Source organism: Micromonospora sp. NPDC047548, assembly GCF_040642975.1.
In the GTDB taxonomy this organism is placed as follows: Bacteria; Actinomycetota; Actinomycetes; order Mycobacteriales; family Micromonosporaceae; genus Micromonospora.
This window is the reverse complement of sequence record NZ_JBEYTI010000016.1, coordinates 57,672-142,287: the sequence shown is the minus strand read 5'-3', so window position 1 is coordinate 142,287 and position 84,616 is coordinate 57,672. Positions and strand designations below refer to the sequence as shown.

Annotated in this window: 84 protein-coding genes and 6 pseudogenes (1 of these 90 running past the window's edge); 56 read left to right on the top strand and 34 right to left on the bottom strand. The window is 72.2% G+C overall.

Annotation, left to right across the window (positions count from 1 at the left end):
• Positions 1-197: 197 nt before the first annotated feature.
• Together ABZ807_RS18685 and ABZ807_RS18680 are read left to right on the top strand one after the other, a co-directional pair.
• On the top strand, positions 198-578 hold the full coding sequence (locus ABZ807_RS18685) for a hypothetical protein (protein ID WP_357159065.1): 381 nt from the start codon (positions 198-200) through the stop codon (positions 576-578).
• Between the two features lie 156 nt (positions 579-734).
• Positions 735-1,634, top strand: coding sequence for a DUF1731 domain-containing protein (locus ABZ807_RS18680; RefSeq protein ID WP_357159086.1), 900 nt, complete (start codon positions 735-737; stop codon positions 1,632-1,634).
• Positions 1,635-1,776: 142 nt separating this feature from the next.
• Here the strand turns inward: ABZ807_RS18680 and ABZ807_RS18675 are convergent, their stop codons facing one another.
• The gene (locus ABZ807_RS18675) at positions 1,777-2,364 is read right to left on the bottom strand and encodes a hypothetical protein (RefSeq protein WP_357159083.1); all 588 of its coding nucleotides are present in this window, start codon (positions 2,362-2,364) and stop codon (positions 1,777-1,779) included.
• Positions 2,365-2,908: 544 nt separating this feature from the next.
• Here ABZ807_RS18675 and ABZ807_RS18670 point away from each other — a divergent pair.
• From ABZ807_RS18670 to ABZ807_RS18660, 3 genes are all read left to right on the top strand, one after another.
• Positions 2,909-4,147, top strand: coding sequence for a hypothetical protein (locus tag ABZ807_RS18670; RefSeq protein ID WP_357159062.1), 1,239 nt, complete (start codon positions 2,909-2,911; stop codon positions 4,145-4,147).
• A gap of 399 nt (positions 4,148-4,546) precedes the next feature.
• Complete coding sequence (locus ABZ807_RS18665) at positions 4,547-4,981, top strand: ester cyclase (protein WP_357159059.1); 435 nt, start codon at positions 4,547-4,549, stop codon at positions 4,979-4,981.
• Between the two features lie 114 nt (positions 4,982-5,095).
• The gene (locus ABZ807_RS18660) at positions 5,096-5,428 is read left to right on the top strand and encodes a hypothetical protein (protein ID WP_357159056.1); all 333 of its coding nucleotides are present in this window, start codon (positions 5,096-5,098) and stop codon (positions 5,426-5,428) included.
• Positions 5,429-5,520: 92 nt separating this feature from the next.
• Here the strand turns inward: ABZ807_RS18660 and ABZ807_RS18655 are convergent, their stop codons facing one another.
• Positions 5,521-6,513 (bottom strand): DUF1152 domain-containing protein, encoded by a 993-nt coding sequence (locus tag ABZ807_RS18655; RefSeq protein WP_357159080.1) that lies wholly within the window; start codon positions 6,511-6,513, stop codon positions 5,521-5,523.
• A 263-nt stretch (positions 6,514-6,776) separates the two neighbouring features.
• The gene (locus ABZ807_RS18650) at positions 6,777-7,448 is read right to left on the bottom strand and encodes a TetR/AcrR family transcriptional regulator (RefSeq protein ID WP_357159053.1); all 672 of its coding nucleotides are present in this window, start codon (positions 7,446-7,448) and stop codon (positions 6,777-6,779) included.
• Positions 7,449-7,552: 104 nt separating this feature from the next.
• Here ABZ807_RS18650 and ABZ807_RS18645 point away from each other — a divergent pair, with 104 nt between their 5' ends.
• Positions 7,553-8,287, top strand: coding sequence for an NAD(P)H-binding protein (locus ABZ807_RS18645; RefSeq protein WP_357159050.1), 735 nt, complete (start codon positions 7,553-7,555; stop codon positions 8,285-8,287).
• A 260-nt stretch (positions 8,288-8,547) separates the two neighbouring features.
• On the top strand, positions 8,548-9,273 hold the full coding sequence (locus ABZ807_RS18640) for a DUF4386 domain-containing protein (protein ID WP_357159047.1): 726 nt from the start codon (positions 8,548-8,550) through the stop codon (positions 9,271-9,273).
• Positions 9,274-9,285: 12 nt separating this feature from the next.
• On the opposite strand, the gene ABZ807_RS18635 is transcribed toward ABZ807_RS18640, so the two are convergent.
• From ABZ807_RS18635 to ABZ807_RS18620, 4 genes are all read right to left on the bottom strand, one after another.
• Positions 9,286-10,146 carry a hypothetical protein gene (locus ABZ807_RS18635; RefSeq protein WP_357159044.1) on the bottom strand — a complete coding sequence of 287 codons (861 nt, stop codon included), beginning with the start codon at positions 10,144-10,146 and terminating at the stop codon, positions 9,286-9,288.
• Between the two features lie 10 nt (positions 10,147-10,156).
• Entirely contained in the window at positions 10,157-10,876 is a 720-nt protein-coding gene (locus ABZ807_RS18630; protein ID WP_357159041.1) for a helix-turn-helix domain-containing protein, read from the bottom strand.
• A gap of 168 nt (positions 10,877-11,044) precedes the next feature.
• Positions 11,045-11,248 (bottom strand): hypothetical protein, encoded by a 204-nt coding sequence (locus ABZ807_RS18625; protein ID WP_357159038.1) that lies wholly within the window; start codon positions 11,246-11,248, stop codon positions 11,045-11,047.
• 146 nt (positions 11,249-11,394) lie between these two features.
• The gene (locus tag ABZ807_RS18620; RefSeq protein ID WP_357159035.1) at positions 11,395-11,712 is read right to left on the bottom strand and encodes a hypothetical protein; all 318 of its coding nucleotides are present in this window, start codon (positions 11,710-11,712) and stop codon (positions 11,395-11,397) included.
• A 146-nt stretch (positions 11,713-11,858) separates the two neighbouring features.
• Between ABZ807_RS18620 and ABZ807_RS18615 the strand changes: the two genes are divergently transcribed.
• The 5 genes from ABZ807_RS18615 (at position 11,859) to ABZ807_RS18595 (ending at position 14,950) form a co-directional block, all read left to right on the top strand.
• Positions 11,859-12,572 carry a hypothetical protein gene (locus ABZ807_RS18615; protein ID WP_357159032.1) on the top strand — a complete coding sequence of 238 codons (714 nt, stop codon included), beginning with the start codon at positions 11,859-11,861 and terminating at the stop codon, positions 12,570-12,572.
• Positions 12,573-12,698: 126 nt separating this feature from the next.
• Positions 12,699-13,364, top strand: coding sequence for a hypothetical protein (locus tag ABZ807_RS18610; RefSeq protein ID WP_357159029.1), 666 nt, complete (start codon positions 12,699-12,701; stop codon positions 13,362-13,364).
• Between the two features lie 316 nt (positions 13,365-13,680).
• Positions 13,681-14,091 carry a transposase gene (locus ABZ807_RS18605; protein ID WP_357159026.1) on the top strand — a complete coding sequence of 137 codons (411 nt, stop codon included), beginning with the start codon at positions 13,681-13,683 and terminating at the stop codon, positions 14,089-14,091.
• Positions 14,000-14,320 carry a transposase gene (locus ABZ807_RS18600; RefSeq protein ID WP_357159077.1) on the top strand — a complete coding sequence of 107 codons (321 nt, stop codon included), beginning with the start codon at positions 14,000-14,002 and terminating at the stop codon, positions 14,318-14,320. Before ABZ807_RS18605 ends, ABZ807_RS18600 begins: the two co-directional genes overlap by 92 nt.
• A gap of 369 nt (positions 14,321-14,689) precedes the next feature.
• Positions 14,690-14,950 (top strand): hypothetical protein, encoded by a 261-nt coding sequence (locus ABZ807_RS18595; protein ID WP_357159023.1) that lies wholly within the window; start codon positions 14,690-14,692, stop codon positions 14,948-14,950.
• Here the strand turns inward: ABZ807_RS18595 and ABZ807_RS18590 are convergent.
• From ABZ807_RS18590 to ABZ807_RS18575, 4 genes are all read right to left on the bottom strand, one after another.
• Positions 14,947-15,312: a nuclear transport factor 2 family protein gene (locus ABZ807_RS18590; RefSeq protein WP_357159020.1), complete on the bottom strand. Its 366-nt coding sequence runs from the start codon at positions 15,310-15,312 to the stop codon at positions 14,947-14,949. The genes ABZ807_RS18595 and ABZ807_RS18590 overlap by 4 nt on opposite strands.
• Before the next feature lie 33 nt (positions 15,313-15,345).
• Positions 15,346-15,549 carry a hypothetical protein gene (locus ABZ807_RS18585; protein ID WP_357159017.1) on the bottom strand — a complete coding sequence of 68 codons (204 nt, stop codon included), beginning with the start codon at positions 15,547-15,549 and terminating at the stop codon, positions 15,346-15,348.
• Positions 15,550-15,731: 182 nt separating this feature from the next.
• Positions 15,732-16,442: a restriction endonuclease gene (locus ABZ807_RS18580; RefSeq protein ID WP_357159014.1), complete on the bottom strand. Its 711-nt coding sequence runs from the start codon at positions 16,440-16,442 to the stop codon at positions 15,732-15,734.
• A 314-nt stretch (positions 16,443-16,756) separates the two neighbouring features.
• Positions 16,757-17,161 carry a nuclear transport factor 2 family protein gene (locus tag ABZ807_RS18575; protein WP_357159011.1) on the bottom strand — a complete coding sequence of 135 codons (405 nt, stop codon included), beginning with the start codon at positions 17,159-17,161 and terminating at the stop codon, positions 16,757-16,759.
• A gap of 86 nt (positions 17,162-17,247) precedes the next feature.
• Here ABZ807_RS18575 and ABZ807_RS18570 point away from each other — a divergent pair, with 86 nt between their 5' ends.
• Positions 17,248-17,805 carry a helix-turn-helix domain-containing protein gene (locus tag ABZ807_RS18570; RefSeq protein ID WP_357159008.1) on the top strand — a complete coding sequence of 186 codons (558 nt, stop codon included), beginning with the start codon at positions 17,248-17,250 and terminating at the stop codon, positions 17,803-17,805.
• Between the two features lie 325 nt (positions 17,806-18,130).
• Here the strand turns inward: ABZ807_RS18570 and ABZ807_RS18565 are convergent, their stop codons facing one another.
• Positions 18,131-19,228 carry an XRE family transcriptional regulator gene (locus ABZ807_RS18565; protein ID WP_357159005.1) on the bottom strand — a complete coding sequence of 366 codons (1,098 nt, stop codon included), beginning with the start codon at positions 19,226-19,228 and terminating at the stop codon, positions 18,131-18,133.
• 48 nt (positions 19,229-19,276) lie between these two features.
• Positions 19,277-19,516: a winged helix-turn-helix domain-containing protein gene (locus ABZ807_RS18560; protein WP_357159002.1), complete on the bottom strand. Its 240-nt coding sequence runs from the start codon at positions 19,514-19,516 to the stop codon at positions 19,277-19,279.
• Positions 19,517-19,828: 312 nt separating this feature from the next.
• On the opposite strand from ABZ807_RS18560, the gene ABZ807_RS18555 reads away from it, so the two are divergent.
• Positions 19,829-20,107 (top strand): DivIVA domain-containing protein, encoded by a 279-nt coding sequence (locus tag ABZ807_RS18555; RefSeq protein WP_357158999.1) that lies wholly within the window; start codon positions 19,829-19,831, stop codon positions 20,105-20,107.
• Positions 20,108-20,377: 270 nt separating this feature from the next.
• A complete protein-coding gene (locus tag ABZ807_RS18550) occupies positions 20,378-21,175 on the top strand; it encodes a hypothetical protein (RefSeq protein WP_357158996.1) in 798 nt (265 codons plus the stop codon).
• Positions 21,176-21,195: 20 nt separating this feature from the next.
• Here ABZ807_RS18550 and ABZ807_RS18545 read toward each other — a convergent pair whose 3' ends face one another.
• From ABZ807_RS18545 to ABZ807_RS18535, 3 genes are all read right to left on the bottom strand, one after another.
• On the bottom strand, positions 21,196-21,783 hold the full coding sequence (locus tag ABZ807_RS18545; protein ID WP_357158993.1) for a DUF559 domain-containing protein: 588 nt from the start codon (positions 21,781-21,783) through the stop codon (positions 21,196-21,198).
• Positions 21,755-22,159: a hypothetical protein gene (locus ABZ807_RS18540; RefSeq protein WP_357158990.1), complete on the bottom strand. Its 405-nt coding sequence runs from the start codon at positions 22,157-22,159 to the stop codon at positions 21,755-21,757. The genes ABZ807_RS18545 and ABZ807_RS18540 overlap by 29 nt, the downstream gene beginning before the upstream one ends.
• Positions 22,160-22,375: 216 nt before the next feature.
• Positions 22,376-22,630 (bottom strand): hypothetical protein, encoded by a 255-nt coding sequence (locus ABZ807_RS18535; protein WP_357158987.1) that lies wholly within the window; start codon positions 22,628-22,630, stop codon positions 22,376-22,378.
• Positions 22,631-23,421: 791 nt separating this feature from the next.
• On the opposite strand from ABZ807_RS18535, the gene ABZ807_RS18530 reads away from it, so the two are divergent.
• Genes ABZ807_RS18530 through ABZ807_RS18520 form a run of 3 tightly spaced genes read left to right on the top strand, consistent with a single transcriptional unit; the run spans position 23,422 to position 33,113 of the window.
• Positions 23,422-28,527, top strand: coding sequence for a hypothetical protein (locus ABZ807_RS18530; protein WP_357158984.1), 5,106 nt, complete (start codon positions 23,422-23,424; stop codon positions 28,525-28,527).
• 10 nt (positions 28,528-28,537) lie between these two features.
• Positions 28,538-28,819, top strand: coding sequence for a hypothetical protein (locus ABZ807_RS18525; RefSeq protein WP_357158981.1), 282 nt, complete (start codon positions 28,538-28,540; stop codon positions 28,817-28,819).
• 10 nt (positions 28,820-28,829) lie between these two features.
• On the top strand, positions 28,830-33,113 hold the full coding sequence (locus ABZ807_RS18520) for a papain-like cysteine protease family protein (protein ID WP_357158978.1): 4,284 nt from the start codon (positions 28,830-28,832) through the stop codon (positions 33,111-33,113).
• 158 nt (positions 33,114-33,271) lie between these two features.
• On the opposite strand, the gene ABZ807_RS18515 is transcribed toward ABZ807_RS18520, so the two are convergent.
• Positions 33,272-34,273 (bottom strand): PHB depolymerase family esterase, encoded by a 1,002-nt coding sequence (locus ABZ807_RS18515; RefSeq protein ID WP_357158975.1) that lies wholly within the window; start codon positions 34,271-34,273, stop codon positions 33,272-33,274.
• 130 nt (positions 34,274-34,403) lie between these two features.
• Between ABZ807_RS18515 and ABZ807_RS18510 the strand changes: the two genes are divergently transcribed.
• From ABZ807_RS18510 to ABZ807_RS18500, 3 genes are read left to right on the top strand one after another with little or no spacing between them, the layout of a single operon-like run.
• On the top strand, positions 34,404-35,057 hold the full coding sequence (locus tag ABZ807_RS18510; protein ID WP_357158972.1) for a TetR/AcrR family transcriptional regulator: 654 nt from the start codon (positions 34,404-34,406) through the stop codon (positions 35,055-35,057).
• A 30-nt stretch (positions 35,058-35,087) separates the two neighbouring features.
• Positions 35,088-35,954: an alpha/beta hydrolase gene (locus ABZ807_RS18505; protein WP_357158969.1), complete on the top strand. Its 867-nt coding sequence runs from the start codon at positions 35,088-35,090 to the stop codon at positions 35,952-35,954.
• A 20-nt stretch (positions 35,955-35,974) separates the two neighbouring features.
• Positions 35,975-36,100 carry a hypothetical protein gene (locus tag ABZ807_RS18500; protein WP_357158966.1) on the top strand — a complete coding sequence of 42 codons (126 nt, stop codon included), beginning with the start codon at positions 35,975-35,977 and terminating at the stop codon, positions 36,098-36,100.
• Between the two features lie 48 nt (positions 36,101-36,148).
• Here the strand turns inward: ABZ807_RS18500 and ABZ807_RS18495 are convergent, their stop codons facing one another.
• Positions 36,149-37,951 (bottom strand): ABC transporter ATP-binding protein, encoded by a 1,803-nt coding sequence (locus ABZ807_RS18495; protein WP_357158963.1) that lies wholly within the window; start codon positions 37,949-37,951, stop codon positions 36,149-36,151.
• Positions 37,952-38,033: 82 nt separating this feature from the next.
• Between ABZ807_RS18495 and ABZ807_RS18490 the strand changes: the two genes are divergently transcribed.
• The gene (locus ABZ807_RS18490) at positions 38,034-38,462 is read left to right on the top strand and encodes a MarR family transcriptional regulator (protein ID WP_357158960.1); all 429 of its coding nucleotides are present in this window, start codon (positions 38,034-38,036) and stop codon (positions 38,460-38,462) included.
• 53 nt (positions 38,463-38,515) lie between these two features.
• Here the strand turns inward: ABZ807_RS18490 and ABZ807_RS18485 are convergent, their stop codons facing one another.
• The 3 genes from ABZ807_RS18485 to ABZ807_RS18475 form a co-directional block, all read right to left on the bottom strand.
• A complete protein-coding gene (locus ABZ807_RS18485) occupies positions 38,516-41,602 on the bottom strand; it encodes a hypothetical protein (RefSeq protein WP_357158957.1) in 3,087 nt (1,028 codons plus the stop codon).
• Between the two features lie 75 nt (positions 41,603-41,677).
• A complete protein-coding gene (locus tag ABZ807_RS18480; RefSeq protein WP_357158953.1) occupies positions 41,678-42,892 on the bottom strand; it encodes an RNA polymerase sigma factor in 1,215 nt (404 codons plus the stop codon).
• Positions 42,889-43,239, bottom strand: a complete 351-nt coding sequence (locus ABZ807_RS18475; RefSeq protein ID WP_357158949.1) for a YciI family protein — start codon at positions 43,237-43,239, stop codon at positions 42,889-42,891. The genes ABZ807_RS18480 and ABZ807_RS18475 overlap by 4 nt, the downstream gene beginning before the upstream one ends.
• Here ABZ807_RS18475 and ABZ807_RS18470 point away from each other — a divergent pair.
• From ABZ807_RS18470 to ABZ807_RS18425, 10 genes are all read left to right on the top strand, one after another.
• Positions 43,238-43,468, top strand: a complete 231-nt coding sequence (locus ABZ807_RS18470; RefSeq protein WP_357158946.1) for an FAD-dependent oxidoreductase — start codon at positions 43,238-43,240, stop codon at positions 43,466-43,468. The genes ABZ807_RS18475 and ABZ807_RS18470 overlap by 2 nt on opposite strands.
• Before the next feature lie 120 nt (positions 43,469-43,588).
• Positions 43,589-44,320 carry a lysozyme gene (locus ABZ807_RS18465; RefSeq protein ID WP_357158943.1) on the top strand — a complete coding sequence of 244 codons (732 nt, stop codon included), beginning with the start codon at positions 43,589-43,591 and terminating at the stop codon, positions 44,318-44,320.
• A gap of 339 nt (positions 44,321-44,659) precedes the next feature.
• The gene (locus ABZ807_RS18460; RefSeq protein ID WP_357158940.1) at positions 44,660-45,025 is read left to right on the top strand and encodes a metalloregulator ArsR/SmtB family transcription factor; all 366 of its coding nucleotides are present in this window, start codon (positions 44,660-44,662) and stop codon (positions 45,023-45,025) included.
• On the top strand, positions 45,022-45,663 hold the full coding sequence (locus tag ABZ807_RS18455) for an SRPBCC family protein (protein ID WP_357158937.1): 642 nt from the start codon (positions 45,022-45,024) through the stop codon (positions 45,661-45,663). Before ABZ807_RS18460 ends, ABZ807_RS18455 begins: the two co-directional genes overlap by 4 nt.
• 81 nt (positions 45,664-45,744) lie before the next feature.
• Positions 45,745-46,308, top strand: coding sequence for an NADAR family protein (locus tag ABZ807_RS18450; protein WP_357158934.1), 564 nt, complete (start codon positions 45,745-45,747; stop codon positions 46,306-46,308).
• Between the two features lie 121 nt (positions 46,309-46,429).
• Positions 46,430-46,939 carry an NUDIX domain-containing protein gene (locus ABZ807_RS18445; RefSeq protein ID WP_357158931.1) on the top strand — a complete coding sequence of 170 codons (510 nt, stop codon included), beginning with the start codon at positions 46,430-46,432 and terminating at the stop codon, positions 46,937-46,939.
• A 190-nt stretch (positions 46,940-47,129) separates the two neighbouring features.
• Complete coding sequence (gene pgi / locus ABZ807_RS18440; protein WP_357158928.1) at positions 47,130-48,767, top strand: glucose-6-phosphate isomerase; 1,638 nt, start codon at positions 47,130-47,132, stop codon at positions 48,765-48,767.
• A gap of 109 nt (positions 48,768-48,876) precedes the next feature.
• Positions 48,877-49,602, top strand: a complete 726-nt coding sequence (locus ABZ807_RS18435; protein WP_357158925.1) for a GntR family transcriptional regulator — start codon at positions 48,877-48,879, stop codon at positions 49,600-49,602.
• On the top strand, positions 49,590-50,426 hold the full coding sequence (locus ABZ807_RS18430) for a sterol desaturase family protein (RefSeq protein ID WP_357158922.1): 837 nt from the start codon (positions 49,590-49,592) through the stop codon (positions 50,424-50,426). The genes ABZ807_RS18435 and ABZ807_RS18430 overlap by 13 nt, the downstream gene beginning before the upstream one ends.
• Positions 50,423-51,100, top strand: a complete 678-nt coding sequence (locus ABZ807_RS18425; protein ID WP_357158919.1) for a lysoplasmalogenase — start codon at positions 50,423-50,425, stop codon at positions 51,098-51,100. Before ABZ807_RS18430 ends, ABZ807_RS18425 begins: the two co-directional genes overlap by 4 nt.
• A 204-nt stretch (positions 51,101-51,304) precedes the next feature.
• On the opposite strand, the gene ABZ807_RS18420 is transcribed toward ABZ807_RS18425, so the two are convergent.
• The gene (locus ABZ807_RS18420; protein WP_357158916.1) at positions 51,305-51,763 is read right to left on the bottom strand and encodes a DUF4383 domain-containing protein; all 459 of its coding nucleotides are present in this window, start codon (positions 51,761-51,763) and stop codon (positions 51,305-51,307) included.
• Positions 51,764-52,104: 341 nt separating this feature from the next.
• Between ABZ807_RS18420 and sigJ the strand changes: the two genes are divergently transcribed.
• Both sigJ and fecE read left to right on the top strand, forming a co-directional pair.
• Positions 52,105-52,986, top strand: coding sequence for an RNA polymerase sigma factor SigJ (gene sigJ / locus ABZ807_RS18415; protein WP_357158913.1), 882 nt, complete (start codon positions 52,105-52,107; stop codon positions 52,984-52,986).
• 84 nt (positions 52,987-53,070) lie between these two features.
• Positions 53,071-53,179 (top strand): annotated as a pseudogene (fecE, locus tag ABZ807_RS18410) (Fe(3+) dicitrate ABC transporter ATP-binding protein FecE); the annotation flags it as partial.
• Here fecE and ABZ807_RS18405 read toward each other — a convergent pair.
• A complete protein-coding gene (locus ABZ807_RS18405) occupies positions 53,163-55,100 on the bottom strand; it encodes a sulfatase (protein WP_357158910.1) in 1,938 nt (645 codons plus the stop codon). The pseudogene fecE and the gene ABZ807_RS18405 overlap by 17 nt on opposite strands.
• A 498-nt stretch (positions 55,101-55,598) precedes the next feature.
• Positions 55,599-56,057 carry a hypothetical protein gene (locus tag ABZ807_RS18400; RefSeq protein ID WP_357158907.1) on the bottom strand — a complete coding sequence of 153 codons (459 nt, stop codon included), beginning with the start codon at positions 56,055-56,057 and terminating at the stop codon, positions 55,599-55,601.
• Between the two features lie 95 nt (positions 56,058-56,152).
• Here ABZ807_RS18400 and ABZ807_RS18395 point away from each other — a divergent pair.
• Positions 56,153-57,446, top strand: a pseudogene (locus ABZ807_RS18395) (phosphodiester glycosidase family protein).
• Between the two features lie 278 nt (positions 57,447-57,724).
• Here the strand turns inward: ABZ807_RS18395 and ABZ807_RS18390 are convergent.
• On the bottom strand, positions 57,725-58,867 hold the full coding sequence (locus ABZ807_RS18390; RefSeq protein WP_357159089.1) for a hypothetical protein: 1,143 nt from the start codon (positions 58,865-58,867) through the stop codon (positions 57,725-57,727).
• Positions 58,868-58,987: 120 nt separating this feature from the next.
• A pseudogene (locus tag ABZ807_RS18385) lies at positions 58,988-59,086 on the bottom strand (flavoprotein); the annotation flags it as partial.
• A 57-nt stretch (positions 59,087-59,143) separates the two neighbouring features.
• Here ABZ807_RS18385 and ABZ807_RS18380 point away from each other — a divergent pair.
• Together ABZ807_RS18380 and ABZ807_RS18375 are read left to right on the top strand one after the other, a co-directional pair.
• Positions 59,144-59,596 (top strand): annotated as a pseudogene (locus ABZ807_RS18380) (response regulator transcription factor); the annotation flags it as partial.
• A gap of 2 nt (positions 59,597-59,598) precedes the next feature.
• Positions 59,599-59,889, top strand: a pseudogene (locus ABZ807_RS18375) (acylase); the annotation flags it as partial.
• 110 nt (positions 59,890-59,999) lie between these two features.
• On the opposite strand, the pseudogene ABZ807_RS18370 reads toward ABZ807_RS18375, so the two are convergent.
• Positions 60,000-60,683, bottom strand: a pseudogene (locus ABZ807_RS18370) (CDP-alcohol phosphatidyltransferase family protein); the annotation flags it as partial.
• 96 nt (positions 60,684-60,779) lie between these two features.
• On the opposite strand from ABZ807_RS18370, the gene ABZ807_RS18365 reads away from it, so the two are divergent.
• The 10 genes from ABZ807_RS18365 to ABZ807_RS18320 all read left to right on the top strand — a co-directional run bounded on the left by ABZ807_RS18365 (position 60,780) and on the right by ABZ807_RS18320 (position 68,448).
• Positions 60,780-61,760 (top strand): dehydrogenase, encoded by a 981-nt coding sequence (locus tag ABZ807_RS18365; protein WP_357158905.1) that lies wholly within the window; start codon positions 60,780-60,782, stop codon positions 61,758-61,760.
• A gap of 4 nt (positions 61,761-61,764) precedes the next feature.
• On the top strand, positions 61,765-62,163 hold the full coding sequence (locus ABZ807_RS18360; RefSeq protein WP_357158902.1) for a 6-carboxytetrahydropterin synthase: 399 nt from the start codon (positions 61,765-61,767) through the stop codon (positions 62,161-62,163).
• Positions 62,164-62,166: 3 nt separating this feature from the next.
• Complete coding sequence (locus ABZ807_RS18355; RefSeq protein ID WP_357158899.1) at positions 62,167-63,201, top strand: glycosyltransferase family 4 protein; 1,035 nt, start codon at positions 62,167-62,169, stop codon at positions 63,199-63,201.
• Entirely contained in the window at positions 63,198-64,019 is an 822-nt protein-coding gene (locus ABZ807_RS18350; RefSeq protein ID WP_357158896.1) for a class I SAM-dependent methyltransferase, read from the top strand. Before ABZ807_RS18355 ends, ABZ807_RS18350 begins: the two co-directional genes overlap by 4 nt.
• Positions 64,020-64,075: 56 nt before the next feature.
• Entirely contained in the window at positions 64,076-65,101 is a 1,026-nt protein-coding gene (locus tag ABZ807_RS18345; protein WP_357158893.1) for a lysylphosphatidylglycerol synthase transmembrane domain-containing protein, read from the top strand.
• A 12-nt stretch (positions 65,102-65,113) separates the two neighbouring features.
• Positions 65,114-65,263 (top strand): hypothetical protein, encoded by a 150-nt coding sequence (locus ABZ807_RS18340; protein WP_357158890.1) that lies wholly within the window; start codon positions 65,114-65,116, stop codon positions 65,261-65,263.
• Position 65,264: 1 nt separating this feature from the next.
• Complete coding sequence (locus ABZ807_RS18335; RefSeq protein ID WP_357158887.1) at positions 65,265-65,972, top strand: dihydrofolate reductase family protein; 708 nt, start codon at positions 65,265-65,267, stop codon at positions 65,970-65,972.
• 105 nt (positions 65,973-66,077) lie between these two features.
• Complete coding sequence (locus ABZ807_RS18330) at positions 66,078-66,629, top strand: sigma-70 family RNA polymerase sigma factor (RefSeq protein ID WP_357158884.1); 552 nt, start codon at positions 66,078-66,080, stop codon at positions 66,627-66,629.
• Positions 66,630-66,731: 102 nt separating this feature from the next.
• A complete protein-coding gene (locus ABZ807_RS18325) occupies positions 66,732-67,427 on the top strand; it encodes a response regulator transcription factor (RefSeq protein ID WP_357158881.1) in 696 nt (231 codons plus the stop codon).
• On the top strand, positions 67,420-68,448 hold the full coding sequence (locus ABZ807_RS18320) for a HAMP domain-containing sensor histidine kinase (protein WP_357158878.1): 1,029 nt from the start codon (positions 67,420-67,422) through the stop codon (positions 68,446-68,448). Before ABZ807_RS18325 ends, ABZ807_RS18320 begins: the two co-directional genes overlap by 8 nt.
• A gap of 180 nt (positions 68,449-68,628) precedes the next feature.
• Here the strand turns inward: ABZ807_RS18320 and ABZ807_RS18315 are convergent, their stop codons facing one another.
• The 3 genes from ABZ807_RS18315 to ABZ807_RS18305 are packed head-to-tail and all read right to left on the bottom strand — an operon-like array spanning position 68,629 to position 70,606.
• Positions 68,629-69,258, bottom strand: a complete 630-nt coding sequence (locus tag ABZ807_RS18315) for a class I SAM-dependent methyltransferase (RefSeq protein ID WP_357158875.1) — start codon at positions 69,256-69,258, stop codon at positions 68,629-68,631.
• Positions 69,255-69,935: a DUF2064 domain-containing protein gene (locus tag ABZ807_RS18310; protein WP_357158872.1), complete on the bottom strand. Its 681-nt coding sequence runs from the start codon at positions 69,933-69,935 to the stop codon at positions 69,255-69,257. Before ABZ807_RS18310 ends, ABZ807_RS18315 begins: the two co-directional genes overlap by 4 nt.
• Positions 69,932-70,606 carry a glycosyltransferase family 2 protein gene (locus ABZ807_RS18305; RefSeq protein WP_357158869.1) on the bottom strand — a complete coding sequence of 225 codons (675 nt, stop codon included), beginning with the start codon at positions 70,604-70,606 and terminating at the stop codon, positions 69,932-69,934. Before ABZ807_RS18305 ends, ABZ807_RS18310 begins: the two co-directional genes overlap by 4 nt.
• 220 nt (positions 70,607-70,826) lie before the next feature.
• Here ABZ807_RS18305 and ABZ807_RS18300 point away from each other — a divergent pair, with 220 nt between their 5' ends.
• Positions 70,827-72,239: a hypothetical protein gene (locus ABZ807_RS18300; RefSeq protein ID WP_357159074.1), complete on the top strand. Its 1,413-nt coding sequence runs from the start codon at positions 70,827-70,829 to the stop codon at positions 72,237-72,239.
• A 66-nt stretch (positions 72,240-72,305) separates the two neighbouring features.
• Here ABZ807_RS18300 and ABZ807_RS18295 read toward each other — a convergent pair whose 3' ends face one another.
• Positions 72,306-73,367, bottom strand: coding sequence for an NAD-dependent epimerase/dehydratase family protein (locus tag ABZ807_RS18295; RefSeq protein ID WP_357158866.1), 1,062 nt, complete (start codon positions 73,365-73,367; stop codon positions 72,306-72,308).
• Positions 73,368-73,686: 319 nt separating this feature from the next.
• Here ABZ807_RS18295 and ABZ807_RS18290 point away from each other — a divergent pair, with 319 nt between their 5' ends.
• Positions 73,687-74,967, top strand: coding sequence for a molybdopterin-dependent oxidoreductase (locus tag ABZ807_RS18290; protein ID WP_357159071.1), 1,281 nt, complete (start codon positions 73,687-73,689; stop codon positions 74,965-74,967).
• Positions 74,960-75,406, top strand: coding sequence for a hypothetical protein (locus tag ABZ807_RS18285; protein ID WP_357158863.1), 447 nt, complete (start codon positions 74,960-74,962; stop codon positions 75,404-75,406). The genes ABZ807_RS18290 and ABZ807_RS18285 overlap by 8 nt, the downstream gene beginning before the upstream one ends.
• Before the next feature lie 58 nt (positions 75,407-75,464).
• Here ABZ807_RS18285 and ABZ807_RS18280 read toward each other — a convergent pair whose 3' ends face one another.
• On the bottom strand, positions 75,465-76,865 hold the full coding sequence (locus ABZ807_RS18280) for a cation:dicarboxylase symporter family transporter (protein ID WP_357158860.1): 1,401 nt from the start codon (positions 76,863-76,865) through the stop codon (positions 75,465-75,467).
• Positions 76,866-76,968: 103 nt separating this feature from the next.
• On the opposite strand from ABZ807_RS18280, the gene ABZ807_RS18275 reads away from it, so the two are divergent.
• The 4 genes from ABZ807_RS18275 to ABZ807_RS18260 all read left to right on the top strand — a co-directional run bounded on the left by ABZ807_RS18275 (position 76,969) and on the right by ABZ807_RS18260 (position 80,982).
• A complete protein-coding gene (locus ABZ807_RS18275; RefSeq protein ID WP_357158857.1) occupies positions 76,969-78,558 on the top strand; it encodes a sensor histidine kinase in 1,590 nt (529 codons plus the stop codon).
• Complete coding sequence (locus ABZ807_RS18270; protein ID WP_357158854.1) at positions 78,555-79,235, top strand: response regulator; 681 nt, start codon at positions 78,555-78,557, stop codon at positions 79,233-79,235. The genes ABZ807_RS18275 and ABZ807_RS18270 overlap by 4 nt, the downstream gene beginning before the upstream one ends.
• An 81-nt stretch (positions 79,236-79,316) precedes the next feature.
• Positions 79,317-79,487: a hypothetical protein gene (locus ABZ807_RS18265; protein ID WP_357158851.1), complete on the top strand. Its 171-nt coding sequence runs from the start codon at positions 79,317-79,319 to the stop codon at positions 79,485-79,487.
• Between the two features lie 271 nt (positions 79,488-79,758).
• Positions 79,759-80,982 carry an acetyl-CoA hydrolase/transferase C-terminal domain-containing protein gene (locus ABZ807_RS18260; RefSeq protein ID WP_357158848.1) on the top strand — a complete coding sequence of 408 codons (1,224 nt, stop codon included), beginning with the start codon at positions 79,759-79,761 and terminating at the stop codon, positions 80,980-80,982.
• Between the two features lie 9 nt (positions 80,983-80,991).
• Here ABZ807_RS18260 and ABZ807_RS18255 read toward each other — a convergent pair whose 3' ends face one another.
• Entirely contained in the window at positions 80,992-82,068 is a 1,077-nt protein-coding gene (locus ABZ807_RS18255; RefSeq protein ID WP_357158845.1) for an NYN domain-containing protein, read from the bottom strand.
• A 132-nt stretch (positions 82,069-82,200) separates the two neighbouring features.
• Between ABZ807_RS18255 and ABZ807_RS18250 the strand changes: the two genes are divergently transcribed.
• Positions 82,201-82,848: an aspartate/glutamate racemase family protein gene (locus ABZ807_RS18250; protein ID WP_357158842.1), complete on the top strand. Its 648-nt coding sequence runs from the start codon at positions 82,201-82,203 to the stop codon at positions 82,846-82,848.
• 164 nt (positions 82,849-83,012) lie between these two features.
• The gene (locus ABZ807_RS18245) at positions 83,013-83,183 is read left to right on the top strand and encodes a hypothetical protein (protein ID WP_357158839.1); all 171 of its coding nucleotides are present in this window, start codon (positions 83,013-83,015) and stop codon (positions 83,181-83,183) included.
• 157 nt (positions 83,184-83,340) lie between these two features.
• Here the strand turns inward: ABZ807_RS18245 and ABZ807_RS18240 are convergent, their stop codons facing one another.
• Positions 83,341-84,616 carry the 3' portion of a glycosyltransferase family 39 protein gene (locus ABZ807_RS18240; protein ID WP_357158836.1) on the bottom strand. It continues 281 nt past the right edge of the window, so 1,276 of the gene's 1,557 nt are visible here — the last part of the coding sequence; its start codon lies beyond the right edge, outside the window; the stop codon is at positions 83,341-83,343.

Sequence of the window (84,616 nt, the reverse complement as noted above, 5' to 3'; positions counted from 1 at the left end):
CCACGGGCCATGGCCACCTACCGCAACCTGTCCCTCAATACCTTCCGCCTCGCCGGACGCGCGAACATCGCCCACGCCCGCCGCGACCTACACGATCGCAGCGACGTCTTCGCCGTCTACGGCATCTAACAAACCATGATCAAACCGGACACTCCCGAACAACGCCGGGGCCGTGCCGCGCGACCTAGTCTTCAACAGTGGACACAACGGCCCTCACACCCAGCGTGCTGGTGATCGGGTTGGATCCCTATCGGGTGCCGGGGCCGTGGGACCCCAAGCCAGTCGCAGACGGCATCGAAGTCGGGAGGTCCCGATTCGTCGAACACGGCGTGGGGGCTGAGTTCTGCCTGTTCGGCCTCGACGGCAGCGACGATGTGGAGGCGGTCGTCACCACTGCCCTTTGCGCCCGGCCTTGGGAGTGCGTCGTCATTGGTGGCGGGGTGTGCAATCAGCCGGAACTGTTCGAGCTGGTGGTCAATCTGGTGCGGCGGCACGCGCCCGACGCAGCGATCGCATTCAACGCCACCCCGGCGGACACGTTCGACGCGGCCGCCCGCTGGGTTGAGGTGCCCGGATGATCGCTCATGCCGCGATCCGCGCGTCACGCCGTGTAACGGATGGATCGCGGCGCTCAGTGCACGGATCTGCCGATGAGAGTGCACTCGGCCATACCAAAAGATGAGGGCCGGCTTACTTATTTGATCTCTTAAAGCGACTAGCATAAGGTCGGCACGATTCTGGATCGGGCGTTGACTGCGGAGGGTCACGATGTTGTGCTGTTGACGCGCTCACCGAAGGGTGAGCGTCAGGTGCACTGGGACGGCTCCACTCTTGGCGATTGGGCCAAGCAGATCAACGGCAGCGATGTGGTCATCAATCTGGCGGGGCGCAGTGTGAGCTGTCGGTACACCGCGGAGAACCTCAAAGCCATGATGAGTTCACGGGTGAAGTCGGCGCGGGTTGTCGGCGAGGCCATCGCCGAGGCGGCCCGGCCACCCAAGGTGTGGATGCAGATGAGCACCGCAACGATTTATGCGCACCGCTTTGACGCGGCCAACGACGAGTACGGCGGTCTGATCGGCGGTGGCGAGCACGGTGTGCCCGGGTACTGGGCGTACAGCGTCAAGATCGCTCAAAATTGGGAAGTTGCGCAGGAACAGGCGGCAACCCCCGATACGCGCAAGGTTGTGCTGCGGTCAGCCATGGTGATGAGCCCCGATCGCGGTGGCGTGTTCGATGTGCTGAGCTGGCTTGCGCGGCTCGGACTGGGCGGACCGGTCGCGGGCGGTAGGCAGTATGTCTCGTGGATCCACGAGCAGGACTTCGCCCGCGCCATCCGATTCCTGATCGAACGCGACCACCTCACCGGGCCCGTGAACTTGGCCGCACCCGGCCCGTTGCCACAGCGAGAATTCATGCGGGAGTTGCGTTCCGCCTGGCGGATGCCGGTTGGTCTGCCGGCCACCAGATGGATGGCCGAGATCGGCGCGTTCGCGATCCGGTCGGATACCGAACTGCTGCTGAAGAGCCGGCGAGTCGCCCCGGCAGGGCTCGCTGATGCGGGATTCATATTCGACTACCCGCGTTGGCAGACCGCGGCCGCAGACCTGGCGTTACGGCGTCGCCGAGGCTAGCGGCTTCGCGCCAGAGCCAAGGCGCCGAGTGACCACACTTTCTGTGACGGAGCCCGTTCCCGCAAACGAAATAGTCGGTTCACTCAGTTGCCGCTGATGGTGCTCACCCGATCCCCACCCACGTGCCGATGTGGTCGGGGCGTTACAACCACTGCTCATCGATGTTGCCGGCGTACAGGTAGGCGGTGCGGTAGGCCGGCCGCGCAAACAGCTCCGACTCGCCCGAGTACACGGCAGCGAGCAGGCCCGGCCGGTACCACCAGCCGTTCGTAATGCCACCAACCTCTGCGACCGGTTGCATGGCGGTCAGGTCGAGCTGGCCGACGGCCGAACCGGTCAGCCTGGTGACCGTGTCCGCGACGTCCATCGCCGCATACGCCAGAGCCAGGGCCTCAACCCACCCGTCGATGCTGCGATGCAACGGGACCCACTGCCCATCGTCGCCACCGGCGATACCGAACGTGCCGTCCTGACCGATCAGGAACGCATACGGCACAGCGGTGCGTTGTGGCCCGGCCTCGAAAAACCACCCCTGGGGAGCAAACGTGTCTTCCCACTCCGGCGTGTCCACGCTGAGCATCCGCGGGCCCGCCGCATCTTCGGGCATGCTCGGCGCGGACGGCAGGACAAGGCCACCCCACCGGGCCCGATACGCCTCGGCGCGGTCGATGACCTCGTCAGGAACCTGCGCCTCCTGCCACGCGCCTCGAAATTGACTCACCGGCGGCACGTCGAGCCAAACTCCGTGAACGCTGACGAACGAGCGCGCCCGTCTGCTCAAACCCGTCGGCGGCCGACGCAACCCCAACACATGCGCATGGTATCGAGCTATTGGATGCGCGCTCATGCCGCCGACCGTGCGTGCTGGCCGGCCGTGCGGCCATCACCCTCCGTATGCCAGCTTTGTCGTCTGCCGCGTCTCCTCGGCGCTCGCACATGCCGAAAGTAGTGCGTCGGTAGCGAGCCGGCGCCTATGGACAATCGCTGCGTGGCGTTGGCTGGCGAGTGATCAAGGGTCCTTGGGACCTGATATGACGAACGCCATCCGTTGGCTGTTGGGATCCCACCGGTTTGTCTAACCCATCGGCTCCGCGACTGAGCGCTCACGATCCATAGCAACGGTCAAAGGCCCGGACCTTGGCTGGACACGAGCACGACGCGTTCGCCCGGACCGGCCTCGCGTCAAGAACTGGGTGAACCGGAGTTGCCGGGCCCAGCCGGGCATGGTCCACTGTTCCGCGCGTAGTCACGGGGGGTGCGGTGGAATGCCTGATATGACGCTTCTGCCCTGGCAGGCGGGTCTCTGGGTGGCGGGTTGCCTCGAGCGTCTCGCACCGTACGTGCGAGCGTGCGGCACGCCACGAGCGGCCACGTTCTATCGGGACAGCGTCGATGCGTTCTGGACCGGACACGGCGAGCTCGCCGCGCCCGACGCGGAGCGGATCGAGGCAGTCGGGGCGAAGCTCAGCGACCTGTACGAGGACAGCATTGAGGCGCAGATCTTCGGAGTTGTCGTCGGGGCGGCCGAGGCTGCTCGGCAGCCCGCCGAGCCCATAGAACAGCTTGCTGCGTGGACGGTGGGCCTCTGGTCGGAGCTAGGGCCCGAGGACGACGACTGGGGAGACCGGGAGGCGCAGGCGCAGCGCGACACCCTGGCGATGACGCAGCAGCGTCCGGCGGAGGCGGCGGCCCAAATCCGGATCGTTTCCGCCCGGCTCGGTGCCGAATGGGCGGCCGGGCTTACCAACCACGGCCTGCTGAACGCCGACCCGAAGCGACCGGAGATCGTGATACCCCCGGACGACTTGCCGTACCGCGTCGGTGACGTGGTGGCAGTGTCGTGCCCGTGGACCCCCACGGTGACCACGCGCCGCGGCCGGTACCACGCGGCGGTGCGCTGGCCGTGGGCCGTGCTCGATCCCGACTCGCGGTACCGGCCGGACGGCAGCTTCGCCTTCCCCGTCGACGAATCCACCGAGCCGTGGTCGCCGTACGAGCTGCGCCCCCCGGCGGCCGAGCTTGACGAGGGCGACTCGTGCGTGGTTGGCATACCGCCGATCCGGTGCTGCGTGGTGCGGTACCGCCGATACGACCCGCCGATGGACGACGGCTTCCTGCCGAGGTGCACAGCGCGCATCGCTCTGCTGCCGGCCGGCAGCGGCTACGCGCATGCGGCGGACGTGTGGCTGGAGCGCGCCGAGCCGATCGAGATGAAGCTGCTGCACCGCCCATACGGTGCGCTGCGCTCCGGTGACGTTGTCGACGACGCGGACGGTCGCCGGATGCAGTTCGTACCGCCGTTCCTGTTCTACGCCGACAGCGGTCGAGTGCGGCCGGCGTGGCCACTGGCTTTGGTGACGCGGCACGGGGTCACGCCACCGCGCGACGCAGTCGACGCCGTCGCCACCGCGACCGCCCTCGGCAGTCATCCCGACGAAATCGAGCGCTGGCTTACCTACAGCGAGGTGCCGTACACAGCCGCAGTCGCCGAAGAACTCTTCGACGAAACCTGAACCGTCCACGAGAGCGAGCAACCGACGCCCGCGCTGGTCGACGCGCACCCGACGCCGCCTCCGGTCATCGGTTCAACGGCCAGACGCCCGCGCGTCGACCAAGATCAGGTGCACGCTCATGCCGCGATCCGCGCGTCACGCCCTGTAACGGATGGATCGCGGCGCTCAGCGCACGAATCTGCCGAGATGCGTGCAGCCGAGTCCGGCGGGTCGGTGCCGTCGCGCCGGCAGCGTCAGGGGATGAGCCGGTCGAGCAGTTCGAACTGCGGTCAGGCCTTACGAGATCAAGTTGGCTACCCAGGCGCGAGGCAAGTAAGTCAAAACAACGCGCCCGGGTGGCCACCACCGTTACCTTGAGGTCAAACCTTGAGCCGGCGGGGAAAGCAGGAGGTCGCGGCGGTGGGCATCGAGCAGCAGAACATGGAACTGATGCAGACCTTCGACGACGCATGGAACGCCCAGGACATCGACACGTTCAACAGCCGGCACCACGAGGACGTCGTAGTGCGGTGGCCCGGCAAACCGGATACGCATGGTCGGCATAATCATGAAGCCGAGGCGAGGGATTTCTTTAGGGCGTTTCCGGACCAGCGGATAGGCAACCGGCCATACAAGGTTCTCTTCGGCTTGGGTGACTGGACGTGCTCGATCGCACGCTTCACCGGCACCATGACCGGTCCCATGACCGGCCCGGACGGTAATGAGATCCCGCCTACCGGCAAGTCATTCGATGTTGACTTCAGCACGGTGGCTCGCTGGGCCGACGGGAAGATCGCCGAAGAGTATCTCTTCTACGACCTTACGACGTTCATGAAGCAGATTGGGCTGGCATAGTCCGCAACGCCGGCACAACTGACGCACGCTCATGCCGCGTAGCGTAGTCGGTGACCGCCGGCGCAGCGCCGGGCACCGGTACTGCCGTGTCTCCGTCTGATAGATCATGTCGCCATGGCAGACATCGTCGAGATCCACGTTCCGCTGGCACCGGCTCCAGATATTGCGCCCGACATCTATCCGTTTCCCTGGATCGACCAGGTCGAGGACTTCCTGGCCGAACTGGAGGACGAAGGCACAATTGAGGTGTACGACGACGGCGAAGAACACGGCGACGTCTACATCTTCTTCATCACCGGAGCGAACGAGGCCAGTCTGCTGGCCGCCGCCTCCCGGGTAGCGACTCTCAGCGGCGTGCCGGCTGGCGCGTTCGCCATGGTCACCGATGATCGAGCACCAGAGTTCGGAATGGGACGACGGTTCGACCTGCCCGGCGTCCTGACCTGACCCTTATTCGGTGTCGACCCGGCGGCCTCTCAAAGCACAACGGCCAGGGTCGGGCGGGAAGCAGGTATCCGGATCTGCCGCGGTCCGGGCGTTCAGTGGGGAAACGCTCGGGGGATGCGTGCGGTGAGGAGTTCGTCGCGGAACGCTTGGATGCGCGTGATGACCTGTCGCCTGCCGATGGTGTTCTCGATGCGGTCGAGATACAGGCATCGAGCGGCGAGTTTGTCGAGGTCGACGGTGAAGTAGACCGCCATCAACGGATTGACGAACAGGTCGCCGCCGCCGGTGCGCCGGGTGAACCGAACGTCTCCGAACGCGCCGCTGGTGGCGGCGGCGATCTGTCCTTGGACGATGCTCGGCCGGTCCGGGGTGGCGGCCTGGGCGTCGGCGACAGCATCGCGGTACAGCGCCGCCTCCCGGCTGGAACCGGGGATGGACAGGGCACCGAGGTAGCCGCCGTCACGGTCGAGCGCGGCGAGGTTCTCCAGCACCTGGACGTGGTTGACGCCGTCGTAGGCGTCGATGCCGAAGCCGAGACTGGTCACCAGCTTGACCGGCACGTCCAGCGCGGCCACGGCAGCCAGGCTGGTGATGTCCTCCACCGGGGTGCCGAGATCGCTTTCGTCGCCATGCAGCAGGACATCGGTGCCGCCATCGACCAGCACCACCGCATCGATGTTGAGTTGCTCGACCAGGTGCCGGTACGCCGCCCGTAACGGCTGGACACCCAGCGGCGGAAAGGCGTACACGGTCGACGGCAGCTCCTGAGCCGCCAGCCACCGGGCGAGCGTCCGTTCGGGGAAATACCAGTCCGGGCTGGTGGTGTCCGGCCGCACCGCCGCGACGTGCTCCGCTACCCACGCCTCCTGGTCGATCAACTCGAGCTGGGAGAAGGACAGGCTGGCCAGGTGCACCTGTGCGCCGCCGCGCCACAGGGCGAACGCCAAGGGCAGGCCCGCGTACACATCGAACCCCCCGCCCGCTCCGGCGATGAGGATGCTCCGCGCCGGAGCCAGCGCGGCAAACAGCGGCGGAACGGCCAACGAGAACGCACCGAGGTCGGCCGGCAGCGCGGCAGGCGTCATCACCGCTCAATGATCACCCACGCCCATGCAATCCAAGCCACCGTGGCCCACCGCGACCGGCAAAAGCGATCGGGTGTACGCACATGCCGCGATCCGGGCGTCACGTTGTGTAACGGATGGATCGCGGCGCTCAGCGCATGGATCTGCCGAATTGAGTGCGCCGACCGTGTTACGTCGCCTTGTTGGGTAGGACGTCTGCTCGCGATTACGCCGCAGTCATCCTCCAGGTGTGCCCGGCTGTGCCCCGGTTCGTTGCTGGCAGGTTACAGCCAGCTTTCGCGCTGTCGCTGCAGTCCGTCGAGGATCAGGTCGAGTCCGATGTCGAACTCCTCGGTGTACGCGTAACCAGGTTTCAGGGCGCGGTCGAGGATCATCTCGGCGAGGTGCGGGAATTCGTCGCGGGGCATCTGTTTCAGGATCGAGCCCGCCACGTCCTCGAGGTCGACGGATGATTTGAAGGGCAGGCTGAGCTCTTGGAGCGTGCACCCGTAGATGTAGCTGTCCAGCACGGAGAACGCGTGTGCCGCACCAGCGATCGAGAAGCCTCCTGACCGTAGACAGCCGATGACCGCGTTGTGGTGGCGCAGCGTCGCGTGGCCCGGGTTTGTCCGCGAGTCCAGCAGGCTTATCGCCCACGGGTGGCGGATCAGTGTGCCGCGCATCGAGACTGCCCGCCGTCGCATCGCGGTTCGCCAGTCGACGTCCGACGGGAGCTCTATCTCGCCGAAGACGAGGTCGAGCATGCCGTCGAGGATCATGTCCTTGTTGCGGAAGTGATGGTAGAGCGACATGGCCTCGACGCCGAGCCGCTCGGCGAGCCTGCGCATGCTCGGCGCACCGGTGCCGGCCTCGTCCGCCAGCGCGACCGCTTCGCGAAGCACCATCTCCTTGCTGAGTGAGGTGCGGCGAGGCGTGTCGGCTGGCTCCGTGGCCACGAGGTCCTCCTGTCTAAGCGGATTGGACGGCTTGACAACCTTACACCGCAAGGTTGTACCTTACGGCGTAAGGATAGCGGCGATGGCGAGCTGAGGAGAGGGTCGTGGAATCGATCGGTTTGGACGGGGTCAGGAAGCCGGGCACCGGCAAGAGGGTGTGCATTGTCGGCGCGTCCGGGAAGCTCGGGCGCTACATGTTGCAGCACGCGTTGGACCGCGGGTACGAGATCGTGGGCGTGTGCCGGGAGCAGAGCGTAAACAAGCTCGCTGAGTTCGAGGGACGGATCAGGGTGATCCCCGGAGCGACCGACGACCATACGGTCATCGCACGGGCGGTGAACGGATGTGACGCCATACTCACGGTGCTGGTGCCGTGGGGGGTGAACCAGTATGCCTCCGGTACGGCCCAGGCTGTGCTCGACCACGCACGTCCAGGCGCCCGTTTGATCTTTTCCTGCGGCTGGCACATCACCCGCGACGGGAAGGACGTGTACACCCGGAAGTTCAAGATGTACGCGGCCGTGTTCGGGCGGCTGGCGAAGCTTGCCCGTGTCGTGGACGTGGACGACCAGGTGGAGGCGTGCCGCAGGATCTTCGCCAGTGACACCAGCTGGACGGTCGTGCGTGGCAGCGACCTGGAGGAGGGCGGGAGTCAGGGCCTGCCGGTGTGGAGCCGGCACGTGGGTGACCCTGTCCTCACGAGCAACCTGACCCGCCGCATGGACTACGCCCGCTTCATGGTCGAGGCGGTGGAGAACGACGCCCTCATCCACGAGGCCCCGGCCATCGTCGGCCGGCTGACCCCATCGGCCCTCGCCCACGCCGACGGCCCGGCGTGAGCGTCCGGCTCGCGTCCGCCCTGCAGTCACGGATGGGCCTCGCCGGGAAGCCAGGTTGAGGCATGTCCACGAATCCTCGGCCCCAGGCTGGTCTGCACAGGGCACTGGACTCGCCGCCATCTCCGCAGCTGCCGGAATCGTGGATCTGATGTTCACGACGTGGCTGCTCGTGAAGGGCATGCGGGTCCCGAATCCACCTCGCGATCCCACCACGGTCAGATTCGGCTGGCCGGTCCTGCAAACGAAGGAAGGCCCAAACCGTGACCGCACCGAAGACGCTCGCGAGGATAACCGGGTCCCTATATCTGATCGTCGCCGTGTTCACCATCTTCGCCGGGCTAGTGAACACGCGCATCGTCGAGTCAGGGGACGCAGCGTCCACGGCCGACAACATCGACACCTCGGCCACCCTGTTTCGTATCGGCTTCGTCAGCGAGTTGGTGGGGGCCACGGTTTTTCTGTTGACGGGCATGGCCCTGTATCTGCTGCTCAAGCACGTCAACCAGATGGCTGCCGCCGCGATGGTCACCTTCGTCGCGGTCAGCGTCGCGATCCAAAGCCTGAACCTGCTCAACCAAAAAGCGGCGCTGACGATCGCCACTGGCCGGGGCCACACCGGCGCCTTCGCTCCGGCAGGTTCCGACCAGCTGACTGTGCTGTTTGCCGACATCCAACGCGATGGGTACCTCATTGCCCAGACGTACTTCGGCCTGTGGCTGCTGCCGCTGGGCTACCTGGTCGTCAGGTCGGGCTACTTCCCCAAGGTGTTGGGCGTCCTGCTGGTGATCGGATGCTTCGGTCACCTCGTGGACGTGTTCGCACGCTTCCTTGCCCCCGCCTTCGGTGTAAACATCTCACCGTTCGCCATGACCCCTGCGGCGGTCGCGGAACTATCGTTCATCGCGTGGCTGCTGGTCAAGGCAGTGCGGTTCCCGAACCCGACACACGGGCTCCTGCCGTCGCCCCCTCAGCTAAGTAGCCGATGAGCGCACACATCATCATCCGGCTCGCCCATGTTCCGCGAGGGTGGCGAGGGCGCGCAGTGTCACGGCACCGCGCCACTCCACGCGCTGCCCCGGGGACCAGTCGAGCCAGTCGAACATCCAGCCGCCGTCCTCGAGCTGTTCCTCCTCGAGTTGGTCCAGCTCTGCCTGGATGTGCTCTTCGGTGAACAGGGTCCGGCTGCGCAGGCTCGGGCGTGGTGAGAGCACGAGGGCGGTGAGGCGCTCGTCCTCGGTGCCACCAGGGACGGGAATTGTGCCATCGGCCCCGATCTTGGGCCGGAGCGACTCGATGGCTGCGCGGGCGCGGTCCTCGTCCGATTCGTGGTCGAGGAAGTCGAGGGCGAACTTGACCCAGTAGGCGTCGAGCTCGTCAGGGCGATCGATCCGGGACCAGCACCAGGACTTCGCGACATCGAGCCAGGGGGTCTTCTGGACGCCGGCCCGGGTCAGGACGGATACGACCCCGAACGTGATGAACGAACCGTCCGGGTTGGGCGTCATCCACGGTGCGTGCGGATGGTTGGCCGCACTGGGGAGGACGAAGGACAGGGCCCCGTCGGCGCGGGCGTTCCGGGCCGCCCAGCTCGCAGCCTGGGTGACCATCGGGTCGTCCAGAGCGCCGACTTCGGCGAGCACCTCGAGTGCGTGCAGCGTGGCAGTCGGCTGGCTCCCGGAGTCCCGGACGTCGGGTTCCAGGGCATGACCGAAGCCGTGGTCGGGGTTCTGATAGGCGCGCAATGCCGTGAGGACCGGTTCCACCGGAGCATCGTGGAGCAGCACCGCGAGTCGGTGCCGGTCCAGAAGGCGAGCGGTGTTGTGGATGAACTGCTCGGCAGCAGCGATGTCGACGGGCACGGTGTCCACGCTAGGCGGAGGCGCCGCCGAGTGCTTCCAGAAATCGGACGGGCGTCATGCCGGTGAGCCTCCGCACCTCGTCGTTCATGTGTGCCTGGCTGGCGTAGCCCGCCAAGAGCGCCCTGCCTGCCAGGTCAGGAGCGTGCAGGTGCATGAACCGGCGGAGCCTGCAAACGCGCGCCAGCATCTTGGGTCCGTACCCCACCGCCGCCACCGTCCGCCGGTGCAGCTGTCGTTCGCTAACGCCCAGCTCTGCTGCCACCGCCGCGACCCGAGCGCGCGGACGAGCCAGACGCAGTGCCGCTGCCTGGACCAGCGGATCGGGCGCAGCGCCGCGAGAGGACACCGCTTCGAGCAGGTGACGACCTCGACAATCGGCGGGTACCACGGCGAGTGTCTCGGCGAGCCGCAATGCCTCCTGGCCCCACAGGTCGGCGGCATCGACCTGGCGGTCGCACAGCTCCGCAGCGTGCCAGCCCAGCACAGCACCCGCAGCTCCGGGACGGAGGCGGACCCCCACCGCCTCGGCGTTCGCTGGCAGGTCGACCAGCCGCGGACCAGTATCACCACCCGCGACCACCAACTCCCCACCGTCGAGCCAGATCAGGTCGAGGCAGCCGTCGGGCACTACCAGTTGGGCATGCCGATGGCTGACGCGCTGCTCCCACACGCACGCCACGAGCGAGGCCGCCGGTCCGGAGACCACATCCTCCCAGTACTGTGAGGTCACAACCTCACCCTACGGAATCGGCCGCCAAGCCTCGCGGGAGCCGAACGCCACGACGCGACATCCGGATCTGCCGCGGACCGCGCATCAGGGAGCACGGCCGGCTGACTACGGTGGCGACGCGCAGACGTGCGGATGACAGTGGGCTGCGGCCCTTGGCCTTCCGGACTCCTACGGCAGACCTCGCGACTGCATTTCGGCCTCGACCGCTTCCCTGCGGCGCCGCCAGTCTCGCCGAGCCTTGGGATTGCGGCCGGGCAATCTGCTCGATGACTGCTCGTACTCCCGGGCCAGGCTGAGCCGATCAACCAACTGTTCGTCGGCAAGGCCCAGCAGGTCGCGGTCCCAGGTTTCCAACATCTTCCATCGCGACATGACGCCATGCCCTCCGTCCCGGCCAACGCATCATTCCAGCGCACAGAAGTGCAACCCTGAAATCCGAGTTTCGTCGCTGGCCGTGGGCGACCAAGGTCAGGTGCACACCTCTGCCGCCGGCCGCGCGGCTGCGGAGGCGAGAGCGGTCAGTACAGCGGTGATCGGTACAGCACTTCGACGTACCTGATCTCGTCGTGGACCACGTCGAGGATGAGGTAGCCCGGCCATGGCGCATCGAGGCAGACATTGCGGTGGCCATCGCCGTAGGCCTCAGCCGGCTCCGGCGCGGTGTGGAAGCTCTGGCAGAAGTCGTCCCCGCAACCGCACGTCTGCACGACTCGCAGCCGCCCGACCTGCTCCACCAGCCGTTTCTCACCCTCGGCCGCGAGCGCCGCGGCGAGTTCGGCGGTAAAGACTGGCCACCTGGCAGAGAGCAACGGTGCGTGCGCCGGATGGTTCTCCACGAGGAGGCAAGCTACCTGTGCGATGCCCCGAGCACACGCTCATTGCCGCCTTCCGAGCGTCGCTCTGCGTCACGGCAATCAGCTGGCCAAGAGCTGGGAAACCTGAGCGAGGTCGGGCTGAGGAGCGGCGGCTACCATGGTCGCCCATGGCATCGACGAACGAGACGCCCGCTACGTTCCAGCCGTTACCTGGGCGTACGGTTGATCGCTCAGCGGTCTATCACGCCTCGCTACAGGCACTCCTCGACCTCGTCGGCGCCGAACCCCCGGACGTCGACGAGCCCGACGACGGTCTGTTCTGGCGTCATCGTGCCCGGCGGATGATCGGTGAGACCGTCGCACGCCGGGCCAAGCACCCGACCGGTGCTCGCGGCATGCCCGACGAATGGTTCGAACCGCTGATCCGAGCCGCAGTGTACGAGCCGGATCCGAGCTTCAACCGGCAACTGGTCGAACCCGCCATCGCCGCGTTCGGTCGCCGTCGCGTCCAGGTTGCGCTGCTTGACTATCTCGACACCGGTGCCCCCGCCGACGCGGCAGGCGCGGCACGCGCCTGGTACTGGACCTCGATAGGAGTCAGGTACCTCCCGGGAACGACGACCATGACCCCGGAAAGCGCCGCCGAATACGAGGCGGTCAGCGACCTGCGCGAGCGGTACCGCCTTACCGCACTACGCCGCTTCCTGGCCGACGACGACCTGGACCTGCGCCGATGCATACTGCCAGGCCTCACCCTGGACCCACAGATGTACCCCAACCAAATGCGCGACCAAGTTGCTCAGGCCGTGCAGATCGCTCGCACCTCAAACGACGACTACCTCCGGCATCGAGTGGAGATCCAGGTCGTGCCCGAGCGATGACCGCGACCGGTCGACGCCATCCGGATCTGCCGCAGATCGCGCGGTCGCGCCGACGAGGGGTGAAGGACTGGCGTTCTGGCCACGCCTGGCAGTTCATGCGAGGCATGCGCAAATCCAGATGCTTGCGTGGGTGACACCGAGTTCAATAACGCCGTGATCACGATGCAAGCGGTTGTCGAAGTCCCCGCGCTGGACAACGACCCGGCGCCGCCATGGCCGGTCGCCCAGATCGCACCTTGGTCATGGCTGCCCCTCAACGCCGGCTGCACCGATGAGGAGCTCGGGCTGTTCGTCGCCGCTCTGGCTGCTCGGATCGAGGTGCTGCCTCCTAGCGGCCGCGACGAGGTCGTGGACGCCCTGCTCACCGAGGAGCTACTAATCATCGCCGGTGGCCTGCGGGTGGGAGACCCCAGCACCGGAAGGGTCGTGGTGCCGGGCTGTTGCGTCGGATTGGAGGAATGGCGGGGCTGGGCGCAGGCACTCACTGGCGGCTCGCCGTGGCTGGGTCACGACCCGGGTCCTGAGATAGAGGCGGTTGGTGAGGACCTTCGGGTGTGGCAGGACGGCGGCCCGGACCGTCATCGCGGCCGCTGGGCCGGGCTTCATGTCGACCTCCCGCGTCATGCGCTGCCGCAGCTGCTGATGGGCGTGCAGCGTGACCTGGTCGGCTTCCTGGACGCCTTGGCTGGATGGGCTGAACGGGCCGACCTGGGCCGGCAAGGGATCGCCTTGGTGAAGGCGATCGACCACAGCTTCACGATCACTGCACCATGGGACTTGCCGGAGGGTTAGCGGACCATCCACGGGCCGGTTTTCGGCTTTCGCAGTGGTGACATCGACACGTGCCGGCATCCGCTTCTGCCGCGATTCGCGCGCACCCCTCCGTCCTCCGGTGACCGAACGTAGTTAGATCAAGAAGCCGTCCTTGTGGACGATGACACTCCTCGATCCGGCCGACGTCGATCCGTCGCCATGTGGATCTTTGTATGTCAGCGTGTACCTGGCTCAGCACTCCAAGCCATACCCCGACACGCGTCGGTGATCGATACGCAGTGAGGTCTCCGGTAGATGGTTATCGACCAAGACAGACCATCAGCACGGAGACCTCGTGGCCACCGTACCGGTGACGAGGCGGCACGACCTGACCGGCGCACAGTGGGCGGCGCTGAAGCCGCTGTTGCCGAAGGGCAAGAAGCCAGGGCGACCGCCGAAGTGGAGTAAGCGGCAGCTCATCGACGGGATCCGGTGGCGGGTCCGGGTGGGTTCACCCTGGCGGGACGTGCCGGAATGCTATGGACCCTGGCAGACGGTCTACGGGATGTTCCGCCGATGGCAACGCGCGGGCGTGGCAGCGGATCGTCAGCGGGCTTCAGACCCGCGCCGACGCTGCCGGTCTGATCACCTGGGCCGTCAGTGTCGACTCCACGATCAGTCGGGCGCATCAGCACGCCGCTGGTGCCCGTACCCAACCCGAGCTGCAGAAAGAGTCATCCGGTGGAGTCGAAGACGAGCCCGCTGATCACGCGTTGGGCCGGTCGCGGGGTGGATGGACCACGAAGCTGCACCTAGCCTGCGAGCAGGGTCGCAAGCCCTTGGCGATGCTGCTGACCGCAGGGCAGCGCGGCGACAGCCCGCAGTTCACCCGGGTCCTGGCCCGTATCCGGGTGCCCCGGCCCGGCGGTGGTCCACCCCGCACCCGACCCGACCGGGTGCTCGCCGACAAGGCGTACCGGACGCGGAGTCGGTGAGCGACGGGGTCACGACGGACGGGCCGACGAGCGCGGCGGCGACCATCGCGGTGAGCAGGGCGAACGTGCCGGTCAGGCGGCGCAGGCGGGTGAGCGGGGCGGGCGGGTGAGCGGGGCGGGCGGGTGAGTGGGGCGGGCGGGTGAGTGGGGCGGGCGGGGTCACGAGAGTGGTCAACGGCCCTCCGGATCACGAGGCATCGATCGGGGTCGACCTACAGTCTTGGCTCCGACCGGGCGGGACGGAAAGACCCCGGAACCGAACTAATCCACAGCCGCCGATGACATCCCGGTGGCCCGGCCGGTGGCGGCCCGCCCACGGATGATTCCGCTCTCGATCTTGGCCCTTGCCAGGAACGTGAGCGGTTGCTGATGTCCGGCACGCCGGAGCTGGTGGTGGCGGGCGAGGACGCGCTCCACCGGCTCGTCGAGATGCAGCGGCTGGTCCGCTCCGGCGAGGACCTGCGCACCGCCGACGGACACGAGGCGTACCACCGGTTCGCCGAGGCGCTGTGGACGTTCCGGATGGCGGTGCGCAGGCACTTCGGGCACCGAACGATCGACCCGGGGAGGCTGGACCGGAAGGACTGGTCCGAGCGGAACGAGTGCGCGTACTGCGGCGCCGCCGCCTAGCGCGTGCTCTCCACCGTGTAGTGGATGGTCTGGGCGACGATCCAGCCGTCCTCGATCACGTAGGAGTCCGCGCCGTCCCGCACCCGGGCGCCGTCGGCCTCGGCGGTCCACTCCAGGAATGCGACCCGGCCCTCGACCAGCCGGTTCGTGTAGGTGAAGCGGGCGTTGGGCAACTCCTCGCCCAGCCAGCGCGCCAGCAGCTTCACCCCGTCGTACCCCCGGAACACGCCGCGGCGGTCCAGGACGACGCAGGACGGGGAGACGTTGCGGTCGATGTCCTCGGCGTACCGGAGCTCGTCGGAGAGGCGCAGGTGCTCATCGAAGACGTCGGCGGCGGAACGCGCCCGCAGGTCATCGGTCATGCCCGGCCATCCCCCACCTCTCGCGCCATACGGTCAAAGGTAGGCGAAACGGACGGGTTCCCGCAGCACTTCGGCAGCGGCGTCGACATCGGCGAGTCTCGCGGCGAGCGTCGCCGCCGCCAGGCGGGATGGCAGAGCAGCGCTGAACTTGAGGCCGGCGAGTGCCTTGTCGGCGATATCGGGCAGGCAGATCCGCTGGGCGGCGTCCGCCAACGCCGAACGCCACACCTCGATCATTCCGCTGGCAAAACCTGCCCTTCCCGGAGCCGCCCGTCAGCCAGGAGGCAACGCAGGCTCCGAGAGCTACTACCTGCCCCGCGCGCCCCTGACAGCGGCACCGCCGAGCGCGGAAACGTCTGCGTCGTTCTCCACCGCGGTCATCTGCTTGGTCCGGTCGGAAACCCCCTGGGCCGGCTGCCTCAACGGAGGGCGAGGCTCGACGGCGGCGTACGCGTCCACGCCCATACCTCCAACGCTCGCCGGTCAACCAGCACGATGTTGAGTTGCCGGGCCAACCGCACGCCGTCACCGGCGGTGAAGAAGCTGTTGGTGACGATCATGCAGAGCTGACCCCCGTGTACCTCCCGGCAGGTGCCGGCGAACTTCTGGATGGCGGCGCTCCCCACGCGGTTGCGCAGGCTCTGCCGCTTGCACTGCACGACCATCCGCCGACCGTCGGGCGCGAGCGCCACGACATCGGCGCCCCGGTCCCCCGAACCGCCCTTCACCTGGACGTGCCGGAACCCGGACGCCTCGAGCAGCCGGGCAAACCACTGCTCGAACTCCGGCCCGCTCATCGCGTCCGTCACCGCGATCAGCCGATCCCGCTGGGCCTGCTCAGCCCGCCGGCGCGCCCGCTGCTTCACTGTGACCGACACCGATGCGACGGCGGTCGCGCCGACGATCAGCACCAACAAGGCCGACCAGTACGGATGCTGCTGCACGAAGTCGACCACCATGACGACCACCACGAGCGCGGGCACACCCCACAGGAACAGCGCCGTGATACCGGAGCTGCCGCCTGAGCCACCACGGCGTGCCGTTCCGCCGCCGCCGGCGCGCCGCCGTTTGCGGTAGTGGGCCCGGACCCGGGCGCCGTCCCGGCGGGTGTGGGACCTCACATACGGCATGCGGCACCTCCGAGGGGTCGGGAGCCTCAGCCTGCCGCCCAGGTGCGACAGGAAAGGTGCACGGGCGTCGATACTGTCAGGTACCCGTCACTTCGGGGCCACCGCCGTCAGCCGACAGCCCTGCGGAGCGCCTCCGACCATGACGGTTCGTCGTCGCCGCAGAGCAGGGTGACCGCACTGGCGGCGCAGATGTCCCGCCAGGTCGGTTCGCCACAGAACGACACCGGCAGCACCGCCCGCGCTCGCAAGGGATGAGGGGCCGTTGCCGTATTGACGGTCGCCGTGGGCCCGGTGGCGCCTACGGGAGAGAACGCCTAGCCGAGGGCCTGCAGGATGGCCATGATGTTTTGATACTCCCGCCACCTGGTGACCTTGCCGTCGTGGACTGTCAGCACACCGATGAAGGCGGCCGTGGACTGCTGGTTCGTCCTCGTGGATGTACCGGTCAGTTCGTACTCGATGATGATCGTGTTTGGATCCTTGGTGTCGTGGAGGGCAATGGTGCGGCACTCGTCGAAGCGGACGGGGAGCGCGGCGCGCTGCGGGTTGGCAAAGTCGAGGAACTGCTGCTTGCCTTCGAACCTGCCCTGATGGCCGGGCGGAGCAAACGGGATTTCGATGATCACGTCTTCGGCGAGGTCGTCGCCGGTCAGTGGGGCAGGGAGGCCGAGCCACTGCTGCTGCATCCGCTGAAATACCTCATGCGGTGTGGTGTCCATGGGCAGGCCCCCTTAAGATGAGTAATGACTCATGAACGAACAATAGTGAGTGGTGACTCATCTTGTCTAGTGGAGAAGCCCGGCCGATGCGCGCGGACGCGCAACGCAACCGGATGCGGATCCTGGAGGCGGCGGAGGCGGTGTTCGCCGACGGCGGTCCGGACGCGTCGACCGAAGAGGTGGCGCGGCGTGCGGGTGTGGCGATCGGCACCGTGTTCCGGCACTTTCCGACGAAAGCCGACCTGCTACGCGCACTGATGAAGCGGTTGCTGCAGCAGCTCACCGATGATGCGGCGGACCTTGTGGCACGGGGAGATCCACAAACGGCGTTGTTCGAGTTCTTCGCACTGCTCGTCGAGCGGACTGCGGCAAATCGGACGGTCGTGAGCCTGCTTGCCGCGGAAGGGATGGACCTGCCGATCACCGGCCCGCTCGGGTCGCTCACCGACGCCGTACGGGAACTGTTGAAGCGCGGGCAGAGCACGGGCGCAGTCCACGCCGATATCCAGGTGGACGAGGTGATGGCGCTGCTGGTCAGTGCCTGTCAGGGCGCCTTGCATGGCGGCTGGGGCATCGACCTGCGTCAGCGGACCCTCAACATCGTGTTCGCTGGAATGCGGACACAGGATCGTCGCCCACGCTGATGGGCCTACACCCCTGACGGAAAGTTCGGCGGCGGCGAGGACGGACGCCTCCCCGAGGTCACGCTCGCCCGAGCCGAGTCGCGCGGTCCACTTGGTGAAGCACCGGATCTCATCGCGCGTGTCCAGTTGAGCGATGCTCAGCCCACCCACCTCGCAGGCAGCGGTCAGTTCGGGACGGACCACCGACCGCCCGCAGCTCCTCCATGACCACCTGCGTCGTCCAGCAGTCGGAGGTCCTGTAGGACGTCCAGCCGGTCGGCGAGAGTGAAGTGGCCGAGAACCATGGTGTCGAGCACCAGAACGGAGGTCGCCTGCGCCGACAGGCTCACGGCGCTATCTCCAGGTCGTCGTCCGCTGGCAGGTCCGCCTCGGCGATCTGGCCATGCATCAACTCGACGGCCCTGACGCGGGTGATCCGCTTGGTCCGCCACGCCTCCATCACGGCGTGTGCGTAACTCGGCGGCACCCGCACCGCAGCGAGGTCGGGCTGCGGCGCCCACCCCAGAGCCTCCATGAACTCCGCCCGGGTCGGCCGTGCCTGACTCCAGACCCGACGGGTCGCGGCGTCGAGCACCGCCGCCTGCTCGGCTTGGCGGAGCGCCAGCATCCAGGAGGTACGGTAACGCGCCGCGAGGCCGATCAACTGCTCCCGGCTCAGCGGGCCGGCGCCCACGACGGCGGCCACCGCCTGCTCCGGCAGCAGCAGTTCGGCAGCGAACGCGTCGATCGCCGCCTCGCGATCCGCCCGGGAGGCGTACACGCCCAGGTCACTCGAATACTCGTCACCGATGATGAGATGCCCCAGCTCGTGGGCGGCGGTGGCCCGTCGTCGGCCCGGATCACCCTTGGTGCTCACCACCGCGACGGCGACGTCACCGTCGACGAGCGACGCGCCGTCACCCGGTAGGTCGGTGACCAGCACCCACTGACCGGCTCGTTCGCAGACCTCCATGATGCTGTCAAGCGGGCCGTCACTCAGCCCGACCTGCCGTCGCACCCACCGGGCCGCCAGCCGAGCGTCCGCCTCCGACGCCACGGGCTGAACGTACCGGAGCAACGGGTGAGCGCGGAGCACGCCGAGTCCCATGAGCTGCTGCACGTTGCGCAGCCACTTGACCATGGCTATTTCCAGGCGCTCGGACGATCGGGCCGCCTCGGTGTCGATCTCCTCGGTCAGTGGCGCAACCCGCCGGGACAGCACCGCCGGCCGCGGCTCGATCAGATACTCCATCGACACCCGCAGTGCCCGGGAGAGCCGCGCCAGTTCCAGCCCGTCCAAGCGCCGGGTACCGGCCTCGATCTTGGCCAACATGGTGCGGTCGAGCCCCACGGCTCGTGCGAGATCCTGCTGCGACATGCCAACCGACAGTCGCGCCTGGCGCACCCGCTCTCCGACGGGACGCCAGTCCAGGCCCTCAGCCATGGTGCGATAATCGCACACTCATCGCCGGAATGAGTCAACGCACGAGAATCAGGGTTCCCGCATCCAGGTCTTCGGGTCGGTCACGAAGACGCCCTTGCCCTGATGCCGCCGGATGACGCGCAGCGCCTCCAGCCGGGCATAGGCCATCTGCACGGTCCCGTGGCTGACGCCGTAGTTCTCGCGCAGCTCAGCAATCGAGGGCAGCCTGTCCCCCGGCTTGAGCTTCTTGGACCTGACGTCGGCGATCACATCATCGGCGATGCGCCAGTAATCCGGCACTTCTCGCATGGCACTCCTCGCGTGGCAATCCGATTCGATCACACCGCGACGCGCCCAACAAGAAGCGTTGACTCATCTGACATGTCTAGATATGTTGTTCCCGAGCCCGTCCTCGCGTGGCAACGAGTTCGGCTCATCCCCCTGGTCGGGGCGGGTGCGCGTGCCCGTCCCGACCCACCGGACTGCTCCGCTGTCGTACCGCTGATCAGAGCTGCGGCGGCGGAGCGGGCGGGCCGCCCGCGGCCGGCATGCGGACGGCCCGCCCTTCCAGACCCAGCGCACCGACCCTCCGCGTTCCCGCCTGCCCCGGAAAGGACCGACGTGGCCCAGGTGTATCGATCCGGCCAGCCCTACGGGACCGGCCACCCGGCCCGGTTGACCCCACACGAGGTGCGGACCCGTACCTTCGACCCGCGCCGTCGCGGCGTCGACCCCGATCAGGTACGCGAGTTCCAGGCCCAGGTTGCCGACGAGCTGACCGACCTCCACCGGCAGGTACGCCTGCTCAGCCAGGAAAACGACCGGCTCAAGCGGGCGCTGCGCGACTGGCAGACCATGCACGCCCGCGAGTGCCGGCCGCCGAACGAAGGCCCCTGGTAGCGGTGCGTCCACAACCGGGCGACCAGCTACGGATCGACGCCCGGGCCTCGGTGCAGTTCGCCGGCGACCGCGCCCTGACCTTCCGCGTCGTCTCGGTCCGCGACCGGCCGACGTACGCCGGCTGGATCTGGTTGACCGGCTACGCCATCAACCGACGCGGCCAGGCGACCGCCAAGCGGGAGGTCTACGTCCAACTCGCCGGCCTTCGCCCCGCCACCAGCACCCCGGCCCCGAAACGCTCCCGTGCCACCCGCCCCTGTGCTTCGCGGAATGACCAAGGTGACGGCAGAACAGCTCGCGACCGCGCGGGGCTGCGTGCTCGGGCTGATGCTCGGTGACGCGATCGGCGGCAACGTGTCAGCGTCCGGGCCGCTTCTGGCGACCAGCGCCGGCCAGCTCGCAACGCGCATAATCAACCGCGTGACCGAGAAGTTGCACCAGTTGGCAGCATTGCTACGGGCTCGCGACGACCTGGATACCGGGATCGCCGTCGTGACCGGGCGTTCGGCCCGGCAGGGCGACATCGGTGAGTTCATCGCCGCGCAGGTGTTCGACATCGAACTCGCCGGCACCGCGACCCACGCCGGCCACGACGGAACGTTCAAGTCCGGTCCACTGGCCGGCCGGACCGTCAACGTGAAGACCTACGGGGATGCGTTCACCGGCATAGACATCAGCCCGCACCCCTGCGACTTCTACCTGGTGTTCAGTGGTCCGCCGCGGCCACTGGGCACAGTGCGGCACCACCGGTGGCAGATAGCGGCGGCGTACCTCCTCGACACCCGCCGTCTGCTTGAAACGTTGAGCAGCCGGGGCGTCAAGATCGGCATCGCGACGAGCATCCGCCGGGCTGACCTCGAAGCGGCTCAGATCTTCCCCGACACCAACCCAGACGCTCCGCTGCGCCTGGCGTCCGAGCAGGCCGCCCTGTTGGCCCTGTTCGCCGAGGGAGGCCCCGTGTCTCGACCGATCCTGGACGTTGACGACGACCGGGAAAAGCGGCGCGAGTTCGCGGACTGGCTCAAGTCCGGTGGACTCGACGTGACCGGTGGCACGGACGCGGCATGAGGCGCGAGTTCGGTGCGGGCTCAGCCGGCCGCGGCCGCCCAGCGGGCGAGTATGGTCAGGGTTTCCCGGCGTACGTCGTCGGCCTCGTAGACCAGGCGGCGGTGAGCGAAGCGGACCACCAGGATGCCGATGGTCGCCAGCAGCGCGTCCCGGCGCAGGTCGACCTCCCGCTGGCGCGGGTCGCCGTGCGTGGTGGCGCCGTCGAGTTCGATGTTGACCCGTTCCCGCTCGGCGAACAGGTCGAGGTACATCGTGCGCCGCCCGACGCGTACCCGCGCCTGGCGGCGGAATGCCGGCATCCCCGGGCCGGTGAAGACGTGCTCGTGCCCCCAGATCTCCAGCGGGCTGCGGCAGCCCCCGGCGAGCCGCGTCAGCAGCGTTCGAAACGCTGCCCGGTCATCCAGCTTCGGCACGTTCCTCAGGGCCGCCTCCAGCCGCTCAGGAGTGGTCAGCCGATCGTTGACCGCCCGGATCACCGGCGCCCGCCGCTCGCTGGGCAGCAGCATCGGCCAGGAGTCGACAAGGGTCTGTTCGAGGCGGGTCACCGTCAGGCCCCGCCGGACCACCACGTGCGGCGCCTCAAGGGTGAGGCCCTGACGCCGGTGCACGGCCACCCCGGGCCGGCTGCGGATGCCGGAGCCGGCCGGTGCGTTCAGGTGCAGCAGGTGGCCGGTCGCCTGCCGGTGCAGCCCCCCACACCGCGAGCGCGCTGAGGTGGCTGAGCGCGCCGCGTCCCTCGGCCCAGGCGCAAGCGGCGCGGTGGCCCAGGGCGGGGTCGAGTCGGCCTACGGCCGGGGTGCCCCGCCACTCTCCCTGTCGATCGTTCAGCAAGTGCGCTGCCACGAACACCTCGGGCAGCACCCGCACCAGGTCGCCGCTACCGCACGCCCGCTGCAGCGTCCACTCCGGCACCACCTGCTCGGCCACCGCCCGGGTCACCAGCCCGCCGCCACGCTCCACCAGCTCCCGAAGCACCGAATTCACGCCGCCGACCCTGTCGCCCCACCTGCCCTCCCGCAACGACCCCAGCCCTTACCTGTGGACACCCACCCCGCTGTGAACATCCCCCGTCACCCCTCGCCATCTGCTATGGCGAGCCTCGATCGTTGGCGGCTCAGCTGCCTTGTCGTCGGCGTGTCGAGTCGCTCACCCGTCAACGATCATGGAATCCGGGGCACAGCTGGTTGGGGTGGGGTGGGGTCAGGCTGGGGCGGTGCTGGGGTGGGCGTTGACGACCCAGGCGCCCGGCAGGGCGATCCACTCGTTGTCGCCCACCGGCACCACCGCACCGTCCAGCTTGGGCAGCAGCGCCGGATCCTCCATCGGGCAGAGCACCCACACGTCACCGCTCCCACTACGCGCCACATCGGCCAGCTCGTAGAGCCGGTCCATCGCCCGGTACCGCGCCAGCACCGCCGCGTCGTGCAGCAGCACCGGCCCCGCGTCGGCGCTCAACGGTCTCGGTGGCCACCTCGGCGATGGCCGCCTTGCGGGCGGCGGCCGTGGTGGGGATAGTCTCCCGCTCCCCCAACCGCTGGCGCCACTCCTTGGCCCAGCGTTGCAACTCCTGCCGGGTCTTCGCGCCCAGGCCGGGCAGGTGGGCCAGTTTGTTGGCGACGGTGAGCAGCTCACCGACGGTGCTGCCCTCCAGGCGATGGGCGGCGGAGACCGCGCGGGGCGTCAGCCCAGCCGCCTCCAGGGCGGTCGCACGGGTCGCCTTCGTGGCCGCCTCGTCGCGGGGCCTTGTCGGCGCCCTCGACGTCCGGCTCCTCGGCGCTGATCTCCGGGTGGTCGGTGCCGACCGGGGCGCTCGCGGCGGAGCGGCGGAAGACCGATCCCAAGGGCACGTGACCAGCCGCCTTGACCCCCTCGGGCGGCCGACCGTTGCCGCTGGCCCGGTTGGCGCAGAGTATGCAGATGCGCCCCACGCGGTCCTGTTGCCACCGGGACCAGGTAAGCCGTCGCCCTGACCCGGGCCCAGGCGTCTGCAGCCCAGCAGTCCGGTCGCCGACAATGCTCTGTCTTTCCTGCTCAACGGCGCGAAGGATCGCCTTGTCGGGACAGGACGCGGGCTGACGTGCCGGAGCGGATTCACCGCATCGCGAGCCAGCCGCCTGCGCCAACTGCTCCGGAGTTGGCGCCCGTCACCGACACCGCTGGAGGGCGTCATGGCGGAAAGTCTCGTTGTCAACGGCACCGTACGACCGAGTAAAGCTGGCGCGACGATTGCCGGCTACCGCGTGCAGGTGACCCTGAACGCCGAGGTGCGGCTCGGCGATGAGGTGCTCCGGTTCCCGGCGTCCGCCTCGGCGCGGTTGCCTGAGGACGGCACGCTCCATCTCGAGGTCACCACGGACGGCATCCCCAAGGGCCCGGTCGACATCTCGATCGCCGCTCCCACCGGCGTCGAAGTGCATCATCAGCAGTTCTCGCTGGAGCAGTTGGCCAAGCCGCTGCGGCTGCGGATCAGCACGGTGGATCCGGTCGAGGTACGGCCCAGCGACGATCCGACCCTCGGTGCGCGCACGCGTATCGCCGGACGGGTGATCGACGTCGGGGGTCGGCCCGTTCCCGCCGACCTCCCGGTCGTGATCTCCGGGGTCGACCGGTCCGACGGCGAAGCGCCACCCGCCCGGCCGCTCGTCATCACCGGAACCCAGCCTGGCGGCCGGTTCGGGGCGGACTGGGTCGCCGACATCCTCGCGTCGGCGTCCGGCAGCGTCGCCGGCGGCCCGCCGCAGCCCGTGCCGCTCGACCCGGACGGCCGGTTGCCGCGCGAGATGGTGATCGTCATCGACCTGGCCGCCGTGGCCGTCCCCGAGGACGATTGCGACTGCACGGCATCACCTCCGCGCACACCGGACCAGGAGGACCTCACCGGCAACCCGGCCGCCTTCTCGCAGGACCTCGGCGGCGGCTGCGTCGACCTCACCATGCCGAACCGGACGCTGGAGGAGTTCGCCTACTTCCAGGTCATCCGGACCTCCGAACCACGGATCACCGGACTCACCCTCAACGCCCGGCGCACCGTTCCGTCCGAGCTGCTGACCGACCTGCTGGGGGTGTCGATCGCGTCCCAGGCCATCGGACTGACCCGGCCGACGTCGGTGGCGCTGCAGACCACCAACCTCAGCCTCGACATACACGCGGCCCGCTCGCTGGTACGCACGGACCGGCCGCCCAGCGTCGCCGAGATCACCCGCGCGTCGTGGCTGTCGGAGGTCTCGTTCACCAAGACCATGATCGACGCCGGGCTGCGCACCACGACCGGCCGCACGGTGCTAGACGCCGACCACCAGATCGACTGGGACGACACGCCCACGGTCCATCTCGCCGTCGACATCGCGTTCGGCCACCTGCTGCAGTTCCGCGAGGTGTGGCGCGCCGACGGCTACTCCCTCGGTGACCTGCTCTATTCGCTTCCCCTCGCGCCCGGGCAGCGCCGCCAGGTCGCCGTCGTCGACTGGGACCGGCGCACGTCGTCGGCCCGCGAGGAACGGTTGGAGTTCGAGGAGCACCTCGACGCGCTGCTCACCCGCGACCGGGACGTGCAGGAGATCGTCGGCACCGACCTGCACGAGGAGGTCGCGGCCGGCTCACGCAACACGACCTGGGGGGTGGCGGGCGGGATCGGTGCCGGCTTCATCGGCAGCGGCTTCGGCATCTTCGGCGGCGTGGCCGGCGGCGCGAGCGGGTCGAGCTCCTCGTCGTGGCAGGACGCAGCCCGGACGTTCTCCGCCGACTCGATGCAGCAGTTGCGCGACCGGGTGTCGCAACGCAGCTCCGCGCTGCGCAGTCAGCGTTCGTCAGTGGTGCAGAGCGTCGGCCAGGGTGAGACCGTCCGGGCCGAGACGGAGGCGGTGGCCAACTACAACCGCTGCCACGCGCTGACCATCGAATATTTCGAGGTGCTGCGGCATTTCCTGGTCACCCACGAGCTGGCCGACGTACGCGAGTGCCTGTTCGTCCCGCTGCCCATGGTGGCCTTCGACCGGGCCAAGGCGCTGCGCTGGCGGGAGATTCTGGAGCGGTTCCTGCGCAAGCCGGAGCTGCGCGGCGGCTTCGACGCCATCGAGCGGATCGCCGACAATTGGGTGGGCTGGGACTTCCCGCAGGCGCGCTACAGCGAGGAGGCGCCCGAGTCCATCGAGGGTGAACTGCGCATCAGCTTCCTGCTGCCCCGCCCGCGCGATGCTGCGGACGGGGCGTTCCAGGTGGCCATGTGGCAGCCGCTGGCGCCGTTCCTGCCCGTCGACACCCTCGAACTGTTCACCGCCAAGCTGAACGAGCGCACCGCCCGCGAGCGCGACCGGATCTTCCGCACCGAGATCGCGCCCGGAATCGCGGAGCAGTTGGTGCAGAAGCTGCGCCTCGCCCTGGTCGGGCCGGACGGCGGCGAGTCGGAGGTGCCGGTCGACGCCACGCTGGTGTCCCGCTACGCCGAGACGACCCCCCTCTACGTCACGGTCAACCAGGCGGGCGGCATCCCCGCTGTGCCGCGCGATGACATCGCGCACGTGAAGATCTGGTACGACGGACCGGCGCTGCCACCGGACGCGCAGGTGATCGTGCACTCGGGCCGACTCCGTTACCGCACGCCCCACCTGTCGGCCATGCTCTTCGACGATCCGCGCATCCTCGACGACATCAAGCTCGGCGACGCTGTCGTGATCGCCACCCCGCTCACGCAGCGCGAAGTACGCGACCCGCGAGCCGAGGACGTCGAACTCGCCGGACGGCTGGTCGCGCACCTCAACGACCATCTGGAGTACTACCACCAGGCCATCTGGGTCAACCTGGACGCGCAGCGCCGGTTCATGCTGCTCGACGCGGTCGAGGTGCCCGGGCTGGGCGGCCGGAGTGTCGCGAGCCTGTGCAGCAACCAGCTCATCGGAATCGTGGGCAACAGCCTCGTGCTGCCGGCCGCGCCGGGGCTCCGACTCGACCCCACGCTGACCGTGCCCGACGACGGGCCGGACGGTTCGGCGCAGCCGGTACCGCTCGTCAACGCCTACGCCGCCCCGCCCGCGCCGCCGCTGCGGGTCAGCGTGCCGACCCGCGGCGTCTACGCCGAGGCCGTCGCCGGGTCCTGCAACGCCTGCGAGAGCATCGACGACTCGCGCTACTGGCGCTGGAACAACGACGGTCAGTTGGAGCTGCCGCAGATCCTGCCCGTGTCGACGGACAGCCGGGCCAGCGAGGAGCCCGACCTCACGCCCACGCCGCTGCCCGCGCCGCTGGTGCAGATCCAGAACGCCCCCGCCATGCCCGACCCGGTGGGCCTCGGCGCAGCCTTCGGCCTGCTGTCCAAGCCCGGCCTGTTCCAGGACATCACCGGCCTCGAGGGCACCCAACGCAACGCCGCAGCGGCCTTCGAGGCGTCGCTGTCGGCCGCCTCCGCACTCGGCGACGAGGCGGCGAAACTCGCCAGTCAACAGGAGTTGAGCCACAACGCCGGCCGCATGCTCGATCGCATCAACCAGGCGAAGGCCGACGGTCTGCTCACCCACGGCGCGGCACAGGAGCTCGCCACGTCGGCGCTGCAGGGTCTGATCGGCGAGCCCCGCCCCGGCGCACAGAACCCGGCCACGGACCCCGTGGTGAGCAACGTGATCGACCAGGCGGCACAGGGTTCGAGCGCCGACATCAAGGTGACCAGCCCGAGTGAGTCCGTCGAGGTCAGTTTCGCCGATGACCGACCGGTTGTCGGCGGGGCGACCGCACCGTCGCTGCCGCTGGAGCTGCGCTACCTCATCCGGCAGCCCGTGATCTTGGACTTCCCCACATCCGGCGACATGACGCCCTACGTCTTCGACACGTACGACCTCCTGCAAGCCCTCCAGGGCGCCCGCCTCGCCAACGCGGAGTCGCTCGGCCTGCTCGTCCGGGATCCGGTTGATCAGCACAGCTACACCGTCGAGCGTCGGTTGCGCATCGTGCACCCGGCCGATGTCCTCAACCCCCGCCGGGTCGCCGGCACCGGGCGCCTGCCGGTCGCGGTCATCGTGCACGGCCAGCACCGCGCGACGGCCGCCAACCTGAACGGCTACGAGGCGCTGCAGGACGAGCTGGCCCGGCACGGAATCGTCTCGGCGTCGGTCGACACCAACGTCGCGAACCTGTTCGGCTCGTTCATCGAGATGCGGGCGCAGCTGGTGCTCGGCGCGCTGGACACCCTGCGGACCCTGGACGCCGACCCGACGTCCCGCCTGTACCAGCGGCTGGACTTCGACCGGGCCGCGCTGATGGGTCACTCCCGTGGCGGCGACGCCGTGGTTCGTGCCGCCCGGATGAACACCTCCCGCCCGGCCGCCACCAGGTACGGCATCAAGGCGGTGTGTTCGCTCGCACCGACCGACTACGCATTCGGGACGTCACCCGGGCCGGTGCCGTTGACCAGGGCCGACACGTCGTTCTATGCGGTCGTCTACGGCGCACTCGACGGCGACGTCGCGGGCTGGGGCGGTGCGGAGGCGTCCGGCGGCACCGGCTTCCGCCACTACGACCGGGCCGCCTGTGACAAGGCGATGGTCTTCCTCGACCACTGCAATCACAACCGCTTCAACTCGGTGTGGGCCGCGGACGGCGACGACACCGGGATGCACCCCTCGGATGTGGCACCCGGCGGCCGGCTGCTCTCCGCGGCCGACCACGCGAAGCTCGCCAACGAGTACGTCGGCGGATTGTTCCGCTGGCGGCTGCTCGGCGACACGGCCCCGATCGGGCTCTTCGACGGGACCGCGACCAACTCGCTCGGAGCCGGGGTGTCCCTGCAGTGGTCGTTCGGCGCCGAGGTCGTGGTCCTCGACGACATGGAGGACCCGGTCAAGCCGCGCATCATCACCGTCGGCTTCGTCGACCCGTTCCCGGACGTGCTGATCGGGGCCCGGACGTTGGGGCTGGAGACCAACCACACGACCGCGGTGCTCGGCCTGGACCCACCGGTGATGTCCGGCGAGGCCTACTCCGTCCAGCTACTGCCCGCCACCTCGGACTGGTCAAGCTATGACGCCCTGACCTTCCGGTTGACGGCCGACTACGACCGCAGCAGCGAGGCGACGATCGCGGCCGGACAACTGCCGGACTTCATCGTGGTCGTCACCGATCTGGACGGGGAGACCGCCACCGTGGGCGCCGCCGCGCTCGCCGGTCCGCTCGTGCCGCGACGGCCCGTCTTCCATCCGACGGCGCCGGGCCTGAACTGCACCGCGCTGCGTCTGGAGACCATGACACTCCCGGTCACGCTGATCTCCGGGATCGACCTGACCCGGGTGGCACTGGTCGGCCTGATGCCCGCCCCGGGCATGCTCCGCCACCTGTTCTTCGACTCCATCCAGCTCGTCCGGAAGTAGAGCAGACGTCATGCAGATCGACAGCGCGGACTTCGAGGTCATCACCACGTCGCTGCCCACGGACTGGGTGATGCGGGTGGTCATCCACGGATCCGGTCTCGTCCAGGGCGGCATCCGGATGGTCGCGGAGGTCGGGCCGCAGGAGGTTGAGGGACTGATGCCCACCACCGACGAGGGAATCGTCCTCGGCTTCCTGACCCGGCAGCCCGCACCCGGCGACGAGCTGCGGATCGGGTACGAGAACCAGCCCCTCATCTCGACCGGCATCACGTTCGACGCACCGAACGTGTAGGAGGACCGGAATGGCAACCATCCTGCGAGGCAAGCTCGCCGCAGCGGGCGTCCGCGACTTCAGCGGCTACGCCCTGAGCGCCGGTTTCGAGGAGCGTACGCGGTTGGGCGACGGTGCCGGGGTCTTCGTGGCCGGGCGTCGCGACACGCCTGCCGGCCACAACGGCGCGTTCACGTTCGAACTGCCCGATCCGGCGGACCGCCGAGGGCCGGTGACGCTCACCGCGTTCGCCCCGGACGGACTTCCCGCGGGCGGGCTGGTCGTCCCCGGCGACCTTCCCGCCGATCCGGTCGAGGTCGCCGTGTCACCGCGGCCGACCACCCAGGTGCCCCCCAGCGGCGACATCACCCTGGGTCAGCAGCTGAAGTACACGGGCCTTGCGATCGACCCACACGGGCGGGGCGTCGCCAGTGACCTGCTGCTGGTGATCTGGGGTCGCGCCGTCGGTGCGGAGCAGACCACGCCGGTGTCGGTGACCAGGACAGCGGCGGGCGGCTACTTCTCCGGACCGTGGCCGGGCATCGCGTTCGCGGAGGCGTACGCGGTGCTCGCCGGCAGCGCGCCGATCCCGATCGGCCTGGAGGCCGGGCTGCTGCCGAGGCGGATCGTGCTCCAGGCGCCGGTACTGCCGCCCCCGCCCCCCAAGGACGAGGACTGCCACTGCCCTGACTCGCCGCCCCGCGCCCCCGACCAGGTCGACCTCACCGGGAATGTCCAGGCGTACGCGAGCGACGCCGCCCGCTGCGTCGATTTCACCCTGCCCAACCGGGCCCTGGACGAGGTGACCTACCAGGCCGTGGTCCGCACCACCCAACCACAGATCAAGGGCACCACCCCGACGGCACCACCGGTCATTCCCGGTGTGCTCGTCGACCGGCTCGTGGAGCTGGCCCGCGTACGCCCGGTCGTGGTGAACCCGGCTGCCGAGCTGCCCCCCGCCGGCCAGAGCCCGGCGGCCGGCCTGCCGCAGACCGGCCCGTTCACGCTCGGAGCCACCGCGACCTCCGGCACGACGAGCCACCTCGCGAGCATCCCCGGCGCCTCGGGCCGGAACTCCGGGTCCGCGCCGATCGCCGCTTCCGGACAGGGCCGCCAGGTCGACGTGGTGCCGGGCGCACTCGCCGCCGCGCGGGCCTTCGTCCCCGGCATCGACCTCGACGGCCGGTGGGCGTCCGTGAGCGCGGATCTCCTGGCCGCCCGGGTTCTGGAGCAGCGGGCATTGGCCGGTGAGCCGCTGCGCCTGGAGACGAGCGTGCTGGCCGACCTGGCCCGCGAGCAGCACGACATCACACCGCTGCGCCTGGTCACGGCCGAGCAGACGAGCGTCATCCGCCGGTTCCGCGCCGCGGTCGGACTCCTCGCCAGTCCCGAGCCGGCCCGCTTCACCCTCGACGCGGACCGCCAGGTCGACTGGGACGGTGTCCCGTACGCCTACCAGGCAACCACGGTCGCGCACGGCCACCTGCTGACGATCAAGCAGGTCTGGCGCGCCGACGGGTACTCTCTCGGCGACCTGCTCTATTCGCTGCCGCTCGCACCCGGCCAGCAGAAGCTCATCTCGGTGCTGGACTGGAACCGCTCCGAGGTGGCGAGCCGGCGCGCCGAGCGCACCGAGGCCGAGGACCTGGTGGCCGATCTGAGCCACGACCGCGACATCAGCGACGTCATCCGCTCCACCCTGACCGAGTCGATGCGCGGGCACTCCAAGGCCGACGTGGAGGCCGTGGGAGCGGGGATCGCCGGGTTCATCGGGCCGCTCGTCTTCGGTGCGGCGGGCGGTGTCTCGTCGGCCGGTTCGACAGCCAACCAGACGTCGGCGCGTGCGGTCACCGGCACCGCGCTGAACCAGGTGCGGGACCGCACCCTGCAGTCCGCGAGCGCGGTACGCAGCCAGCGCTCCACGGTGGTGCAGACCGCCCGCCAGGGCGAGTCGGTGCGGGCGCAGACCGAGGTGGTCGCCAACTACAACCACTGCCACGCGCTCACCGTCGAGTACTTCGAGGTGCTGCGGCACCTCCAGGTGAGCCAGGAGCTGGCGGCGGTGCAGGAGTGCCTGTTCATTCCCTTCGCGGTGACACCCTTCACGACCGAGAAGGCGCTGCGCTGGCGGGAGCCGCTGGAGCGCGGGCTGCGCCGCCGCAGCCTGCGCTCCGCCTTCGACTCGCTGGAGCGGGTGCGCGCCAACTGGGTCGGCTCGGACATGCCCGTCGGCCGCTACGCCGACGAGGCGTTGGTCGATCTCGACGGCGAGCTGACCGTTCGGGTGACGCTCCCGCGCCCGGCCGACGGCGAGTCCGACGAATTCGTCTCGACGAACTGGGACGGCTACGCCGCCCTGCTCTGGGACGGCCCGGCCAGCATCTGGGAACGCTATCTCGGGGTCGCCCTACCCGCGGAGCGAGATGCCATCTGGGACAGCCGGATCGCGCCGGGCGTCACCCAGCGGTTGTTGGAGACCATGACGATGTCGCTCATCGAGGACGGCGTCGCGACCCGGGCGGTGAGCGTCGATCCGGCGATGGTGGGCCTGTTCGGTCAGGACCGTCCGCTGCTCGTCGGGTTGCAGGCCGGCATCCCGCTACCGACGGTGCTGCGCTCGCAGATCGACCGGGTACGGCTGTCGCTCGCCGTCAGCGTCCTCCCGCCCGGCGCTCGGATCGTGGTCGACTCCGGCTCGCTGCGCTACCGCACCGCGCACCTCAGTCACCACCTTTTCCTGAACCGGCGAATCCTCAACGACCTGAGTCTCGGTGACGACGTCGAGATCGCCGTGCCGCTCGACACCACGGAGAAGCGCAACCCGCGTGACCGCGACCGCCGCCACGCCGAACGGCTGCTCGACCATCTCGACGAGCACGTCGAGCACTACCACCGGGCGATCTGGCTGACCATGGACCTGAATCGGCGATACCTGCTCCTCGACGGCTTCGTCGCGCCGGACGCGGGCGGGCGCAGCGTGGCGTCCGTGGTGGAGAACCGCGTCGTCGGTGTCGTCGGCAACAGCCTGGTGATGCCGGTCGCACCGGGTCTGAAGCTCGACGCGACCTACGAGTTCGCCCGCGCGACCCCGGCGGACCTGCGCCACCTCTACGCGGCCGACCCGGCGCCGCCGATGCGGATCAGCATGCCCACGTCCGGGGTGTTCGCCGAGGCCGTCCTCGGCAAGTGCAACAGTTGCGAGGTCATCGACGACACGAAGTTCTGGCGCTGGGAGGAGGCACCGATCCCGGACCGGCCGCCGTCCATCGACCCGTTGAGCACGGGCAGCCGGCGCACCGCGCCGCCGAACCTCGCACCCGACCAGTTCCCCACGCCGGTGGTCGGACTCCAACAGGTGCCGACCGCGCCCGATCCCACGGGCCTGGCGGCGGCAATGACCGCGCTCGGCACGCCGAACATCTTCAAGGACCTCACGGGGCTCGCTCTCAACCAGCAGAACGCCGCCGAGGCGCTCAAGACCTCGATCACCGCGGCGCAGGGCTTCGCGAGCAAGGCCGGCGCACTCGCCCAGCAACGGTTCCTCAATCAGGAACTCGACCGCAGCCTCGGCCATATCAAGGACGCCCGCGACAAGGGGCTGGTCTCGGACGACGACGCACGCGCGCTGACCGAGAGCGTGCTACGCGGCGCGATCGGAGAGGTTCGCCCGGCCACCCCGAGCGCGACCCGTACACCCTCGGTGCAACGCGCGATCGACCGCGTCGCCACGTCCGGCAGTGGGTCGCTGCGGGTAACGCGGCCCGAGGGGACGGTGTCGGTCAAGACCGGTACGGCCGCCGGACGCCCGGCGCTCGACGTGGCCATCTCGCCCGCGGTCGTGCCCGTCAAGCAGAACTCCTCACTTGTCTGCTGGGCCGCGGGCGGCACCATCATGTCGAACTGGAAGACCGGACAGGCGGCCACGGTCGAACAGATGCTCGACGGCCTCGGCGGCGGCTGGCGGAGCAGGTACGACCTCAACCAGCCCCTCTCGGTTGTCGAGCTGCGCGCCTTCCTGGCCGCCGTCGGCCTGACCGAGGACGGACCGACGAGCTACACGCCCGAGGGCCTGGCCCGGCTCGTCGAGAACGTCGGGCCGGTGCTGGACATCGGGGACGACGGGATCGAGAACAATCAGGTCCTGCACATCCGCATCCTCACCGGCGTCAAGGGGGACGGCACCCCCGACGGGACCACCACCTCGCTCGCCGATCCCGCCACCGGCACAGTCGTGACCGAGACGTTCCACGTCTTCGACCAGTTGCATGGCGGCGCCGATCCGGTGGCCTCAATGGCCGGCGTCTTCCACTTCTGAGGGCACCCGCGACCTCCGTCCACCATCGCGGGGACGGGGGCCGAAGGCGTTGAAGCCGCCCCGATCAGCCGGCCTGCGGAGGTGGGACACGCTCGTAGTGGGCCAGGGCCCGCGCCACAGAAGCGGGTGGCGCGCGTGGATCACGGCGAGCGGCGACGTCAGGGCCGGGGGTGGGCCAGGAAGAAGTCCCAGCTCAGGTTGCTGGCGTCCGGGCCGGACGGGTCGCCGTAGAGGCTGCACGAGCAGCCACCCGGGTAGACGTGGCCCGCGCCGTCGATCAGGTACTGCTCGATCAGCACGGCCCCGCCGGTCGACCGGTGGACCTTGTGGGTGTACGTCCGACCGCCCGGCACCTGGCCGCGTTCGACCAGAGTCGGGGTGGCGGTGACGTCGCCGTCGTCGACGCCGTCGATGGCCAGGTCGTCGGTCTGCGCCCACTGACCGGCGATGCGGCCGGCGGTCGACGGGGGCACCACGAGGTCGGCGGTGCCCTGGAAGATCAGCACCGGCACCGGTCGCGCCCGGCTGCCCATCTCCCGCCAGGCGTCGAGCCCGGCCTGGTCGGGTGAGCGCAGTTGCAGCACGTCGCACTCGTACTCACAGCCAGCGACGGTGGCGACGGCGGCGTACAGGTCGGGGTACGTCACGCCCATGATCACCGACATGACGCCGCCGGCGGAGACGCCGGTGGCGTAGATCCGCTTCGCGTCGACCGTGTAGCGCGAGCGCATCAGGTTGGTGATGCCGGCGATGATCGACGGCTCGCCCCAGCCCCGGTGCTGGTTGGTCGACAGCGGCCAGTTCCAGCACTGGGCCGGGTTGGCGAGGATGGACTGGTCGGGGAAGACGACGAGGAAGCCACGCCGCTCGGCCAGGGCACTCAGCCCGGTCAGCAGATCGAAGCCCACGTCGTTCTCGGTGCAGCCGTGCAGGGCCACCAGTAGCGGCATCGGTGTGCCGGCCCGGTAGGACGACGGCACGTAGCCGTGGTAGTCGCGGGTGCCGGCCAGGCTGGTGTAGGTGCCGTAGAAGTAGCTGCCGCTCGCCGCCTTGGCGGGGGCGGCCGGCGCCGCCGTCAGCGCGAGCACGGCGGCGAGGGCGGTGGTGGCGAGCCGGCGCAGTCGGGTGGTGACGCGCCGGGTGGGGGTCGGATCGGGCATGACCGGCTCTCCTCTGCTGGTCGGTGAGGCTGCCAATCGATTGGTTGGGACGGTGACGTTGGTCACTATCCGCCCAGTGCGCTACGGTGTCAACCAATCGATCGGTTGGCAGTGCGGAGGAGAGCAACCGGTGACGCACAGCCCCTGGGACCCACGCCGGCTCACCGCGGTCGCCGCGGAGCTGCCGGAGGGCGTCACCCCGCCCGGCACGCAAGGACGCATCCTGCGCGCGGCGCTGAGGCTCTTCGCCGAGTACGGCTTCTTCGGCGCCTCGATCCGCGACATCGCCCGCGAGGTCGGCATCAACTCGGCGACCCTCTACGCGCACTACCCCGCCAAGGAGCAGATCCTCGCCGAGCTGATCCGACTCGGACACGAGGAGCTGCACCGGCGCATGCGGGAGGCGTCCGCCGCCGCCGGCGACGAGCCGGCGGAACAGCTCGCCGCCCTGGTACGCGCCCAGGTGCTCACGCACACCGACTACCCGCTGCTGGCACTGGTGGCCAACCACGAGCTGCATGCCCTCTCACCGGAGCGGGCCGCGCCCGCGCTGGCGCTGCGCGAGGAGGCCCGGCAGCTCCTGCTGACCGTGCTGGCCCAGGGCGCGGCGGCGGGCGCGTTCGACATCGAGGACATCCCGCTGACCGGCATCGCCATCGGCAGCCTCGGCATGCGGGTGGCCAACTGGTTCGGCCCCGACCAGCCGTACACCCGCGACCAGGTCGCCGACGCCTTCGTCGGCTTCGCCCTCCGGCTCGTCGGCAGCCCTCTCCCCCGAGGCTGACCGGCACCCCCTCACGAAAGGTTGATCCCCATGGAACAGGTGAAGGTGGAGGTGCCGGACGGCACGCTCACCGCGCTCCGCTTCGGCACCGGCCCGAAGATCGCCGTCGCCGCCCACGGCATCACCGCCTCCGGCATGGCCTTCCTCTCGGTCGCCCGGCGACTGCCCGAGGACTGGAGCCTGATCGCGCTCGACCTGCGCGGCCGGGGCGGCAGCAACGAGCTGCCCGGCCCGTACGGCATGACCCGGCACGCCGAGGACATCTGCGCCGCCGCCGAGCAGTTCGGTCAGGGGCGGCCGGTGGCGCTGGTCGGGCAGTCGATGGGGGCGTACGCGGCCCTGCGCGCCGCCGCCCGCCGGCCGGAACTGTTCGCCCGGCTGGTGCTGGTCGACGGCGGCCTGCCCCTGCCGGTGCCCGCGGACGCCGACCCGGACGCGGTCCTCGCGGCGACCCTCGGCCCGGCCATCGCCCGGCTGAGCGACACGTTCGCCTCGGAGGAGATGTACGTCGACTTCTTCCGGGCGCACCCGGCCCTGTCCGTGGACTGGAACGAGGACATGATCGCCTACGTCCGGTACGACGTGACCGGCCCGCACGGCGCGATCCGGTCCCGGGTCAGCGCCGCCGCCGTCGCCGAGGACGGCCGGGATCTGTTGGTCGGCGCCGCCTCCTTCGGCACCGATCTGGTCGGGCTGACCGTCCCGACCGTGCTGCTGCACGCCCCGCGCGGCATGTTCGGTCAGGAACCCGGCATGCTGCCCGCACCCCTGGTGGCGCACTGGCGGGAGCAGGCCCCGCACCTGGTCACCGAACTGGTCGAGGGCTGCAACCACTACACGATCCTGATGACCGAGGGGCCGGCGGCCGTCATCGCCCGGCACCTCACCGCCGAATGAGCGCCGCAGCGGATAGCACGATGAGCAACCTCGCCTCGATGCTGGTGGCGACGGCGGCGCGCGCCCCCGGACAGCCGGCCCTGCGGCTCGGCGACCGGGTGACGCTGATGCTGCCGGACGTGGTTCCCCCGCCCGCCTCGACCTGACCGCCGCGGACCGATGTGTGGAGCGCTAAGGGCCGGTGTGTGGAGCGCTCAGGAAGCGAGCGCCGCGTACCGGCCGGCCCGGTCGAGCAGGCTCTGGTGCGTGCCGGTCTCGACGATCCGGCCGTGGTCGATGACCGCGATCTGGTCGGCGTCGCGCACGGTGGAGAGCCGGTGCGCGATGGTGACCACCGTGCGGCCCTCCGACAGGGCGTCGAAGGCCCGCTGGACGGCGCGTTCGGTCTCGGTGTCCAGCGCGCTGGTGGCCTCGTCCAGCACCAGGATGCGCGGGTCGCGCAGCAGCGTACGGGCGATCGCCAGGCGCTGTTTCTCCCCGCCGGAGAAGCGGTGGCCGCGCGAGCCGACCACCGTGTCGTACCCGTCGGGTAGGCCGGCGATGAGGTCGTGGATCTGCGCGGCGCGGGCCGCATCCTCGATCTCGGCGTCGGTGGCGGCGGGCCGGGCGTACCGGAGGTTCTCCCGCACGGTGGTGTGCAGCAGGTAGGTCTCCTGGCTGACCACGCCGACGACGGCCGCGAGGTCGGTCAGCCGCAGGTCGCGCAGGTCGACGCCGTCGATGGTGATCCGGCCGCTGCCGGGGTCGTGCAGCCGGCTGACCAGGGCCGCGAGGGTGCTCTTGCCGGAGCCGGTCTCGCCGACCAGGGCCAGGCTGGTGCCGGCCGGCACGTCCAGGGTGATCCCGGCGACGGCGGCGGTGTCGCTGCCCGGGTAGCTGAAGGTGACGTCGGTGAAGCACAGATGGCCGCGGACCCGCGCCGGGTCGATCTCGACCGGGCGCGCCGGGTCGTCCACCTCCACCGGGAGGTCCAGGTATTCGAAGATCCGGGCGAAGAGCGCCAGCGAGGTGGTCAGCGAGACGCCGACGTTGAGCAGCCCCATCAGGGGGCGGAACAGCCCGCCCTGCAGGGCGGTGAAGGCGACCAGCGTGCCGATGCTGAGGGTGCCGGCGGTGCCGGGCAGGCCGGCGCTGAGGTAGATCACCGCCGGGATGGCGGCGAAGATGACGGTCATCGTGGCCATCCGCCAGCGGCCGGCCAGCTCGGAGCGGAGTTCGAGGTCGACCAGGCGGGCCGAGGAGGTGGCGAACCGGTCGATCAGCGCGGCGCCGGCGCCGAGGGTCTTGCTGAGCTGCACGCCGCTGATCGACAGCCCCTCCTCGATGGTGACGTTGAGGTCGGCCAGCTCGCGCTGCCGCCGAGCGGTGATCTCGCGGCGCATCCGGGCCACCTTGCGGGTCAGCCAGATCGCCGGGGGCAGCACCAGCAGGGAGACCAGCGAGAGCCGCCAGGACAGCGCCACCATGGCGACGGCGGTGGCCACCGCCGTGGTGAGGTTGGCCGCGATCGAGGTGGCGGTGGAGGTGACGACGGTCTGCATGCCGCCGATGTCGTTGGTGATGCGGGACTGCACCTCGCCGGTGCGGGTGCGGGTGAAGAACGCGATCGACTGCCGGTGCAGGTGGGCGAAGACGTCGGTGCGCAGCCGGTGCATGACCAGCTGGCCGACCCGGGTGGAGATCCAGGTCTGCACGACGCCGAGGACGGCGGTCACGGCCGCGACCGCGACCATGCCGACGACCAGCCAGACCAGCAGGGTCAGCTCGCGCTCCGGCAGCGCGCGGTCGATCACGGTACGCAGCAGGAACGGCGTGGCCATCGCCAGCACCGAGGAGACCATGATGATCACGGTGATGGTGGCCAACTGCCAGCGGTACGCGGTGAAGAGCCGGCCGATGCGGCGCAGCGACACGTCGCGGGCCTGGGCCTTCTCGGCGGCGGTGACGGTGCGGGGGGCGCCGCCGCGGCCCTCCCGGCGGGTGGGGGTCGGGTCCAAGGAGTGCCTCTTCCTGTCGGAGACAATTGCTGAGGTTACCTCATCATGAGGTAACAACACGAGTTTCTGCTACGGTATTCCGGTGGACGCCGACGAGCGCGAGGCGCACGAGGAGAGCCTGCCCGAGCTGTTCTGGGCAGTGGCCCGCCGGCTGCGCCACCAGTCCCGGCGGACCCTCGAGCCCTGGGAGATCAACCCCGGCCACGCCCGCGCCCTCGCGGTGCTCGGCGGGCACGGCGCCCTGCGACTCAGCGCGCTCGCCGACCACCTGCACATCGCGCCCCGGTCCGCCACCGAGGTGGTCGACGGTCTGGAGGGAAAGGGGCTCGTCGCGCGCCACCCCGACCCGGCCGACCGGCGCGCGACCCTGGTCGCGCTGACCGACGAGGGTACGCGGACCGGCGCGGCCATCCGGGCGGCCCGCAACGCCGAGGCGGACCATTTCTTCGGCCACCTCTCCCCCGTCGACCGCGAACAGCTCACCCGCATCCTGCGTACGCTGCGCGACTGACGTTCGTGGGCTCGACGGCCCGGGCGGGCCAGCAATGGGCGGTTCGGGACGAACTAGAGATCGTGCCACATCGGAGCGCTGCGGCCGGCCGTGCGTACCACGATCTCCGGGACCGCGACGACGGCGACGAGCCGCCGCGTGGCGAGCAGGGCGAGCGGCCCGAGCATCGGATGGCCGATCACCCGCCGGCACGCCTGCAACCCGATCTCGGCGAATTCACGCCGGGTGAACGTCGCCCGGTTCGGTTCGGTCTCCCGCTCGGCGAGGGCGGCCAGTATCCGCTGGCGCAGCTCCGCCCGCTCGTCGGTGACCCGCCGCAGCACGGCCACCGACCAGCCCCAGGTCTCCCCGAGCAGTAGCAGGTCGGTCCGTCCGGACAGCGTGTCGGCCAGCAGCATCTCGTAGTGGCAGATCTGCATGGCCGCGACGGCGTCGCCGTCGGCCAGCGCGAGCCGGGCCAGCAACCCGGCACCGACCGGAGCCGACCACTCCGGCTGGTCGTCGTCCGCGCGCACCCCCGCGACCAGCCGCGCCAACTGCTGTCGCGCCTCGTCGACGTCGCCCATCGCGTAGCGGACGACGGCGCGGAACTCGGCAGTGCCGGGATCCGGCCGGCCGGCCCGCTCCTCCCGCGCAGCCAACTCGTCGCCGGCGGTCAGCAGCTCATCGAGGGGCGCCCCGGCGCGGAACAGCCGGGAGATCGCCTGACGTTGTTCGGCGACGGGCGTGGTCGACTGCCCGGTGGGCGCCAGCGGCGCCGGGATCAGCGTCAGCAACTCGCCGACGCGACTCCACTGCCGGGCGGCGGCGCCGGCGAGCACCGCCTTGCGCAGGGCCGCCACGGTCAGGTCGTCGTCGAGCCCGACGTTCGACGCGCGGACCTCGGTGACCGCGGCGAAGATACCCAGCGCCTCCTCCCAGTAACCGGCCCGGGCCAGCTCGACACCGAAGTCCTCCCGCAACCGGTTGCCCCGCCGGCCGGTCACCGAGCCGGCGGAGAGCCGATTCTGCAATCTCGCGTGCCGGAACCGGTACGCTCCCGCGCCGTGCCGCAGCAGGCCGACCGTTGCGGCGTAGTCGAGGAAGGCCAGCAGTTGATGCGGGGTACGGCCACGCACCGCCAGCACGAAGCGGGTCAGCGCGAAGCGGGCCCAGGCGCCGGCACCCCGTCGGTGCAGCCACCAACCCAGGCCCAGCCCCAGCCCGGCGTACGCCTGCGCCGCCAGCGGCGGCGACGCGTCGAGGACCGCTGTCAGCCAGAGCACGGCGTACCCGGCCAGGACGACCACCACAGCGGTGGCGACGGTCGGCAGAGCCGCGGCGACGGTGGCGGACCGGTCCGCTCGTACGGCCCGGGCCGGACTGGCGATGCTCAGCTCGACGGCCGGGACCGCGAAATCCACCCGCAAGCCCGCGCGGACCGTGGTCAGGACCAGCCAGGCGAGACCGACGGCGATCCCGGTGCGCGCCTCGGCCGGCCAGTCGAACGGGTCGGGCCACCGGTCGACCAGCCGGACCAGGCGGGCGGGTACGTCCAGCAGCCACAGCCCGAACCAGGTCAGCAGTCCCCAGAACAGCCCGCCGGAGATCCCGTCGACCAGCCCGGCGACGAAGGCGCGGCCACCTCCGACGAAGACCGCGCGGACCGGGCGGCTGCCGTGGGCCCGCGCCCCTTCGCGGAAGGCCGCCCGCAGCGCCGTCACGGTGCCGACCACGGCCGCCACCGGACCCGGATGGCCGGCTACGGTGCGCAGCAGCTCCCCGGTCACCTCGTCGCCGACCGCCGCCGCCGTGCCGGTGAGCGCCTCCGCGGCGAACGCCAGGGCGATAAAGACGGCCAGCGCGGCGCGCGCGCCGTCGAAGGCGACCCAGAAGAGGCGGGGCAGCTCGACGGGCAGCTGCCACCACCGGAACTCCCGGCGCTCCAGCGACTCCAGGTGCGTGGCCAGGAAGGCCAGATACCGTCGAGCCTGGACGGGATCCCAGCGCCGGAGCCCCTGCCCGCCGGTACGCGACCGCAGGGCGGCGTCGACCGCGCGGTTGAGCAGATCGTCCTCGACCGATCGGCGACCCCTGCTCGCCGCGAGCGGAATCAGATCCCGCGGGTCGGTGCCGGGCTGATCGAACGCGCCACGGGCCATCGCCACCATCAGTGGTGTGGAGAGCGCAGCGGTGAGTTCGGTGTCGACGCCGACCCGGGCCGCCACCGTGGACCAGTTGCCGGTCTGGTGCAACGGGGCCGCGTCGACCAGGTACGTGGCCACCGTGTCCGGTGCGAGCGGATCGATGGTGACCACCGCGGTGCCGCGCAGTTTCTCCCCCTGGAGCAGGTACCGCTCGTACACGGAGGAGCGGCAGGTGAGCACGAATCGCTGGGTCGGCAGCTCGTTGAGCTTCTCCAGGCAGGCGACCCGGCGTTCGTCAGGCACTTCGTCGAGGCCGTCCAGGACCGGCACCACGAGATCGGTCGCCACCAGGTCCCGCAACAGCGCCGCCCGGCGCGGATGGAAGCGGGCCACCTGGGTGTGGCGCCGACCGATCCGGTCCACCAGCCAGTCGTGGAACGTCTCGACGTCGGGATCCCACGAGTCGATGGCCAGCAGCACCGGGACCGGCGTGTCAGGCTCCCGGTGCGCGGGCAGTTCCCGAGCGAGTCGCATGGCGATGATCGACTTGCCGGACCCGGGCGGACCCAGCACCAACAGGCGGCCGGACGGGATCGAGCGGTAACAGCTCCACAGTGAACCCTCCCTGCCGAAGAGGTCCCGCGGGCCGGCGTCGCTGGAGCGGCCAACCGCCCGCCATGACGGCAACAGGCGTTCCGGCGCCGTACGCCAGGACACCGGCAACGGGTACGGCTCGTCGATCGTGCGCAGCAGGGAGTCGTCGGCCTGGTCGCGGCGGATCAGCTCGGCGAGTTCGTCGGCGACCGCCCGCCGGTGCGCCCCGGCCGCGCCGGGCGGCTCCCGCTCGGTGAAGAGCTGGTCCACCACCACATAGACGGCGATGACACCGGCGACCACGCCCCAGGTCCAGTTGACCTTCTCGAAGTCGTACCGCAGCCAGACCCAGGCGGTGCCGCCCAGGGCGGCGCCTGCCACGAGGGTGAGCAGGCTCCACTTCCAGACCCGACGTCGCACGCGACGATTGTGATGGTCACCCGCACCTGCCGCGACCCCGCCCCGGCCCGACCCCTGGTCGGCGCGGGGGTCGGTTCACCGGTGGCTCCTCAGTTGTTCGCGGCGATCGCGCAGGTACGACCGCTCGGCGGCGTTGGCGGTACGGGCGATCGCCGCATCGAAGGCGAGCGTCGCCTCCGACTCGCGGCCGAGGCGGCGCAGCAGGTCGGCGCGGACGGCGTGGAAGACGTGGTACGTGTCCAGGTCCAGGTCGTCGACGAGGGCGAGCGCCACGGCGGGGCCGTGCACCTCGGCGACGGCGACCGCCCGGTTGAGCGCCACCACCGGGCCGGGGGCGAGCGCCTGGAGCTGGTCGTACAGCCGCAGGACCTGGCCCCAGTCGGTGTCGGCGGCGCTCGGGGCGTCGCCGTGCACGGCGTTGATCGCGGCCTGGAGCTGGTACGGGCCGGGCCGGTTGCGGCGCAGGCAGCGGCGGACCAGGGCCTGCCCCTCGGCGACCAGGGTGCGGTCCCAGCGGGTGCGGTCCTGCGCGGCGAGCGGGACGAGCGCGCCGTCGGCGGTCACCCGGGCGGGCCGGCGGGCCTCGGTGAGCAGCATCAGCGCGAGCAGGCCCAGCGCCTCCGGTTCGTCGGGCATCAGGTCGACCAGCAGCCGGCCCAGCCGCAGCGCCTCGGCACAGAGCTCCGCACGGACCAGCCGCTCGCCCGCGCTGGCGGTGTGTCCCTCGTTGAAGATCAGATAGACCACGGCGAGCACGGCCCGCAGCCGGTCGGGCAGGTCGGCGTCGCCCGGGACCCGGTACGGAATGCCGGCGTGGCGGATCTTGGCCTTGGCACGGACCAGCCGCTGGGCCATGGTGGCCTCGGGGACCAGGAATGCGCGGGCGATCTCGGCGGTGCTCAACCCGCCGAGCAGGCGGAGGGTGAGCGCGACCCGGGCGGCCGGGCCGAGCGCCGGGTGACAGCAGGTGAAGATCAGGCGGAGCCGGTCGTCGCGCACGGGTCCCTCCTCGGCCGGTGGCTCCTGGGCGTACAGCAGCGCGGCCTGGGCGTGCCGGTCCGCCCGGGACGCCTCCCGGCGCAGCCGGTCGACGGCCCGGTTCCGGGCGGTGGTGATGATCCAACCGGCCGGGCTGGGCGGCGGCCCGGTCTCCGGCCAGCGCCGCACCGCCTCGGTGAAGGCGTCCTGGACCGCCTCCTCGGCGAGGTCGATGTCGCCGAGGACGCGGACCAGCACGGCGACCGCCCGGCCGTACTCGGCGCGGAAGGCCGCCTCGACGTCGACCGTCACCCCTCGCCCTGGAAGGGGCGGACCTCGATCGGCAGCGTGGTGGCGAGGGCGTACCGGCGGCCCCATTCGAGGGCGGCGTCGAGGTCGGCGGCCCGGATGATCGTGAAGCCGCCCAGGTACTCCTTGCCCTCGACGAACGGGCCGTCAGTGACCAGCACCTCGTCGCCCTTCGGGCGCAGCACGGTGGCGGTCTCCGGGGCGTGCAGGCCCTGGCCGAAGACCCAGCAGCCGGCCGCCGTCAGCTCGTCGCGGATCACGCCGAGCTCCCGCATCACGCCGGCCAGGAACTCCGGGTCCGGCACGCCCTGGCCGGCCGGCTGGTAGATGCTCAACAGGTACTGCTTCATGTCGCCCTCCTGGTGGATGTGGACCAGCTTCTACCCTCCACACGATCGACGGACGGGCGGATCGACACCCCGGCGACGAATTTCCTCAGGCGCGGAGCTGCGCCGCCCGGCGGGGCGGGTGCACTGGGCGGGCACCGAGACCGCGACCCGGTGGGCCGGCTACCTGGAGGGTGCCGTGCTGGCCGGCGAGCGGGCGGCCGCCGAGGTGCTGGCCGGGCACGCCCACTGACCCCTATTTCATAGATAATCTTGACTCTATCTATTGAAAGCTATCTACGCTTCATGACCTAATACTGACAGTTCCTTTCGCCACCTTCGCCGCCCCCGCGGCGACCCCCAGGGAGGAAAGATGAACCGTCTCCGCACGGCCGCGGCCGCACTCCTGGCGACCGTCACGGCGTTCGCCACCGTCGGCCTCGGCGCGACCCCCGCCAGTGCCGCCCCAGCCGGGCTGCCCGGCATGGACGTCTCCAGCTGGCAGGGCAACGTGAACTGGTCCGCCGCCTGGAACAACGGCGCCCGGTTCGCGTACGTCAAGGCCACCGAGGGCACCGGCTACACCAACCCGTACTTCGCCCAGCAGTACAACGGCTCCTACAACGTCGGGATGATCCGGGGCTCGTACCACTTCGCCCTGCCCAACCAGTCCAGTGGCGCCACCCAGGCCAACTACTTCGTCGACCACGGCGGCGGCTGGTCCAAGGACGGCAAGACCCTGCCCGGCGCGCTCGACATCGAGTACAACCCGTACGGCGCGACCTGCTACGGGCTGAGCCAGGCCTCGATGCGCAGCTGGATCGCCTCGTTCGTCAACCAGTACAAGGCCCGTACCGGCCGCTGGGCGACCATCTACACCACCACCGACTGGTGGACCACCTGCACCGGCAACACCTCGCAGTTCGCCGCCAACAACCCGCTCTGGATCGCCCGCTACTCCAGCACCGTGGGCACCCTGCCGGCGGGCTGGCCGACGTACTCCTTCTGGCAGTGGGCGTCGTCGGGCACCTTCCCCGGCGACCAGAACGTCTGGAACGGCACCCTGGACCGACTCAAGGTGCTGGCCTGCAACGGACCCTGCTGACCGGCGACCGACGACCGGCGGCGGGCGGCCCGGCCCGCCGCCGGCACCACCGGAACGAAGGAGGTCCCCATGTCGGTACCCGTGTCCCGCCGGGCCGCGCTGCGCGCCGCGGTCCTACTCGGCGCCGCCGCCGGCGACGCTGTGGATCAGCCTGATCGTCTTCTGCGCCTTCACCTGCCAGCAGTACGCCATCCCGCCGACCGAGATCTACGGGCACAAGGACTTCACCAACACCCAGTGCCCCGGCCTGCTGCACGACCGGCTCCCCGAGCTGCGCGCCGCCGTCGCCGCCCAGCTGGGGTAGTTGCTTATATAAGCTTGGGCTGATACAAAGGGTTCGTGCACGCCTTCGACGTCCTCGGCGACCCGGTGCGCCGCCACATCCTGGAGCTGCTCGCCGAGGGCGAGCTCAGCGCCGGGGAGGTCAGCGCGGTGATCCAGCGGGAGTACAGCATCTCGCAGCCCGCCGTCTCGCAGCACCTGCGGGTGCTGCGGGACAACGGCTTCGCCACCGTCCGGCCGCAGGGCGCCCGCCGTCTCTACGCCGTCGACCCGCGACCGCTGCGCGAGGTCGACGAGTGGCTGGCGGGTTTTCGCCGGTTCTGGGCCCCGGCCCTGGACGCCCTCGCCACCGAACTGGCGCGTGGTCGACGCGAACGGCGCTCGCACCCACCGAAGGACCCGAGCGAGGAGAGAGCAACATGACCGACGTCACGCACCAGATCAGCTCCGTGCGGCGCACCGTGGGCAGCCGGATGCTGGAAGCCGGCGAGGCCCGCGTGATGACCATCAGCCAGGCGTACGACGCGCCGCTGGACGACCTCTGGGACGCGTGCACCAGCGCCGAACGCATCCCCCGCTGGTTCCTGCCGGTCTCCGGCGAGCTGCGGCTGCACGGCCGCTACCAGTTCGAGGGCAACGCGGGCGGCACCATCGAGCGCTGCGACCCGCCGAAGAGCTTCGCCGCCACCTGGGAGTACGGCGACGAGGTCAGCTGGATCGAGGTCCGGCTGACGCCGGAGGCCGACGGACGTACCCGGTTCGAGCTGGAACACGTCGCGCACGTCGACGACGAACGCTGGGCCGAGTTCGGCCCCGGCGCCGTGGGCGTGGGCTGGGACATGGGCCTGCTCGGCCTCGCCTCCCACCTGGCCGCCGACGGCAGCGGGATCACGCCCGAGAAGGCCGCCGCCTGGATGGGCTCCGACGAGGCGCGGCAGTTCATCACGCTGAGCAGCCAGAGCTGGGGCGAGGCCAGCGTCGCCGCCGGCACCGACCCGGAGGCCGCGCGGGCGGCCACGGCGCGCACCATCGCCGCGTACACCGGCGCGCCGGCCGCCTGACCGCCGGGCCGGGACACCATCGAGCCCGGTCGGGTACGCGCGCCGCGCGGACTGTCGGCGCCCCGGGCGAGACTGTTGGACATGCCACCGCCCCGCACCGCCGCCGAACTTGCCGCCGTCGTCCGGAGTGGACAGCGGCGGAAGTACCTCTGTTTCTGGGGGCACCGGCCCCGGCGGGACGGCACCGTCGGCGCGGGCTGCCTGAGCCAGTGGTGGCCCGCGCCGTTCCTGGTGGACGGCCGGCGCTTCGCCACCGCCGAGCACTGGATGATGTGGCACAAGGCGGCGCTCTTCGGCGACGAGGAGACCGGCGAGCGGATTCTCGCCGCCGGCCACCCGCACCGGGCCAAGGCGCTCGGCCGCCAGGTGCGCGGCTTCGACCAGGCGGTGTGGGAGGCCCGGCGGTACGACATCGTGGTCGCCGGCAATCTCGCCAAGTTCGGCCAGCACGACGACCTGCGGGCGTACCTGCTGGGCACCGGGGAACGGGTGCTGGTCGAGGCGAGCCCGGTGGACCGGGTGTGGGGCGTCGGGCTGGCCGCCGACGACCCGCGCGCGGAGGACCCGGCCCGGTGGCGGGGGCTCAACCTGCTCGGCTTCGCGCTGATGCAGGCCCGGGAGACGCTCCGGAAGGCGGCGGCGTGACCGACGGTCGATCGGGGAAGGAGGCCTGCGGCTACCTGCGCGGCACCCCCGAGGGCCGGCGCCGGAGGGCGACCGGCTGACGGGGAGCGATGCGCAGCTCGGGCCGGTAACGTGCCGCGACATGACCGCCTCTCCGTACTCGCACTGCTCGTTCTGCGGCGTCGCCTACCCGGCGGACGCCAGCTGGCCGCGGGCCTGCGCGGCCTGCGGCGGGACGGTCTGGCGCAACCCGCTGCCGGTCGCGGTGGCGCTGCTGCCGGTCCGCACCGACGCCGGCCTGGGCCTGGTGGTGGTTCGCCGGGACATCGAGCCGGCGCGCGGCCTGCTCGCCCTGCCCGGCGGCTTCATCGAGTACGGCGAGGAGTGGGCTGACGCCCTGGTCCGGGAGCTGCGCGAGGAGACCGGCCTGATCGGCGAGGCCGACCAGGCACGGCTGTTCGCGGTGCACGGGGCGCCGGCCGGCGGCACCATCATGATCTTCGGTGAGCTGCCCGAGCGGGCGGCCGAGGGGTTGCCGCCGTCGGCCCCGACCGAGGAGGCGACCGAGTGGCTGGTGCTCACCGAACCGATCGAGCTGGCCTTCTCCACCCACACCCGGGCGATGGCCGACTTCTTCGCCCGGCAGGGCTGACCGCGCGGCACCGGCCGCCCCGGGATCGGGGGCGGGCCGGCACGGGCGTGGTCACTAGTCGCCGGCCACGGTGCGGGACGTCTGCCGCGTCGCGTCGCGCCGGCCCCGCCGGGGTGGCAGGCTGGAGCCGAGCCGGCGGCGGCGCGCGGAGCGCCACCGGCGTCCCGTCGTGAAGGAGAAGATCGACCCGATGGCTGCGAGTGTGACCACCACCGACGAATGGCAGGCGCTGCGCAAGCACGCCGAGACGATCCGCGGCACCCACCTGCGGGAGCTGTTCGCCGCCGACCAGCGCCGGGGTGAGCGGTTCACCGGCGAGGTCGCCGACCTGCACGTCGACTACAGCAAGAACCTGGTCACCGACGAGACGCTCGGGCTGCTCACCGCGCTGGCGCAGCGGGTCCGGCTCAACGACCGGATCGCGGCGATGGTCGCCGGGAGGCACCTCAACTCCACCGAGGACCGGGCGGTGCTGCACACCGCGCTGCGGCTGCCCCGGGACGCCTCGCTGACCGTGGACGGCCAGGACGTGGTCGCCGACGTGCACGAGGTACTGGACCGGATGGCCGCGTTCAGCGAGCGGGTCCGCTCCGGGCAGTGGCGGGGGCACACCGGCGAGCGGATCAGCACGGTGGTCAACATCGGCATCGGCGGGTCCGACCTCGGTCCGGTGATGGCGTACGAGGCGCTGAAGGCGTACCGCGACGCCGGGATCAGCTGCCGGTTCGTGTCCAACATCGACCCGACCGACATCCACGACAAGACCCACGACCTGGACCCGGCGACCACCCTCTTCGTGATCGTCTCCAAGACCTTCTCCACCCAGGAGACCCTGGCCAACGCCAACCAGGCGAAGACCTGGCTGCTGTGCGGGCTGGACGCCGAAGACGACGCGGCGATCGCCCGGCACTTCGTCGCGGTGAGCACCAACGAGCAGCGGGTCCGCAACTTCGGCATCGACCCGCAGAACATGTTCGGCTTCTGGGACTGGGTGGGCGGCCGGTATTCGCTGCCCTCCGCCGTCGGCCTGTCGGTCATGCTGGCGGTTGGCCCGGACCGCTTCCGCGACCTGCTGGCCGGCTACCACGCCGTGGACGAGCACTTCCGGACCACGCCGGTGGAGCGCAACATCCCGGCGCTGCTCGGCCTGCTCAACGTCTGGTACGTCGACTTCCTCGGTGCGCAGACCCACGCCGTGCTGCCGTACTCGCAGTACCTGCACCGGTTCCCGGCGTACCTGCAACAGCTGACCATGGAGAGCAACGGCAAGTCGGTGACACTGGACGGCACCCCGGTCGACTTCGCCACCGGCGAGATCTTCTGGGGCGAGCCGGGCACCAACGGGCAGCACGCCTTCTACCAGCTGATCCACCAGGGCACGCTGCTGATCCCCGCCGATTTCATCGGGTTCAGCCAGCCCAACCACGACCTCGGCGACATGCACGACCTGTTCATGTCGAACTTCTTCGCGCAGACCGCCGCGCTGGCGTTCGGGCGGACGAGGGAGCAGGTGGAGGCGGAGGGCACGAAGGCCGACGTGGTGGCGCACCGGGTGATGCCGGGCAACCACCCGACCACCTCGATCATCGCGCCGAAGCTGACCCCGGGCACCCTCGGTCAGCTGATCGCCCTCTACGAGCACATCGTCTTCACCGAGGGCGCGATCTGGGACATCAACCCGTTCGACCAGTGGGGTGTGGAGCTGGGCAAGGTGATGGCCAACCAGCTCGCGCCGAAGCTGACCGGCGACGCGCCGGACCTGTCCGACGTGGACTCCTCCACCGCCGCGCTGATCCGCCGCTACCGGCGGGAGCGCGGCCGGGGCTGAGGTCGCCCGCGCGACGGCGGCCGGGTCGGCGACCCGGCCGCCGTTTCTTTGATACGCGAACTGGTCCAACCAGTTGACGGGTTGATGTAAGCGGGATCACACTGCTGCCGTGGCCTTCGTCCCCGTCCCCCGAAGCTCCGTCGCCGACCACGTCTTCGCCCAGCTCCGCGACGCCATCGTCAGCGGCCGCTACCGCCCCGACGACCCGCTGCCCGGCGAGCGTGAGCTGGCCGCCGCGTTCGCGGTCAACCGGCACGCCGTCCGGGAGGCGCTGCGCCGCCTGCAACAGCTCGGCCTGCTCCGGGTCAGCCAGGGTGGCGCCACCCGGGTGCTCGACTGGCGGGTGCACGCCGGTCTCGACCTGGCCCTGTCCCTCGCCCAGTCCGGCGACGTGCTCCCCGTCGACACGCTGGTGCGGGACATGATGGAGATGCGCGCCTGCATCGGCGTGGACGCCGCCCGGCTCTGCGCCGAGCGGGCCGACCCCGACCGGCGGCGCACCGTCACCCGCGCCGTCGAGGCGTACGCCGCGCTCGCCCCGGACCTGCCCGCGATGGGCGAGGCCAACATCGTGCTCTGGCGGCACATCGTGGACGGCTCCGGCAACACGGCGTACCTGCTTGCCTTCAACAGTCTGGCCGCCGGGGCGGTGGCCGTCGGCGACGTGCCGCCCGAGCGGCGCGCCGCCGAACTGCTGGACGTCGCCGGGCACCGACGTCTCGGCGCAGCCGTCGCCGAGGGGCGGGGCGACGACGCCGCCGCGCAGGCCCACGCGCTGCTCACCGCCTCGCTCACCACCCCCACCAGCCCACCAGGAAGGCAATGCCGAGCATGATCCCCGCCGTGCTCTACGCCGTACCCGCGTTCCTCCTGCTCATCGTCGTGGAAGCGCTGTCGTACCGGTTCGCCCCGGACGACGACGAGCGCGGCTACGAGCGGCGCGACACCACCACCAGCCTCAGCATGGGTGCGGGCAGCCAGGTGCTCGGCTTCCCGTGGAAGCTGCTCACCGTCGGCCTCTACGCGGCGGTCTGGACCATCGCCCCGGTGCAGCTCTCCCCCACCAGCGTCTGGACCTGGGTGCTGCTCTTCTTCGCCGACGACCTGGCCTACTACTGGTTCCACCGCACCCACCACGAGGTACGCCTGTTCTGGGCCGGCCACGTGGTGCACCACTCCAGCACGTTCTTCAACCTCTCCACCGCGCTGCGGCAGAGCTGGACGCCGATGACCTCGCTGCCGTTCTGGCTGCCGCTGGCGCTGCTCGGCATCCCGCCGTGGATGATCTTCCTCCAGCAGGCGATCAGCCTGCTGTACCAGTTCTTCCTGCACACGGAGCGGATCAACCTGCTCCCCCGACCGATCGAATTCATCTTCAACACCCCGTCGCACCACCGGGTCCACCACGGGGCCAACACCGAGTACCTCGACCGCAACTACGGTGGCATCCTGATCGTCTGGGACCGGCTCTTCGGCAGCTTCGAGCCCGAGCGCGCCACCGTCCGGTACGGCCTGACCACGAACATCGACACCTACAACCCGCTGCGGGTGGCCACCCACGAGTACGCGGCGATCTGGAGCGACGTCCGGCGGGCCACCTCCTGGCGGCACCGGCTGGGGCACGTCCTCGGCCGGCCCGGTTGGCAGCCCGCCCGATGAGGCGGCTCTGGCCCTGGCTGTACGGGGCGGTCGTCGCCGTCGAGCTGGTCGGCGTCGCGCTGGACGTACCCGCCGTGCAGTGGGCGGCGAAGCCGCTGCTGGCGCCGCTGCTGCTGGCCTGGCTGCTGGGCGTACGCCGGAAGTGGGACCTGGTGGCGACCGGCCTGGTGTTCGCGACGGCGGGCGACGTGGCGCTGCTGCTGCCCGGCACGGCCGCGTTCCTGGCCGGGATGGGGTGTTTCCTCGGCACCCAGCTCTGCCTCCTGGCCGCGTTCCTGCGGCACCGGCGGGCGCGGCCGGCGGCGTTCGCCGGCTACCTGGCGCTCTGGGCGGGCGCGAACGCGCTGCTCTGGGGGCGGCTCGGCGAGCTGCGGCTGCCGGTGCTCGGCTACAGCCTGGCGCTGAGCCTGATGGCCGCCGCCGCGGTGGGGGTCTCCCGCCGGGCGGCGGCCGGTGGGGCGTTCTTCGGAGTCTCCGACCTGCTGATCGGGGTCGGTGCGGCGGGCGCGCAGCTGCCCGGGCGCGGGCTGCTGGTGATGGTCACCTACATCGCGGCGCTGATCCTGCTCACCACCGCCTGGGCCTGCCGCGCCGAAGACGCGCCGCCGGGCCGGACCGGCCGCCCGTCAGGCGCCGGCCCCCGCGGGCCGGACGGCACCGCGATCGGGGCTTGATCGACTCCGTTTGCGGCAGGTGGCGGTGTGGGAAGCACACGGACACCGCCACCTGCCGCAGCTCGTGTCGATCTCGCCCTCACCGTCAGGGGGTCATCGCGGGCGAGGTCGCGCAGGGTGGCGAGGACGTGGCAGGGCCTCACCGGCATCGGTCACCCGACGACGCCGCGCTCCCCGGGGGAGCGCGGCGTCGTCGGACGAGGGTCAGCGGTGGGCGCCGGCGGGGCCGCGGGTCAGCCCCACCCCCAACGCGATCATGCCGATGCCGAGCAGCAGGTGCAGCCAGTTGTCCGCGCCGTTGAACGGGACGAAGTTGGCGGCGCTGTTGTGGCTGATGACCAGGCCGTAGAGCCAGAGCACCAGGTAGATCGCGCCACCGGCGACCAGATACGTCCGCGCGCCGGAGGCCGTACGGGACAGGGCGAGCCCGGCGACGCCGAACAACAGGTGCACGATGTTGTGCAGCACCGACACCTGGAACAGACCGAGCAGCTTCGCCTTCGACTCGTGCCCGGCGAACATCAGATCGTAGTAGTCGCTGGTGATGCCGGGGATGAAGCCGAGCACCCCGATCAGCAGGAAGACCGCGCCGACCACCAGGGCAACACGACGGACGGGGGACGCGGCGGTGGCCGGTGCCCCTCGGCCGGGTCTGTGCACCATGTCAACCACCTCCGTCGAAGAGCGCGTGGCCCCCGGGTGCCCGGGACGGTGCGCCGCAAACCAGGGAACGGATGGTTGTTGGCGGCAAACGGCTCAGACCCGTCGAGGCGTCATCCCGTGCTGATGCCCCCGCACACGGCGGCGTCACCGGGTCACGGTGGCGTTGACCACCGCGGGCAGGGCCACCGCGGCGTCGACGCCTTCGCCAGTGGCCGTGGAGAATGGGTGAGGTCATGGCTTCTCCACACTCGTTCGGTCCGGGGGCCGACCCCCCGGTCACATCAGCACGGTCTCGTGTGTCTACCGCTGTGACACCCAACGAGGGGAGCGACGTGACAGCGGTGGACGAACACGGATGGCTGACGGAGCGGTTCGAGGAGCACCGGACCCGGCTACGGGCGGTGGCCTACCGGATGCTCGGCTCGGTGAGCGAGGCCGAGGACGCCGTCCAGGACGCCTGGCTGCGGGTCAGTCGAGCCGACACCAGCGGCGTGGAGAACCTCGGCGGGTGGCTGACCACGGTGGTGGCGCGGGGCTGCCTGAACGTGCTGCGCTCGCGGGAGCGGCGCCGGGAGGAGCCGCTCGACGTGCGGATGCCGGACCCCGTGGTGGGCCGCGAATCCGGGGACGACCCCGAGCATGCGGCGGTGCTGGCCGACTCGGTCGGGCTCGCGCTGCTGGTGGTGCTGGAGACGCTGACCCCGGCCGAGCGGCTCGCGTTCGTGCTGCACGACATGTTCGCCGTGCCGTTCGACGAGATCGCCCCGATGGTCGAGCGGTCCCCGGCCGCGGCGCGGCAACTGGCCAGCCGCGCCCGCCGGCGGGTACGCGGGCAGGCCCCCGTGCCCGACCCCGACCTCACCCGGCAGCGGGCGGTCGTCGACGCGTTCTTCGCCGCCGCCCGCGACGGCGACTTCGACGGGCTCGTCGCCGTGCTCCACCCCGAGGTCGTGCTGCGTTCCGACGGCGGCGCGGGCAGCCGCCACACGGTCGTGGTCACCGGCGCGCGGGCGGTGGCCGGACAGGCCGTCACCTTTGGACGGCTCTACCCGTTCGTCCGGCCGGCGCTGGTCAACGGGGCCGCCGGCGTCGTGGTCGCCGCACCCGACCGGCCGCTGTCGGTGATGGGCTTCACCGTCACCGGCGGCCGGATCGTCGCCGTCGACGTGCTCTCCGACGCTGGCCGGCTGCGCCGGCTCGACCTGGCGGTCCTCGACGACTGACCGTGCCCCGGACAGGGCGCGGCGTCGCCCGTCTTGAGGGGTCGGGTGGCGGCGCCGGCCCAGCGGGGTGCGGTCGGGGGCCCGGTGCTGCACGACCTGCACCACGCCGCGCGGTACGCCACCCACCTGATGCGCGACGGCCGGGTGATCGCCGGGGGCGACCCCCCGGGACGTGGTCACCGCCGAACTGGTGGGGTGGCCGCCCGCATCGACGGCTGCGGGCCGAAGGTGCCGAGGAACCGGTCCCGGAAGGTGTCCATCCGCCAGACCGGCGCCCCCGGGCCGGGCCGCAGGCCCTCGTCCCAGCCCCAGCCGGCGACCCGCGCCAGCACCGCCGGGTCATGGGCCACGATGGTGACCGGCACGTCCCGGCCGGCGTCCTCCCCGGTCACCACCGGCGCGGGCTGGTGGTCGCCGAGGAAGACCAGCACCAGGTCGTCGTCGCCGTACGTCTCCAGGTAGGAGATGAGGCTGTTCAGCGAGTACTCGATCGAGCGCCGGTAACCGGTGCGGACCTCGGTGGCGCTGCGTCCCACCACGTCCTTCGGGTTGGCGGCGACGGAGGACGGCCGGTGGTAGACGGACCCGTCGCCGACATCGTCCCAGTCGAGCATGCGGGGGATCGCCGCCCAGGGCGAGTGGCTGGAGATCAGCGGGATCTCCGCCATGATCGGCGCGTGTCCCGGGGTGGCCCGCTCCCGGCGCTGGAAGGTGGCCAGGGTGTACTGGTCGGGCATGGGCGCGAAGCTGAACTTCGGGCCGCGGTAGCCGAGCCCCGCCGCGTCGTGGTAGCGGTCGTAGCCGAAGAAGCTCCCCTCCGGCCAGGGCTGGGTGGCCGCCGGCATCACCCCCACCGTCTGCCAGCCGGCCCGCCGGAACGCGCCGTTGAGAGTGAGCCGGTCACCGGCCAGCAGGCTGAGGTGGCGTTGCTGGTTGTCGACCCAGAGCCCGGACAGCAGCGTGTCGTGGGCCAGCCAACTGCCCCCGCCGACCGTCGGCGAGGTGAGGAAGCCGCTGCGGGCGTGGAAGCCCCGCTCGGCGAGCCGGCGCGTACCACCGTCGAGCACCGCGCCGACCTGCGGGGCGAACTCCGGGTCCTGCACCGCGTCCCGGCCGTAGCTCTCCACGAAGGCCACGATCACGTCCTTGCCGCGCAGCGCGGTGAGCAACTGGTCGCCCGGGGTGTCCCCGAAGGCGTCGGCGGCAACCTCGGCGGCGAAGGCGTCCCGGTCCCGCAGCCCCGCGCCCAACTGGCCGACGTGCTGGCCGACCAGCGCGGACGTCCCCGAGTCGGCGACCGGCACGCCGATCGTCGCGCCGGCGACCCAGACCGCGGCGAGCGCCGCCAGCACCCGGACCGCACGCCGGTCGTGCCGGGCCGCCAGCCGGGTCAGCCGCAGCACCGACCGGGTGGTCAGCGCCAGCAGCGCGCCGACTCCGGCGACCAGCGCCACGATCGCGCCGACCGCGCCGGCCCGGCCGACGGAGTCGCGGACGAAGCCGTACGCGTCGTCCAGCAGCACCCAGTCGAGGACCAGGTCGAAGGGGCGGGCGAGGCTGGCGGACATGCCCATGTCGAGCAGCTTGACGACGGCGAGCAGTCCGAGCGCGACGCCGAACGCCAGCGCCAGCGCCCGCCGGGCCGCGCCCCGCAGCACCAGCAGCAGCGCGGCGGCGACCAGCCCCTCGACCGGTACGCGCAGGAACGCGGCGGGGCCGAGCTGGTCGAGCCGGTTCGGCGCGACCAGCACGGCGAGCACGAGCAGGCCGGCCGCCACGGTGGTCACCCGCGCGCCGACGGTACGCACCCGGCCGCGCCCACCGGCGAAGGTCACGCCCGGTTTGGCACCGGCCGGGTCCGGCACGGACGGAAAGTCGGCGGCCGGATCCGATGGGCAGCCGCCGTCCCGGGCCCGCCCGGCGGGAACGTCGGCGGCCGGATCCGGCCCGGCGGGGACGTCGGCATCCGGTTCGGGCGCCGAGCGCGAGTCGAGGGCCGGCCCGGCGGGCGGTTCGGGCCGAGGCCGTGGGGACGGACCGGCCTGCGCTGGCGGAGCGGCCAGCGGGGCCGGTCCGTCCACCGTCGTCCGGCGCAGGCGCGAGGGCACTGACACTGCGATGTCCCTTCCCTGGGGGTCCCCGACAGCGGGGGCGGCCGGGCGGGCGGTGCGGCTCAGATCTGACCGAGGCGCGCACGGAACTCGACTGGGGTCGCCGACCTGCCGGCGCAGTCCGGTCAGCAGGTGCTGCGCCAACTGGATCAGGCGTACCAGAACTGGTGGAACCCGCAGCACCCCGCCGGGCCCCGACCCGTAAACGTCGGTCTGCCCGGCTATCGATTCCGTGCCCCGGGCAGGCGGTCCACGTCCGCCGCCTCAGCCGCCGCTGGGGCGCCGTCAGCCTCCCGAAGGTCGGCGAGGTCAAGTTCCGTTGGTCCCGCCCTTTGGGCTGCCTCTAGGCGGGAGAGGATGTCAAGAGTTGCACCGCCGCATCCGCGCGAGCGGGACGAGGCGCGGGCGGAGAACCAACGCATAAAGCATGCCCTGCGGAGCTGGCAGTCGGCCGAGGCGGTGCGGAGGCACGAGCGCTGACCGTGGCCAGTTCCAAACCCATCAGTCCTCCTTGCCGCCCGCTGCGCGGCTGGCCAACGCCGATTCGACGTTGCCGGCCATGACCGACAGGACCCGAACGGTCTCGACGTACTGCTCGGGGGTGAGTCCGCGCAGCAGCAGCTGCCGTGTCTCGCCGACCCGCTCGGCCGCCGTGCGGTGCGCCGCGCGCCCCTGCTCGGTCAAGGCGAGCATGTCGCCATCCTCCGCCACCCACCCCCGTGTGACCAGGCCGTCCGGGCCGTCGAGAATCGCGCCGGGGTGGGGTACGCCGTCCGGCCAGAACGGTGCGAGCGCCTGCTCGACCTCGCCACGGCTCCGCGCCGCTCGGGACAGCACGTTCAGGATCTGCCACTGCCGGCGGTCGAGGCCGAGGTCGCCCAGCGTCGCGTCGAACTGCTCCTCGATCAGGTTGTGCAGGTGCTTGAGCCAGTAGCCGATCGGCTTGTCGGTGCCGTTCACCGTCGCCTCCTCCAGGTAAGTCCGTCGACGATTATTCGACTGGGTGTCAAATGCAGTCGATCATGTGGTTCGGTGGCGGCACCAGGCTCACGGGCATGACTGTTTCCACTCCTGACCTGTCCCGCTTCCGCCGGGCCGGGACGATCGCGGCAGCCACGTTGGCCGCGGTGGCGCTCGGTGTCGTACCGCAGGCCCCGGCCGAGGCCGCCGCCCGCACCCTTCCGCTCGGCGACGCCGACCTGACCGAGGTAAGCACCAGTCGTGCCCTGGCCGAGGGTGTCACCCTCACCCGGATCGAGCGGGGCAGCGAGCCGGCGCCCGCCGATCAGATCAACACCACCACGCGCGGTCCGTGGGTGGTCAACGTGCTCACCATCGACCCGCGCCAGGCCCGAGGGCACCTGAAGGCGACCTACGGCCCGGACCTGAGCCAGGTCGAGAAGACCACCGACCTGGTCCGCGCCTCCGGCGCCCTGGCCGGGGTCAACGCCTCCTTCTTCACCTTCACCGCCAGCAAGCTCTACCCCGGTGACCCGGTCGGGCTGGGGCTGTTCGGCGGGAAACTGCTCAGCGAGCCGATCAACAACCCGGCCGAGGTCAACTTCGTCGTCGACGCCAACAGCAACCGCGCCCTGACCGGGACGCTGACCTGGTCGGGCAGCGTGCGGAACCGGCAGACCGACGCCACCCTGCCGCTGAAGTTCATCAACCACCCGCCGGTCGTGCCCGCCGGCTGCGCCGACCTCGCCGACCAGACGCAGTGCACCCTCCCCGGCGACGTCGTCTCGTTCACCCCCGAGTTCGCCGCGTCCACCCCGTCCGGCGCGGGCGTGGAGGTCGTGCTCGACCGGCTCGGCTGCGTGGTGGGCACCTCGACCACCCGGGGTACCACGCTGGCCGCCGGCCAGACCTCGCTGCAGGCCACCGGGCGGGACACCGTGGCCCTGCTGGACGTGACCGCACAGGGCTGCGTGAGCCAGACCTCGACCCTGACCGACCAGAAGGGCGAGGAACTTCCCGTGCGGCCCGGGCTGTTCGGGGTGACCGGGCGGTACCCGTTGACGGAGGCTGGCCAGATCGTCGTGCCGGCCGGCTCCGGCAGCTTCTTCGCCCGCAACCCCCGTACCATCGCCGGAACCACGCGGGAGCGGGAAGATCGTGCTCGCCACCATCGACGGCCGGCAGACCACCAGCGTCGGCACCACCATGGACGAGACGGCCGCCGTCGCCCAGGCGCTCGGCATGTACGACGCGGTGAACCTCGACGGCGGCGGATCCACCGCGATGTCCGTCGAGGGCGCCCTCGTCAACCGGCCGAGCGGGTCGACCGAGCGGGCCGTCGGTGACGCGCTGGTCTACGTGGACGGCCCGTACCACAGCGGGAACTGACCGCTCACTGACGAGAGCCACAGCAGCGGACACGTCCGTGCGCAAAACCGGGGTTCGGCCGGCCCGTGCGATAGATGCCTGGCCGCACCCGCACCCGCACGCGCCGGGCACGGCCAGAACGTGTTCGCCTTGGCCGTGCCCGGCGCCCGTTGCGGCCGGAAGGCAACGCCTACGGCGTCCGCAACCCCGAGAACCAACGCCTCCGTACCCGCTGCGCCACCACCCGACGCCACCGCGGACACCTCAACCCGGCCTAAATTCGAAGACCCGTGATGCCGCTATTCGATCGTGCGGAGCGCGCCTTCGGCCAGCACGTGCGCCGCCTTGATGCCGTCGGGCACGCCCGGAGCCTCCAGCCACTCCGGCTCCAGGCGGTCCGCCCAGTTGATGATCTCGGAGGCGAGGGCCAACGCCTGCGCGTTGCGGCCGTGCACGAGTTCCACGGCGAGCCGCAGGTATGCACCCTGCTGCGTCCCGTCGAGCTCGGCGGCCATCGCAGCGATCCGGTCGGCGGCCCGCACGGCGTGCCCGGGATGCTGCGCGGCGAGGACGGCGAGCACGAATCGGATCCCCGGCGGCTCGGCGTCCCACCGGTCCAGCAGCACCGGAACCTGGTCGCCGACGGTCCGGAACACCTCCTCGGCCCACGCACCCGGTTGGAGCGGCTCCTCCTCGTCCAACGCGAGGTCGGCGAAAGCGACCAGGTTGTCGTTGCGGCGGCCACCGGCGACCATCAGCCACCGGTAGAGGTCTCGGCGCTGCCGCGCGGGCACCACGTCGGCGACGATCAGCTCGGTGAGGAACGGCAGCGCGGGGGCGGTGGCCTCGTAGCAGTCGCCCTGGTGCAGCAGGTCGTCGCCGAACAGCTCGTCGAGGACCTCGTCCCACTCCCCCGTGCCGTCCGCTAGCTCGCGCAGCAGGTCGGGGACGTCGTCGGCGGACCCGTGCGCGTGCTCCAGGTCGCCCCACGGCACGTCGTCGAGACCGGCCAGGTCCACGATCCCCGGGGTGGCGAAGTCCGGTCTGAGCGCCAGTGGTTCCAGAGGTGGCGCCGGGTCGACGGTGACCTCCGGGACCGGCGGACGCGCCTTCGTCCCCCTTACCTCGATCGGGGCGGTCCAGCGGCGATGCTCGGCGATACGGCTGACGTCGAACCGGCCGCCGCCACTGCGCCGGCCGCCGTGCGTCCGCGCGATCGCCGCGATTTCCCGGCTCACCGCTTCGATCTGCCGGTGACCCACGGTGTCGATCGGGTATGGACCCTCGTCGAGCGCCATCACCAGCCAGCCGCCGTCCGGGTGCGGACGGGCGAAAACGCAAGGGAAACCGTACTCCGCGAGCTGCTCGGCGAACGCCTGCGCGGCCGCCTCGTCGGGCACGACGAAGTCGTGCATCCCCGCCATCGCGCTCCAACCGGCCACGCGCTCGTCCCCGTCCTTCCGCTTCTGCTGTCCTCCTCCCGCCAGCCTGTCAGATCGACCGGCCTCGTTTCCGCGGATCCCCTGCTTCTACGCTCCAGACTTGATGTTCGGGAACGCGTAGACCGGGATATCGGCGCCAAGCGCGTCGTTGAGGATGCCGAGCGCGAGCGTGTCGTTGATCCCCTGAGCACACTTGTTGATGCCGTTGAACGTTGCTGGCCGACTCCATCGCCGAGTGGCTGCGCCGGGAGTCGTTCGCGGTGGACGTCGTCTGATGACGGGGACGCGGCGCTGGAGCGGCTGGGCGTCACCGAGTACGACGTCGTGGTGCTCGACCGGGACCTGCCGGTGGTGCACGGCGACGACGTCTGCCGGGCGGTGGTGGAGGGCGGCGCCGAGACGCGGGTGCTGATGCTGACCGCCGCCGCGGCCGTCCGCGACCGGGTGGCCGGCCTGGCCCTGGGCGCCGACAACTACCTGATCAAACCGTTCGCGCTGGTCGAACTCTCCGCCCGGGTGCACGCGCTGGCCCGGCGGGCCCGGCCGGCGGTCCCGCCGAAGCTGAGCCGGGCCGGCATCGTGGTGGACCCGGCCCGGCGGGAGGTCTACCGCGACGGCCGGTACGTCGCGCTGTCCCGCAAGGAATTCGCACTGTTGGCGGAGCTGGTACGGGCCGGCGGGGCGGTGGTCTCCGCGGAGGAGCTGCTGGAACGGGCCTGGGATGAGCACATCGGCTCGCGGTCGACGACCCGGCGGTGCGGACCGCCCTGGCCGACGCGGTCCAGCTCCTCGGCGGCATCCCGCTGGACGCCCGCCTCGGCGACATCCAGACCGAGCCGCGCGGCGCGGGGCGGATCCCCATCCACCGCGGCTGGCCCGAGGCCGGCGTGTTCAACATGACCATCAACGTGGTCGAGCCCGGCGTCGGCTACCGGAAGGTGCGGCACGGCACCTCGTTCCTGATGGCCGTCGAGCTGGGCCGGGACGGGCCGTCGGGTCGGCAGATCCTCACCTACTCGCGACACGTTTCTGATCAGACAGGCTGGTGCGCCGCGAGCGGGCGCTCGGCGACAGCCTCGGGCCGCGACCGGACCACCGGCACCGGCTGCGACACCCGCGCCCTGCGGGCCGGGCGGTGCCACCAGAGCCAGCCCACGTCGTGGCCGAACGACTCGACCAGCAGCGCCAGCGAGGCCGCCACCGCGACGGCGGTCACCGGCCGGGGCAGCACGTCCGCCGTGGCGGTCGCCAGCACGATGCCCTGCGCGGCGGCCACCACCTTGCGCCAGTGGCGCGGCGGCAGCGTCCCGCGCATCCAGGGCAGCACCCAGCTCGCGGCGACGAAGGCGTACCGCATCGCGCCGATGGCGAGCACCCAGCCACCGGTGTCCGGGGCCACGTGGACGCTGAGCACCAGGATGAGGAAGGCGTCGACCTCCATGTCGAAGCGGGCGCCGAGCCCGCTTACGGTACCGGTGCGCCGGGCCACCCAGCCGTCCACCGCGTCGAGGGCGAGGGCCACCGCGGCCATCGGCACCAGCACCGCCGGCGCCGCCGCCCCGTCGAGGGCGTCCACCACCAGGGCGGTCACCCCGCCGACGAGCACCGCCCGGGCCAGGGTCACACGGTCCGCCGGGCCCAGCCGGTCCGCGCCGCGCCGGCGCAGGCCGCCCCCGAGCGCCCCGCAGAGCACGATGCCGTACGCGACGCCGGCCAGCCAGCCGGCGACGTCGAGCCCGACGGTCGCGGCCAGCCCGGCGAGCAGGACGATCTGGACGGTCAGGCCGGCCACCGGACCGATTCGAACCTTGGACACCCTGCCTCCGTGTCTATGATCGACGGCCTCGACAGGAAACACGGAGCACGCGGCCGTTCGGTTCGGTCCGGCAGCCAGATGAGGAGAACATCCCCCGTGATCCGCGACGCCCGTGCCTTCTGGCTCCGCTCCCCCGGTGTGGGTGAGATCCGGCCGGTGACGCTACCCGTCCCAGGGCCGGACGAGGTTCTCGTGCGCGCGGTGTACTCGGGGGTCAGCCGGGGCACCGAGACGCTGGTCTTCACCGGGGGCGTGCCGCAGAGCCAGTACGTGGCGATGCGCGCCCCGTTCCAGGAGGGCGACTTCCCCGCCCCGGTCAAGTACGGCTACCTCAGCGTCGGGGTCGTCGAGGCCGGTCCGGCCCGGCTGCGCGGGCGGACCGTCTTCACCCTGCACCCGCACCAGAGCGCGTACGTCGTGCCGGCCTCGGCCGTGACGCCGGTGCCCGACGGCGTGCCGGCGGCGCGGGCGGTGCTGGCCGGCACGGTGGAGACGGCGGTGAACGCGCTCTGGGACGCCGCGCCGCTGGTCGGTGACCGGGTCAGCGTGGTGGGCGGCGGCATGGTGGGCTGCGCCGTCGCGGCGCTGCTCGCCCGCTTTCCCGGCGTACGCGTCGAGCTGGTGGACACCGACCCGGCGCGGGCGGCGGTGGCGGCGGCGCTGGGCGTCGGGTTCGCGCTGCCGGGCGACGCGGCCGACGGCCGGGACCTGGTGGTGCACGCCAGCGCGACCGGCCAGGGGTTGCAGCGCGCGCTGGAGCTGCTCGCCCCGGAGGGCACGGTGGTCGAGCTGAGCTGGTACGGGGACCGGCCGGTGCAGCTGTCGCTGGGCGGGTCGTTCCACTCCGGCCGGTTGACCGTCCGCAGCAGCCAGGTCGGCACGGTCTCGCCGGCCCGGGCGGCGCGGCGCGGCTACGCCGACCGGATGGCGCTGGCCCTGGAGCTGCTCGCCGACCCGGTCTTCGACGCGCTGCTCACCGGCCGGTCACGCTTCGCGGAGCTGCCCGACGTGCTCGACCGACTGGCCGCGGGGAGCCTCCCCGCGCTCTGCCATCTCATCACCTACGACGGGGAGTGACGCCATGTTCAGCGTGACCGTACGGGACCACATGATGGTCGCCCACAGCTTCCGGGGCGAGGTCTTCGGGCCCGCGCAGCGGCTGCACGGGGCGACGTTCGTGGTGGACGCGACGTTCCGCCGCGCCGAGCTGGACGCGGACGGCATCGTGGTGGACATCGGCCGGGCCACCGAGCAGCTGCGGGCCGTCCTCGCCGAGCTGACCTACCGCAACCTCGACGATGAGCCCGCCTTCGCCGGGGTGAACACCACCACGGAGGTGCTGTGCCGGACGATCGCCGACCGGCTGGCCGAGCGGGCGCACGCCGGCGGGCTCGGCGCGGGGGCCCGCGAGCTGGCCGGGATCACCGTGACGCTGCACGAGTCGCACATCGCCTGGGCCAGCTACGAGCGGTCGCTGTAGACCGTGCCCGTGGCGCACGTCGTCCTCCCCGGCGACATCGACGACCCGGCAACCCCGAGCGGCGGCAACACGTACGACCGCCGGGTCTGCCGGGGGCTCGCCGAGCGGGGGTGGGCGGTGCGCGAGCACGGCGTACCCGGGCGGTGGCCGCGCCCCGACGGGCCGGCGCGGACCCACCTGGCCGGGGTGCTCGCGACGCTGCCCGACGGGGCGGTGGTGCTGCTCGACGGGCTGGTCGCCTCGGCCGTGCCGGAGGTGCTGGCGCCGCACGCCCGGCGGCTGCGGCTGGTGGTGCTGGTGCACATGCCGCTGGAGGACGTCACCGAGGCCGCCGCGCTGGCCTGCGCCGCCGCGGTCGTCACCACCAGCGGGTGGACCCGCCGCCGCCTGCTCGACCGGTACCCGCTGCCCGCCGACCGGGTGCACGTGGCCACCCCCGGGGTGGATCCCGCGCCCCCGGCCCCCGGCACCGGGACGGGTACGGCGCTGCTCTGCGTCGCGGCGGTCATCCCGCACAAGGGACACGACGCGCTGGTCCGTGCCCTCGGCGAGGTCGCCGACCTGCCCTGGACGCTGGACTGCGTCGGCGCGCTCACCCGCGACCCCGGCTTCGTCGCCGGGCTGCGCCGGCAGGTGGACGACCTGGGGCTGGCCGGACGGGTACGGCTGCGCGGCCCGCGCACCGGGAGCGGCCTCGACGCCGCGTACGCCGCCGCCGACCTGCTGGTGCTCGCCTCCCGCGCCGAGACGTACGGCATGGTGGTCACCGAGGCCCTGGCCCGGGCCCTCCCGGTGCTGGCCACCCGGGTGGGTGGGCTGCCCGAGGCGCTGGGCCGGGCCCCGGACGGCGACCCGCCCGGCCTGCTGGTGCCCGCCGACGACCCGGCCGCGCTGGCCGGCGCGCTGCGCCGCTGGCTCACCGGGGCGCCGCTGCGCCACCGGTTGCGGCAGGCCGCCCTGGCCCGCCGGGACGGCCTGGCCGGCTGGCCGGCCACCGCCACCCTGATCGCCCACGTCCTGGACGGAGTGAGGGTTTGACCACGTACGCCACCGATCCCTTCGCCGACTGGCTCGCGCTGCGCGAACCCGCCGACGCGGCCGCCCGCGCCGGCGACCTGGTCGACCGGGTACGCGCCCGGCTGGCCGCCGACCGGCCGCTGGTGGTGCACGACCTGGGCAGCGGCACCGGGTCGATGGCGCGCTGGCTGGCCCCCCGGCTGCCCGGCCGGCAGCACTGGGTCCTCTACGACCGGGACGCCGGCCTGCTCGACCGGGCCCGCGCCGCGCCGCCCCGGGCCGCCGACGGCAGCCCGGTGCGCGTCGAGACCCGGCGGAGCGACATCACCCGGCTCACCGCCGCCGACCTGGCCGGCGCCGACCTGGTCACCGCCTCGGCGCTGCTGGACATGCTGACCGCCGAGGGGATCGAGGCGATCGTGGCGGCCTGCGCCGGGGCGGGCCGCCCGAGCCTGTTCACGCTCTCCGTGGTGGGCCGGGTGCGGTTCGACCCGCCGGACCCGCTGGACGCGGAGCTCGCCGCCGCGTTCGACGCGCACCAGCGGCGGACCGTCGACGGCCGGACCCTGCTCGGGCCGGACGCCGCCGCGGCCACCGTCGCCGCGTTCCGGCGGCACGGGGTCGCCGTGACCGTCCGGTCCAGCCCGTGGCGGCTGGGCGCCGGGCACGCCGCGCTGACCGCCGAGTGGTTCACCGGCTGGTGCGACGCCGCCGTCGAGCAGCGCCCGGAGCTGGCCGCCCGCACGGCCGGGTACGCCCGCCGCCGGCTGGCCGAGGCGGCGGCGGGCCGGCTGACCGTCACCGTGGGCCACGACGACCTGCTCGCCGGGGCGGAATGAACCCGACGGCCGGCCGGTACGTGGAGGAAGGGAGAGATCTTCCGAGGAGGTTCCGCGTGCCGCAGGCTGCCGCCGACACACCCACCGCCCAGGTCCGCCCGGCCTGGGCCCGGGTGCGCAACCTCGGCGGCGTCGCGCTGGTGGTGGCGCTGCTGTGGTGGCTGGGCACCGGGCCGGCGCTGACCGCGCTGCGCAACATCGACACCCCGGCGGTGGTCGCGGCGCTGCTGCTCGGTGCGCTCAGCACCGTCTGCTGCGCCTGGCGGTGGCGGCTGGTCGCCGAGGGGCTCGGCGTCCGGCTGCCGCTGGGCACCGCCGTGGCCGACAGCTACCGGGCGGTCTTCCTCAACGCCACCCTGCCCGGCGGGGTGCTCGGCGACGTCCACCGGGCGGTGCGGCACGGCCGGGAGGCCGGCAACGCCGGTCGGGCCGTCCGGGCCGTGGTCTGGGAACGCACCGCCGGCCAGGTCGTCCAGGTCACGCTCGCCGCGGTGCTGCTGCTGGCGCTGCCGTCGCCGGCACGGCCGTGGCTGCCGGCGGCCACCGCGCTGGCCGTGGCGGTCGCCCTCGGCGTGCTGCTGTTGGCCCGGGCGCTGCCCCGCTCCGGGCCGTCCCGCCGGGCCCGGGCGCTGCGCGCCGCCGCAGCCGACGTCCGCGCCGGCCTGCTGACCCGCCGGACCGGGCCGGGGGTGCTGCTCGCCTCGGTGGTCGCGGTCCTCGGTCACCTGGGCACCTTCGTGGTGGCGGCCCGGGTCGCCGGCGCCACCGCCCCACTGGCGCAACTGGTGCCGCTGACCCTGCTGGCGCTGCTGGCGATGGGGTTGCCGGCAAACGTGGCCGGCTTCGGTCCGCGCGAGGGCGTGGCGGCGTGGGCGTTCGGGGCCGCCGGCCTGGGCGCCGCCCAGGGGGTGTCCACCGCGCTGGTGTACGGGGCGCTGGTGGTCCTCGCCGCCCTGCCCGGCGCCGCCGTGCTGCTGCTGCGCCGGCGGCCGGCCCGGCCCCCGCGCTGGGCCCGGGGTCGTACGGTGAACCAGGGTGGTTCTGCCGCGGTACCCGCTGCCGGCCTGGCCGGCAGCGCCTGACGGAGGAGACACATGTACGGAGCACTGCCGGTCGCCACGGTCCGCACGCAGGTCGCGGTCCCGCTCCGCCTCCCCGACGGGTACGCCGCCACCGCCGACTACCTGGCGGCGAAGGCGAGCCGGGCCGCCGCCCGTACCGCCGGCTCGCCGTCGCTGACCTGACATGGGTGCCGTACCGGCGGGCGGGCGGCCGTACGTGCTGCTCAGCTGCGCCACCTCCATCGACGGGTACATCGACGACGTCACCGAGCAGCGGCTGGTGCTGTCCAACGACGAGGACCTGGCCCGGATCGACGAGGTCCGGGCCGGGTGCGACGCGATCCTGGTCGGCGCCGGCACCGTACGCCGCGACGACCCGCGGCTGGTGGTCCGCGCGGAGCGGCTGCGCCGGGCGCGGGTGGCCCGCGGGCTGCCGCCGTCGCCGGTGAAGGTGACGCTGACCGGGCGGGGCGACCTCGACCCCGCCGCCCGGTTCTTCACCGTCGGCGACGCGGACCGGATCGTGTACTGCGCGTCGCCGGTCGTGGAGAAGACCACCGAGCGGCTGGACGGGCTGGCCACCGTCGTGGACGCCGGCGACCCGCTGGACCCGGCCCGGGCGCTGGCCGACCTGGCGGGACGCGGGGTGGACCGGCTGATGGTGGAGGGCGGCGGGTCGGTGCACGGGCAGTTCCTCACCGCCGGTCTCGCCGACGAGCTGCACCTGGTGGTCGCCCCGTTCTTCGTGGGCGACCCCCGGGCGCCCCGCTTCGTCGGCGACGGCCGGTTCCCGTGGCACCCCGGCCGGCGGGCCCGGGTGGTCGAGGTTCGCCAGATCGGTGACGTGGTGCTGGTGAGGTACGCCCTCTCGGAGCGCTGCCCGGACGCCTGAGGCGGTGAAACCGGTCGGCGGGTTCGTCCGTACCACCGGCCGACCCGGAAACCCGCCCTACTACGCTGCGTCGTATCGAGTGGGTGTGGCGGACGAGAGGCGGGCGTGGTGGACGAGAGCGACGAGCAGGTGACCGCGTGGGCGCTGGCCGCCGGGCGGGGCGACCCGCTCGCGCTGGCCGCGTTCGTCCGGGCCACCCAGGGTCCCACGTGGCGGTTCCTGCACCACCTGCTCGCCGACGCGGAGACCGACGACCTGGTGCAGGAGACGTACCTGCGGGCGATGCGCGGGCTGCCCCGGTTCGCCGCCCGGTCCTCGGCGCGGACCTGGCTGTTCAGCATTGCCCGGCGGGTCGCCGCCGACCACCTCCGGTCGCGGCGGGCCCGCCCGCCGACCACCACCCTGGACGGCTGGGACCCGCCGTCGGCGGGCCGGTTCGAGAACACCGTGGTGCTGGACGCCCTGCTGCGGCAACTGCCGGCCGAGCGGCGGGAGGCCTTCGTCGCCACCCAGATCCTCGGCCTGTCGTACGCCGAGGCGGCGCAGGTCTGCGACTGCCCGGTCGGCACCATCCGGTCGCGGGTGGCCCGGGCGAGGGCTGACCTGGTCGACGCCATGGCCGAGCGCGCCGACCGGACGGAAACCCACACCGGCTGACCCGCCGCCCCGGTCACATCTCGTAAGGACATCGCAAGGTTCGCGCGGCCGGTCGCCGGCCCCGCCCGCCGTTACGCTGACCGGCACGAGGGGGAGGTCCGCGTGCCGCAACGGGTGCTGGTCGTCGACGACGACCGGACGGTCAGCGACGTGGTCTGCCGCTACCTGGAACACGCCGGCTACCAGGTGGACCACGTCGGGGACGGCGCCGCCGCGCTGGCCACCGTCGCCGCGGCCCCGCCGCAGCTCGTGGTGCTGGACGTGATGCTGCCGGGGCTCGACGGGCTGGAGGTCTGCCGGCGGCTGCGGGAGCGGCCGGACGGCGTACCCATCGTGATGTTGACCGCGCGCGGCGACGAGGCCGACCGGATCCTCGGCCTGCAACTGGGCGCGGACGACTACCTGAGCAAGCCCTTCTCCCCGCGTGAGCTGGTGCTGCGGGTGCGGTCGGTGCTGCGCCGGGCCGGCGGCGAGCCAGCGGGCGCGGCTGCGGAGGTGCTCACCGACGGCAGCCTCACCGTCCTGACCGGCCCCCGGGTGGCCCGGCTGCACGGCCGGGAACTGGCCCTCACGCTGCGCGAGTTCGACCTGCTGGCGCACCTGATGCGCCACCCGGCGCGGGCGTTCCGCCGGGCCGAGCTGCTGGAGCGGGTCTGGGGCTGGAGCTTCGGCGACCAGTCCACCGTCACCGTCCACGTGCGCCGGCTGCGGGAGAAGATCGAGGCCGACCCGGCCGACCCGCGCCGGATCGTCACCGTATGGGGTGTCGGCTACCGGTACGAGCCGGTCGATGGCTGACCTGGCGCTGATCTTCGGCGCGGCGCTCGGCGCGGCCTGCTGCGTCGGGCTGCTCGGCGCGGGGGCGCTGCGCCTGCTGCGCGGCCGGTCGATCACCGTGCACATCTCCGTGCTGCTGGCGATGACGGTGACCGCGGTGGTGGCCGGCGTCGCGGTGATCGCCGAGGCGATGTTCCTCTCCCCGCACGACCTGGAGGTGGTGCTGATCACCGTGTCGGCGGCGGCGGTGGTCAGCCTCGCCGTCGGCTGGCTCTTCGGCCGGCGGCTGGCCGCGGCGGCGGTCTGGGCGGACCAGGCCCGGGAGCGGGAGCGGCGGGTCGAGAAGGGCCGCCGGGACCTGGTCGCCTGGGTGTCGCACGACCTGCGCACGCCACTGGCCGGGCTGCGGGCGATGGCCGAGGCGCTGGAGGACCGGGTGGTCGCCGACCCGGAGACGGTGCACGAGTACCACCGCCGGATCCGGGTGGAGACCGACCGGATGACCCGGCTCGTCGACGACCTGTTCGAACTGTCCCGGATCAACGCCGGGGCGTTGCGACTGTCGCTGTCCGCCGTGCCGCTGGGGGACGTGGTCTCCGACGCCCTGGCCGGCACCGCGCCGCTGGCCGCCGCCCGCCGGATCCGGCTGGTCGCCGCCGAGTCGGGCTGGCCGACGGTCACCGCCAGCGAGCCGGAACTGGCCCGGGTGGTGGGGAACCTGCTGCTCAACGCGGTGCGCTACACCCCGGAGGACGGCACCGTACGGGTCGACGCGGGCCGCGACGGCGAGGCCGCCTGGCTGGCCGTCGCGGACACCTGCGGCGGCATCCCGGAGGCCGACCTGCCCCGGCTGTTCGACGTGGCGTTCCGGGGCGAACCGGCCCGCACCCCCCAGCCCGGCAACGGCGGCGTCGAGGGCTCCGGCGGGCTGGGCCTGGCGATCGTGCGCGGGCTGGTCGAGGCGCACGGCGGCCGGGTCGACGTGCGCAACGTCGCCGACGGGTGCCGGTTCGTCGTCCGGCTGCCCCTGGCGGACGCGTAGAGCGTGCCGGCGGCCCGGGCCTGCTGGTGGGACGGCTGGACCACGCTGCGGGTCGCGGTGACCGGACGGGCATGATCAGCCGCAGGTCAGAAAACCAGGCACCGGCGCGACGCCGGTAGGTAACGAACCGGCCTCCGCTTCCCTCCCCCTTCGCCGGGGGAAGCCGACGGAGGGCGAGCCCTACGCGGTGACCAGTTCGGCGAACCAGCGCCGGCCCCGGCGGAACACCTCGCGGACGACCAGCCCCGCCGACGCGGCCGTGTCGGGCACCGCCCGGGTGTCCAGACGCGCCCACTGGAAGGTCGGGCCCCGGTCCCGCCCGGAGAGCACATGGACCTGTCCCTGCCAGACGCCCGTGCCCGGCGGGTCGAGTTCGACCAGGACGGTGCCCCTGGCGTGCAGCAGCGCCCGGCACCGGCGCAGCAGCGCGACCGGGTCGCCGCCGATGCCGATGTTGCCGTCGAGCAGCACGACGTGCGCCCACCGGCCCTCCGCCGGCAGCGGGTCGAACAGGTCGGCGCGGACAGCGACCGCGCCCCGGGCCCGGGTCAGGGCGACCGCCCGGGCCGAGACGTCGACGCCGAGGGTGGTCAGCCCCGCCCGGGCGAGCGCCACGGTGAGCCGCCCGGGCCCGCAGCCCAGGTCCAGTGTCGGGCCGGCGCACCGCGCGATCACCACCTCGGTCGCCGGCTCGGCCGGCCCGTGCCACCGGTCCACCGGCAGCCGGCTGCGGATCCCGTCGGCATGCACCAACCAGTGGGCCTCGGCCTGCCGGCCGCACAGGGCCGCGGCGAAGCCGTCGGCGGTCACCACCAGCCCCCCACGACCAGGCCGCGCCGCAGCGCGGCGACCTCCCGGGCGAACCGGCCGCCGGGGACGGCCGCCGCGACCGCGAGCGCGTCGGCGCAGTCGTCCACGTCCCGCAGCACCGGCAGCGGCGCGACCCGCAGGCCGCGCCCGGCGAGCGCCGCCCAGGTGAGCCGACCGGTGTCGGGGGTGGATGTCGGCACCACGCGCAGCGCGGCCCCGTGCCGGGGATCGCGCAGGCCCAGCCCCCACCAGCCGCCATCGGCGGCCCGGCCCAGCACCGCGTCCGTGCCGGCGAGCCGGCGTACCGCCCCGGCCAGCCCCGCCGGGGTGAGCTGCGGGGTGTCCATGCCGATCTGGAACACCGGCCGGCCGGGGTACGCGTCCGCCACATCGGCGTGGGCGTGCGCGAGCCGCGCGGCGAGGTCGGCACCCCGCTGCGCCAGCACCGGCCAGCCGGTGGTCGCGGCGGTCAGCCCGACCGGGTCGACGGCGTCGGCGATCCGCCCGACCAGCGCCAGCACCGGGGTCACGCCGGGGGTGGCGCGGACCGCGTCGAGGGTGTCGAGCAGGGCGGCGGCGGCGATCCGGGCCGCCTGCTCCGGCGTGGCGGGCGGGCAGAGCCGGGTCTTCACCGCACCGGGCACGGGTGCCTTGGCGACCACCAGCAGCACGGTCACCGGGGACCCTCCACGCTGCGCAGCACGGCGGCGAAGTCCCGGGTGGCGCGGAGGGTGCCGCGGACCGAGCCGGAGACCTTGGAGCGGGTGCCCGCCGCGCGCGGCGCGTACGCGACGTCGAGCTCGTGGATGCGCCAGCCGGCGGCGGCCGCCCGGATCAGTAGCTCCAGCGGGTAGCCGAAGGCCCGGTCGGTGACGCCGAGACCCAGCAGCGCCTCGCGCCGGGCCACCCGGATCGGGCTGAGGTCGCGCAGCGGCACGCCCCGGTGCCGCAGCAGCGCGGCGACCAGCGCCGTACCAGCCCGGGCGTGCCAGGGCCAGACCCCGACGCGGACCGGCCGGCGGCGACCGACGGCCAGGTCGGCGATCCCCTCGACGACCGGGGCGACCAGGGCGGGCAGCTCCCGGGGGGCGAAGGAGCCGTCGGCGTCCAGGACGCAGACCAGCTCCGTCTCGGCGGCCTCGATCCCGGCGTGCACGGCCGCGCCGTACCCCCGGCGGGGCTCGTACACCACCCGGGCGCCGTGCCGGGCGGCCACCTCGGGCGAGCCGTCCCGCGAGCCGTTGTCCACCACGATCGCCCGGTATCCGGGCGGCAGCGCGGCCAGCACGCCGGGCAGGGCGGCGGCCTCGTCCAGGCACGGCAGCACCACGTCGATCTGTGTCGGCATACCGCCGACGCTAGGTCCGCGCGGGGCCGCGCGCGCCGCGTTCGGCCTTACGGAAGGCTTACCGAGCAGGCATTTCTTACCGTCCGGTGACGTGCCGGCGGTTCGGCTGACAGGCCGGCGGGGCAACCCGTACCGTCCGGTCGACATGAGACCCGGTGCCACGCTCCCCCGCTCGCCCACCCCCGACCGCGCCCCGGCCCGGGACCGGGGCGACCTGGTCGTGCTGGGCGTCGAGGCGGCGCTGCTGGCCGCTGCGGTGACCGTCGGCGCGGTGCTCAACCACCGGGGTGTGGGCCTGCACGCCGACGCCGCGCCGCTCTACGCCACCTGGCGGCCGCACCTGGGCTGGGGCACCCCGGCCGCGCTGCTGGTCGCCGCCGCCGTGCTCGGCCCCGGGCTGCGCTGGGCTCGGACCGCCCGGTGGGGCCCGCTGCTGTGCGCCGGCTACCTGGCGGCGGTGGCCTGGACGCTCGCCCTGGCGCTGGTGGACGGCTGGTCGGCGGGGCTGACCCGGCGGCTGACCCCGCAGGCGGAGTACCTGCACGAGGTGCCCGGGGTGACCGACGTCGGGCGGATGCTGGCCGGCTTCACCGGCCGGATCCTCGACTTCCAGCCGGACTCGTGGTCCACCCACACCGCCGGCCACCCGCCGGGTGCCCTGCTGGTCTTCGTCGGGCTGGACCGGGTCGGCCTGGGCGGCGGGACGGCGGCGGCGCTGGCCTGCGTCCTGGTCGGGGCGACCGTGGCCGTGTCCGTGCCGGTCGCCCTGCGGGCGCTGGGCGCCGGCGAGGCGGCCCGGGCGGTGCTGCCGTTCCTGGTGCTGCTGCCCGGTGCGGTCTGGGTGGGTGCCTCCGCCGACGGCGTCTTCGCCGGCGTGGTCGCCGCCGGCCTGGCCCTGCTGGCGGTACGGGGACCCGTGACCGCGCTGGCCGGCGGGCTGCTGCTCGGCTTCGCGCTGCACCTGTCGTACGGCTTCGTGCTGGTCGGGCCGCTGGCGCTGGCCGTGCTGGCGCTGCGGCCGGCGCATCGGCGGGGCGCGCTGGTCGCCGGGGCGGTCGGGGTGGCCGCAGTGGTGGCGGCGTTCGCCCTCGCCGGCTTCCACTGGTGGCAGGGGTACGACCGGGTGGTGGAGCGCTACTACCAGGGCTGGGCGGCCGACCGCCCGTACGGCTACTGGGTCTGGGCCAACCTGGCGGCGCTGCTGCTCTCGGCCGGGCCGGTGGTCGGGCCGGCGCTGCGCCGCGCGCTGGTGGCGGCCCGGGCGGGCTGGCGGGCCGGGGTGGGTCCGGCCGCGTCCGCCACGGCTGGCGCTCCCGGGCCGGGTGGCGGTACGGCGCCGGGTGGCGGTACGACGCCGGGCGGCCTGGCCGGGCACCGCCGGATGGTCGCGCTCGCGTCGCGGGTGCGGGGGCTCGGGCCGACCGTGCTGCTGCCGGCCGCCGCCGCGCTGGCGGTGGTCGGCGCCGACCTGTCCGGGATGAGCAAGGCCGAGGTGGAGCGGATCTGGCTGCCGTTCGCGGTCTGGCTGCTGGTCGCCGCCGCGCACCTGCCCGCGCCGGCCCGCCGCTGGTGGCTGGCCGGGCAGGCGCTCACCGCCCTCGCCGTCAACCACCTGCTGTTCACCGTCTCCTGACCGGGCGCGACCGGCCGACCGGCACCGCCGCCGACGTGCGGTCGCGGGCCCTGCGGGGGCGGCGGGTCAGACCGCCACGGCGGCCGGCTCGCGCAGCGGGTCGGTGGCGAAGGCGGTCACCCCGTCGAGGAAGCCGACCCGGGCGGTGTACCCGAGCAGCTCGCGGGCACGGCCGGGATCGGCGACCACGTGCCGCACGTCCGCGGCCCGGGCCCCGCCGACCACCACCGGCGCCGGCCCGCCCATCGCCGCCGCCAGCGCGGCGGCCAGGTCGCCGACGGTGTGCGGCTCGCCGGAGCAGACGTTCACCGGCACCAGTCCGTCCGGGGCCGGCGCGGTCAGCGCCAGCTGGTTCGCCCGCGCCACGTCGGTGACGTGCACGAAGTCGCGCCGCTGCCGGCCGTCCTCGTAGACCCGGGGCGGCCGGCCGTCCGCCAGCGCCGACCGGAAGATCGAAGCGACCCCGGCGTACGGGGTGTCGCGGGGCATCCGAGGACCGTAGACGTTGTGGTAGCGCAGCGCCCACACCCCGCCCCCGGTCTGCCGGGCCCAGGCGGCGGCCAGGTGCTCCTGCGCCAGCTTGCTGGCCGCGTAACTGCTGCGCGGCTCCAGCGGGGCGTCCTCGGGCACCAGCGCGGGGGCAAGGGTGCCGGCGCAGTCCGGGCAGGTGGGGTCGTACCGGCCGGCGGCCAGATCGGCGGCGCGGCGCGGGGCGGGCCGGACGGCGCCGTGCCGGGCGCAGGTGTAGCGCCCCTCGCCGTAGACCACCATGGAACTGGCCAGCACCAGCCGGGACACGCCAGCCCGGTGCATGGCGGCGAGCAGCACCGCCGTGCCGTAGTCGTTGTGGCTGGCGTAGTCGGGGGCGTCTGACGGGTCCAGCCCGTGCCCGACCATCGCCGCCTGGTGGCAGACCGCGTCGACCCCGGCCAGCAGGTCGTCGAGCAGCCCCGGGTCCCGGACGTCGCCGACCACCGGGTCGTGCCGGCGGGACCATTCGGGCAGCGCGCCCCCGTGCGCCTGCGGCAGCAACGCGTCCAGGCACACGACCCGGTGCCCCTCGGCGACGAGCAGGTCCGCGACCTGCGATCCGATGAACCCGGCCGCGCCGGTGACCAGTACCCGCATTCCCGTCACGCTAGGCCAGCCCGGTGCCCCGCCGGGCCGGTTCGCCCCGGACGTCAGCACTCCGTAAGGGACCGCCGGTAAGCCTTCGGTAATGCGGCAAAGCCGGCCGGCGGGCCGCGTAGCCGTCTAGCGTCCTGCACAGGGGCCGCCGCGCCCGGCCGGCCCGAGCACTCGCGCCGCAGGAGGGACCGTGCCCACCGAACCGCCGCCACAGCCCGGCGATCCGACGCCCGATCGTGCCGGGCCGGGGCGGGCGTCGGCGCGGTCCGGCCCGTCCGCGGGCAGGACCGACCCCCACGGGTACGCCTACCCGGCGCGGCTGTGGCGGGCACTGGACCGACACCGCCCGCCCGGCGTCGACGCCACCGCCGACGCCTGGCGCAGCCCGGTGCGCGGCCCGTGGCTGACCTCGGTGCTCGGTGCCGTCCTGCTCGCCACCCTGCCGCTGGTGTTCGTCACCGGGCTGCTGGACTGGATCGCCTACGGCCCCCGGTTCGGCCAGGCGTTCCCACCGGACGTGGGCTGGCTGCACCCGCCCGTCTTCGCCTGGCCGACCCGACCGGCCTGGCTGTTCCGGCTCACCCAGGGCCTGCACGTGACGCTCGGGATCGTGCTGGTCCCGGTGGTGCTGACCAAGCTCTGGTCGGTGGTGCCGAAGCTGTTCGACTGGCCGCCGGCCCGCTCGGTGGCCCAGGTGCTGGAGCGGCTGTCGCTGGTGCTGCTGGTCGGCGGGATCCTCTTCGAGATCGCCACCGGCCTGCTCAACATCCAGTACGCGTACCTGTTCGGGTTCGACTTCTACACCGCGCACTGGTACGGCGCCTGGGTCTTCACCGCCGCCCTGGTCACGCACGTCGCGATCAAGCTGCCCCGGATGGTCACCGCGCTGCGCGGGCCGGGTTTCGCGCGTACCCCGCTCGACGGGACCCGGCCGGAGCCGGCGGATCCGGACGGTCTGGTGTCCCGGAGGCCCGGTCCGGCGACGATGAGCCGGCGCGGGGTGCTGGCCCTGACCGGCGGCGGCGCGCTGCTGCTGGCCGCGCTGACCGTCGGGCAGACCCTGGACGGGGTGCTGCGCCGCACCGCCCTGCTGCTGCCCCGGGGAGGGCAGCCCGGCGCCGGACCGACCGGCTTCCAGGTCAACCGCAGCGCCGCCGCAGCCGGCATCCAGCCGGCCGACACCGGGGCCGGCTGGCGGCTGACCCTGCGCGGCGGCGGCCGCACCGTCGAACTGGACCGGGCCGGCCTGCTCGCGATGGCCCAGCACACCGCGGACCTGCCGATCGCCTGCGTGGAGGGCTGGTCGACGGAGCAGACGTGGACCGGGGTGCGGCTGCGTGACCTGGCCGCGCTGGTCGGCGCGCCCGAGGCGGCCTGGGCACTGGTCCGGTCGCTGGAACGGGCCGGCCTGTTCCGCCAGGCCCGGTTGCAGGCCAACCAGGTCCGCGACCCGGACTCGCTGCTCGCCCTGCAGGTCAACGGGGTCGACCTCTCCCCCGACCACGGCTATCCGGCGCGGATCATCGTGCCGGCGCTGCCCGGGGTGCACTGCACCAAGTGGGTCCGGGAGATCACCTTCGAGGGGCGGGCCGATGGCTGAGTTCCGGCGCGGCTACGGCGCCGCACCCTGGCACCTGCTGCTCCTGATCGGTTGTTTCGCGGTGACGGGCTGGATCGTGCTGCGGCTGGCCGGGGAACCGATGGCGGGCCGGATGCTGATCTGGTTCCTCGGCGCGGTCATCGCCCACGACCTGGTCCTGTTTCCGGTCTACGCGCTGGCCGACCGGGCGCTGCGCGCCGGCCTGGGCCGCCGGGACACCCCGTCGGCGCTGAACCACGTGCGGGTGCCCGCGCTCGCCGCCGGGCTGCTCCTGCTCGTCTACCTCCCCGGCATCCTCGGTCTCGGCGACGGGGTGTACCGGGCGGCGACCGGCCTGGAGCCCCGGCCGCTGCTGGCCCGCTGGCTGGCGGTCAGCGGAGGGCTCTTCGCGGTCAGCGTGGTGGTCTACGCGCTGCGCTGGCGGCGGCGATCCGGCTGACCGGCACGCGCGACGGGCCGCCCCGCTGCCGGGACGGCCCGTCGTGCGACGGGAGCGGTCAGGAACCGACCCGCGCCGGCTCGGCCACCGGCGCCGCGGTGGCGGCCCGCTCGTCGGCGGTCGGCGCGTCGTCCGCGCCGTGGTCGTCGTCGACCATGGTGCTCTCGTCGAAGGGGCGCTCGCCGGCCAGCACTGCCCGGGCCTGCTCGCGGTCGAACTCGCGGGTCCAGGTGCCGACCAGCACGGTGGCGACCGCGTTGCCGGCGAAGTTGGTCAGCGCCCGCGCCTCGGACATGAACCGGTCGATGCCGACGATCAGCCCGACGCCGTCGACCAGGTCCGGCCGGTGCGACTGGAGCCCACCGGCCAGCGTGGCCAGGCCGGCGCCGGTCACGCCGGCGGCGCCCTTCGAGGCGATGATCATGAAGACCAGCAGCGACACCTGCTCGCCGACCGACAGCGGGTCCCCCATCGCCGAGGCGATGAAGAGCGAGGCCATGGTCAGGTAGATCGCGGTGCCGTCGAGGTTGAAGGAGTAGCCGGTCGGCACGGTGATGCCGACGACCGGACGGCTGACGCCCAGGTGCTCCATCTTGGCGATCAGCCGGGGCAGCGCCGACTCCGAGGAGGAGGTCGAGACGATCAGCAGGAACTCCCGGCCCAGGTACCGCAGCAGCGAGAAGATCGAGACCCGGGCGACCAGCCGGAGCAGCAGGCCGAGCACCACCACGACGAAGATCAGGCAGGTGGCGTAGAAGCCGAGCATGATCTGGGCCAGGCTCTTCAGCGCGTCCACGCCGGTCGCGCCGACCACCGCGGCGATGGCACCGAAAGCGCCGATCGGCGCCACCCACATGATCATGGCCAGCACCTTGAACACCAGCCGCTGGATCACGCCGACGGCGCGCAGCACCGGCTCGCCCCGGCTGCCCATGCCCTGCACCGCGAAGCCGACCAGCAGGGCGACCAGCAGCGTCTGGAGCACCTCCCCACCGGTCAGCGAGGAGAGCAGCGACGTCGGGATGACGCCGAGGAGGAAGTCGACGGTGCCCTCGCTGGCCCCGCCGGCCGCCTTCTGCCCCGCCCCGGCCAGCTCGGAGTTCAGCTGAAGGCCCGCGCCTGGGTGGATCAGGTTCCCGACGACCAGCCCGATCACCAGCGCGACCGTGGACATGATCAGGAAGTAGCCGAGCGCGAGGCCGCCGACCTTACCGACCTTGGCCGCCTGCCGGACCGAGCCGACGCCGAGCACGATGGTGCAGAAGATGATCGGGCTGATCATCATCTTGATCAGGGCCACGAACCCGGTGCCGACGGGCTTGAGCTCCTTGGCGAACTCCGGGGCGACGAAGCCGACGACGATGCCCGCGAGGACCGCGACGATCACCGCGAGGTACAGGTAGTGGGTGCGGTCCCGGCGGGTCCGCACGGCAGGTGTGCTGGTGGTGGGGGTCTGCATGGGTGAGACTGTGGTCCAGGTCTCAACCGGAAGCAGCCTTGCGTTCATTCTGTTCACCGACGTGAAGTGTCGACGAAACGACGACCTGATCCGAGGGAGGGACATGACCACACGGAAGTGGAGCATCGCCGGGCAGCTCTTCGCCCTGCAGGCGCTGGTGGTCACCCTGCTCGTCGCCGCGGGCGCGGTCGGCGCCGCGTTGCTCGCCCGCGCCGACGCCCGGGAGGCCGCCACGGACGAGGTGCTCGCGGTGGCCGAGACGGTCGCCCGGGCGCCCGAGGTCGGCGCCGCGCTGCGCGCCCCCGACCCGGCGGCCACCCTCCAGCCGTACGCCGAGTCCGTGCGGGCCGGGACGGGCACCAACTTCGTCGTGGTGATGGCCCCGGACCGGACCCGGTACTCCCACCCCGACCCGGCGCGGATCGGCCAGCCGTTCATCGGCGACATCGGCCCGGCCCTGGCCGGCCGCCCCTACACCGTGGTCAACACCGGCACCCTCGGCGAGTCGGTGCGCGCCGTGGTCCCGGTACACGGCCCGGACGGCACGGTGACCGGACTGGTCTCGGTCGGCATCACCACCGAATCGATCAACCAGAAGCTGCTCGGCCGGGCGCCCGCGCTGCTCGCCGTAACCGCGGTGGTGCTGGCCCTGGCCGGGCTGAGTTCCTGGCTGCTCAGCCGGCGGCTGCGACGGCAGACCCACGGCCTCGGCCCGGCCCAGATGACCCGGATGTACGACTACTACGACGCCGTCCTGCACTCGGTCGGCGAGGGCCTGGTGGTGGTCGACGCCGACGGACGCCTCGCGTTGATCAACGACGAGGGGCGCCGACTCCTCGGGATCGACCCGGACGCGCCACTGGTCGACCGGCCGTTCGCCGGGCTGGACCTGCCCCCGGCCCTGGTCGAGCTGGCCACCTCCGGTCGGGCGGCGCACGACGAGCTGATCCTCGCCGCCGACCGGTCGCTAGTCGCCAACCAGCGACCGACGGCGCTCGACGGCCGCACCCTGGGCAGCGTGCTGACCCTGCGCGACCACACCGAGCTGCGCGTGCTCACCAGCGAGCTGGACTCCGTGCGCGGGCTCACCGAGGCGCTGCGGTCCCAGGCGCACGAGGCCGCGAACCGCCTGCACACCGTGCTCACCCTGGTCGAACTGGGGCGCACCGGCGAGGCGGTCCGGCTGGCCACCGAGGAACTGGCCCTGGCCCAGCAGCTGACCGACCAGGTGGTCGGGGCGATCGCCGAGCCGGCGCTCGCCGCGCTGCTGCTCGGCAAGTCCGCCCAGGCGGCCGAGCGGGGCGTCGAGCTCGATGTCGACCCCGACTCCCGGCTCGACGTGGGCGCCCTGCCCACCGGCGACCTGCTCACCGTCGTGGGCAACCTGGTCGACAACGCCCTGGAGGCCGTCGCCGCGGCGGGCCCACCCCGACGGGTACGCGTCCGGGTGGTCTCCGGCGACGGCGAGGTGGTCGTCGAGGTGGCCGACAACGGGCCCGGGCTGCCTCCGGACCAGGTCGCCGACGCGTTCCGCCGCGGCTGGTCGACCAAGCGCGAGGGCCGGGGCCTCGGGCTGGCCCTGGTCGGGCAGGTCGTCGCCCGGCACGGCGGCCGGTACGAGGTGGGCCCTGCTCCGGGGGGCGGCACCGTCTTCCACATCCGGTTGCCGGTCAGCCTGGGGACGCCCGCGTGAGCGACGAGATCCGGGTGCTGGTCGTCGAGGACGAGGAGCTGATCGCGCAGGCGCACCGCGCGTACACCGAGCGGATCCCCGGGTTCCAGGTGGTGGCGGTGGCGCACACCGCCCGGAAGGCGATGAGCGTGCTGCGCTCCGGCGACCGGGTGGACCTGGTGCTGCTCGACTTCAACCTGCCCGACATGCACGGGCTGGAGGTGTGCCGGGCGATGCGGGCGGCGGGCAGCTCGGCCGACGTCCTCGCGGTCACCTCGGCCCGGGACCTGAGCATGGTGCGCGCGGCGGTCGCCCTCGGGGTGACCCACTACCTGCTCAAGCCGTTCACCTTCGCCGCGTTCCGGGACAAGCTCGAGCGGTACGCCGCGTACCGGGCGCAGGCGTCGGCCGGTGGCGCGGTGGCGGCCCAGCACGAGGTGGACCGGATGCTCGCCACCCTGCGCGGCACCGCGCCGGACACGCTGCCCAAGGGACTCGTCGCGCCGACCCTCGGCGCGGTGCTGGAGGCGCTGCGCAGCCGGCCCGGCCAGTCGGCGTCGGAGGTCGCCGAACGGACCGGCATGTCCCGGGTCACCGCCCGGCGCTACCTGGAGCACCTGGCCGACACCGGCCGGGTGACCCGCAGCCCCCGCTACGGCACGCCCGGACGCCCGGAGGTGGAGTACCGCCCGACCTAGGCCGGGCGGCCCACCCGGGGACGCGTCAGGAGCCGGCCGACGGGGTGACGGTGTCGGGGGTCGGCCGTACGGTGTGCAGCCGTGAGCGCCCTTCAGACGTACCGCTACCTCCAGCCGTCCGCGCTGCACCGGGGTGACCTGGCCCTGCAGACCAGCGGCGGGCCCGCGACGAACCCGCGGTTCTTCTCCGGCTTCCTGACCACTCCGCAGGCGGCTGCCGCCGGGCTGCTGGCGGCACCTCGGATCTGCTGACGCTGGCGGCGGAGACTGCGGGCGCGACCGGCGCACGGATCCAGGTGTCCGGGCTGATCGACATCGCCGGCGCGGCGGGTCGAGTCGGCTGGTCATTGAGGCTCGGCGGCTGACGGCCGCGCTCGAGCGGTGACGGGCGGCTCCGGTGTGCCCGTCGGCCGGTGAGCCGGCTCACGGACCTCCGGCCCTGCCCGGCGGGACCTGCAGAACGGGATGCTGCGGCTGACGGTGAAGGTCACCTGTCGGCGACGGTCGGAGTGTCATGCGCGTGGTGTCGGAGACACAGTTGGCGAAGGTCCTTGGGCGGCTGCCCGGCGAGCCCCGGGTGGTGGCGAGCGGCAACCAGGCCGCGCCGCTGCGCACCCTGTCGGTGCTGGACGCGTCGATCGCCGGGTACCGGCTGCACATGCTCAACGCGCCGCGCGGCATCCCCGACCGCGCGGGCGTACGGTACGAGACCTCGTTCGTCGGGGCCGGCATGCGCGGGCATCCCCGGCTGTCGTACGTGCCGAGCCGGCTGTCCCTGGTGCCGGCGCTGCTGCGCGACCGGCTGGTGCCCGACGTGGTGGTGCTGCACACCACCCCGCCGCACGCCGGCACGGTCAGCCTCGGCGTGGAGGTCAACATCCTGCCCGCGGCGGTCGAGGCGGTACGCGCCCACGGCGGCCTGGTGATCGCGCAGGCCAACCGCCGGATGCCGCGCACCCACGGGGACGCGGTGCTGCCGCTGGACGCGATCGACTACCTCGTCGAGGTCGACGAGCCACTGCCGGTCGCCGGCCAGGTCGAGCGCGACCCGGTGAGCGGCGCCGTCGGCGAGCGGGTGGCCGCCCTGGTGCCCGAGCGGGCCACCCTCCAGTTGGGTATCGGCGGCATCCCGGACGCGACCCTGCTGGCCCTGGCCGACCGGCGGGGCCTGCGGATCTGGTCGGAGATGTTCAGCGACGGCGTCCTCGCCCTGGAGAAGTCCGGCGTTCTCGACCCGGACGCCCCGGTCACCGCCTCGTTCTGCTTCGGCTCCGACGAGCTGTACGACTGGGTCGACGGCAACCCGCGGGTGCGGATGCTGCGCACCGAGAAGACCAACGACCCGGGGCGGATCGCTCGGCAGCCGCACCTCGTGTCGGTCAACACCGCGCTCCAGGTGGACCTGTTCGCCCAGGCCAACGCCAGCCGGATCGGCACCCGGGTGCACTCCGGGTTCGGCGGGCAGACGGACTTCATCGTCGGCGCGCTGCACTCCCCCGGCGGGCAGGCGATCATCGCGTTGCGGTCCTGGCATCCGAAGGCCGACGTGTCCACCGTGGTCCCGCTGCTGGCTGGGCCGGTCACGTCGTTCCAGCACACCGCGATCGTCACCGAGCAGGGCTGCGCGCCGGTGTGGGGCCGGGACGCCGGGGAGCAGGCGCAACTGCTGGTCGACCACGCGGCGCACCCGGACGCCCGAGAGGGGCTGCGGGAGGCGGGCCGGCGGCTGGGGCTGCCGTTGCGCTGAGCCGTTTCGTCAGGAAGCCTGCGGGGTGAGCAGATAGTCGTCGGCCTCGGGGCTCCACTCCAGGTGCACGACGGCGCTGGTGGCGGCCGCCTTGCAGAACTGGAGGAAGCTGCGGTAGCCGAGCTTCTTCTCGCTGAAGTCGGGCCGCGCCCGCCGGAGCTGGTTCTTGAGGCCGGACAGCGCCACCGCGCCGTCGGCGCCGGCCAACTCCTGGACCACGGTGCGGAGGAGCCCGAACGCCTCCTCCCGGTCACCGTGTTCGGGCAGGGAGACTTCCGGGTCGCCCTTGGCGGGGCCTTCCGCCAACTCGACGACGTTCTGCTTGGCGAGGTGGCGCAGGAGTTCGCCGAAGGTGCGGAATCCATAGTCGGACTCGCTGAAGGTCGGGTCCTTCCTGAGCAGGGTGCGCTTCAACGTCGAGGCGGTCACCTCACCGCTGGAGCTGCCCTGGAGGCCGGCCACGGTCTGGGCCACGAGGACCGCGAGGGTGTCCACGTCCCGGGCCGGTTCCTCGGCCGCAGCCTGGGGCTCGGGCTCCTGCTCCACCTGCTGCGGTTCCGGGCTGGGTAGCCGCGCCGGACGGCCACGCCGGCCCCGGGTCGGTGGGATGTCCACCCCCTCCAGGCGGTCGTAGTAGAGGAACTCGTCGCAGGCGGGCGGCAGCAGCGCCGACGTGGACTTCTCCACCCCGACGCCGATGACGCGCTTGTTGAGCTCGCGAAGCTTGTGGACCAGCGGGGTGAAGTCGCTGTCGCCGGTGCAGATCACGAACGTCGAGATGTAGTCGCGCTCGAAGGCCAGTTCCACCGCGTCGACCGCCATCTTGATGTCGGCGGCGTTCTTGCGGGAAGCGCCCATACGCTGGGGTATCTCGATGAGTTCCACGTGGGACCGGGTGAGCATCCGGCGGTCCTCGTCGAAGTACGACCAGTCCGCGTACGCCCGGCGCACGACCACCCGTCCCCGCTCGGCGAGGGCGTCGGCGATGGGACGGAAGTCGAAGGCCATGCCGCCGCGATGGTCGCGTGCGCCCAGCGCGAGGTTCTCGTAGTCGAGGAACAGGGCGATGCGATCTTCGTGATCCACGCAGGTCAGCCTACGCCCGGTGCCGGCCGGGCACCGTCGACGTCGCGCGGCGCGCCCGACGGGCTGGCGTCCGTCGTGGCGGCGTCCCTGGCCGCAGGCCGGAGCATCCCACCGCAGGTGTCATCCTGATGCGTGCCCACCATCGGTTTCCTGCACACCGCCGACGTCCACGTCCCGACCTTCCGCGCCCTCACCGGCGAGCTCGCCCCCAGCTGGCGGGACGTCCACGTCGTGGATCCGGGACTGCTCGCCGACGCCAGGGCCCACGGTGTCGACACCGAACTGCTGGCGCGGCTGCGCTCACAGTTGCGGCGGCTGGCGGCAGCCGGAGCCGACGTCGTGGTCTGCACCTGCTCGACCCTGAGCGGGCACGCCGAGCGGACGGGTCCGGAGGTGCCGGTCCCGGTGCTCCGCGTGGACCGGCCCATGGCCGAGGCGGCCGTCGCCGGCGGCGGACGTATCGCGGTCGTGGCGGCGGTGCCCTCGACGCTGGAGCCGACCCTGGCGCTGCTGCGCGAGAGCGCGGAGGCCGTCGGCGTGGACGTGTCGCTGCGCGAGGTGCCCTGCCCGGAGGCGTGGCCGCTGTTCGAGGCCGGTGAGCACGACGCATACCTGCGCCGGATCGCCGCCCGGGCGCGGGACGTCGCCGACGAGGTGGACGTCATCGTGTTGGCCCAGGCGAGCATGGCCCCGGCGGTCCACCTGCTCCGCGAGCTGGGCGTACCGGTGCTGTGCAGTCCCCGGTCCGCCGTCGCCCGGGCGACGGGCCCGCGCGGGTGACCGACCCGCCGGACGGTGGTGAGCCCTCCGACGGCGTCCGGTCCGGGGCGAGCGGGGTCCGGGGAGGACTCTCGTCGGCCGATCGCGTCGTACCGGGCGAAAACGGGACCGACCGGCGGGAGGCCGCGTAGCGTGGGCGACACGAACGGCAGCAGGAGGGCGATGTGACGGAACCGGAGGAAGACCGGGAGAAGACCGCCAAGACCGACCGGGTGCTCTACTCCCCCGACGGGGATCCCCACCACACCATGGCGCAGGCGCCCCAGCCCGACGAGCACCCTCCGGTGACCGTCACGCGAGAGGACCGGACCGAGGTCGTCGACGACGACCAGTGACAGCCGCCGGCGCGGCAGGGCTGCCACGTGCCGCAATCACGATGGCAGCCGCAACCGCCCGGGCGCCACCCCACCCACGGACGGTCGGGGCACCCCGGGCTCGGCGGCGGTCCGGCCTGGCCCGTGCACTCCCCCTGGACGCCGGCGCGGACCCCGCTCAGTGATGACCGGTCTGCCCCCGGACCAGCAGCACCACGGTGACCCCGGGGAACCGGTCCGTACTGGCGGCGTTGAACTCGTGGCGGAGCAGCTCTGCCCGGGCGGGCGGAAGTCGGTCGAACGGATCCCGCGACTCGCCGACAACCAGCCAGATTCGTCGGATATCGCCGACGCAGGGAGCGGGATCCACGCAATCGATCGCCCAGAACCACCCGGACCTGCCGGGGGGCACCGCGACGAACACGTCACGCGGCTTCGTCCGCAGCTGGTACGCCATCGGCAGGGCGGCGCTCCAGCCGCGCCAACCCGAATATGCGATCCCGTCGCCGGCCTCGTACCGCCGGTCGATCAGGGCGGCCGCGGCGCGGTAGTCCGCCTCGCCGGCCACCGGGCTGCGCCGGGCTTCCGCCTGGCCGGGCACGCCCACGGCGGCGACGGCCACCAGCGCGGCGGCCAGGATGGCGACGGCCCTGCCGGGAGGAATCCTGCGCCGCAGACCGGACACCGGCACGGCGATCGCGACCGCGGCCAGCAGCGACCAGGCAGGGAGAGTGAACAGCACGAACCTGGCAAGGAAGAGGTGCACCAGCGGATAGCTCAGGTAGCAGAACACCGGAGGCGCCACGGCCCAGACAAGCAGGGGAAGGATCAAGGCACGCCGGGAGCGCCAGAGAAGGACGGTGCCGAGCAGTCCGGCCGAGACGAACGACCAGGCGATCGTGGCGGAGCCGAACAACTCTTTCGGGAAACGGGCGAGTGCCGGCCCGTCGCGGGTGATCCAGGAAACCTGACCGGACTGGGTGGAGGCCTCGTACAGCAACGGCGCCGCGGCCAGGGCCAGCAGCAGCACCGTGGCCATCCAGGTCCCCAGGGTTCGAAGTCCACGTCCCTGCCTGACCGTGGAGCAGACCATCAGCGCGTGGGCCGCCAGCACCATCGCGGCAACGAAGTGCAGGTAGGTCAGCGCCAGCAGACAGCCGCCGTACAGCAGGAAACGGCGCCACGACGGCCGGTCGAGCGTCCAGGTCAGCGCGAGCGTGGCCAGCACGGCAAGGGCGACGACCCAGGCGTACGAGCGCGCCTCCTGCCCGTATCGCGAGACGGACGGGATCGCGACGAACAGCAACCCTGCGGCGACCCCCACGGTGGTGTCGTACAGCTTCCGGCCCAGCAGCGCGAGTGCACCGGCAGCCACCGCGGTGCCGATGAGCGACGGGAGTCGCAGCGCGAGGGTCGACGCTCCGAACGTCGTGGTCCACAACCGCATCACCACG

Excerpts from the sequence above, each read along its gene's own strand:
- ABZ807_RS18670 (WP_357159062.1), top strand. The coding sequence starts at position 2,909 with ATGACGCTTCTGCCCTGGCAGGCGGGTCTCTGGGTGGCGGGTTGCCTC.
- ABZ807_RS18660 (WP_357159056.1), top strand. The coding sequence starts at position 5,096 with ATGGCAGACATCGTCGAGATCCACGTTCCGCTGGCACCGGCTCCAGAT.
- ABZ807_RS18655 (WP_357159080.1), bottom strand. The coding sequence starts at position 6,513 with ATGACGCCTGCCGCGCTGCCGGCCGACCTCGGTGCGTTCTCGTTGGCC.
- ABZ807_RS18625 (WP_357159038.1), bottom strand. The coding sequence starts at position 11,248 with ATGTCGCGATGGAAGATGTTGGAAACCTGGGACCGCGACCTGCTGGGC.
- ABZ807_RS18615 (WP_357159032.1), top strand. The coding sequence starts at position 11,859 with ATGGCATCGACGAACGAGACGCCCGCTACGTTCCAGCCGTTACCTGGG.
- ABZ807_RS18595 (WP_357159023.1), top strand. The coding sequence starts at position 14,690 with ATGTCCGGCACGCCGGAGCTGGTGGTGGCGGGCGAGGACGCGCTCCAC.
- ABZ807_RS18590 (WP_357159020.1), bottom strand. The coding sequence starts at position 15,312 with ATGACCGATGACCTGCGGGCGCGTTCCGCCGCCGACGTCTTCGATGAG.
- ABZ807_RS18585 (WP_357159017.1), bottom strand. The coding sequence starts at position 15,549 with ATGATCGAGGTGTGGCGTTCGGCGTTGGCGGACGCCGCCCAGCGGATC.
- ABZ807_RS18580 (WP_357159014.1), bottom strand. The coding sequence starts at position 16,442 with ATGCCGTATGTGAGGTCCCACACCCGCCGGGACGGCGCCCGGGTCCGG.
- ABZ807_RS18575 (WP_357159011.1), bottom strand. The coding sequence starts at position 17,161 with ATGGACACCACACCGCATGAGGTATTTCAGCGGATGCAGCAGCAGTGG.
- ABZ807_RS18570 (WP_357159008.1), top strand. The coding sequence starts at position 17,248 with ATGCGCGCGGACGCGCAACGCAACCGGATGCGGATCCTGGAGGCGGCG.
- ABZ807_RS18565 (WP_357159005.1), bottom strand. The coding sequence starts at position 19,228 with ATGGCTGAGGGCCTGGACTGGCGTCCCGTCGGAGAGCGGGTGCGCCAG.
- ABZ807_RS18560 (WP_357159002.1), bottom strand. The coding sequence starts at position 19,516 with ATGCGAGAAGTGCCGGATTACTGGCGCATCGCCGATGATGTGATCGCC.
- ABZ807_RS18550 (WP_357158996.1), top strand. The coding sequence starts at position 20,378 with ATGACCAAGGTGACGGCAGAACAGCTCGCGACCGCGCGGGGCTGCGTG.
- ABZ807_RS18525 (WP_357158981.1), top strand. The coding sequence starts at position 28,538 with ATGCAGATCGACAGCGCGGACTTCGAGGTCATCACCACGTCGCTGCCC.
- ABZ807_RS18520 (WP_357158978.1), top strand. The coding sequence starts at position 28,830 with ATGGCAACCATCCTGCGAGGCAAGCTCGCCGCAGCGGGCGTCCGCGAC.
- ABZ807_RS18515 (WP_357158975.1), bottom strand. The coding sequence starts at position 34,273 with ATGCCCGATCCGACCCCCACCCGGCGCGTCACCACCCGACTGCGCCGG.
- ABZ807_RS18505 (WP_357158969.1), top strand. The coding sequence starts at position 35,088 with ATGGAACAGGTGAAGGTGGAGGTGCCGGACGGCACGCTCACCGCGCTC.
- ABZ807_RS18500 (WP_357158966.1), top strand. The coding sequence starts at position 35,975 with ATGAGCAACCTCGCCTCGATGCTGGTGGCGACGGCGGCGCGCGCCCCC.
- ABZ807_RS18470 (WP_357158946.1), top strand. The coding sequence starts at position 43,238 with ATGTCGCCCTCCTGGTGGATGTGGACCAGCTTCTACCCTCCACACGAT.
- ABZ807_RS18475 (WP_357158949.1), bottom strand. The coding sequence starts at position 43,239 with ATGAAGCAGTACCTGTTGAGCATCTACCAGCCGGCCGGCCAGGGCGTG.
- ABZ807_RS18465 (WP_357158943.1), top strand. The coding sequence starts at position 43,589 with ATGAACCGTCTCCGCACGGCCGCGGCCGCACTCCTGGCGACCGTCACG.
- ABZ807_RS18455 (WP_357158937.1), top strand. The coding sequence starts at position 45,022 with ATGACCGACGTCACGCACCAGATCAGCTCCGTGCGGCGCACCGTGGGC.
- ABZ807_RS18450 (WP_357158934.1), top strand. The coding sequence starts at position 45,745 with ATGCCACCGCCCCGCACCGCCGCCGAACTTGCCGCCGTCGTCCGGAGT.
- ABZ807_RS18445 (WP_357158931.1), top strand. The coding sequence starts at position 46,430 with ATGACCGCCTCTCCGTACTCGCACTGCTCGTTCTGCGGCGTCGCCTAC.
- pgi (WP_357158928.1), top strand. The coding sequence starts at position 47,130 with ATGGCTGCGAGTGTGACCACCACCGACGAATGGCAGGCGCTGCGCAAG.
- ABZ807_RS18430 (WP_357158922.1), top strand. The coding sequence starts at position 49,590 with ATGCCGAGCATGATCCCCGCCGTGCTCTACGCCGTACCCGCGTTCCTC.
- ABZ807_RS18425 (WP_357158919.1), top strand. The coding sequence starts at position 50,423 with ATGAGGCGGCTCTGGCCCTGGCTGTACGGGGCGGTCGTCGCCGTCGAG.
- ABZ807_RS18420 (WP_357158916.1), bottom strand. The coding sequence starts at position 51,763 with ATGGTGCACAGACCCGGCCGAGGGGCACCGGCCACCGCCGCGTCCCCC.
- ABZ807_RS18360 (WP_357158902.1), top strand. The coding sequence starts at position 61,765 with ATGTTCAGCGTGACCGTACGGGACCACATGATGGTCGCCCACAGCTTC.
- ABZ807_RS18340 (WP_357158890.1), top strand. The coding sequence starts at position 65,114 with ATGTACGGAGCACTGCCGGTCGCCACGGTCCGCACGCAGGTCGCGGTC.
- ABZ807_RS18335 (WP_357158887.1), top strand. The coding sequence starts at position 65,265 with ATGGGTGCCGTACCGGCGGGCGGGCGGCCGTACGTGCTGCTCAGCTGC.
- ABZ807_RS18320 (WP_357158878.1), top strand. The coding sequence starts at position 67,420 with ATGGCTGACCTGGCGCTGATCTTCGGCGCGGCGCTCGGCGCGGCCTGC.
- ABZ807_RS18305 (WP_357158869.1), bottom strand. The coding sequence starts at position 70,606 with ATGCCGACACAGATCGACGTGGTGCTGCCGTGCCTGGACGAGGCCGCC.
- ABZ807_RS18295 (WP_357158866.1), bottom strand. The coding sequence starts at position 73,367 with ATGCGGGTACTGGTCACCGGCGCGGCCGGGTTCATCGGATCGCAGGTC.
- ABZ807_RS18285 (WP_357158863.1), top strand. The coding sequence starts at position 74,960 with ATGGCTGAGTTCCGGCGCGGCTACGGCGCCGCACCCTGGCACCTGCTG.
- ABZ807_RS18280 (WP_357158860.1), bottom strand. The coding sequence starts at position 76,865 with ATGCAGACCCCCACCACCAGCACACCTGCCGTGCGGACCCGCCGGGAC.
- ABZ807_RS18275 (WP_357158857.1), top strand. The coding sequence starts at position 76,969 with ATGACCACACGGAAGTGGAGCATCGCCGGGCAGCTCTTCGCCCTGCAG.